79 protein-coding genes, 2 tRNA genes and 1 pseudogene (2 of these 82 cut by a window edge) are annotated in these 115,343 nt (G+C 72.1%); 48 read left to right on the top strand and 34 right to left on the bottom strand.

The window, feature by feature from the left end; genetic code table 11:
- The 10 genes from WME90_RS11395 to WME90_RS11350 all read left to right on the top strand — a co-directional run.
- A protein-coding gene (locus tag WME90_RS11395; RefSeq protein WP_437281120.1) for a calcium-binding EGF-like domain-containing protein crosses the window boundary here: on the top strand, positions 1–1,002 show its 3' portion. The gene continues 483 nt to the left of window position 1, outside the view; 1,002 of the gene's 1,485 nt are visible here — the last part of the coding sequence; its start codon lies beyond the left edge, outside the window; its stop codon occupies positions 1,000–1,002.
- Positions 999–2,999, top strand: coding sequence for a hypothetical protein (locus WME90_RS11390; protein WP_437281119.1), 2,001 nt, complete (start codon positions 999–1,001; stop codon positions 2,997–2,999). The genes WME90_RS11395 and WME90_RS11390 overlap by 4 nt, the downstream gene beginning before the upstream one ends.
- A gap of 566 nt (positions 3,000–3,565) precedes the next feature.
- Positions 3,566–3,934, top strand: a complete 369-nt coding sequence (locus WME90_RS11385; protein WP_437281118.1) for a response regulator — start codon at positions 3,566–3,568, stop codon at positions 3,932–3,934.
- Between the two features lie 85 nt (positions 3,935–4,019).
- Positions 4,020–4,697: a GAF domain-containing protein gene (locus tag WME90_RS11380; RefSeq protein ID WP_437281117.1), complete on the top strand. Its 678-nt coding sequence runs from the start codon at positions 4,020–4,022 to the stop codon at positions 4,695–4,697.
- Positions 4,694–5,215: a chemotaxis protein CheD gene (locus WME90_RS11375; RefSeq protein ID WP_437281116.1), complete on the top strand. Its 522-nt coding sequence runs from the start codon at positions 4,694–4,696 to the stop codon at positions 5,213–5,215. Before WME90_RS11380 ends, WME90_RS11375 begins: the two co-directional genes overlap by 4 nt.
- A gap of 5 nt (positions 5,216–5,220) precedes the next feature.
- Positions 5,221–6,957 (top strand): chemotaxis protein CheA, encoded by a 1,737-nt coding sequence (locus WME90_RS11370; protein ID WP_437281115.1) that lies wholly within the window; start codon positions 5,221–5,223, stop codon positions 6,955–6,957.
- Entirely contained in the window at positions 6,954–8,720 is a 1,767-nt protein-coding gene (locus tag WME90_RS11365) for a methyl-accepting chemotaxis protein (RefSeq protein ID WP_437281114.1), read from the top strand. The genes WME90_RS11370 and WME90_RS11365 overlap by 4 nt, the downstream gene beginning before the upstream one ends.
- A complete protein-coding gene (locus tag WME90_RS11360; RefSeq protein ID WP_437281113.1) occupies positions 8,717–9,295 on the top strand; it encodes a chemotaxis protein CheW in 579 nt (192 codons plus the stop codon). The genes WME90_RS11365 and WME90_RS11360 overlap by 4 nt, the downstream gene beginning before the upstream one ends.
- 763 nt (positions 9,296–10,058) lie before the next feature.
- Positions 10,059–10,760 carry a hypothetical protein gene (locus tag WME90_RS11355; protein WP_437281112.1) on the top strand — a complete coding sequence of 234 codons (702 nt, stop codon included), beginning with the start codon at positions 10,059–10,061 and terminating at the stop codon, positions 10,758–10,760.
- Between the two features lie 8 nt (positions 10,761–10,768).
- Positions 10,769–11,821, top strand: coding sequence for a Uma2 family endonuclease (locus tag WME90_RS11350; protein WP_437281111.1), 1,053 nt, complete (start codon positions 10,769–10,771; stop codon positions 11,819–11,821).
- Between the two features lie 314 nt (positions 11,822–12,135).
- On the opposite strand, the gene WME90_RS11345 is transcribed toward WME90_RS11350, so the two are convergent.
- Complete coding sequence (locus tag WME90_RS11345) at positions 12,136–12,501, bottom strand: HNH endonuclease (protein WP_437281110.1); 366 nt, start codon at positions 12,499–12,501, stop codon at positions 12,136–12,138.
- On the opposite strand from WME90_RS11345, the gene WME90_RS11340 reads away from it, so the two are divergent.
- Positions 12,455–12,772, top strand: coding sequence for a WYL domain-containing protein (locus WME90_RS11340; protein WP_437281109.1), 318 nt, complete (start codon positions 12,455–12,457; stop codon positions 12,770–12,772). The two genes, WME90_RS11345 and WME90_RS11340, sit on opposite strands and share 47 nt — an antisense overlap.
- 337 nt (positions 12,773–13,109) lie before the next feature.
- Here the strand turns inward: WME90_RS11340 and WME90_RS11335 are convergent, their stop codons facing one another.
- Positions 13,110–13,505, bottom strand: coding sequence for a hypothetical protein (locus WME90_RS11335; RefSeq protein WP_437281108.1), 396 nt, complete (start codon positions 13,503–13,505; stop codon positions 13,110–13,112).
- A 485-nt stretch (positions 13,506–13,990) separates the two neighbouring features.
- Between WME90_RS11335 and WME90_RS11330 the strand changes: the two genes are divergently transcribed.
- The 3 genes from WME90_RS11330 to WME90_RS11320 all read left to right on the top strand — a co-directional run bounded on the left by WME90_RS11330 (position 13,991) and on the right by WME90_RS11320 (position 20,330).
- Positions 13,991–14,611, top strand: a complete 621-nt coding sequence (locus WME90_RS11330; RefSeq protein WP_437281107.1) for a glutathione S-transferase family protein — start codon at positions 13,991–13,993, stop codon at positions 14,609–14,611.
- Positions 14,612–14,776: 165 nt separating this feature from the next.
- Entirely contained in the window at positions 14,777–18,229 is a 3,453-nt protein-coding gene (locus WME90_RS11325) for a DNA methyltransferase (RefSeq protein WP_437281106.1), read from the top strand.
- 1,048 nt (positions 18,230–19,277) lie between these two features.
- A complete protein-coding gene (locus WME90_RS11320; protein WP_437281105.1) occupies positions 19,278–20,330 on the top strand; it encodes a hypothetical protein in 1,053 nt (350 codons plus the stop codon).
- Positions 20,331–20,445: 115 nt separating this feature from the next.
- Here WME90_RS11320 and WME90_RS11315 read toward each other — a convergent pair whose 3' ends face one another.
- Positions 20,446–21,213 (bottom strand): formylglycine-generating enzyme family protein, encoded by a 768-nt coding sequence (locus WME90_RS11315; protein WP_437281104.1) that lies wholly within the window; start codon positions 21,211–21,213, stop codon positions 20,446–20,448.
- A 1,252-nt stretch (positions 21,214–22,465) separates the two neighbouring features.
- On the opposite strand from WME90_RS11315, the gene WME90_RS11310 reads away from it, so the two are divergent.
- On the top strand, positions 22,466–23,596 hold the full coding sequence (locus WME90_RS11310) for a hypothetical protein (protein ID WP_437281103.1): 1,131 nt from the start codon (positions 22,466–22,468) through the stop codon (positions 23,594–23,596).
- Between the two features lie 74 nt (positions 23,597–23,670).
- Here the strand turns inward: WME90_RS11310 and WME90_RS11305 are convergent, their stop codons facing one another.
- From WME90_RS11305 to WME90_RS11295, 3 genes are all read right to left on the bottom strand, one after another.
- Positions 23,671–25,059 (bottom strand): cytochrome P450, encoded by a 1,389-nt coding sequence (locus WME90_RS11305; RefSeq protein WP_437281102.1) that lies wholly within the window; start codon positions 25,057–25,059, stop codon positions 23,671–23,673.
- A gap of 236 nt (positions 25,060–25,295) precedes the next feature.
- Positions 25,296–27,404 carry a hypothetical protein gene (locus WME90_RS11300; RefSeq protein WP_437281101.1) on the bottom strand — a complete coding sequence of 703 codons (2,109 nt, stop codon included), beginning with the start codon at positions 27,402–27,404 and terminating at the stop codon, positions 25,296–25,298.
- Positions 27,405–27,636: 232 nt separating this feature from the next.
- Positions 27,637–28,335, bottom strand: coding sequence for an alpha/beta hydrolase family protein (locus WME90_RS11295; RefSeq protein WP_437281100.1), 699 nt, complete (start codon positions 28,333–28,335; stop codon positions 27,637–27,639).
- A 336-nt stretch (positions 28,336–28,671) separates the two neighbouring features.
- Here WME90_RS11295 and WME90_RS11290 point away from each other — a divergent pair, with 336 nt between their 5' ends.
- Both WME90_RS11290 and WME90_RS11285 read left to right on the top strand, forming a co-directional pair.
- Positions 28,672–29,667 (top strand): L-type lectin-domain containing protein, encoded by a 996-nt coding sequence (locus WME90_RS11290; RefSeq protein ID WP_437283595.1) that lies wholly within the window; start codon positions 28,672–28,674, stop codon positions 29,665–29,667.
- A gap of 379 nt (positions 29,668–30,046) precedes the next feature.
- The gene (locus tag WME90_RS11285; RefSeq protein ID WP_437281099.1) at positions 30,047–31,384 is read left to right on the top strand and encodes an endo-1,4-beta-xylanase; all 1,338 of its coding nucleotides are present in this window, start codon (positions 30,047–30,049) and stop codon (positions 31,382–31,384) included.
- Between the two features lie 337 nt (positions 31,385–31,721).
- Here the strand turns inward: WME90_RS11285 and WME90_RS11280 are convergent, their stop codons facing one another.
- The 3 genes from WME90_RS11280 to WME90_RS11270 all read right to left on the bottom strand — a co-directional run bounded on the left by WME90_RS11280 (position 31,722) and on the right by WME90_RS11270 (position 35,008).
- Complete coding sequence (locus WME90_RS11280; RefSeq protein ID WP_437281098.1) at positions 31,722–32,897, bottom strand: hypothetical protein; 1,176 nt, start codon at positions 32,895–32,897, stop codon at positions 31,722–31,724.
- A 159-nt stretch (positions 32,898–33,056) separates the two neighbouring features.
- Positions 33,057–34,319 carry a FecR domain-containing protein gene (locus WME90_RS11275; RefSeq protein ID WP_437281097.1) on the bottom strand — a complete coding sequence of 421 codons (1,263 nt, stop codon included), beginning with the start codon at positions 34,317–34,319 and terminating at the stop codon, positions 33,057–33,059.
- Positions 34,316–35,008, bottom strand: a complete 693-nt coding sequence (locus WME90_RS11270; RefSeq protein WP_437281096.1) for an RNA polymerase sigma factor — start codon at positions 35,006–35,008, stop codon at positions 34,316–34,318. Before WME90_RS11270 ends, WME90_RS11275 begins: the two co-directional genes overlap by 4 nt.
- A 496-nt stretch (positions 35,009–35,504) precedes the next feature.
- On the opposite strand from WME90_RS11270, the gene WME90_RS11265 reads away from it, so the two are divergent.
- Positions 35,505–36,185: a hypothetical protein gene (locus WME90_RS11265; RefSeq protein WP_437281095.1), complete on the top strand. Its 681-nt coding sequence runs from the start codon at positions 35,505–35,507 to the stop codon at positions 36,183–36,185.
- 212 nt (positions 36,186–36,397) lie between these two features.
- Here WME90_RS11265 and WME90_RS11260 read toward each other — a convergent pair whose 3' ends face one another.
- Complete coding sequence (locus WME90_RS11260; protein ID WP_437281094.1) at positions 36,398–39,142, bottom strand: kelch repeat-containing protein; 2,745 nt, start codon at positions 39,140–39,142, stop codon at positions 36,398–36,400.
- A gap of 404 nt (positions 39,143–39,546) precedes the next feature.
- Positions 39,547–40,545, bottom strand: coding sequence for a hypothetical protein (locus WME90_RS11255; protein ID WP_437281093.1), 999 nt, complete (start codon positions 40,543–40,545; stop codon positions 39,547–39,549).
- A gap of 1,153 nt (positions 40,546–41,698) precedes the next feature.
- Between WME90_RS11255 and WME90_RS11250 the strand changes: the two are divergent.
- Positions 41,699–42,661, top strand: a pseudogene (locus WME90_RS11250) (arabinofuranosidase catalytic domain-containing protein); the annotation flags it as partial.
- 297 nt (positions 42,662–42,958) lie between these two features.
- On the opposite strand, the gene WME90_RS11245 reads toward WME90_RS11250, so the two are convergent.
- From WME90_RS11245 to WME90_RS11235, 3 genes are all read right to left on the bottom strand, one after another.
- Positions 42,959–43,405 (bottom strand): DUF3574 domain-containing protein, encoded by a 447-nt coding sequence (locus WME90_RS11245; RefSeq protein ID WP_437281092.1) that lies wholly within the window; start codon positions 43,403–43,405, stop codon positions 42,959–42,961.
- A gap of 167 nt (positions 43,406–43,572) precedes the next feature.
- Positions 43,573–45,162, bottom strand: coding sequence for an IS1182 family transposase (locus WME90_RS11240; protein WP_437276906.1), 1,590 nt, complete (start codon positions 45,160–45,162; stop codon positions 43,573–43,575).
- A 101-nt stretch (positions 45,163–45,263) separates the two neighbouring features.
- Positions 45,264–45,635 (bottom strand): DMT family transporter, encoded by a 372-nt coding sequence (locus WME90_RS11235; RefSeq protein ID WP_437281091.1) that lies wholly within the window; start codon positions 45,633–45,635, stop codon positions 45,264–45,266.
- 429 nt (positions 45,636–46,064) lie between these two features.
- Here WME90_RS11235 and WME90_RS11230 point away from each other — a divergent pair, with 429 nt between their 5' ends.
- Positions 46,065–47,060: an OmpA/MotB family protein gene (locus WME90_RS11230; RefSeq protein ID WP_437281090.1), complete on the top strand. Its 996-nt coding sequence runs from the start codon at positions 46,065–46,067 to the stop codon at positions 47,058–47,060.
- A 54-nt stretch (positions 47,061–47,114) separates the two neighbouring features.
- Here the strand turns inward: WME90_RS11230 and WME90_RS11225 are convergent, their stop codons facing one another.
- From WME90_RS11225 to WME90_RS11210, 4 genes are all read right to left on the bottom strand, one after another.
- Positions 47,115–49,736 carry a VIT domain-containing protein gene (locus WME90_RS11225; RefSeq protein WP_437281089.1) on the bottom strand — a complete coding sequence of 874 codons (2,622 nt, stop codon included), beginning with the start codon at positions 49,734–49,736 and terminating at the stop codon, positions 47,115–47,117.
- Positions 49,733–50,239 (bottom strand): helix-turn-helix domain-containing protein, encoded by a 507-nt coding sequence (locus WME90_RS11220; protein WP_437281088.1) that lies wholly within the window; start codon positions 50,237–50,239, stop codon positions 49,733–49,735. The genes WME90_RS11225 and WME90_RS11220 overlap by 4 nt, the downstream gene beginning before the upstream one ends.
- A gap of 63 nt (positions 50,240–50,302) precedes the next feature.
- Positions 50,303–52,294: a hypothetical protein gene (locus WME90_RS11215; protein ID WP_437281087.1), complete on the bottom strand. Its 1,992-nt coding sequence runs from the start codon at positions 52,292–52,294 to the stop codon at positions 50,303–50,305.
- Positions 52,295–52,425: 131 nt separating this feature from the next.
- On the bottom strand, positions 52,426–53,310 hold the full coding sequence (locus WME90_RS11210; RefSeq protein WP_437281086.1) for a LysR family transcriptional regulator: 885 nt from the start codon (positions 53,308–53,310) through the stop codon (positions 52,426–52,428).
- A 98-nt stretch (positions 53,311–53,408) separates the two neighbouring features.
- On the opposite strand from WME90_RS11210, the gene WME90_RS11205 reads away from it, so the two are divergent.
- A complete protein-coding gene (locus WME90_RS11205) occupies positions 53,409–55,355 on the top strand; it encodes a multicopper oxidase family protein (RefSeq protein WP_437281085.1) in 1,947 nt (648 codons plus the stop codon).
- A gap of 57 nt (positions 55,356–55,412) precedes the next feature.
- Here the strand turns inward: WME90_RS11205 and WME90_RS11200 are convergent, their stop codons facing one another.
- The gene (locus WME90_RS11200; RefSeq protein ID WP_437281084.1) at positions 55,413–57,758 is read right to left on the bottom strand and encodes a hypothetical protein; all 2,346 of its coding nucleotides are present in this window, start codon (positions 57,756–57,758) and stop codon (positions 55,413–55,415) included.
- 146 nt (positions 57,759–57,904) lie between these two features.
- Here WME90_RS11200 and WME90_RS11195 point away from each other — a divergent pair, with 146 nt between their 5' ends.
- The 8 genes from WME90_RS11195 to WME90_RS11160 all read left to right on the top strand — a co-directional run bounded on the left by WME90_RS11195 (position 57,905) and on the right by WME90_RS11160 (position 71,190).
- Complete coding sequence (locus WME90_RS11195; protein WP_437283594.1) at positions 57,905–58,942, top strand: SDR family oxidoreductase; 1,038 nt, start codon at positions 57,905–57,907, stop codon at positions 58,940–58,942.
- A 151-nt stretch (positions 58,943–59,093) separates the two neighbouring features.
- Positions 59,094–60,881: a thiamine pyrophosphate-requiring protein gene (locus tag WME90_RS11190; protein WP_437281083.1), complete on the top strand. Its 1,788-nt coding sequence runs from the start codon at positions 59,094–59,096 to the stop codon at positions 60,879–60,881.
- A gap of 2 nt (positions 60,882–60,883) precedes the next feature.
- Positions 60,884–61,990, top strand: coding sequence for an enolase C-terminal domain-like protein (locus WME90_RS11185; RefSeq protein WP_437281082.1), 1,107 nt, complete (start codon positions 60,884–60,886; stop codon positions 61,988–61,990).
- Between the two features lie 9 nt (positions 61,991–61,999).
- Entirely contained in the window at positions 62,000–65,413 is a 3,414-nt protein-coding gene (locus tag WME90_RS11180; protein WP_437281081.1) for an FAD-binding and (Fe-S)-binding domain-containing protein, read from the top strand.
- A 226-nt stretch (positions 65,414–65,639) separates the two neighbouring features.
- Positions 65,640–67,820 carry an amylo-alpha-1,6-glucosidase gene (locus WME90_RS11175; RefSeq protein ID WP_437281080.1) on the top strand — a complete coding sequence of 727 codons (2,181 nt, stop codon included), beginning with the start codon at positions 65,640–65,642 and terminating at the stop codon, positions 67,818–67,820.
- Positions 67,821–68,205: 385 nt separating this feature from the next.
- Positions 68,206–68,871, top strand: coding sequence for an RNA polymerase sigma factor (locus tag WME90_RS11170; RefSeq protein WP_437281079.1), 666 nt, complete (start codon positions 68,206–68,208; stop codon positions 68,869–68,871).
- Complete coding sequence (locus WME90_RS11165) at positions 68,868–70,217, top strand: hypothetical protein (protein ID WP_437281078.1); 1,350 nt, start codon at positions 68,868–68,870, stop codon at positions 70,215–70,217. The genes WME90_RS11170 and WME90_RS11165 overlap by 4 nt, the downstream gene beginning before the upstream one ends.
- 148 nt (positions 70,218–70,365) lie before the next feature.
- Positions 70,366–71,190 carry a hypothetical protein gene (locus WME90_RS11160; protein WP_437281077.1) on the top strand — a complete coding sequence of 275 codons (825 nt, stop codon included), beginning with the start codon at positions 70,366–70,368 and terminating at the stop codon, positions 71,188–71,190.
- Positions 71,191–71,247: 57 nt separating this feature from the next.
- On the opposite strand, the gene WME90_RS11155 is transcribed toward WME90_RS11160, so the two are convergent.
- From WME90_RS11155 to WME90_RS11140, 4 genes are all read right to left on the bottom strand, one after another.
- A complete protein-coding gene (locus WME90_RS11155) occupies positions 71,248–71,475 on the bottom strand; it encodes an addiction module protein (protein WP_437281076.1) in 228 nt (75 codons plus the stop codon).
- 342 nt (positions 71,476–71,817) lie between these two features.
- Positions 71,818–71,890: transfer RNA gene (locus tag WME90_RS11150), tRNA-Arg, on the bottom strand.
- Between the two features lie 176 nt (positions 71,891–72,066).
- Complete coding sequence (locus tag WME90_RS11145; protein ID WP_437281075.1) at positions 72,067–73,083, bottom strand: hypothetical protein; 1,017 nt, start codon at positions 73,081–73,083, stop codon at positions 72,067–72,069.
- Positions 73,084–73,327: 244 nt separating this feature from the next.
- Entirely contained in the window at positions 73,328–73,735 is a 408-nt protein-coding gene (locus WME90_RS11140; protein ID WP_437281074.1) for a VOC family protein, read from the bottom strand.
- 197 nt (positions 73,736–73,932) lie between these two features.
- Here WME90_RS11140 and WME90_RS11135 point away from each other — a divergent pair.
- Positions 73,933–74,006, top strand: a tRNA-Pro gene (locus tag WME90_RS11135).
- 132 nt (positions 74,007–74,138) lie between these two features.
- Positions 74,139–74,729, top strand: a complete 591-nt coding sequence (locus WME90_RS11130) for a serine protease (protein WP_437281073.1) — start codon at positions 74,139–74,141, stop codon at positions 74,727–74,729.
- Between the two features lie 138 nt (positions 74,730–74,867).
- On the opposite strand, the gene WME90_RS11125 is transcribed toward WME90_RS11130, so the two are convergent.
- Positions 74,868–75,662 carry an MXAN_2562 family outer membrane beta-barrel protein gene (locus WME90_RS11125; RefSeq protein WP_437281072.1) on the bottom strand — a complete coding sequence of 265 codons (795 nt, stop codon included), beginning with the start codon at positions 75,660–75,662 and terminating at the stop codon, positions 74,868–74,870.
- Complete coding sequence (locus tag WME90_RS11120) at positions 75,659–76,840, bottom strand: hypothetical protein (protein ID WP_437281071.1); 1,182 nt, start codon at positions 76,838–76,840, stop codon at positions 75,659–75,661. Before WME90_RS11120 ends, WME90_RS11125 begins: the two co-directional genes overlap by 4 nt.
- Before the next feature lie 354 nt (positions 76,841–77,194).
- Between WME90_RS11120 and WME90_RS11115 the strand changes: the two genes are divergently transcribed.
- The 3 genes from WME90_RS11115 (at position 77,195) to WME90_RS11105 (ending at position 83,243) form a co-directional block, all read left to right on the top strand.
- On the top strand, positions 77,195–80,788 hold the full coding sequence (locus tag WME90_RS11115) for a HEAT repeat domain-containing protein (RefSeq protein WP_437281070.1): 3,594 nt from the start codon (positions 77,195–77,197) through the stop codon (positions 80,786–80,788).
- 337 nt (positions 80,789–81,125) lie between these two features.
- Complete coding sequence (locus WME90_RS11110; protein ID WP_437281069.1) at positions 81,126–82,574, top strand: DUF6600 domain-containing protein; 1,449 nt, start codon at positions 81,126–81,128, stop codon at positions 82,572–82,574.
- A 45-nt stretch (positions 82,575–82,619) separates the two neighbouring features.
- Complete coding sequence (locus WME90_RS11105; protein ID WP_437281068.1) at positions 82,620–83,243, top strand: hypothetical protein; 624 nt, start codon at positions 82,620–82,622, stop codon at positions 83,241–83,243.
- 96 nt (positions 83,244–83,339) lie between these two features.
- Here WME90_RS11105 and WME90_RS11100 read toward each other — a convergent pair whose 3' ends face one another.
- From WME90_RS11100 to WME90_RS11090, 3 genes are all read right to left on the bottom strand, one after another.
- Positions 83,340–84,929, bottom strand: coding sequence for a M16 family metallopeptidase (locus WME90_RS11100; RefSeq protein ID WP_437281067.1), 1,590 nt, complete (start codon positions 84,927–84,929; stop codon positions 83,340–83,342).
- The gene (locus tag WME90_RS11095) at positions 84,926–86,581 is read right to left on the bottom strand and encodes a M16 family metallopeptidase (RefSeq protein WP_437281066.1); all 1,656 of its coding nucleotides are present in this window, start codon (positions 86,579–86,581) and stop codon (positions 84,926–84,928) included. The genes WME90_RS11100 and WME90_RS11095 overlap by 4 nt, the downstream gene beginning before the upstream one ends.
- Before the next feature lie 158 nt (positions 86,582–86,739).
- The gene (locus WME90_RS11090) at positions 86,740–87,603 is read right to left on the bottom strand and encodes a hypothetical protein (RefSeq protein WP_437281065.1); all 864 of its coding nucleotides are present in this window, start codon (positions 87,601–87,603) and stop codon (positions 86,740–86,742) included.
- Between the two features lie 839 nt (positions 87,604–88,442).
- Between WME90_RS11090 and WME90_RS11085 the strand changes: the two genes are divergently transcribed.
- The 7 genes from WME90_RS11085 (at position 88,443) to WME90_RS11055 (ending at position 98,135) form a co-directional block, all read left to right on the top strand.
- The gene (locus tag WME90_RS11085; protein WP_437281064.1) at positions 88,443–89,654 is read left to right on the top strand and encodes a hypothetical protein; all 1,212 of its coding nucleotides are present in this window, start codon (positions 88,443–88,445) and stop codon (positions 89,652–89,654) included.
- Positions 89,651–90,682 (top strand): hypothetical protein, encoded by a 1,032-nt coding sequence (locus WME90_RS11080; RefSeq protein WP_437281063.1) that lies wholly within the window; start codon positions 89,651–89,653, stop codon positions 90,680–90,682. Before WME90_RS11085 ends, WME90_RS11080 begins: the two co-directional genes overlap by 4 nt.
- A 118-nt stretch (positions 90,683–90,800) precedes the next feature.
- Positions 90,801–91,421 (top strand): LysE family transporter, encoded by a 621-nt coding sequence (locus tag WME90_RS11075; protein ID WP_437281062.1) that lies wholly within the window; start codon positions 90,801–90,803, stop codon positions 91,419–91,421.
- An 89-nt stretch (positions 91,422–91,510) separates the two neighbouring features.
- A complete protein-coding gene (locus tag WME90_RS11070; protein WP_437281061.1) occupies positions 91,511–93,742 on the top strand; it encodes an iron-containing redox enzyme family protein in 2,232 nt (743 codons plus the stop codon).
- Positions 93,743–93,751: 9 nt separating this feature from the next.
- A complete protein-coding gene (gene asnB / locus WME90_RS11065; RefSeq protein WP_437281060.1) occupies positions 93,752–95,758 on the top strand; it encodes an asparagine synthase (glutamine-hydrolyzing) in 2,007 nt (668 codons plus the stop codon).
- On the top strand, positions 95,755–96,717 hold the full coding sequence (locus tag WME90_RS11060; protein WP_437281059.1) for a diiron oxygenase: 963 nt from the start codon (positions 95,755–95,757) through the stop codon (positions 96,715–96,717). The genes asnB and WME90_RS11060 overlap by 4 nt, the downstream gene beginning before the upstream one ends.
- Positions 96,714–98,135 (top strand): phospholipase D-like domain-containing protein, encoded by a 1,422-nt coding sequence (locus tag WME90_RS11055; RefSeq protein WP_437281058.1) that lies wholly within the window; start codon positions 96,714–96,716, stop codon positions 98,133–98,135. The genes WME90_RS11060 and WME90_RS11055 overlap by 4 nt, the downstream gene beginning before the upstream one ends.
- Positions 98,136–98,140: 5 nt before the next feature.
- On the opposite strand, the gene WME90_RS11050 is transcribed toward WME90_RS11055, so the two are convergent.
- The gene (locus WME90_RS11050) at positions 98,141–98,929 is read right to left on the bottom strand and encodes a CPBP family intramembrane glutamic endopeptidase (protein ID WP_437281057.1); all 789 of its coding nucleotides are present in this window, start codon (positions 98,927–98,929) and stop codon (positions 98,141–98,143) included.
- 198 nt (positions 98,930–99,127) lie between these two features.
- On the opposite strand from WME90_RS11050, the gene WME90_RS11045 reads away from it, so the two are divergent.
- Positions 99,128–101,704, top strand: a complete 2,577-nt coding sequence (locus tag WME90_RS11045; RefSeq protein ID WP_437281056.1) for a hypothetical protein — start codon at positions 99,128–99,130, stop codon at positions 101,702–101,704.
- A 25-nt stretch (positions 101,705–101,729) separates the two neighbouring features.
- Here the strand turns inward: WME90_RS11045 and WME90_RS11040 are convergent, their stop codons facing one another.
- The gene (locus WME90_RS11040) at positions 101,730–103,106 is read right to left on the bottom strand and encodes an MFS transporter (protein ID WP_437281055.1); all 1,377 of its coding nucleotides are present in this window, start codon (positions 103,104–103,106) and stop codon (positions 101,730–101,732) included.
- Between the two features lie 372 nt (positions 103,107–103,478).
- Here WME90_RS11040 and WME90_RS11035 point away from each other — a divergent pair, with 372 nt between their 5' ends.
- From WME90_RS11035 to WME90_RS11010, 6 genes are all read left to right on the top strand, one after another.
- Positions 103,479–104,768 (top strand): hypothetical protein, encoded by a 1,290-nt coding sequence (locus WME90_RS11035; protein WP_437281054.1) that lies wholly within the window; start codon positions 103,479–103,481, stop codon positions 104,766–104,768.
- A gap of 143 nt (positions 104,769–104,911) precedes the next feature.
- Positions 104,912–106,138 carry a hypothetical protein gene (locus WME90_RS11030; RefSeq protein ID WP_437281053.1) on the top strand — a complete coding sequence of 409 codons (1,227 nt, stop codon included), beginning with the start codon at positions 104,912–104,914 and terminating at the stop codon, positions 106,136–106,138.
- Positions 106,139–107,170 carry a diacylglycerol/lipid kinase family protein gene (locus WME90_RS11025; protein WP_437281052.1) on the top strand — a complete coding sequence of 344 codons (1,032 nt, stop codon included), beginning with the start codon at positions 106,139–106,141 and terminating at the stop codon, positions 107,168–107,170.
- A gap of 131 nt (positions 107,171–107,301) precedes the next feature.
- Positions 107,302–108,927 (top strand): protein kinase domain-containing protein, encoded by a 1,626-nt coding sequence (locus WME90_RS11020; protein ID WP_437281051.1) that lies wholly within the window; start codon positions 107,302–107,304, stop codon positions 108,925–108,927.
- Between the two features lie 7 nt (positions 108,928–108,934).
- Positions 108,935–111,553, top strand: coding sequence for a Kelch repeat-containing protein (locus tag WME90_RS11015; protein WP_437281050.1), 2,619 nt, complete (start codon positions 108,935–108,937; stop codon positions 111,551–111,553).
- Complete coding sequence (locus WME90_RS11010) at positions 111,550–112,569, top strand: hypothetical protein (RefSeq protein WP_437281049.1); 1,020 nt, start codon at positions 111,550–111,552, stop codon at positions 112,567–112,569. Before WME90_RS11015 ends, WME90_RS11010 begins: the two co-directional genes overlap by 4 nt.
- Positions 112,570–112,655: 86 nt before the next feature.
- On the opposite strand, the gene WME90_RS11005 is transcribed toward WME90_RS11010, so the two are convergent.
- From WME90_RS11005 to WME90_RS10990, 4 genes are all read right to left on the bottom strand, one after another.
- A complete protein-coding gene (locus WME90_RS11005) occupies positions 112,656–113,132 on the bottom strand; it encodes a hypothetical protein (RefSeq protein WP_437281048.1) in 477 nt (158 codons plus the stop codon).
- Positions 113,133–113,500: 368 nt separating this feature from the next.
- Positions 113,501–114,646 carry a hypothetical protein gene (locus tag WME90_RS11000; protein WP_437281047.1) on the bottom strand — a complete coding sequence of 382 codons (1,146 nt, stop codon included), beginning with the start codon at positions 114,644–114,646 and terminating at the stop codon, positions 113,501–113,503.
- Positions 114,647–114,768: 122 nt separating this feature from the next.
- Complete coding sequence (locus tag WME90_RS10995; protein ID WP_437281046.1) at positions 114,769–115,143, bottom strand: response regulator transcription factor; 375 nt, start codon at positions 115,141–115,143, stop codon at positions 114,769–114,771.
- 55 nt (positions 115,144–115,198) lie between these two features.
- Positions 115,199–115,343 carry the final stretch of a HAMP domain-containing sensor histidine kinase gene (locus tag WME90_RS10990; RefSeq protein ID WP_437281045.1) on the bottom strand. It continues 1,262 nt past the right edge of the window, so 145 of the gene's 1,407 nt are visible here — the last part of the coding sequence; its start codon lies off the right edge, out of view; its stop codon occupies positions 115,199–115,201.

Raw genomic sequence — 115,343 nt, 5'->3', positions numbered from 1 at the left:
GTCGAACCGGGCTCCGGTCGCGTGTTCGCGCTGAACGCCGGGCGCCTTTCGATCCTCGATCTCGCTTCCGGTGCGGTCGAGGAGCTCACGAGCGCGGACGCCGATCTGGGGAGCGCGCTGTCGCTGGATCCAGCCGGGGGCAGGGCGCTCTCCGCCTCGGCGGACGCCATTTACGGGATCGATCTCGAGACGTTCCAGATCGAGGAGCTCTCCGCGGCAGGCGCTCGAGGTCTCGAGTACGACCCGAACCGCGCGAGGATCCTCGGGCTTGACGAGGCGGGCGCGACCTTCGAGCTCGTGGATTCCCTACCGGAGCTCGTCGGCCAGACGCAAGGCTCTGATTGGCTCGCCATGGCCTTCGATCCAGAGATCGCGCGCGCTTACTTGCTCGGCAGCGAGGCGGAGAGCCGTGAGGACCGACTCCTGCGCTACTGCGCTGGGGTCCTCACGCGCTTCGGCGCCGTCCCGGCGTGGCACGCGAACGTCGTCGTCGACGCCGGCGACGGGAGCGCGGCGCCGCTCCTGCTGGAGTACGAGGGCGCGGATCCGGCGCTGATCGTCGCCGATCTGGGCACCCAGCCGGTCGATGCGGTGACCATCGCCGTCGACCACCCCGACGCGGCCGTGTGTGTCATCGACGACAGCAGCAGGGCGGCCGCGCTCGAGATCGAGCTGTCCGCGAGCCTCCGGGCCGGCTTCCTCCTTGTTGCTGCGCCGGGCCGAGCCGTGAGCGTCGACGCGGCGCAGCGCCCCGCCGACGCGAGCTATAGCGTGATCGTCCACACCGACGCGGGCCTCAGCGTCTCGGGGCCGAGCCAGGGCATCACCGAGCACGACACGCCCGCGTGGGAAGCGCTGGCCCTCGACAGCTTCTCGAGCTTCGCCGAACGGCGCGGCGCCACCCTCACGCTGATGGACTGGGCGTCTCAGGCCACCCTCCAAGTTCGCCTCGCGCACGAGCCTGCGGGCAACGCGCTCGCGTGGGTCGGGGAGGCGCCATGAGGGCCCTGCGTGTCTCATGGCCGCTCCTGCTCCTCTCCATTCAGGGGTGCGAGGACTCGGTCTCGGGCTTTCTGAGCTGCGGTATCGAGATGTGCAGCGCCCGGCAGGAGTGCGTCAGCTCGGCTTCGGGCCCGACCTGTGTGTGCACCGAGGGGTTCCGCGATACCGCGTGCACGACGTGCGCGTCCGGTTACCAGCTCGCCGGCGACCGCTGCGCGCTCATCCCCCTCGACTGCGCTGTCAACCCGGAGCGGTGCGGTCTGCACGGCACGTGCGTCGCGGCTGCCGGCGCAGACGAGTGCGCGTGCGAGCCTCTGTACGAAGGTCGGCTGTGCGATCAGTGCGAGAGCGGCTACCAGGACAACGACGCGGACGGCAGCTGCCTCCCCACCTGCGCGGAGGCCCAGCTCGACTGCAAGGCGCCGAGCCGCTGTTCGGACGCGGGCGGCACCGCGCTGTGCGATTGTCCGACGGGGTACACAGGGGACGACTGCTCGCGCTGCGCGCTCGGCTATCGGGACAGCGGGACCGCCTGCGTGCCGACGTGCGCCGCCTCCGGCTTCTGCAGCCCGGACCAGATCTGCGTCGACACGGAGACGGGCGCCCGCTGCGAGTGCGCCGAGGGTTACAGCGGGATCAACTGCGCGAGCTGCGCCGACGGCTACTTGCAGGATCCCACGACGGGCGCTTGCCTGCCCTCCTGCGAGGAGCCCGGCGTCGGCTGCGGCGAGCACGGGAGGTGCGACGATTCGATCGGCTTCGCGCGCTGCGTCTGCGATCTTGGATACGCGGGGGAGAGCTGTGGACTCTGCGCCACGAGCTTCGAGCAGGGCGAAGGCGGGACGTGCGGCCGTACCCCCACGGCGAGCGAAGCCCTGGTGATGGCGGGCGTCTTCGAGGGGCGTACAGTGCTCGCCACGCTCGATCCGGGCTCGGGCAGCGCGCTGCCGCTGGCGGAGCTCGAGGTCACGGGGCTGTCGGGCGGCGCGACCCCTCGGGCGCTCTTCGTCAATCGCGCCGGGTCGATCTCGTCCTACTCGCTCGCGACCGGCGCCCTCGAGGACGCCGTGGATGGCAGCGGCGCCCTGGGTCCCCTCACCTGGGATGAAGCGAAGGATCGGCTCTATGCGCTCGGTGGACCGAGCTCGTTCTCTCTGCTCAGCATCGATCCCGCCGCGAAGACGGTGGTGCCGCTGTTCGAGACGTGGCTGGCCGGGGCGGCGGATCTCGCCTTCGACGCCGCAAATCAGCGGGTGCTCGTGCTGCGGGACACCTTGTTCGCGGTGAGCCTCGCCGACGGCGCGCTGACCGAGCTCGCGCCGCTCCCCCCGGGCACGGTGGGCATCGAGGTCGGCGCCGACGGCGCTCTCCTCGCGCTGTCGGCGACCGATGCGGACGAGGCCGCCGCCCGCGTGCAGGGCTGTCGCTCGACCGCTGCCGCGCTCGGTCTCGACGGCTACGCGGGCGCGACCGGCCGATTCGTACAGCCGGACTCCGACGTGGGCCAAGTGACCCTCTCGGCCGCGACTCCGGACAAGCTGGAGGTGCAAAGCTATCTGGGCCGAGGCGGCGACAGCGCCCCGCGTACGGTGCAGATCACCGCGGACAACCCCGACGCGTTCCTCTGCCTGGCCCTCGAGGAGACCACCCTTGTCAGCGTGGCAGCCGGGGCGAGATTTCGGGCGCTCGTCATCTACGCGGCGGACGACCCGATCGAGCTTCAGATCGAGGACGGATTCGCAGACGCAGCGGCGCCCCTGATCCATCTGGGCGGCTACGCTCCGGCCTTCACGCACCCGGACCGAGAGGACATCGTCGTCTACACGCCGCAGGAATGGACCGCGCGTGGGCTGGCCATCGACCCGCGCTTCCACCGCCCGGGGCCGGGCGTCCTGCAGACGCTGGATGGCGCGTTCGCGGTGAGATCGAGCGTGCCCCTCTCGGGAGGCGTCATTCCCGCAGGGCCGCTGGCCCGCTGGGAGCCGGTCGCGCCATAAAGCGGGATCACCGCGACTCGACAGCTCGTCGAGAGAGCCAACGCCGCCAGGCCAGGCAACCCGTGGGAGCTCGGAGAGCTCCGTGAATGTCTCGCCGACCCTCTCTCCACGTTCTTCGTCGCGCTGTTCGTGGGCGACGAGGTGAAGCAGACACGTCCATGGCAAGCGCTACAACTGACCTCCTGCACTCACCAGAGGACACCGTCTCCGACGCAACAGAGCCCGGAGCGCCGCCATCCGCCCGCGGCGTAAGCCGCCGTACAGGACACGCGACTTTGTTGCTTCCCCTTCCTAAGAATCTACGCACCTCCGCCGGATAACGACGCGCTCGCCGTGGCGTCCGGCCCTCGCGCCTGCGCCGTCGAGACGTTGAGGCCGACGGGCCGGACCGTCGGCAAGACGAGAAAGACGCTGTATGTCCGGGTGGTCTCGCCTCGATTGATGTTTACTTGAGGCACGCCCCGAGCGTACCTTCAGCAAAGGCGACGCGCCTTGGGGCGATGGGGCGGTCGAGCCGGGCGGGCGAGTGCTCGAGTGGCATTCGTTGCCTGCGAGGGGAGGCGGCGGTGTCTCGAAAGAAGATCCTCCTTGTGGATGACTCGGAGACCGTCTTGATGATGGAACAGATGATCCTCCGGAAGAGCTATGACCTCGTCACTGCCAAGGACGGCAGCGCGGCGGTGGCCAGGGCGATCGCCGAGCGGCCTGATCTGATCCTGCTCGACGTGATCATGCCGGCGATGGATGGATTCGAGGCCTGTCGGAGGCTGCGATCGGAGGACGCGACGCGGGAGACGCCCATCGTCCTCGTCACGAGCCGAGGCGAGGTCTCGCACAGGGAAGAGGGGTTTCGCTGTGGCTGCTCTGACTACATCACGAAGCCGATCGACTCCCTGGAGCTGCTCGAGAAGGTCAAGAGCTGTCTCGGCGAATGAGATGAAGACCGACATATCGCGTGATGGGCACGGGGAGCGCGAGATGGGACACGCGGTACGCAGCGATCGATCGGTGAGAGCGCGGGTGAGCGCGCTCGAAGCGCAGAAGAAGCGGCTCTCGAGGCGCGCCCGCGCGCTCGGCCGGCTGGTCGTCCGGCATCGGAGCGCGCGCGAGCGCCTCGAGGGCCGCGCCACCCGCGCCGAGGCGGCGCTCGCGCGCGCCGAAGGCCGGTGCGCCGAGGTGGAACAGCAGCGCTCGCAGCTCGCGAGCCTCTATATCGCGAGCCGCCGGCTCCTGCCGCTCCGGACCCGTGAGGAGGCGTGCCGCGCCCTCCAGGACATCATCGCCAACCTCGTCGGCTCGGAGGAGATCGCCGTCTTCGAGGTCGATGGCAGCGGGGCCGCGAGGGTCGTCGCGGCCTACGGCGTCGATCCGGCGTCCGCCGTCCTTGTGGCGCCGGAAGAGGGCATCGTCGGGCGCGTGGCGCGGCGGGTCGAGCCGTATTTCCGGCAGGGCGCCGCGCTCGGCGAAGGCGCGGCCGCCCCCCAGGCGCCCTGCGCGCGGGGCGAGAGCGACGTCATGGCCTGTATCCCGCTCACGATGGATGAACGCGTTGTCGGCGTCGTCGCCGTCTTCCACCTGCTCTTGCAGAAACCCGAGCTCGGGCCCATCGAGCAGGACCTGCTCGAAGCGCTCGGCACCCTGGCCGCCGGGCCGTTCTGCGCGGGGCGGGAGCGCTGCTGCGTCCTGGAGGGGCGATGACCCTGCAGAAGCCCCTGTCGCAGCGGCACATCGCTGGAGGAGCGCGGCCGAGCGTGCCCCCGAGCGGCCCGCAGCCCCACTACCTCACGCCGGGCAACCTCTTCGCGTCGGCCGAGCCGACGAGCATCACCACGATCGTCGGCTCGTGCGTCGCGATCTGCGTCTGGGATCCGGCGCTCGGCGTGGGCGGCATGAACCACTACGTGCTCCCCCGCTGCCCCGACCTCAAGCTGGCGCTCGGGCGCTTCGGCGACACCGCCTTTCAGCAGCTCCTCGAGCGGCTCGCGGCCCTCGGCGCCGCGCCCCGCTCGCTCCAGGCCAGGATCGTCGGCGGCGCTTGCATGATCTCCGCCTTCCGGGAGCGGGACTCGCACCTCGGACATCAGAACGTGGAGGTCGGGCTCGTGTTGCTGCGCGCCGCCGGGATCCGGGTCGTCCAGCAGGACACGGGCGGCAACCAGGGCCGCAAGCTCGTCTTCCGCACCGACGACGGCAGCGCCGCCGTCCAGCTCCTGTGATCCCGATGGATGCCGACCAGGCCGCGCTCATGCAGATGTTCGCCGCCGAGACGGCGGAGCACCTGGACGAGCTCGAGGCCTCGCTCCTCGAGCTCGAGCGGCGGCCCGACGCCGGCCACCTCCTGGAGCGCATCTTCCGCGTCACCCACACGATGAAGGGCAACGCGAGCTCCGTCGGCGTCCACGGGCTGAGCGAGCTCTCCCACGCCGCCGAGGACGTGATCGAGGATCTCCACCGGGGCACGCTGCCGGTGACGGGCATGGTGGTCTCGCTGCTCCTCGAGACGGTCGACTCGGCGCGCCGCCTGCTCGCGGAGCTGGACGGCGGCGAGGAGCCCCCGACGTCGACGCCGCTGCCCGCGGGCGTGCTCGATCGGCTCAGGAGCGCCCGGCGCGCCGGGCGCGAGGGGACGCCCTCGACGCCGCGGGGCAACACCCCGGGCGCCGCGGACGAGGGCGATCGGAGCGCGGGCGACCGGAGCGAGGGCGCGAAGACCGTCCGCATCACCGTCGAGAAGCTCGATTGCATGGTCGATCTCATCGGCGAGGTCTCGGTCACCCGGAACCGGATCGCGCGCGACATCCAGCTCGCGGGCGGCGCCGTCGGCGCGGCGGTGCGGGACGGCCTCGAGGAGCTCGATCGGCTGAGCACAAAGCTCGAGGAGGCGATCCGCCGCGCGCGGATGGTGCCTGTCGGCCCCTGGTTCCGGCAATACGAGCGCGCCGTGCGCGATCTCGCCCGGTCTCACGGCAAGCTCGCGCGCCTCGTGGTCGTGCACGGCGACGTCGAGGTGGACACCGCGGTGATCGAGCGCCTCCGTGACGTGCTGACCCACCTCATCCGCAACGGCATCGATCACGGCCTCGAGCCGCCAGAAGCGCGCAAGGCGTGCGGGAAGGACCCGCGCGGGACCATCACCCTGCGCGCCACGCACGAGGGAGGCGGCATCGCGCTCCGGATCAGCGACGACGGCGCGGGGATGAACCGCGCCCGGATCGCGGCGCGGGCCAGCGCCCAGGGGAGGAGCACGGACGCCGAGTCGCTCTCCGACAGCGAGCTCTACAGCCTCGTGTTCGAGCCGGGCTTCTCCACCGCCGCGGCCGTCTCCGACCTGTCCGGCCGGGGGATGGGCATGGACGTCGTGCGGCGCCGCGTCGAGTCGCTGGAGGGCTCGATCCGGATCGAGAGCGCCGCGGGGGTCGGCACCACGCTGACCCTCCGGCTCCCGCTCACCCTCGCGACCATCGAGGGCTTCTCGGTGAGCGCCGCCGGCGAGCGTTATGTCGTCCCTCTCCGCGCGGTCGTCGCGTGCGTCGGGCTCCCGCGCGGCGCCCACGCCACGGGCGCGGGCGGCGTCCTTCACGTGCACGGGCGCGCGCTGCCGTGCGTGCGGCTCCGCGACCTCTTCGCGCTCTCCGGGCCCGCGCCGGACCGCGAGAGCGTGGTCGTCGTGGCCCACGAGGGGGGCCAGGCCGGCCTCGTCGTCGACTCGCTCGACGGCGAGGGCAGGACGGTCATCAAGCCGCTCGGCCGGCTCTTCCGCCGCACCCGGGGCATCACCGGCTCCACCGTCCTCGGCGACGGCAGGCTCGCGCTGATCCTCGATGTGGACGCTCTGCTGAACGACCTCTCCCGCGGCCGCTCCGGCGGCGGCGAGCTCCCGCCCCGGGATCGATGGCGGCGAGCTCCCGCCCTGGAGCCGCGGGAAGGGGCGATGGATCCGGAGGGAAGGACACGATGAACCGGCTCAGGATTGCGCTGCGTCTCTCGCTCTCGCTCGCGTTCATGGCGATGCTCATGGTCGCCATCGCGATCTCGGGTCACCTCGGGCTGACGTCCATCGCGCAGAAGACGCACGAGCTCCTCGTGTCCGAAGCCCGGGAGCTCACGATCGCGACGCAGCTCGAGCGGGACCTCATGGAGCTCCGCCGCTACGAGAAGGACTGCTTCCTCACCATGGGCGATCGCCCGCTCCAGCAGGATTACCAGGAGAAATGGAACCAGTCCGAGGCGGAGATCCAGCGCCGGCTGGACGAGCTCGACCGCCTCGTGACGTTGCCCCAGGAGCGGGAGTCGATCGCCGCGATGCGGCGCGACCTGACGGGCTACGTCGTCGGCTTTCGCCGCGTGATGCAGGACATCCTCGGGGGGCGGCTGCCCACGGCCCAGGCGGCGAACACGGTGATGCTCGACTTCAAGGACGAGATCCACCGGTTCGAGGCCACGGCCGAGGGCCTCGCCGAGGCGAACACGAGGGACATGGAGGCGACGCAGGTGTCCCTCGCCGGCGACGCGCAGCGCGCCTCGCGGGAGATGGGCACCATCGCGTTCGCGGCGCTCGGGCTCGGCGTGCTCGTCAGCGTCGTCGTCTCGCGCAGCATCACGGGGCCGCTGAGCTCGGCCGTGGGGCTCGCCAGGCGGATCGCCGAGGGCGATCTGCGACACCGGGGCGTGGCCGCGGGCCGCGACGAGCTCGGGCAGCTGGAGGAGGCGATGGCGGAGATGGCGGACAAGCTCTCGACCGTCCTCCTGGAGATCCGCACGGGCGCCGAGTCGCTCGCCGCGGCCTCGACGCAGATCTCGGCCACCTCGCAGAACCTGTCGCAGGGCACGAGCGAGCAGGCGGCGGCGGTGGAGGAGACGTCGGCGAGCCTCTCGGAGGTGAGCGGCTCGATCCAGAAGAACGCCGAGAGCAGCCAGCAGACCGGCGAGCTCGCCACCGGCGCCGCGGCCGCCGCGGAGCAGAGCCTCCAGGCGGTCCAGCGCACCGTCGTCGCGATGCGCGACATCGCCGAGAGGGTCTCGATCGTGCAGGAGATCGCCTACCAGACCAACCTGCTCGCGCTGAACGCGTCAATCGAGGCGGCCCGGGCCGGCGAGCACGGCCGCGGCTTCGCGGTGGTCGCGAGCGAGGTCCGCCGGCTCGCGGAGCGGAGCCAGGCCGCTGCCAAGGAGATCGGCGCGCTCGCGTCGACGAGCGTGCAGGTCGCGGATCGCTCGGGGCAGCTGCTCGAGGAGATGGCGCCGTCGATCCGGCGGACCTCGGCGCTCACGCAGGAGGTGGCGACCGCGTCGGTGAGCCAGGCCGACGCGGTCGGCCAGGTGAACAGCGCCATGCGCCGCGTCGACGAGGTGACGCAGCGCAACGCCGCGATCAGCGAGGAGCTCGCGAGCACGGCCGAGGAGCTCGCGGCGCAGGCGGACGCGCTCTCGGGCATGCTGCGGTTCTTCCGGGTGGGCGACGAGCTCGCGTTCCCCGAGCGCACCCGCGTGCCGCGCGCCCCGGGCGCGGCGGATCCGCGGCGCCTCGCGCCGATGCCCCGGGACGGCGCCCCGGCCGCGCCGGGCGGCGCGAACGGCGCCGCCGTGCTCGCCTCGCTCGCGCGGGTCAGGACGAACGGCGCCCTGCGCTCCCCCGCGGGGCTGCACGAGGACGCCGAGTTCGAGCGCTTCCCGCCGCGGGGCGCGAACGGGAGCGCCCCTCCGCGCGCGGAGGGCCTGTGAGCGCCGCGCCCGAGCCTCGATCGTCGCAGTACATCTCGTTCTTCGTGGGCGGGGACGAGCTCGCGGTGGACATCCTTCGCGCGCGCGAGATCGTCGAGGCCACCGCGATCACGCGGGTGCCGAGGATGCCGCAGACCGTGCTCGGCGTGCTCAACCTGAGGGGGCGCGTGATCCCGGTCATCGACCTCGCGGTCCAGCTCGGGCTCCCGGCGTCGGTGATCACGCGGCGGACGTGCATCCTCATCGTCGAGACGGAGTTCGACGGCGAGCTCACCCGGATGGGCCTCTCCATCGACGCCGTGGGCGACGTCGTGGACCTCGACGCAGCGGCGATCGAGCCGCCGCCGCCGTTCGGCACGCGGGCCCGCCAGAGCCACCTCGCCGGCCTCGGCAAGGTGGGCGAGAGGATCCTCCTGCTGCTCGACATCGACCGGATCCTCTCGCCGGACGAGCTCTTCGCGGCGGCGTCGATCGAGGGCGAAGCCGGCGCCCGCGCGGCGCTCCCGGGCGCGCCGGCGCAGGGCGCGCCCGAGGCATCGCCGTCGGCCGCGAGCGCGTCGCGTTCCCCCTCGTGACCCTCTGCGCCGTGGGCTGAGTCTCGAGCCGTGATCGATGGCAGATCCCGGCGTTCGCGCGCCGGCGCGACGTCGCGGGCTACGTTCGAGACGAGAGCGACGCGAGCACGCGTGCAGCAACGCCCGCCACGGAGATCTCGTCGTCGAGGTCCCAGACCATGTCGAAGCGCTGCACAGGCCGTTCCTTGAGCTGCTCAAACGGTATCCCCCGCCGGCGTCGTCGGCCAGCGCCCCGACCGAGCCGGACGAGGAGGGAGCCGAGGCCGACGCGGCCTCGGGCAACGAGCCGGCGTGAGGCGCCGCGGTTCCTTGCTGCAGCGGAGAGCAGGTCGCCGGTAGGCTCGCAGTTGCTGAGAGCGGGTCGCGACCGGGGTTGCAGCACCTGAGAGCGGGTGGAGAGAGCGCTTGAAGCACCTGGTGCCGCTCGGGTAAGCGATGGTCCCGTGAGCCCACGTGCGTGAGGCGCAGGCGGCGCGCCGGGGTGCATCGGCGACGTCACCTCGCCCCGCTCCGCCTGGCGACGCCCTGCCGCGCGCTCACGTCAGCCCGCCGCTCCCCGCGCCTTCAGCGCGTCCACGATGTGCCGAACATCCTGCGCCCGCGCGCGGGAACGACGGAGCCCTGGGCTGCGAGATGGGCGTTGTTCGTCCTTTCCTCCTCATTCACCCTCATCAAGGCAGATCCTCCTTTGCTTCTGGTTATGGTGAATGAGCTTGCACGCCGTCAGCCTGGACCTGTAAGCTGGAATGCTGGGAGGCGGGGCATGAAGAGAGGAAACGGACCGAGGCGTCTTGCCATCCTGTTCGCCGCTGCGATCGCCAATTCGATGATGCCAGGTTGCAACATCACACTCGGTCGGCTGCCCGAGGAGGATTCTGCGGGAAGGGAAACTGGCGAAGGCACGGCGCAACAGGATCCTCAAGCACCCGAGCAGACCCCTCAGGAAGAACCCGAAGAGGCCCTCGCTCAGGTCGACCCCCAACAGCTCGCATTGGCCGAGGCAAAAGCCGCATTGACGACGGCATACCTCGTGGCGACGGTCGAGTCCGCAGGCCTGGATCCGAGCGTACTGGACGAATCGGCGATCGAGCAGCTCATGGAGCAGTTCCTGCCCGCCGCTGCGGCCGAGGCGGACGCTTGGCTCGCGACTCTGGATCCGTCGATGATGTCGGCGAGCTTCGAGCCACGGATCCAGTGCAAAAAAGAACACGGATGTCCGTACCTCACGCAATGCAAGTACAACCCGCCGCCTATCGACCACAACTGCTGGGTGACAGATTGCGGCAAATCCAGGTGCTCCCTATGCCCGGACTGGGTCGCAGACCTGCTGCAGAGCCTGGTGCTCACCTCGTGGTGCGCGTACGTGTGCACTGAAAACGGCACCCACAACGTGGTGGCCATCGGCGCAGGGGGGATCTCGAGGTTCAACGGTTACTTCGTAGGACCTATCTGCAAGGCGCCGTAGGACTGAATATGGGCGAAAAAGACAGGGAAGGAAACGCGCCGGGCTCGGGCACGGAGGGAATGGGTGTCGCTTCGGCCCTGCGCGAGTCGGCCGAGCGGAGCGCCAAGGAGCTCGCGACCGCCCTCGCGTGCGCCATCAACGTCGTGGCGCTGTTTGCGGCGCCGCGGGTCCTTGCCCTCGCGTGCTCCGGGGCAGGGCGTTTGCCTGCTCGAGACGAGATCGCGAAGGCGATCGAGGACTGCGCGAAAGCGCTTGGCGCAGGCGCAGGCGAAGTGCCCGCCGTCGAACCTCTCCACACGTTGCAGGCCCTCTTGACCTCCTGGGAGCCTGGAAAGCCTGCTCCGCAAGCGATGGTCGAGGCGGCCCGAGCGTGGCTGAGGTCTGTCGGGCTGCCGGAGCCGGACGAGGGTTGGGATCAATGGGAGGGCCCCCGCGGCGAACCGGAACCCGCGTGGGCTCCGCCGACCTCACGCGCCCTCCGCGCCGAGCCGATGACCATCGACGAATGGGCCAAGCTCGATGGGCCAGGCGAGCTCGTCGACGGCCTGCTCGTGGAGGAGGAAGCGACGACGCCGCTGCACGACGCCGTGGTCGACTGGTTCCTCGGTGTTCTGCGCGGATGGGCGTCCCCACGGGGCGCCGTCGTGTTCGGGCCCGGGCACAAACTGGTCGTGTCCAAGCTCGGTGGTCGCAAACCGGACATCTGCGTCTATATGGCCGGCGAGCTGCCCGAGGCCGACGCGAACCTCTCCAGCCGCCCCCCGGCGCTGGTGGTTGAGGTGGTGTCACCGCGGAGTGTCGACGAGTGGACGGATTTCGACATCAAAAATCGCGAGTACGCGCGTCACGGTGTGCGACGGTACTGGCTGGTGGAGCCAACACAGCAACGCTTCATGGTGTGCTTGGAGCTGGACCCGGAAGGACGCTACACCATGTTCGTGAGCGGCAGGGATCAGGTCAAGATACAGGTGACCGGGCTCGACGGTCTCGCGCTCGACCTCGGCGACCTCTGGGCAAAGGTCGACCCGTCCAGACCCGGCGCACAGGGCGAGAGTTCGTGAATGAACCGCAAGAACGTGCCGAGGGCGAATCAATTGCTCGTAGAACGTCCCAAGGGTCCCAAATTCGTCACGACCTGCTCGGCGTCGAGGATCTCGAGCGCGGAGCAGCGTAGAGCGGTTCTACAGCGAGCACGCCGTGCGCCGCGGCGCGCGGAGCCGCCAAGACCGGCTCCGTGACGGTCCTGCAACGCACGTCCAGAGACCTCCGATTGAATTTCCGCAAGCGTTCAGGGCGTCGATCATTCTCTGCCATGGCGAGGGCAACCGCTGTCAAAAACCGATATGCTTGCGACACGGAAGCGTTTCTCGGCTCGCTACAGCAAAGACCGCAACAGCAGGGTGCCGAGTACCCCGGAGAGGAGGGCTGCCTCGCCGTTGAACGGGCGCTCGCCAGTCTCGGCGGGCTTCGCAAACGCGTGCCCCGCCCACAGCGCAATAAGCGAGGCGCCGGCAATGCTCACGGCGGTCTTCGCGCCCGCGCCCACGGGGGCTGCGGCCGCGCCAGCGAGCTCGAGGCGAACGTCCTCGACGTCGCGTGTGCCGCGACGGCTGTTGCAGACTCCGTGCGCGATCAGCAGGTTCTCGGGATCGTCGCCCCCGCCGAACAGCTGCGGAACAACGTGGTCGACCGTCGTGGTGACGTCGCCGTACGCGGATGCCCTGCGCGTGACGCAGAGCACGGGCCGCCTCCGCGACCAGCGCTGGGTGCTCACGTTGCTGCGTGCCGTACGCCGAAGCGTCGTGGAGATCCGGTACCGAAGCCCATGGAAAGAGGAGGCGAGCACGCACCAGTTCGAGCCGTGGCAGCTCTGGCTCCACGACGGCGTGCTCTACGTGCGCGGGCGCCGGTCCCGAGGAGCCATGGGTTCGGACCCGCTCGGCCCGTGCTCGGAGGGGGCGGGTCGGGCGCAGGGGGCTTTGGGTGCCAGCGCAGGGGGCTCTACCTCATAGGGGAGGGGCAGCTTCAACGTCTCTCTTGCCTCGATCTTCACGCGCGCCCGCGCGAACTGTCCGTGGGGGCCCATCGCGGCGATCTCGTGCTCGCCCGGTGGCACGTCGAGAACGCGGGCGGCGGAACCCTCGACCCACCCATTTGGAACACGACGTGGGGAACTTGAGCGAGTGGACGCGATGGTGGACACCAGTGCTCAGCGCCGCGCGCTCGGGGCGGTGCTCGAGCTCGGCCAGATCGCCGGCGAGGTCTTCAGCGTCGCCGGGGTGAGTTCCGCGAGCACGAGACCGGGGCGAGGTCACCGTCCGCCTGGTCGAGCACGCCGGGCGCGGTCCGCTAGCCCTTGAGGCACTTGGCGAAAACGACCGGGATGAGCGTAAAGAAGCTGAGCACGGAGTCTCCCGCCCCAGACTCCAGGTGCTTCGCGACCTTTGCGAACGGGAATACCGCGTTACGGTCGTCGAAGCGCACACACCAAGACCCATCCTTCTCGGCCCACTCGCCACCGAAAGTCTGGACGACGCACTCCCCCAAGTAGGACCCGAGCGTGCTGACCAGGCCATCTCGCTGCTCTTCCCTACCCTGCTCATGTTGCCGCTGGATGAACCCGTCGAGCCAGCTCACCCCGGCGAGATCGTAGTCGACGTCTTGCCCCAGCTCGTCCCGCGCCACCTTGAGGACAAGAGCGGCGTTCGCTCGGATCTTCATGAGCACCGATTTGTCGTCACTCATCGATTCAACTCCCGGTTGGCGCAAGAACACACGCAGACTCTTCCAGCTCGGGCCAAGGTTGTCGCCTCGCAAACGTGTTACTCGTCTCCGGGCTGGAGCGGAAATTCCAGCCAATCGAAGCAATAGAGCAACGCTGCCTCCGCGTTCGTGCTCCGGGGACCTCCCCCACAAAAAAATCTCACAGACCGGCTCTGCGCCGCAAGGCCGAAATGCTGTCCACGAGCAGACGGAGGCGGGCGCCGTAGAGCAGTGAAGCCATGAATCGCGACGCGCCGGTCGTGCGATCCACGGGAGCGCTCACCTCGGTCGAGGTGAGCACCGCGGGGAGGCGCGCGGGACGCTTTGCTCGGGTGAATTCGCCCGGCTGGAATCGACGTGCTGCGCGGGGGGACCGCTCAGGCCTCGCTTGACCTCCGCGGGGCACCCGACGACCATCCCCGCAGCTGCCGGGTGCCAGGGGCACCGCGGATGGGAGGGAGAGCCAGATGATCGACCTGTACACGTGGACCACGCCGAACGGCTACAAGCCCGTCATCCTCCTCGAGGAGCTCGGGCTCGCCTACGAGATCAAGCCGATCGACATCGGGTCCGGCGCGCAGAAAAAGCCGGAGTACCTGCGCATCAACCCCAACGGGAAGATCCCCGCGCTCCGGGATCACGACCATCCGAGCGGGCCAGTCACCGTCTTCGAGTCGGGGGCGATCCTCATCTACCTCGCCGAGAAGACGGGCAAGCTCTTGCCCGCGAGCGAGCCGGGCCGGTCGCGCGTCATCGAGTGGCTGATGTTCCAGATGGGCGCGGTGGGGCCGATGCTCGGCCAGCTCGGCCATTTTCGCAGCGCCGCGCCCGAGAAGATCCCCTACGCGATCGAGCGCTACCAGAACGAGCAGGACCGCATCTACAAGGTGCTCGACGGCCGTCTCGCCGAGTCCGAGCACCTCGCAGACGAGTATTCGATCGCGGACATCGCCACGTTTCCGTGGATCTCCATGGCCGCGCGCATGGGGATAGACATCGCGCCGTATCCGAACCTCGCGCGCTGGGAGCAGGCGATCAAGGCGAGGCCGGCGGTCACACGAGCGTTCGCGGCGAAGATCAAGCCCTGAAAGCCGCGCGCTAGCGGCGCTCGGAGGCTCCGGAGGCTCTCCGAGGACGGACGCCTCGCGGAGAGGCGCCTGCGACCTGGAGGGCCTCCACCGGTCGCGCCGGCGTTCGCCAGGCAGAACCTGCAGCGGCTCGCGCGGCGCTCGCGTACACTCCCGGCGCTCGGCATGGATCAGCCCGTCCCCGTGGACAGCAGGGCGCAGCAGGCAGACGTCGCGGGCGCGCTCGCGGATCGGGCCTTCGACGCGCTCGGCATCCTGCTCCGCGGCTTCGAGGACGCGGCCCTGCGCGACGGGACGGGCGCGCTCGACGGCGCCTTCGCCCGCGGCCCGGAGCACCTCCACGGCGGCCTGCTCACCGCGATCCTGCGGCTCGTGTTCCTGCTCCACGCGGAGGAACGCGGGCTCCTGCCGGCGTCTGATCCGTACTACGCGGCGCACCTCGGCGTGGGCCCGCTGTTCCGGCAGCTCGCCGCGGAGCGCGACGCGCGCCCGGGCGCGCCGCGGCGGCGCTTCGGCGCGTGGGCGCGGCTCGTCGCGCTGTTCCGCGCCGTGTTCCACGGGCTCCGCCGCCCCCAGCTGAGCCTGCCCGCGCGCCGAGGGCAGCTCTTCGACCCCGAGCGATACCCGTTCCTGGAGCACGCGGGGCCGACGGAGCGCGCGGCGCCGGGCGACCCCGCGGCGCCGGGCGACCCCGCGGCGCCGCGCGCGCCGTCGGTGGACGACGGCACGGTGTACGCGGTGCTCGAGCGGCTGCTCGTGCTCGACGGGCGGCCGCTGTCGTACCGGGAGCTCGACGTCGAGCAGCTCGGCGGCATCTACGAGGCGCTCATGGGCTACCGGGTCGAGCGCGCCGCCGGGCCGACGGTGTGCCTCAGGCCCGACAAGGTCTGGGTGGGCGCGGCCGAGGCGCTCGCGCAGCCGAAGGCGCGGCGGACGGCGTGGCTCGCCGAGCGGGCGGGCATCTCGCGGCGGGAGGCGGGGAAGCTCGGGGAGGCGCTCGCCGCCGCGGAGACCGCGGCCGGCGTCCTCGAGGCGCTCGGGCCGCTGCGCGCGAGGGACACCGACGTGCTCGGTGCAGGGCGGCTGTTCCTCCAGCCGATCGCCGAGCGGCGGCGCACGAGCTCGCACTACACCCCGAGGAGCCTGTCCGGGCCGATCGTCGCGCGGACGCTGGAGCCGCTGCTCCGGCAGCTCGGCGAGGAGCCCGCGTCCGAGGCGCTCCTCGGGCTCGCGATCTGCGATCCGGCGATGGGCTCCGGCGCGTTCCTGATGGAAGCGTGCCGGTACCTGGCCGACCGGGTGGTGGCCGCCTGGACGCGCGAGGCGGCGCGCGGCGACGCCGCCGCGGCGGCGCGGCTCGCCGTTCCGGGCGAGGACGCGGTGGTGGTCGACTTTGCCCGAGAAAGCTCACGGGGAGACGGGGAGACAAGGATATTTACCAAGTCTCTTCTCCCCGCCTCCCCGCCTCCCTGTTCAAATTCGACCAGCACCGAGGACGCCGTGAGCCACGCGCGGCGGCTCGTCGCGCGGCGCTGCCTGTACGGCGCCGACAAGAACCCCTTCGCGGTGAGCCTGGCGAGGCTGTCGCTCTGGCTCGTGACGCGCGCGCTGGACGAGCCGTTCACGTTCATCGACCACGCCCTCCGCCACGGCGACTCGCTCGTCGGGCTCGACCTTGCCCAGCTGCGCGGCTTCCACTGGAAGCCCGCGGCGCCGGCGTCGCCGTTCCACGAGGAGATCGACGCCGCGGTGGCACGCGCGCTCGAGCTGCGACGGCGGCTGGTCGAGGAGGCGGACCAGGCCATCGCCCGAGCCCGGCTCGCAGAAGAGGCGGACGACGCGCTCGCCCGGGCGCGGCTCGCAGAGGAGGCGGACGACGCGCTCGCCCGAGCCCGGCTCGCAGAGGAGGCGGACGACGCGATCGCCCGGGCGCGCCTCCTCGGCGACCTCGTGGTGGGGGCGTTCTTCGCGCACGAGAGGGACCGTGACCGGCTGAAGGAGCGCGATCGGCGGGCCGAGCTCGCGATCGCGTGGCTCCGCGGCGGCGGGCCGCCTTCGGAAGAGCTCCTGTCGATGCAGCGGGCGCTCCGCGAGGGGGCGCCCGGGGGGCCGCCGCCGCTGCCGGCGTTCCACTGGCCGCTGGAGCTCCCGGAGGCCTTCCAGGAGCCGCGCCAGGACGGGCAGGACGGCGCCCGCGACCCACGGCCGACGCGGCTCGTCGCGTTCGTCGGGAACCCGCCGTTCCTGGGCGGGAAGCGGATCTCGACGGATCACGGGGCTCTCTACGCCGCCTGGCTCGAGCAGCTGCACGGCGCCACGAAGAACACCGACCTGGCCGCCCACTTCTTCCGCCGCGCGGCCGCGCTGCTCGGGCGCCGCGGGACGGTGGGGCTCATCGCCACGAACACGATAGCTCAGGGCGACACCCGGCGTTCGGGCCTCAGGCCGCTCGTCGAGGCGGGGGGCGCGATCATCTACAACGCCGTGCGCAGCGTCCCGTGGCCCGGAGACGCCGCCGTGCACGTCGCCGTCGTCCACCTCGCGATAGGCCTGTCGCCCGGCGACGGCGTGCCGCCGCCGCGGCTCGACGGCGCGGCCGTGGGCCACATCAACTCGCACCTGCGCGCGATGCCGGAGCGCCCCGATCCGCGCCCGCTCGGTGCCAGCCGGGATCTGTGCTTCATCGGCTGCTTCCTTCGCGGCGACGGCTTCGTCCTGACCGACGGCGAGGCGCGGGCGCTCTGCGCGGGTGATCCTGCGGCCGGCGAGGTGCTCCGCCCGTTCCTCGGCGGCGAGGAGGTCAACTCGTCCCCTTCGCACAGCCCGCACCGTCACGTCATCGACTTCGGCGAGCGGGGGCTCGAGGAGGCCGGGCGGTGGCCCGAGCTGCTCTCGATCGTGAGGACCCGAGTGAAGCCGGCGCGGGATCGCCTGAAGGGCACCGGGATCGACGCGGGCCACCGGGCGCGATGGTGGCAGTTCGCCAACACGCGGCCTGAGCTCCGGCGCAAGATCGCGCCGCTCGAGCGGTGCCTCGTCGCGGCGCGGGTGACGAAGCACCTGTGTTTCGCCTTCCAGCCCGCGGGCCGGACGTTCTCAGACCAGCTGTGTGTGTTCGCGATCGACGACCATGCGCGCTTCGCGGTGCTCCAGTCGCGCGCGCACGAGGCGTGGGCGCGGCTGCTCTCCTCGACGATGGGAGAGGGCCTCCGGTACGCGCCATCGGACTGCGTGGAGACGTTCCCCTTCCCTCGCCCCGAGCACCTCGCCGACGGCGGCCGTGTCGAGGCCGCCGGCGAGCGCCTCTACGCGGCGCGCGCGCGGTGGATGCTCGCGTCGGGGCTCGGGCTGACGGAGACGTACAACCTCATCAAGGACAGGAGGTGCAAAGAGCCGAGCATCGTCGGGCTCCGCAACCTCCACGAGGAGATGGACCGGGCCGTCCTCTCGGCTTACAGGTTCGACGACGTGGAGGTCCCCCCGTATGCCGAGCCCGCGACGCCGGGAGAGCGGCTGGCGCGCCGCGCGTTCGAGGACGAGCTGATCGACCGGCTCTTCGCGCTGAACGAGGCGCGCGCCGCGGAGGAGGAGCAGGCTGGAGCAGAGGGCGGCTCATGAGTGAGAACGCCACGAAAACGGGGCACGCCATTCGTGTCGTCGCGGCGACGGTTTTGCTCGTCCCTGCCTTTGGCTCTGGCGTCCTGGTCGGCAGATCGCTCCTGGACCGGCGGCCGCCGGCGACGGAGAAGAGAGCGGAGACCATTTCGGATCCCGGGATATGGACAGACCGGAGAGAGCTCGCTGCATATCGATAGGAACTGGCAGCTCGCTCAGAGGCGCGAGCGAGCGCCTCGGCCGCCGATGCTCCTCCGGGGGAAGGGCGACAAGACGCTCCCGTAAGAGCAGCCACCGTCGATGAGCGCGAGGTGGAGCTGAGACGGTGCAGGAAGAGCGAAATCCTGTCAACGCTGAGCTCTGCAGCGCTGCCGCTCGTCAGTTCAGCGCACTGATGGCTTTACCGAAGGATGGGTTGATGTGCGGGCCGAAGTCCAGGTCTGCCGATCTACCCGAACATACCCGCCGGTCTTGCGTCTGGGCCACCCAGATCGACCATGTGTCCCAGCGCACCGCGCGAGCACGTCCTGGAGGGCGCGAGGAGGACCGGACGAAGCGGGATGCGCCAAGGGCGCAATGCTGGCACGCAGACGGGCGAATGCCGATTAGAGGGTGAGCCGGACGGCGGCGCGTCGGCTGGAACGAAGTGAACGCCACATACGATCTCCGCCGCGGGCAAATGCGAGCACATTGTCCATCCACAGTTACCAAAAGGACAACAGCCGATTGGCGCACAACCCGCGCAGACAGTAAATATTGGCTTATGCGGCCATGTGACAACTCATCATTTTCTGTCCGATACGCCGGCAGCACGCAGGCAACTGCGGCACGTTTGTGTCTCATTGTCACGCTGGCGAGTTGTTCGCCTATCCACCGGGACTTTCTGCGTGCAGGCACCGGCGGTACGGGCGGCGACGGAGGGGGCGTCGGCAGTACCGGAGACGACGGTGGACATGGGACCGGCGTGAGCGGAGGTGGCGAAGCTTCAGCGCAGGGCAGCGGCGGCGCCGGCGGCGATGGAGGAGTTGTCGGCGGGGGCGGAGGGACCGGGGTGAGCGGAGACGTGGGGCCCATCATCGACGAGCCGCCGGTCTGCGGGGACGTTTACGTCGATTGCGACGCGGATGAAGAGAACGGCTGTGAGGTTCGCGTGACGAACGACGCCCTCCACTGCGGCACCTGCCCCGTCGAGTGCGATGGCACCTGCCTGGATGGCACTTGCGCCCGAACCTCGGTCCACGTCACGGGCCAGCAGGATCCGTTGTACATCGCTGTCTCCAACGGCAGCGTGTTCTGGACCAACGGGGAGCAGGGCGTCGTCAGGCAGTGGACGCAAGGCGAAGCCGCCGCCATCGACATCGCCACCGCGCAGGTCCAGCCGGCGGACATCAAGGTCGACGCCACCCACGTCTTCTGGGCCAACCAGGGCAAGCCCGGCATGAACGACGGCCAAGTGATGAGGTCGCGGGTCGGCGGCCGGGAGGAGCCGGTCGCCATCGCCATAGGGCAGTCCGCCCCGTTCGGCGTGGCGCTCGACGACGAGTTCGTTTACTGGACGAACCGCGAGGCCGGCGGCTCGGTGGTCCGCGCGTCGAAGGACTCGAACGGCCACGGGCCGTTCACCATCATCTCGAACGGCGGCGGGACGACCCACGCCCTCGCGGTAGACGCGACGCACGTCTACTGGACCGTCCGTGACACCATCGGCCGGGTGATGTCCGCGCCCAAGGACTCCACGGGCGATGGCCCGTTTACCACGCTGGCGACCGAGCAGGGCCAGGTGCGGGAGATCGCGGTCGACGCGACGCACGTCTACTGGACGACCAGCAGGACCGGCAACGTGATGCGGGTGGCCAAGTCCGGCGGAGATCCCACGGTGATCGCCACCGGGCAGGGGAACCCGAGGGGCATCGCCGCTGACGCGACGGGCGTGTACTGGGCCGACCCCACCTCGCCGAACGTCATGAGGATGCTGCCGAACGGCATCGTCGGGGCCGTGGCGGCCGGGGAACCGTCGCCGTACGGCATCGCCCTCGACGCGACCCGCGTCTACTGGACCAACGGACTCGGCACAAACGGCACCATCGTGAGCACGGCGAAGTGACCGGCGAGGCATGAACTTCGCTCCGGTAGAACGTGGAATGCGACGGGCGAGTGTCCGGAATGCGGGTGGCGCCGATGTGGTTCCGGACAACACCGTGGGGCGAGTCGGTTGGTTGCTATGGTGTCCTCGCGCATCGGGTCCCGATGCCGTAGCCGCGGTACGACGCGACGATGCTGCCGCGCTCGGAAGAGCGCATGTACGGCGCACTTTCGCCATAGTTTCCGCCCCTGTGCGCCCGGTTTGGACTACTCGCCAAGTTGGCGCAGTCGTTACACGGGTTGGTATAGCCACCACCCGAATCCAGAATCCACTCCCGCAGATTCCCGGCCAAGTCCGCCTGCCCCCACCTCCCATCTCCTGCCGGTGACCTCGACCCGACCGGCTGGATATCGCTGAACGTGCACGAGCTGGACGCAGACCCGTCCCCGGTGCAGTCATACACCGCGTGGGCACTAGAAATCGTCGTCGAGTCTGGCCACGGATACTGCCGCTGCTCGTTGCCTCCTGCCGCCGCATAGTTCCACTCCGCCTCCGTCGGCAGTCGGCCACCATCCCACGCGCAGAACGCGAACGCCACGTACCAGTTCAGGCCATTCATTGGCAGGCGCTCGTGGTCGCCGGCCGCATCCGTCCACGTCTGGTCCGGGCACTTCACCGCCGCCTTCAGCGCTTCCGCATCCGCGGGCAGGTTGCCGTTCCAGTCCGCATTCCACCCGCTCCCCGCGATGAGCGGGTGCCTCCCCGCTTCGGCCGCCGGTTTGCTCCCGGGATACGCCTCCACAAACCTCCGGAACCGACCCACAGTCACCTCGAACCGATCCAGCCGGAAGTCGCTTACCATCGCTGGATACGCTGGATCGTTGCTCCGGTTGAATGTGCCCACAGGCACCGCCGCGGTTGTGCAGCAGTTCTCGCCGCCTGCTGGCCCGCACGTCTCGGGTAGCCCGGCACAGCTTGGCGGTATCATGCATGTTCCTCGGCTGCATGCAGGCGCCGTCGCCGGGCACGGATCGGTGTCTTCCCACGCCCCGCTCTCATCGCACCGTTGCGGCCGGTTCACCGAGCAGCGCATGTCCTCCGGGCCGCACTCCCCGGTGCACGTCCCGTCGACGCAAGTCTGCCCGACGCACGCTTCGCCGCTCTCCCACCGCCCATCCACGCAGCGCTGCGGCGTGTTGTCCGAGCACTTCGTGTCGTCGGCAGAGCACTCTGGACTGCCTCCGACGCCGCCGTCGCCTCCGGCGCTGCCGCCCGTACCGACGGCGCCCTGTCCTCCGGTGCCGCCTTCACCACCGGAAGCGCCGCCTCCACTTCCGGCCTCTCCTCCGGCGCCCGTGCCCCCGCTGGTCCCGCTGCCACCGGCGCCTTCCAGGACGTAGTACTCCTCCTCGAGCCCCGCCAGCGCAGCGCATCCGCCAGCAGCGGACGTCGCAAGCCAGACGACAGCCATCGCTCCCTTTACGCGTGCCCGCTCCGAGCCCACCATGGCGGCAGAGCGTCGTCCTGCGGCGCTCCGAATGTCAAGAAAGCCGCGTCGCGTCATTCGCGAACGCGATGCGCGCCATTCGCCGGAGCGCCGCCGCTCGCCGTGTCCCGGGACACGTGGCCACGTCGAGTGGCCCGAACGCTGGTTTCGAGTGCCCAGATGCGAGCTCCGCGGGACTATCCGGGCCACCACCTGTCTGCACTCTCGGGTTTGAGTTTCAACTCTCCAGCAAGGTATCGACACCCTCCGGGTCGAAGTTCGACTCTCCAGGCAGACCCGCGCGCCGGCGTCCGACGCTGTGCGATATCCAAGCCCCGCGAGAGATCAGGTGCCGCACGGCACCGCATCCGGCACACGCACTCCCGACCGTTCCTCTCGCACCGCTTTCTTTCGCCCGCACCACACGTACCCGCAGCCACACGTGCGCATAGCTGCGTCCAAGGCGCCGCGTGAGTCTACCGCCACGCGCGTATCGCTGCTCGCGCCTGTCCGGCCGGTCGAGCACGGGGCGACGCTCACGCCGTGGCTGTCGCACGGGGGCTCGCGCGGCTGGAGCTGGAAATCAAGCAGCCTGTAGCGCTTCCGATCGAGAACCTCCAGGCGATTTTGGATCTCCGGTCAGGCGCGGGAAGTGATAGTCTCATGGATCATGACAAGACTTCATTTCGCGACGCGTTGCTGCGCTGTGCTCGCAGCGCTCTGGCTGCCCGTCATCGCCTGTTCATCGGGCGGCAACGGCAACACCACGGGGAATGCCGAGGTCGGCCCGGGCGCCGGCGGCTCCGGCGGCAGCAGCGTCAGCAGCACCAGCGGCGTCAGCAGCGCCAGCAGCGGCGATTTCGGCGAAATCGTGACGAGCGCCGGTCAGGGCGGCGACCCGCCGCCTGACGCCGGTCACCAGACGACCTGCGACGACGCGGGCAACTGCACCTGCATCAGCATCGCGTCGATCGGCCGCGAAGGGGTCTGGGGCCCGTGCAGCAGCGACAGCACCACCGCGCTCCAGGACTGGCTCAACACGCAGAGCACGGCCCAGGTGGACAACTACAACAGGGAGAAGCCCACGCTCACCCCGGAGTTCCTCGCCAAGTACGACGTGATACTCCTTCAGTGGATGGTGACGAAGGGCGCACAGAACGACGACGGGGCGCCCTGGCAGTTCACGCCGGACGAGGTGAACGCGCTCAAGGACTGGGTCAACAATGGTGGCGGCCTCATCGCGCTGAGCGGTTATCAGTGCAATGGACAGGGGTGCACCATCCACGACGTCACGGCGACCAACCAGCTCCTCTCCTTCACGGACATCCAGTTCAACACCGACGGCCTGCTGGATCCCGCGCGGAGCGGCTGCGCGAACTGCAACTGCTGGGGCGGCTCGCTGCCGCTCGGCGGCGACCTCCCCGTGGCCGAGGGCACCTGGAACCAGGACACGCCGATCGGCAAGAACATCAAGAGCGTGGGCGCCTACATCGCGCGCTCGATCAAATCGACGACCGCGACCGTCGATTGCACCGACGGCAGGAACAACTTCGCGGTGCACGAGGAGATCGGCAAAGGCCATGTCGTCGCGTTCGGCGACGAGTGGGTGACCTACTCGGGCCAGTGGCGCGGGACGGCGAAATGCCTCAATGCCCAGATGTACACGGACCCGAACAGCCCCTGCTACGAGCGATCGGCGGCGCAGGTCTTCCAGATCTCGCAGTTCTGGTACAACGCGATCAAATACGCGGCGTCGTCGGTCGAGTGCTTCACGATCGAGGATCCGGCCATCATCAATTGACGTCGGGCGGCGAGCGCGGAGAGGGCGGCGGCTCATCGGCTCATCGAGCGCGCCGCTCGTCGCAAAGAGCCCGCTCAGACGGCGTGGAGCGTCATCTTGAGGCCATGGCGCGGCCGGAGGGTGGTCAACGCCTGGGGCGACACCGGGTGACCGGGCACGAGGCGCATCCGGAGCCGCCTTAGCAGGACCACGAGCAGGATCTGCGCCTCCATCATCGCGAACAGGTTGCCGATGCACTGCCGCGGTCCGCCGCCGAACGGCATGAACGAGTAGCGCGGGCGGGCGGCCGAGCGCTCGGGCGTGAAGCGCTCGGGGTCGAACTCCGCGGGGGCCTCCCAGAAGGCCGGATCGTTGTGCATGACGTACTGGCTGACGATCACCGTCGCTCCGGCGGGCACGGGATAGCCGCAGATCTGGTCGTCCTCCTTCACGGTGCGCGGGACGATCCAGGAAGGTGGATAGAGGCGCATCGCCTCCTGAATCACCATCTTCGTGTACTCCATCCTCGACAGGTCGGCGGCCGTCGGCCGCCGGTCGCCGACGACCTCCTCGATCTCCGCGCGCAGCTTGCGCTCGATCCCGGGGTTGCTATCGAGCAGGTAGAACAGCCAGGTCATCGTGATCGCCGTCGTCTCGTTGCCGGCGATGAACATGGTGACGAGCTCGTCCCGCAGCTGGCGGTCGTCCATGCCGGAGCCGGACTCGTCCTGCGCGCGCAGGAGCAGCGAGAGGAGATCGTCCCGCTCCTCCTTGCTCCTGCGGCGCTCCCGGACGAGGCGCAGGATGGCCTCGTCGATCCTGGCGATCGCGTCCCTGAGCGCGCGCTCGCCCGGGAGCAGGCGATCGGGCATGAAGTAGAGGAACAGCCTCGCGTTCAGCGTCTGGAACGCGACGAGGATCGCCTCGCCGAGGCTGTCGGCCTCCCGGGGCGCGATGCTGACGCCGAACATCGTCGCCAGGATGACGCGCTGGGTGAGCTGCATCATCTCCCTGTCCATGTCGACGACGGCGCCGGCGCGGGCCCGCTCCTCGAGCCGCGGCAGGTCGCCCTCGACGACGTCGATCATGAGATCGACAAGGCCCGCGAGCTGCCGCGACGAGAACAGCGGCTGCATGCGCCGGCGGTTCCGGAGCCACTCGTCGCCCCCGGCCGTGACGAGGCCGTTGCCAAGGAGCCGCCCGATCGGCCTCCACATCCCGCCTTCCTTGCCGAAGTTGCGCCAGTTGTCGTTGAGGACGTACTGGACCTGCTCGGGGTGCGTCACCAGATAGGCCCGGGTGAGCCCGAGATCGAGCTCGATGAGCTCACCAGGGTGCTGCCCCGCGAGCCGACGGAGGACGCTCGGCGCGTCGCGCGCCAGCGCCGGGAGGAGCCCCACCACCGGATAGCCGCGGGCGCGCGGCGATGGCTTGCGCGCGGAGGGTGGGGCAGGTCGGGACAGAGGATCGAGTTGTTCGAGCATGATCGCGCTCTCCTGGCCCGCAGCGGGGAGTCCGCATTCGGCCAGAGAGCATCCTACGATGGTGCGCGCCGAGCGCTCCAGGTCCGAGTCCGATGAGATGATGTCGCAGGATCGGCGGAGAGTTCGCCATACCTACCAGCGCCAGCTGGCGCGCCGTCAACGGCCAGCCCCTCGACCAGCCGCTGGGCGGCCAAACTGGCTCGCTGCGTTGGCAGGAGACTGGGAATCGCGGGGTTCTACTCGCGGTCGGCGGCGGTGAGCGTGGCGACGAGCGTGCCGCCGCCGCCGGCGCAGGTGGTCGTCGAGAACTCGCCGAAGAACATGCGCCCGTCCTCGTGTTCGAGGCGGAGGCCGGGGCCCTCGCCGCGGGTGCAGGTCACCAGGTTGTAGGGGCCGCCCGAGGTCAGGGACCAGCATTGGTTGAGCGCCGACGCCGACCCCGCCCGCTCCAGGTGCCAGAACGCCTGCGTGCCGATGCGCAGGCGGAAGACGCCCACGCCGAACACGTCGAGGAAGGCCGTCCCGTAGGTCCCCGCGGGCACCGGGTAGGTGCCGGGCGGCAGGCGCCACGATCTGGACGGGCTGACGTACTTGTCCCAGCTCTCGTCCCACGGCGCGCAGAGGATCTCGCCGTTGCGTACGAGGGCACGGCCCTCCGCCGAGAGCAGCTCGTCGCCGGCGACGTGCACGACGCGCTGGGCCGCGCGCACACCGTCGCGCCACAGCTCGACGAGGGCCACGGCCGCGGCGGTGCCGCTGTAGCTGACGCGCAGCGCGCTGACGCTCCGGTCCGGCAGCACCTGATATTCGGTCGCGTCTAACTCGCGCCTGTCGAAGAGGACAGCATCGGCGGAGAGGGGCGTCCACACGAGCAGGCTCCCCTCCGGGACGTCGAAGCGCAGCGTGACCTTCGTCGCGATTTCGGTGGTGTTGGTCAGGACGAAGTCGCACGACTGCCGAGCGACGGTGCGCTCTACGCGGACGGCGGCGTCGCCGACCGGGAGGGCGACGGGCGCCTCGAGATCGCTGACGATCTCGAAGTGCGGAATGGTCGCCGGCGTGAGCGCGCGCCGCTCGATCGCGCGCATCAGCTTGGGGAAGCTCTCGTACTCGTTGACGGTGTACAGCCCGGGGTTGTCGAGCGCGGTCACGACCTCCCCGAAGGCGAGGGTGCCGCTCGGCGCGCCTGCCGTCTTGAGCACGCGACGCGCAGACTCGCGGACCTCCGTGGGGAGCTCCTCGATGGTGAAGCGGGCGGTGAGGTCGAGGCGAACGGGTGAGACGTCGAGCCGCTCCACCGCGAGCTCACGGATCGAGCGCAGGCCGTCGTGGGCCGTGAGCTCGGAGGGCGCCGCGATCTCGAGCAAGCTCCACAGCTCCGGGAAGAGCGCCTTCTCTTCGGGCAGGAAGGTGTCGTAGCGCCCCGGCGCCTCGGCGTAGAGCAGGCCCTCGGCCGAGAGGCCAGGGTACCCGAAGCCGCGCAGGCGCGTGAGGATCTGCTCGTGCAGCGCCGAGAGCGCGCCCACCTTCCGGAGCGGCGCGAGCTTTCGGCTGCGGAGGTACACGGCGCCCTCGCGCGCGTTCGAGGACGTGACGTCGTCGCGCACGTCGAGGGCTGGCGGCTCGACCACGGGCGGCGCCTGAGGCCGGCAGCGCGACGTGCGGTCAATGACGCACGTGCCGTCCGCAGCGCACATCCCTCCCTCGCCGCAGCCGCGGACGTCGAGGCCCGTGTGATCGCAGTCGGGGTCGGGCGCACCACACGCGCAGTCGCACAGGTCGCCGCTGTTGTATCGTCCGGATTGGCAAAACCACCCCTCGGGCGGCGATTCATAGGGAAGACACGAGCGCGTATCGGCGCAGACGCCGCTATCACAAGCGATCTCGGTGCCCAAGCGCAGGCAGCCGTCATCGCCCCGTGCGCAGGTCCGGAAGGAGCCGCTCACGCACACGATCTCACCCACCGCCCCGCACACGTCCTCGCAGGTGCGGCAGTCGGCGGCATCGTTGAAGTGATCGCGGGGGAAGCGCGTGGCGCACGCCTTGTCGCAATCGCCGTCGCCACGCCAGCCGCAAGGATCGTCGCTCGCGCAGGAGCAGGCCGAATAGCGCCCCGCCGCGCAATCCGCGGAGCAGTCGGTCCCGACACCGCCCGAGCTGCTGCTGCTGCCATTCGCCGAGCTGCCGCCGACGCCGCCACCCGAGCCGCCGTCCCCCGAGCCGCCGTCACCCGAGCTGACGGCGCCCGAGCCGCCGCCACCCGAGCCGCCAGCGCTCGTCCCGTCGTGTCCCCGCTCCGACCCGCCACATTGGACGGCGGCGAAGACGACAAAGGCCATCGCCATGCAGACTCTAAGCTTCGACGCACGCATGCTCGCCTCCGGTCGCCAAGGACCATGTCGTACCCGATCCGCTGCGTGACCTCAACCACCCCCAGGCCACGTAGGGACCGCTCGACCCCGCCTCCGAGCCCTGGGGCTCGGGCGTGGTCGCGAAAGGCCCAGAAGCCACGCGATCTGGGCATGGCGCAGTCCGGGTACATGAATGCGAAAGCTCATGTGCTGTCCGCCTGTGGCGTCACCGCGCCTCCTGGCGCGGGGCGCAAACGCGTGTCTTCAGCCAGCCGTCGATGGCATGGTCGATCTCCTCGAGCACGCTCTCCCTGGTCCGCCCCGCGGACTTGAGGAGATCGAGCGAGTGATCGCCGCCCTCGATCACGTGCAGCGTGGCCCGATCCCCGAGGCGCTTCAGGACGGGGCGGAGGAGCGCAAGATCGCACAACGGATCGCGCGTGCCCTGGACGAACAGGAGCGGCGCGGGGATCGCGGGCAGGTGCGCGTCCCGGAGCCGGGCGCGCTCGCCCGCGGGGTGGAGCGGATAGCCGAGGAACAGCAGCCCGTCCGCGCGGACGCCGCGGGCCGCGAGGAGCGACGCGATCCGCCCGCCCATCGATTTGCCGCCGATCACGAGGCGCTCCGGCCTGTCCTCCAGCATCCTCTCGATCGCGGCCTCATAAGCCTTCTCGAGGAGCGGCTGCCTATCGGGCGCCTTCCGGCCGAGCTCCTTGTAGACGAAATTGAAGCGGAGCACGGTGTGCCCGCGCGCCGCCAGCCGCTCGGCGACGCCGACCACGAGGGGCGCGTTCATGTCGTTGCCGGCCCCATGGCCGAGGACGACCGCCACGCCGGAGCGCTTCGCCCGGGTCCTCGGGGCGTGGATCACACCCGAGACAGGAGCGTTGTCGGCGATAGCGATGGAGACGGAGCGCTCGGCCATGAGGCCCATCCATGCCATGGATCGCGGCCGCTCGTCGAGACTCACGCAGGTCGAGCGCAGCGAGATGCTCGCGGCTGTGTCGTGATCGGCGGGTTCCAGCCCTTCGACACCGCTGGATTCCTGGGGCGCGCTCGTCTCGTTCTGGTAGACTGCGGCGCAGAAAGCGCTGGCGCGATGGTGTTCCGCGTCCTCCACGCGGTCCGTGGCCGCGCTCAGGATCGAGAGCACATGCGACCTTCACAGCCAATCCGCTCTCCACGCGCAGCGGCGGGCGCAGCCCGACGAGCGCGCGGGAAAGCGCTTCTCCTGCTCCCGTCGCTCGCCGTGGCCGTGTCCATGTGCGGTGGCCGGAGCGACATCCTCCTCGACCCAGGCCCGGAGGAAGCAGGCCCCGAGGAGGCAGGCCCCGGGTGTATCCCGGCGCCGGAAGCGTGCGATGGCCTGGACAACGACTGCGATCGGATCGTCGATGAAGGCTGCGCTTGCGCGGTGGGGCAAGAGCGGAGCTGCTACTCGGGCCCTCCGGGCACCCAGGGCGTCGGGGTGTGCAAGGCCGGCGTTCAGATCTGCTCTGGCGCTGCCTGGGGTCCGTGCATCGGCGAGAGCAAGCCGGCGCCCGAGGCGTGCGACATCGTCGACAACGATTGCGATGGACAGACCGACGAGGGCACGTGCCCAGATGGGACTGCCTGCGGCGTGAGCCTCGCCGCGGACATGAGATCGCCGCCCGACGGGTGGTCCTTCAATGGGGACGCCTTCTGGGACGCCGACAGGCTGACCGGGGTGCTCACCGAGGACAGGCACGGTCAGGCCGGCACAATCATCTACCGGAATCCCATCGCCGCCGACGCCTTCACCGCAACGTTCGAGTTCCGCCTCGGCGACGGCGACGGCATGGGCTTCATGCTCCAGACGACGGGAGAGACGGCCGTGGGCGAGCCCGGCGGTGGCCTCGGTATGGCGGGGCTCGCCGGCTACGGCGTCGAGCTCGACACCTACAACAATCACGGTTGCACAGACTCCGACCGGAACCACGTGGGCGTGGACGACCTCGCACAGCCTTGCGACGCTGGCGTCCTCGGCTCGCTGGATCAGGCAACGAGCGAGGTCGCGCTCGGCGACGCTACGTTCCATACGGCGCGGATCGAGCTCGACAAGGGCGTGGTGAGCTTGAGCATCGACGGCGCGCGCCAGCTCCAGAGGTTCGCCATCCGCGACTTCCCTGTCGGGTCGAAGTTCTTCTACGGCTTCGCCGCCGGCACGGGAGACGCCGCCGCGCGCCAGGAGATCCGGAATGTGAAGATCACTTTCCCCTCTCCCCGCTGCCTCTGAACGCAGGCGCCAAAGGACGTTTCGTCGCGCGATCGTCGAGGTCTGCGGCGACCTCCTGCTCGTTCCGGGGAGCAGGTGCGCCCCAGCAGCAGGTGCGCTCCTGGAGCACGACGAGCCCCGTGTGGGGCGCCCTACCGACTCGGTCTCGAGCGCACATTATCCCCATGTCAAAATTCTCGAACAGCTCTGGAATTCCCTTCCGGAGCCCCTTATCCTTCGGGTCCGCCTCGTGAAGCTGTATGCTTGGGAGACAGCGGCCGATATACTGCCGGTTCGGCACCACCTCGGGTGCCGCCCGCGCGCGACCTGGACCCGCGGATGATCAAGGCTCCAGGTCGCGTAAGTTAGTAAATACATTTTACTTTTGGAGCATGAGAGCATGAGATCAGCACCCTTTACCCTTCTACTCTCGGCATTCCTGTTTGCAGTCGGCTGCTCGGACAGCGGAGACGGCAACGGAGGGGAGGCCGGCAGCGGCGGTGCGACGGGCGGCACCGGCGGCGGTGCGACGACAGGCGCGAGCGGCACGACGACGGGCACCGGTGACGCGACGACAAGCACCGGCACCGGCGACACGACGACAAGCACCGGCACCGGCGACGCGACGACAAGCACCGGCAACGCGACGACCGGCACCGGCGACGCGACGACCGGCGCCGGCGGCGGCGACGGCGGCAGCGATGGCGCAGGCGGCGGCGCCAGCGCCAGAGTCCCTGCGGCGAGCGCCAGCACGCTGCGGGAGGCCGGTGAGAAGGCGAACCCCCCGATCTTGATCGGCGCGGCCATCTCCGGTGGTGGTCTCGGTAACAACGACTACAAGCGCGTCGCCGCCGCCGAGCACAGCTACGTGACGACGGAGAACGAGATGAAGTGGGACTCGCTCGAGCCCAGCTCGGGGAACTTCAGCTGGGGCTCCGCGGACAACATCGTGAACTGGGCGCGCCAGAACAACATGAAGGTCAAGGGCCACACCCTGGTGTGGCACAACCAGCTGCCTGGCTGGATGAGCTCCATGACCGGCAAGGAGAATGTAACGAATGCCATGCGCAGGCACATCACCCAGGTCATGGGGCACTTCAAGGACCGGATCGACACCTGGGACGTCGTCAACGAGGCCGTCCAGACCGACAGCGACACCGGGGTCGGCAATCCCCGCATGAGGCCCTCGGTGTTCCTCAACCAGATCGGGTCGAACTACATCGATCTCGCCTTCCAGATCGCGAGAGAGCAGGATCCGAAGGCCAAGCTCTATTACAACGACTACAGCATCGACGCGCGCAACGAGAAGGTCGAGTTCGTCTACAACATGGTCAAGGGGATGGTCGAGCGGGGAGTCCCGATCGACGGCGTCGGGTTCCAGATGCACATCGGGCCGCCGAACAACGAGGCCGGCGGGGCGGACGTGGCGGCGAACATGAAGCGCTTCACCGACCTGGGCCTGGAGGTGCTGATCTCCGAGATGGACATCAACCGCTGCGGCGGCGTGGTCACGGCGGACGAGCAGCTCGCGTACTATCACGACATCGTCGAGGCCTGCTTCAAGCTGCCCAAGTGCACCGCCATCACCTTCTGGGGGATCAACGACGGCAGGTCGTGGCTCAACAGCTGGAGCGGGGCGCTGTGCAACGGGCAGAGCTCCCAGTCGCTGCTCTTCAACGACCAGTATGGGAAGAAGGAGACTTACAACAGGGTGATGAACGCCCTGCTGGGCCGCTAGAATATCGATCGCCTTGAGCGAGCGTGGGGATTGGCCGCCAAGGCACCAAGGACGCCAAGAACAGAACATGTTCTTGGCGTTCTTGGCGTTCTTGGCGGTTCGAAATTCAGCGCTTTGCTGACGGCTTCGACCCGTTTGTCGCTCTACGGCGGGGATCAGGTTCGTGGGATACGGGCTCGGCCGCTATGCAGGCGAGCGGCGCGTACGAGAGTACGCCGCGGCGAGCTTCACTCTGCGGAGGAGCCCGTGGCGCACGGAGAGGCTCCCCGCTATCGCGTGTCCTCGATCCGCGGGCGGGGACGGCGGCGCGGCCGCCCCTGCGCCGGGGATCACAGGTTCACTGCGGGATCACGATCTGCTGGCACACCCCGCCCAGGCACACGTCGCCGTCCCAGCAGCAGTCCGCGTTGACCGTGCACTCCCCACCCGACGGCTTGCACTCCCCATCATCTCCGCCCGGATCCTCACCAGGGTCGCCGCCCCCGCTGCCGGCGGGCGGGTCGTCGCCCTCGCACGTCGTCGGGATGCACGGCCCCGGCGTCACGGTGACCGTGTCCGACGGGTACTTGCTCGGAGACGCGTGCACATAGCTGATGGTCGCGTCGCCAAAGCCCGCCGCGCCGAACGCCGAGGCGCTCACCCACACGTCGTAGACGACGCGGTAATCCCAGTTCGGTGCCTCCGAGTTGGGGGTGTAGCTCTCGTCCGTCTCCGGGGAGTCTTCGAGGTACGCGCCGTACCCGCACGCGTTGAGATCGCGGTCGAGCGAGGTGGTCGCCGCGACGACGGCGCCGGCGTCTCCGAGGAGCATCTTGCCCTCGCCGCCGAGCACGCCGAGCGACGCGTAGCCCGAGGGGCTCGCCTCGTCCTCCGAGAGGTAGTCGACGTAGAAGTCGAGCACGAGCTCCCCCTTCCCGTCCGTCATCTGGAACTGGGCCTTGTCGCTGCCCACGAGATCCTTGAACGTGTGCCCCCCGTGCCCCTTCGGCTTCGGCGCGTCGCCGGGCTTCGGGCCGTCGCCGGGCTTCGGGCCGTCGCCGGGCTGCGGGCCGCCGGGCTGCGGGCCGGCGGGCTCCTCGCCGCCGCCCCACCCGATGGCCGTCTCGCCATACGTGTTGTCGACGAACGCGGGGTTGAGCGTCAGCCGCACGTGCACGAGCTCCTCGCTCTCGGCGATCTCGACGACCCGCTCGACGAAGGCCATCGGGGTCGTGGGGTTGTTGTTCGTGTAATAGCAGTCGACCTGAGCGGTGTCGTCCACGGGGACGCCACGGGCGCTCGCGCCGCACGAGAGCGGATCGAGATCCGCGGTGATGGGCTCGCCGGCGCCCGACATGCCAGACCCCGGGAAGCTCGGCGCCGACCCATTCCCCTCGTCCGACGGGACGCAGTCTTCCCCGGAGACGATGCGGCCGTCTGCGCCTCCTGTGCCCGATAGGGAACAGCCCGCGCCGAAGGCCGCGAGCGACAACAGCCCACCACAGCACCACCGTGTGAACGCGAATGAACGCATCGGGATCCTCCCAACTCGAAAGAAAGCACGACATGGAGCGCGTCCGGCGAACCCGATCGCCGGCGCGATGATCTCCTCGATGAAGTGGAAGTCGCCGGAGGCGCCGGGAGCAGGCAGGGTTCGTCGAAAAAAAACCGAGACGGCCCGGCGCGCGGGCGCTCAGGGGCGGGCGCCGGCGGCGCGGGAGGCGGACGTGGCCTCCTCGCGCCCGAAGCCCTGCGGGTAGTCTTTGAGGTACCGGCGCGCCTCCGCCGCCGTCCGGTCCTTGTCGCCGAGCATCTCGATCGCGCGCAGGCGCTCCACGCGGGCGATCTCGGCGAGCGGCGAGTCCGGGTAGCGGCCGAGGAGGAGATCGAGCCGCTCGATCGCCCGCCTCGGCTGCCCGCGCCTCCGCGCCGCCATCGCCCCCTGGAGCAGCTCGTTCTCGGCCGTGAGCGAGGTGCGCGCCGGGGCCTCGCGCGCGTCGCGCGGCGCGCGCGGCCCCTCCGCGCCGCCCTCGCCCGCGCGCGGCTCCCCCGCGCCGCCCTCGCCGGCCCCGTCGCCCCTGCCGCCCTCGCCGGCGGCGCTGTCCTGCCCGCCCTCGCGCGGCGGCGCCGGCGCGTCGCCCTGCCGTCCCTCGGGGGGCCGGTCCGTCCGGCGCTCGTCGTCGCGGGACGACCACGTGTCGCCCGGGCGCAGGAAGCGCTCGACCTCGCCGCGGTGTACGGCGACCCGCCCTTCCACGACCGACACGCGCGTCTCGGCCGGCTCCCCCGCCGCCTCGGGCCGCCGCTCGACGGAGAAGCGCGTCCCGTGGACCGTGACCACGGCGTCCGACGTGCGCACCGACAGGCTCATGCCCGCCGGCAGCGGCGGCACCTCGACGGCGATCCTGCCCTGCTCGAGGGCGACGACGTCGCCCGCGCGGTCGCGCCCGGCGCCCACCGGCGCGAACCTCACGCGGGTCGAGGGCCCCACCTCGACCGTGGCGCCCGTCCCGAGCGACGCCTTCGCCCGCGCGCCCTCGCCCGTCCTCAGCTCCTCGTCGCTCGCGAGCGGCACGAGGGCGAGCGACGGCGGCGAGCGGGTCGCGCCCCCGGCCGCGATCTCGACCGGACCCTGGAGCGCCGTCACCTGCGCCGCGGCGGGCGAGGCGTCGCGCGCCCGGACCCCGATCAGGACACCGGCGACCGCCGCGGCCAGGGCGGCCGCCAGCGCCGCCGCGCCCAGGGCGGCCCGCTTTCGCCGGCCGGCGCGGGCGCGCCGCTCGGCCGCCTCGGCGGCGAGCTGGTCGATGCGCCCGGCGATCCGCTGCTGGAGGAACCTCTCCTGGGCCCTGGGCATCGGCGGAACCGGCTGCTCGACCAGCGCCCGCAGCGAGGCCTCCACGCCGGGCGCCGAGGCGCGATCCTCCGGGATGGCGTCAACATCGTCCTGCTTCATCGTGGCTCCTCGGGTCGAGCGGGGTCGCGTCGCGCCGCCGCCTCGGGTTCACAGCGCGCCTGGAGCTCCCGCCGCCCCCGCGACAGCCGCGACTGGGCCGCGGCCACGGAAACGCCGGTCAAGTCGGCGATCTCCTTGAGCGAATAGCCCATGGCGTGGAGCAGCAGCGCGGTCGCGCGGTCCCCGTCCATCGCCGCGAGGTGCCGGCGCAGGGCCTCGAGATCGCGCTGCACGCTCACCTCTCGCTCGGGGTCGGCGCCCTGCGCGGGCGGCTCGGGCTCGGCGCCGGGCCCCAGCGACCCCGGCGCGCGATCGATGACCTTGCGCTCGCGCCGGCGGGCGCGCAGCGCGCTCAGCCCGACATGGCAGGCGATGACGGACGCCCAGCCCGCCAGGCTGCACTCCCCCGCGAACCGCCGCTTCGCGAGCGTGCTCACGATCTGCTCGAACGCGCCCTGCACGAGGTCGGCGTGGTCCTGCTCGCGGCAACCCAGGATCCGGTACAGGGTCCGGTCGACGGCCGGCAGCAGGTGCTCGTACAGCCGCAGGCCGATCCCGCGTTCACCCCGCTGGAACGCGAGCAGGATCTCCTCGTCGCTCACGGGCGCGGGCGGGGGCTGCCCCCCGGCGCCGTGGGCCGAGACGAGCCTGAGCCGGCGGCTGGCGGGGTGTGGCTCGGCGGTTCCCATGGTGGTGGAGTAGCCGGTCGGCCCAAAAGCAGGCCGGGCGACGGAAGATCTTCGTCGATCCCCGCCGCGCCGTCCCCCTGATTCCGCGCGCCAGGGGCCCGGCGAGGGATCGGGAGGGAGAGCTCAACGCAACGTCTCAAAGTCGCCAAAAGAACAAATTCGGTGCGCGGCGGATGCAGAGCACAGCGGCGCACCTGGTGGATCCTGTGCCGCCGGCGGCGCGGGTGCGACAAGGGGTGCTTTCGCTGCCCCCGGGCTTCGAGCAGCTCGCAGGCCGAGGTGGAGGCGCGAGCCTCCATCACCCTGCCGATGGTGGAGGCAGCCGCCTCCATCGCCGGGCCGGGCGGCGGTCTGCGCGATGGCCCGCATCGCGATCCTGCGCCGCGAGAGCGTTGAAGGCAGAGGAGTGCTGAGGGGATCGTCGTAGGCACGCTCCCTGCTCTCTGGTTGGTGCGAGCGCGGCCAGAGAGGCCGTCATACGAAGGGGAGTCGCACCATGAAGATCGCTGCGTATCATCTCGGTCTCGGTCTCATCACCTTCTCGATGCTCACAGGCTGCCTGGCGGCAGACGACGGCAGCTTCGACGAGGAAGACACGGCGGAGAGCGCCGAGGCGCTCGGGGGAAACCCCGACCCCTGCGCGATGGGGACCGACCCGAACTTCACCAGCGCGCAGCTCACCTCGATCGGAGCGAGCGAGAACTACGTCCGCGCCTTCCAGTGGATCGACGGCATCTGTCCGGACATCGGGCAGGATCGAGCGACGACGATCGTGGATTTCCCTGTGCCCGGCTATTACCAGCACCAGACCCCGGAGACGTACCGCTTCGACGTGCAGCCGTCCTTCTGGGGCGCCTCGTCCACATCGTGGAGCGACGCGTCGCAGGCGATGAGCGAATGCGCGAACTCGAAGATGGCCACGCGCGTGCAGCGCTGGGACGCGGCCACGAGCCAGTTCGTTCAGCTCACGTACAAGGAGCAGGCGGGCACGTGGCTCTGGGACAACCCGCTGACCGGCCGCGGGCACTGCTCGACTCCGATGTTCGTCTACTACCACGAGAATTACGGGACCGCGCAGCAGGTCGCCACGAGCAAGTACCGCGTCCGCACCTGGGCCACGCAGCCCGACGGCTCCCACGCGACCGTCTGGATCACGGGGACTCACACCGGCCTGTAGCCTGCGGCGCGGCGGCCCGACACCGCGCCTGCGGCCGGCTGGAGGAGATCCATCCAATCAGAGAGCGTTCGTCTGTAAGAGCAGGTCGAGCGCGGCCCAGGGCGCGCGACGGAGCGCAACAGGTGCCGTAGGCGCACGTCGCGCTCCGGGCGTTGGTCTGGCTGGATTTCCCAGCCTCCCGGCGGTGTGCGGACGCGATGGCCTCGCGGACGTCAGGGGGTGTAGATCTCGACGCGCCCGTCGTGATTGCCCACGTTGATCACCCTGCCGTCTGCGAGCAGGGGCGTCACGCTGTCATTCAGAGTATAGGGCTGGTCCATCGGCCCCGTCGTGGTCCAGGTGTTCGATACCGGGCTGTAGATCTGGGTGCTCCGGAGCCAGCCGGAGCTGTTTTCCCCCCCTGCTATCAGCACCCTGCCGTCGTTGAGCCGCGTCGCGCCATGCAGAGAGCGGGCGATGATCGCGGGACCGGCTGACCAGGTGTTCGACGCCGGGTGATATATCTCGGTGGTCGACCGGTAACTCGATCCGCCATGCCCTCCGACGACAAGCACGTCCCCGCTATCGAGCAGCGTGGCGCTATGTTGTGAGCGACTGGTGCTCATGTCGCTCGCAGGCGTCCACGTGTCGGTCATTGGATCGTAAAGCTCCGCGGTCTTGGTCGCGGTATTGTCGATATGACTCAAGCCTCCGGTGACCAGCACCTTGCCGTTCTGGAGCAACGTCGCGGTGTGAACCCGACGGGAAAGGAGCATGGGCGCGGCCAGCGACCAGGTGTTGGTCGACGGGTTGAAGAGCGCGGTGGGCACCGGACCGTCGACGATGGTATCGTGCCAGCCCCCGGCGACCAGCACCTTGCCGCTCTGAAGCAACGTCGCGGAATGGACGCTCCGGTGGAGATCGATGCTCGTGGATCCCACCGACGACCACGTGTTGGTGGCGGGGCTGTAGAGCGCGGCGTTCTCCAACGCAGGGACGTCCTCAAAGCCCCCCACGACCAGCACCTTGCCGTTCCCGAGCACCGTCATCGTGTGACCCCTTCGCTCAATCGACATGTCGGGGGCGGATGTCCAGGTGTTGGTCGTCGGGTTGTACAGCTCGGCAGTGTTCTCGGGCGACGCATCGCCATCGTCGTCGAATCCGCCCGTCACGAGCACCCTCCCGTCCTGGAGCCGCGCCGCGGCGCCGTTGCGGTGGGCCATGGCCATCGGCGCGACGTACTTCCATGTCTCTGCGTCGAGATCGTAGAGCTCGGCGTTCGCCAGGTACCCGGTCGTGAGGCCGTCGTGCCTGAAGCCGCCCGTGATGAGCACCTTGCTGAAGCCCAGCAGCGTCGCTGTGTGCTGGGTGCGCTTGCTGCCCATCGGCTTGATCGCGATCCAGGTGTCGGTCGCCGGGTCGTACATCTGCGCGCTGTCGGTCTCCGTGCTGGCCGCGGTGGTGCCGCCTGTAACGAGCACCTTGCCGCTCAGGAATCGAGTCGCCGTGTGGGCCATGCGGGGGGTGGTCATCGGCGCGGCCGGGGTCCAGACGGACGGCGTCCCCGGGGTGTAGATCTCGGCGCTCGACAGCTCGTGATTGATCGAGTCGGCGCCGCCCACCATCAGCACCCTGCCGTCCGGAAGCAGCGTCGCCGTGTGCTTATGGCGGGCAACGCCCATCGATCCCGCCGACGACCAGGTGTTGTTGCTCGGGTCGTAGAGCGCCGCGCTCGCCAGGTAGGCGCTGTTGTGCCCGCCCGCGACGAGCACCTTGCCGTCGAGGAGCTTCGTCGCCGAGTGCCCGGTGCGGCTCGTGATCATGGGCGCGGCCGACGACCAGCTGTTGGACCCGGGCGTGTAGAGCTCTGTGCTCGCCAAGTAGGTGGAGCTGCCGCTCTGGCCGCCGGTCACGAGCACCTTGCCGTCGACGACCAACGTCGCGGTGTGCCCGGAGCGCGCCGCGGTCAGGCTCCCGGCTGGCGACCAGCTGTTCGTGTTCGGGTTGTAGAGCTCCGCGCTCGCGAGGGACACGTTGGAGGCGTCGGTGCCGCCCGCGATGAGCACCCAGCCGTTGCTCAGCCGCGTCGCCGTGTGGTAGCGGCGGGCGGTGGTCAGCGACCCGGCCGGCGACCAGCTATTCGCGTCCCGGTCATAGAGCTCCGCGCTCGCAACCACAGCGCCGTTGTAGCCGCCCACGACGAGCACGTTGCCGGTCGAGAGCACCGTCGCGGTATGCCCGCTGCGCGCCGCGCTCATCGCGGGCGCCCACGTCCAGACCGGGTCCACCAGCGCCGGCTCGCCGCCCGCGTCGGCCCACAGCTCGATCGTCGCACCGCGCACCGCGAGGCGCGCAGCGATCGGCCGCCCGCCGCGCGCGTACGCCGCCGGCGCCGTCACGCGCAGCCGCGCCGCGCCTGCCTCGTCGACCACCTCGACCGCGTCGCCCTGCTGCCGGAGCGTCGCGCCCTCGACCTGCCACACCGCCGCCGGCGCGTCCGCGCGCGCCACGCCCGCGTCGAGCAGCAGCCACTCCTCGTAGCCCGCGTCGATCGCCGACCAGAACGACGTGCCGTCCTTGCGCGGATACGCTACCGCGCGCTCGGCGAGCTCGCCCTCGCCCTCGGCGTCGAGCTCGCGCACGCGCGCCTCGAACCCGCCCGGCAGATGAAACCGGATCTCGCCCTCGCCGCGGGCCGGCAGGGCAGCGTGGAGCCCGCCGCGGCGCTGCAACGCTGCCTCGATGTCGAGCTCGCGGCCCGGATCGCGGATCGCGGCGAGCGAGAAGCCGCCGTTGACCGCGACGAACGCCTCGCTGGCCTCGAGGACCTGCGCTGCCTGATCGGGGAACTGCTGCCGCAGGTTGACGCCTGCAGGCGGCTCGGAGGCGCAGCCGGCGCCGCCGGTCAACAGCGCCCCGCCGAACAGCCATGTCGTTAGGATGAATAGCCACCGTTGAAATGGTAATTGGAACTGCATCGCGGATCTCCTCTTAGGCCATCGGCGCGTGGAAATGGCAGGCCCCGTGTGCGCGTGCGCGCGTGCAGGCAGAAGGCGTGCCAGCCGATGCTCGTGGAGAGGCGCGCCGCTCACTCGCCACCCCGCTCTACAATCCTCGTCGGCGCGGTCGCGTGGCCGTCGCAGGCTGCTGCCCGCTGCCGTCACGGGGCTGTCGCGCGCCCGCGCGCAGCGCCGCCTCGGGCCGGCGCTGCCGCCTCCAGGGCCTCTATGTGACATGTCACGCCGCGAGCGTGACATGTCACATGACATGTCACGCTGCCTTGCCGGTCTGCGAGGCATATCGCCCGCAGGCTGCGGAGCGAACAGAGCCCCTTCGAGCCATGGTTAAGTTGTTGATGCAGCGCGATTGCTGACGCGCAGACCTAGCGCAGGCGCAGCTGCACCCCCAGCATCCCTGTGAAGCCGCCCTTCGGCAACGTCGCCTCGGGCTTCGGGGGGACGTGGAGGTCGCTTTGATAGATCCGCACGAACGCCTCGGCGCTCCCGAGGAGCGCCACGCTGCCCTCGGCCGGCCATACGACGTCGATCGCCGTGCGCGTCCCGAGGGCCCACCCGTGCCCTGTCTCTTCCGGCTTCTTCGGGTCGCGCGGGGAGGCCACCACCCACTCGGCGGCGGCCTCGATCCTCGCCCGGACGAGCGCGTCGAGCGGCGCGATGGGCGCGGCGATGCCGCCGCCGCCCCCGAGCGTGAGCCACTGGACGGACACCCCCGGGGCCGGCTCGCGCAGGGCCGTGGCATAGGACGCCGAAAGGGTCCCGAAGAAGCCCGAGCGCCGGTCGAGCGCCGTGGCCATGACCCAGCCGCCGGCGCGGGCGGGGCCAGCGGCGCGGGCGGGGCCGACATCGAGGCCGTTGCCGACGAGCCCGCCAGCGGCGAAGGACCAGCCCAGCGGGCGCGGCGGCGGCGCGTCCGCAGCCGGCTCGGCGCTGGCCCCCTCGGCGCTGGCCCGCTCGACGCTGGCCCGCTCGACGCTGGCCCGCTCGGCGCTGGCCCGCTCGGCGCTGGCCGGCTCGGGCGGGGTCGGGGCGCCGGCGCGCTCCGACGCCAGGGCCGCGACCAGGAGCCCGGCGGTGCGGTAGCGGTCGGGCAGCGGGTCCTCCTCGCGGAACTCGATCTCGCGCGACGACAGCGTGCCCTCGGGGGCGCCGACGGAGGCGACGTCGACCCGCAGGCGGCGGTAGTCCGGCCCATCCAGCCAGACCACGGCGAGCGCCCGGAGCAGGGTCCCGGCGCGCTTCGGATCACCGAGCGCGCACCCGCCGCCGCCGGCGGCGCGGGAGCACGCCTCGACGAGGAGCGCCGGGAGCTCGCCATGTACGGCAGGGCCCGACGCGATGTCGACGACGATCGGGGCCGGCAAGAGGTCTACCCGGGACCGACGCTACCGAGCGGGAGCGGCGAAGGCAAGCAGGAGGCGGCCGCGGGGCGCTCGCGGCGGTGCCTGGTGTCTCCCTCCGAACCCATCAGCCCTGCGAGGGCGCTCGCGCCATCGAGGCGCCCTTCGACGAGGGGCGTGACGATCCGTCGAAGCGAACGAGCAGAGTTGTTCGCCTTCATCCTGGAGGCCAGCCTCGTCCTCCCTCGGGATCGAGGGCAGCGGCAGGCCGGTCGATTGGAATTGACATCCGGAATGTGAGCGTTCACATTGGCCTGGAGGGGCATCCTTCTGCTTCTGCTTGGCGATCGACGGCGTGCCGCCAGGGTCCCTGGGGCGCCTGAAGACCCGTGTACCTGTGCCCCGTCAGCGCCACGGGAGGATGGCAAGCTTGGATCGACATCGAACGTTCTCAGGCTGCATCGGCACGAGCTGTTCGATGAGACGCTCCAGGAGCGGCTGGAGGGCATGCACCGGTAGACGGGAGCAGGCGACCCGCCGCCCCCGCCGGCGCTGATTCACGCTGCTCCAAGGCTACGTCGGCGCTTCGAGCGCCGAGGCGGTGGAGCTGTCCGTCGTCGACCTGCGCTGGCACGCTGGCAGATGGTGCTCGGCTGCCTGGGGGCGACCACGCCCGCGTTCTCCCAGGGCGCGCTGCAGGCATCTGCCGCACGGCGGGCGCTCCGCTGCTCCTGGCCTATTGGAACTAGACGATTTTCAACATGTTCGGCGCTCTGCCCCCCGCCACGGACCCGTGGCACAGCGGCCAATTCAGGTGGCCACTTGGCTTTGCGAGCTGCACTCACCCGCCAACAGCGCCCGATTAGGAGAATAGATGAAAAAGACGCTAATGATCACGTTTGTATTGGCCGCACAAGGCTTGAGCTGCACCGCTGACAACCCCGGAGCCGAGAAGCCCACGGAGACCGGAGGCGCTGGCGGGGCAACTGGAGGAGGCAGCGGTGGCGGCGGCGGCGCAGCGAGCGCGGGAGCGGGGGATGGCGGCGGCGCCGCAGCGAGCGGGGGAACGGGGGATGGCGGCGGCGCCGCAGCGAGCGGGGGAACGGGGGATGGCGGCGGCGCCGCAGCGAGCGGGGGCGCTGGTGGCGCTGGAGGTTCCGGTGACGCGAACGCATCGACCGGGCCGTGCGATCTTTACGCGAGCGGCGGCACGCCGTGTGTTGCCGCCCATAGCACAGTGCGCGCCCTGTTCGGGGCCTACGCCGGAAAGCTCTACCAAGTCCGGCGTGCCTCGGACAACGCGACAAAGGACATCTCCGTGCTCAACGCGGGGGGCCCCGCCGATTCCGCACCACAGGACGCGTTCTGCGCCGGGACCTCGTGCGTGATCACGGTGCTCTACGACCAGTCCGGACACGGGAATGACCTCTGGTACCAAGGCTCGGACGTGGTGCCCGGTTCACCGAGGAGCAGCCCAGCGAAGGCCACCACGGAGTCGCTGCAGGTCAGCGGGAGCAAGGTCTACTCGCTTTACATCAACCCCGGCAACAGCTACTGGCGCGACGGCCATACCACCGGCGTTCCGACGGGCAGCGCGCCGGAAGGCCTGTATATGGTGACGAGCGGCACCCACGTCAACGGCGGGTGCTGCTTCGACTACGGCAACAGCGAGACCACCCGCAAAGCCGACCGAGCTGGCGCCATGGACGCCATCAACTTCAGCAAGCAGTGCTGGTTTGGTGGCTGCTCCGGCACCGGTCCGTGGGTGCAGGCCGACTTGGAGTGGGGCCTGTTTCCGGGCGGCAGCAGCAAATGGAACCCGAATCAAAAGGCGTTTCCACACAAGTTCGTCACTGCGATCCTGAAGAACGACGGGACCACGCGCTTCGCGCTGAAGGGCGGCAACGCTCAGTCGGGCGGCCTGACCAAGCTTTACGAGGGCTCGCTGCCGTCCGGCTATAGCCCGATGAAGAAGCAAGGCGCCATCGTGCTCGGCAGCGGTGGTGATTGCTGCAAGCCCGACGGCGGCGCGAACGACAGCGCGGGTACGTTTTACGAGGGCGCGATCGCCGCCGGCTTCCCGAGCGATGCTACGGAAGACGCGCTCCAGAACAACATCATCGCGGCTGGCTATGAGTGAGCGGGCGCTGATGGAGCGTCTACCCCGACGGCGGGAGGTTTGGTCCTCCACCGCAGATTCGTCCTCGTGAGACATCCACGTCGGGCGCGGCCGCGGCCCAAGGCCCGACCTCGACGGGCTCGCCGAGCCCCGGGAAGGCTGCAACGCCTCCTGATGTGGGCCAAGGCTCGGCGAACATCGACGCCGAGCTGGAGCCGCCCTACGGCACCACCTTAATCCACGCCGACGGCCCTGCGCCACGCCCGCCCGGCGCAGGGACGCCCGCAGCGCGTCCTTTGCCGCCGCGGAGCTCCGCCGTCAGAAGCCGACGCAGACGGGCGCGTCGATGCGGAGCACGGATTCCTGGTGGAAGCGGGTCTTGTATTCCTTGCGGATGGAGTCGATGGCGTCCGAGGCAGCCTGGCCGCCGTCGTGCAGGAGCATGATGAGCCGGCTGTCCTCGCGGATCAGCTTCCCCGTCGTCGCGAGGTACTGGCCGTCGACATCGAACTGGGTCAGCCCGTCCTTGAAGCGCGGGGTCACCGTGGTGTCGACGAAGTGCTGCCACTCCGCCTGCGTCACGGGGGGCTGCTCGAACCGGTCCAGGCCGAAGAAGAGGTCGGTCCGCGTCATCGGATCGCCGCGCCCGCAGGCGGGGCCGGCGCGGCCGGGCGAGGGGTGCGCGGCGCCCTCGCCGGCGCCGTGGCACCCCGCGGTCGCGAGGAGCACGGCGAGCAAGGCACGCGGGAGCGATCGGCTGCGCATGAGGCGGTCTCCGGGGCGAGGGCGTTCGGGCGCGAGGCGCACGCCACCGTATCACGGCCGCTGCCAAGGAAAGACGGGCCGGCAGGCCGGTCCTTTCTCGGGGCCGCAGAGGCCGGCCGGGGGGCCTAGAGCGGCGAACACATTGAAAACGATTAAATTACGGTAGGTTACGCTGCCTGCTGCATCAGGCGTTGGGCCGCCTCGAGATTCTGGATCGCTGCTGCGCGCCGGAGGTCGAACAGATTTCTCCTGGCGCCGATGTAGCGTGCAGTGTGGCCCTTTCGTGCCGCGATGTGGGCGAGCGCATGCTCCACAGCCACCCGCTGGCGGAGCACGGCGCGACCTGCCCCCGTCTGCTGTAGCTTCCGGAATTTGCGCTGCAAAGCCTCGTCCTCCGCGATGGACACGGTCCGTCCCCGTCCCGAGGCGGCTTGGGTGCACCTGGCTCGGAGGGGGCACGCGCCGCACTCCTCAGGATCAAACTCGACGGTGTCGCCCGGCTCGAATACCTCGACCTGTCCCGCCGGACAGGTGATCGTCTTGGTGCGCAGGTCGATCTTGAAGTCGCGCTTGCTGAACAGGTTGGGTCTGCGAGCACGCTGTCCCCAAGGCTTCGAGAACACCTGGCCACCGTCGCGTATCACGTCGTCAACGACGGGACTGTTCACATAGGCGCGATCGATATGGAGCTCGCCGAGGCACAGCCGCTGACGTTGGATGTCCTTGGCGATCGGTGCGGCCCCCTCTTCTTCGGGGCGATTCGCTGGCGTGACAGCGCAGGCGACGATGACGGGAAGGTCCAGGTCGCGTGCGATATGTTCCTTGTAGCCATCGAACCTCTTCGAGCGGCTCTTTCTTCCGTGGCGCATCTCGGCGTCCTCGATGGAGACACGGCGGTCAGCTGCAACACCTTGACGGATGCGAACGGTCCCATCCTCAGCCGTTTCCAGGTCTTGGTCCCGAACCTGTGTGACCGCATCCAGATAGAAGCGGAGCGGCTGCTCGACAACGTCGTCCAGATGGCGGTCCACCCACTGCTGCAGGGACGAGACCTGCCGCTCCAGGATCTGAATCGCCGCCGCCTTCTGTCTCGGGTCGCTCCAATCGAGATCGAGCCCGGCCTTGATGCTGGGAGCCAGAAGCAGCGGGATGCCCGCCTTGCGACAGATCTCCTCGGGCGGGCGCTCCGTGATCTTCGACACGACGCGGACGATGCTGCGTGCTGCATGGCCGAGCAGGTTGATCGTGTCCTCAACCCGCCCGGCTCCCGCTAAAGGGCGGCTATCGATGGCCACGCGCAGCGCTTTGGACACCGCCCGCTTCTCGCTCTCCGTCATCGCGCCCGACCGAACGAGCGCCACGGTCCGCTCCAGCAGCATCCGGTCCATCTCATGCTCGACCATCCGCTCTCGGAACGCCTGCAGCGCGCCCTGCGCGAACGCGGGCGTGGCCGCCCCCAGGCAACCGAGCACCATCTGCCAGCGAAGGTCGACGATCGACAGCTCCACCGCCTCGGCATCTGATGCGCCGACGTAGCCTTGGAGCAGCGTGACCATGCACATCAGCGCCGGCGGATGCGGCGGCTCACCTGCTCCCGTGGTCCGGTACATGCTCTCCAGCTGCTCCTGGAACGTCTCGTCGAATAGCTCGTGCCGGTGCAGCCTGAGAAAGCCGAACAGGGCTCGCACCCGATTCAGCCGTTTCATGAGCGCCTGTTCCTGCCGCGACAGCTCCACCGGCGGCAACCATCGTTCCATCCGTGCACCTCCAGGCGCGGACGAGATCATGGCCCGGCGAGGCCGTCGAGCGCTTCCATCGAAGCGCTCGGGATTACCACAAAATCAAACTGATCGGTCCTCTAGCTGATGTTGTACGCGAGCAGCGCGATCCCCGCCGCGATGAGGACGATGCCGCCGATCTGCACCGTCGTCAGGGTCTCGCGCAGGTAGTAGACGGAGAAGACCGAGATGAGCAGGAAGCCGCCCGACGACATGATCGGATAGGCGATCGACAGGTTGATGCGCTTGAGCGCGAGCACGTAAAACAGGATGTTCGACGCGAAGAGCACGAGCCCCAGCACGAGATGGTAGTTCGTCGCGAGCGCGAGGACCTTCTGGACGAGCGATAGCCCCTCCATCGAGGGGACGCGCCGCGACGCCAGCTTCATCAGGATGTTCGCTGTCGCGTTGAAGACGAGGGCGATGATCAGGAAGAGGTAACCTTGAGCCATGGCTGACGTGCGACGAGCGCGCTCCACGCAGGAGGTCGCCGTTCCCGGGCGGGCGCTCCCGGGCGGGCGCCGGCGCGGCGGGCAGCACTAGCAGATCCGGGAGGACCGTGGGAGCGACAAAGGACGAGGCGCGGGCCTCGTGGAGCAGCCCCTCGCGGGAAAGCGCCTCGTCCTATAGCGGCGCGCGACGCGACGCCGCGGCGCGCGCCCAGGCTCTGCCGCGAGGCGCGGGCCGAGCGCGCCATCCGCGATCGCGCGCTCGGGGGTGGCCCGAGCGCGGCCCGGACGTGGCCCGGACGTGGCCCGGACGTAGATTGAGCGCCGCCCGCGCCTTGTGGGCTCACGGCCGCTCGGATAGGCTCCCGCCCGCTCAGCGCACCAGCGCGAGGAGGATGGATCCGGATGATCCGGCGAGAAGGAGCCTGCAAAGTGCAATTGCCTGTTTCGGGTGTCGCAGAGGTGAGCGCGAAGGGGCGCGCCGAGCCCTCCCCTTCCCGCCCCATCCGGGCCGCTTTCACCGGGCTCCGCCTGGCCGCGCTGCTCGCGCCTGCGGTCCTCGCCGGGTGCGGCTACACCGAGTTCGAAATGCAGGCTCAGCTCGACCGGTCCGAGCGCCTCCAGCGCGAGCTGCAAACCAGCCAGGCGCGCGTCCGCCAGCTGGAAGAGCAGGGCTCGCGTGGCGGCGCCGCGGCCGAGCCCCACTGGGCGAACGATCCCATCTCCGGCCTCGACGTCGGGCCGGGCGAGGGGCCGCAGCGCGGCGAGCCGGCCGGGGCTCGCCCGGCGCCAGAGCGCGACAGCGACGTCCTCAGGGCGTTCCTTCCGGTCGCCGCCGGAGAGGTCACGGTCGCGCCGCGCGACGGCCGCGTGGTCATCTCGATCCCGACCCGGGTCCTGTTCAAGGGGAACCGCGACGCGCTCTCCCCGGCGGGCGAGAAGGTGCTGCGGGACATCTCGGCGATCATCCGCGACAACGAGCCGCTCAAAGGCCTCGGCTACCAGGTCGTCGGCCACACGGCGAGCGGCACGCCGGGCGTGGCCTGGCGCAACAGCTGGGATGTGACGGTCGCCCAGGCGCGCGCCGTGCTGCTCTTCCTGGCGCAGCCCAAGGAGGCCGGCGTGCCCATCGCGCAGCTCAGCCTGGCGAGCTTCGCCAATCTGCCGCCCGCCGACGCGGGCGGCGGCGCCCCTGCGCAATCGCCGGAGCCGCGCCTGGAGATCGTGATCGAGGGGACTGCGCGGCTCGCGGAGCGCCCGGCTGGCGCGGCTCCGGCTGGCGCGGCTCCGGCTGGCGCGGCCCCGGCTGGTGCGGCTCGCCCGGCTGGCGCGGCCCCGGCTGGCGCGGCTCCCGCTGGTGCGGCCCGCCCGGCTGGCGAGGCCCGCCCGGGAGCCGGCACGAAGGACGGGAACGACACGTATCCGTGAGAGCGACGAGAGCGACGCGGGAGCCGCCGCGACCTTCCGGCCGCGGCGAGCCCGTCACGCGCCGCGCAGCGCGTCGACCCTTCTCCTGAGCGCCCCGGCGTCCCCGAGCTCGCCCAGCAGCGCGCGCACCGCCTCCGGCGCGGCGGCCGCCACGGCGTCGCGGACCTGTGCCCGCAGCCGCCGGCCGCTCGCGACGAGGTAGGCCGCCGCGAGCGAGGCGGCGACCTCCCCATCGGCGCCGCCTCGCTGAAGGAGCGACGCGGCCAGCGCGCAGAGCGCCTCGACCGCCTTGGCCACCTGGGCGCCGTAGATGGGGTGGGCCGAGTCGACGCCCTGGTCGTGGCACGTGGCGAGGCACAGGGCCGTGCCGGAGAGCCGGCCGAGATCGGTCGAGTCTCCGCGCTCCCAGAGCCCGGACGCGAGCTGCTCCTCGAAGAGGCGCCCCAGGCCGTCGCCCTGCGATGAGACCCCTCCAGGAACGGCGCTCGGCGCCGGCGCAGCGGCCGCAGGCGGCGGCGGCCCGCGGTGCAGCGACGCGGGTCCGCCCGGCGCGGGGGCGCTCGGGGGCGCGAAGGAGCCCGCCGCCAGGTCGGCCGAGCCGCGCGCGGCCGCGGCCCCCTCGGGCTGGAAGAGCTGCTTGGCGCGCGCCAGCAGACCGCGCGCGGCCGGCGCCGCTCTGGGCGGGCTGGGCGGGGCGGCAGCCGCCATGGGGGCGGGCGCGGAGACCCTGGCCCTCATGACGGCAGGGCCGCCCACCATCGGGCCGCCCCCGCCCATCGGCATCGCGGCGAACACGGCGGCGGCCGCCGCCGGGCCGCGGCGGCTCGACATCCCCCACCCCGCCGGCGCGCTCACAGGCACGGGCCGCGCCTCGGGCTGCCCGTGGGCCCGCCGGTCGCCCGTGCGCCGCTCGATCACCACGAACGACGCGTGCTTCGACGCCACCCGGTGCCGGACCGCGAGGTCCACGATGCGCTTTCGCATCGCCTCGGCGCGCTTGCCGGACAGCCCGCGCTCCGACTCCTCGAGCTCCCGCACCCGCGCGCCCGCCCACAGCGCCTCGAGCCCGGGTCGCGACGCCTCCGCCGCGAGCTCGACCGGCACCTCGAGATAGAAGCGCTCTCCGCGCAGGGTCCCGCGGAGCGAGAGGCGCCCCATCCCCGGCTGCCCGTAGCGGCCGTAGAGCACCCACGGCTCCCCGTCGACGAGCGCGGGGCGCTCGGCCGGCGCGAGCTCGCCGACGTCGACCCCCTCGAAGCGCGCCTCGAGCCCGGTGATCCGGACCGCCGTCGCCCGCGCGAACTGCGCCGTGACCTTCTCGTCGATGCGCTCGCCCGGGTGGATGAACTCCGCGGCGCCCTGCGTCCTGCGCGCGAGATCGTTCACAAGCACATCGCTCACGTTCGTGCCGATGCCGAACGTGTAGATCCGCACCCCCTTGCCCCGCTCGACGACGCGATCGACGATCTGCGCCTCGTTGCCCACCTGACCGTCCGTCAGCAGCACGACCACGCGATCTCGCTCCGCGTCGCCGAGCATGCCCGCGGCCGCGAGCAGCGGCTCCAGCATCTCCGTCCCGCCGTCCGCGCGGAGGCCCTCGACGAACGCGTCCGCGGCCTTCAGGGTCGTCTGCGTGAAGGGGGTGAGCGACCGCTCGAGCGCCTTGAAATCGCTGGAGAAGGCGATCACCCCGAACCGATCCCCCTCGGCGAGGTGGCGGAGGCACAGGCGGAGCGCGCGCTTCGCCTGGTCGATCGACTCGCCCTGCATCGATCCCGACACGTCGACCACGAACACGACGTCGCGCCGGGAGGACGCCCGCTTCGCGTGCGCCTGCGTGTCGAAGAGGTCCGGCACCACGGTGAGGGCGAACGTCCCCTCCTTGCCTGACGTCCTGTCGCACACCACACCTGCCTGCACGCCCGCGGTGCCAGCCGCGAGCAGCACGATGTCCCGATCGAGCGCGGCCTTGTCGTTCCGGAGCGAGACCCGCTGGCGATACCCCTCTTCGCGGCGCACCGAGAGCGCGTGTGAGGGGCTCTCGATCGCGACGTCCCGCCCGAGATCGAAGACGATATCCACGGTGATCCCGTAATCGACCCGCGCGATCTCGGGGGAGATCCGGTCGGCGTCGGGCACGTCGCCCGTGGGCTCCTGGACGCCGTGAGCGGTCCGGTCGCCCCCGGCCGCGCCCGGGGTGTAGCGGGGCGCGACGAGGGTCGGGATCATGAGCCGCAGCGCCCCCTCGTCGGCCGTGAGCGGCTGCACGAACGCGACCTCGACGACCGTCTCCTCCCCGGGCAGGAGGTTGCCGACGCTCGCCGTGAACACGTTGCGCCTCTCCTCGTCGAGCAGCGCCGCGCCGTGGCCGGTGGCGATGGCCTCGTCGTAGGCCTGAAACGCCTCTTCGCGCTCCTTGACCTCCCCCTCGAGCCTGCGGCCGGCGCACTCCATGGCGAAGCCCGCGATGCTCGCCTCACCCGGGAGCGGGAAGGTGTAGATCGCCTCGATCGGCCGGCGCTCCTCGTTCCGGTAGCGTTGCCGCACGACGAGCCGCGCCGCGCCGCCGAGCACCTCCCCGGAGAGGGAGACGCCGAGCAGCGGGACCGGGTGGCCCTCGGCGGAGCGTAGACACGACATCGTCGACGGGTGCGAAGGATCGATGGACGGGTTCATCGCGAGCCTTTCGGGGCAAGGGTTGAGTAACGAGACTCGATATCGAGGGCGATGCGCCGCGAGCGCTCCGGGGCGTCGCTCCGCACGTGGAGCTCCACGCCGTCGGCGATCTCGATCCGCTCCCAGCGCCCGCCGCGCGGAGCGCCGGCGCCAAGCGGAGGCGTCGCGGCGGCCTCCTCCAAGCAGGCACCGCGTGTCTCCAGGCCGCGCGGCGGCGCGCCCGCGGCGATGCGCTCGATCTCTTCCAGGCCCGCCTCCGCGAGGCGCGCCTGAATCTCTTCGAGCGGCAAGTGCGCCTGCTGGAGGACCTTGATGGCGCGGAGCCGCGCGAGGTGCTCTCGCCCGTAGGAGGTGTCCTTCCCGCGGAACTCCGGCGCCGGCAGGAGACCGCGCTGCACGTAATACCGCACCGTGCGCGGCGCCACCCCCGCCTCGCCCGCGAGCTCGTCGAGCTTGTACGTCATCACGAGGCCCATCGTGCATCGAGACACTACAACTGTCAAGTATACATCTTCAGTTCTTCTGCTCGCTCCGGCGCCGCTCGCCGCGCTGGGCCGCCGGGCCCGTCAGAGCAGGTACTTGACCCCGAAGCCAAACTCGATGAACCCGAGCCCGGCCGCGTCCGAGACGACGTCGTCCTTCTTGTTCCAGAGGAACTTGTAGCGGTAGCAAGCGCCGTCGCACCCCGCCTGATCCTTCTTCTTGAACGGCACCGAGAGGCGCAGGGAGGCGCCGCCAGAGACGACGAGGTGCTTCGAGAGCGCGGGCACGCCGATCATCACGTCGAGCCGAGGGGTCACGGCGTTCAGGAGGACGCGGCCCGAATCCTCGTACTCGACAGCCTCCGATCGCCGGAGCGCGAGCTCGCTCAGGGGGGCGAGCGGGTCGATGAGAGAGGGCTGCAGCGCGAGGTAATACGCATCCGTATAACGCAGCACACCGCGCAGGCTGACGATGTTCGCGGACGGCACGATCCTCGGCGAGCCTGCCTTGCCGTCGATGTAGCTCGGGCTCCACGACACACGCAGCGCCAGGTCGGGCCTGTACGACGCGTGGCCCCACCAGCGATCCATGCCGCCCCCCGTGCCCAGCTCCCGCAGCACCTCGACGGACGCCTCCCGGAACGCGGCGCGGTCGGCGTCCGAAGGCACCCTGTCGTCGACCGTCGCCAGGACGTAAACGATGACCGACTCGGCGAAGCGCCGGTAGATCTCGACCTGATCGCCGTCTCCTCCCAGCCGAGAGGAGAAGAACGTCCTGATCGCGCGGCTCGCGGCCTCGCCGTACTCGCCCTGGCTGGCGAGCCGGATCGCCGGCCAGAGGTCCGCCTGGAGATCGCCTATCTTCGTCAGCGCCGAGGACTGTCTCTCGATCTGAGCGCAGATCTGGCCGATCAGGCTCGCGTCGCAGAGATCGCGCAGAGAGCCGCCCACGGCGCCGATGACGTTCACGAAGCTCACGATATCCATGTTGTTGGCGCCGCCCCGGGTGCCGATGTTCCACTGGACCCGGAGGCGATCGAGGTTGCTCAGCCTGGAGCGCAGCTCCCGGGCCTTCGCCTGGGCCTGAGCGGCGGCAGCGGCCGCATCTGCCTCGGAGGCACCTGGCGCGGCAGGCGCGGCGGCCACGAGCACAGGGACGATGTCGTCGAGCTTCTTGCCGCCGCGCAGGACGTCTCTCGTGACCAGCACCGCCTCGTCCAGGAGCTTTCGCCTGACGGCGCCATCCGTGATCACGAGCGCCTCCGCCGCCGTCGCCCCGACCACGACAGCGGCCGCCCTGATGAAGTGCTCCTCCGCCAGGGCGCCTTTCCTCTGGAGAGTGGCGCGAACGGCGAACGCGAGCTCGCACGCGTAGCTGGTCCCTGACGCCCCGCTCACGCCGCAGTCCTTCTCGAGCGGCGACTGTGCGCCGGCGTCGGGGACCCCCACGGCGAACTCCTCCTTGAGCACGGAGACACAGGTGTTCAACGCCTGCGGGTCGAGCTTGGCCCACGTCAGCTTGCTCGGCGCCGCGCGCTCGGCGCGGGCGTCGTCGACGCTCGCGAACTTGTGCAGGAGCTCGGTGCTCTGCGTGCCCTGCGGCCTCCTGATCTGGCCCTCGTTCGACGTCAGCCCGACGTAGACCATGTGCCCCGCGAACCCCGCGGCCTCGTCCGCGACGCTCGTCCGGATGGCGCTGAACTGCCGCCGGAAGACCCGCTGGAGCGTGAGAGGGAAATAGGTGAGGATCGGGAACCCGCGCCGCAGGACGGATCTCAGATCGTCGCGCCGCTTCTCGAGCGCATCCTTCTCGGAGCCCTCCGCCGCCTCGAGCTTGTCGACGATCCTCGCGTATTCGTCGAGGTACCGATCGGTGCTCGCCAGACGCGCCGTCTGGCACACCAGGTTCGGGGCGACGGCCTCGGCGACCTCCCGCTGGATCAGATCCTCGATGATGTCCCTCACGTCCTCGTAGACCGCCTCCGCGACCTGCGCTCGCGCCGTTCGGGCGAACCCCGTCACCGCCATCGCAGCGGCCGCGCAAAAGGCCGCGATTCTTCGGTGGTATCTTGCCATGGCACCCCCTCGACGGTCGCTTGTTGGACGGCCTTCTCGATCCGATCGCAGCACGATCTGCGGCGGGGGACCATCCCATCGCGGCGACGACGCCGTTCCAGGTCCGGACGCGGGCTCCCGACAGCGCCTCGCTACAGCTTCCCGAGCGACGCGCGCACGTGCCCGATGAACACCTTGATCTTCGGGATCTCCGACAGCGCCCCAGGCACGCTGAGCCGCACCGGCCGCTCCTGCCCGACCACGTCGGGCAGGACCGGGACGAGCACGTCGGGCCCCACGTCGGGGTCGGGCACGAGCGCGTCGGGGACGAGGCCGATGCCCAGACCGGAGATGCAGCAGTGACGAATGAAGTGGATATCCGTCGCGATGAGGGCCGGCTGGACGGTGAAGGGCGCGCCCCGCCATGTCCGCCAGGTGCGCGCGTCCTCGCCGGGGGCCTGCCACGCGAACAGCTCATGGTGCCTCAGATCGTCGATCGTCCGCGGCGTGCCGCGCCTCTCCAGGTACGCGCGGCTGGCGATGAGCCACTCGCGGACGCGCAGGACGACGTGTGATATCCAGTGCCCGCTCGGCGCGTCCTCGCCGAAGTGGACCGCGATGTCGATGTCCGTCAGCGCCTCGCCCAGCGGATCGTTGCTGAAGCGGCAGTGGACGTGGAGCCTCGGATACGCGCCGCGAATGGCGGCGAAGAGCGGCGTGAGCACGTGCGGCGGCAGCCCCACCGGCAGGATGACCCGGAGGGTGCCCGAGGGCGCGTCGCCCACCTCCCGGATCGAGGCCAGGAGCGCGGCGGCCTCCTGCACCATGCCGCGCCCCTTCCGGGCGAGCACCTGCCCCGCCTCGGTCGGCACGACGCCGTTCCGCACGCTCTCGAGCAGCAGGACGCCGGCGCGCGCCTCCAGCGACGCGACCTGACGACGGAGCGTCGTGCGCGACGAGCCGAGCGCGCGCGCCGCGCCCAGGAACGAGCCGGCCTCGACCACCGCGAGGAAGGCGCGAAGCTCTTCGAGATCCATACACCCTGCCACTGTCCGCATTCTAGCCAGGGGTGACCGTCTTCGGCCATCCGCAAGGTGGGCCGCTCGATAGTGTCGCGAAAGGAGGAGACAAGTTGATGGCACGAGACGATTCGCACGCGCTCACGCGCTCACGCCCGCTCGCAGCGCTGGCCCTCTCGCTCGCGGCGCTCACGGGGTGCGGCGGAGGCGAGGAGACGGGCACGACGCCGCTGACCACGTCGACGTACGAGGACCCCCCCGAGCTCCAGCCGGGCGCGGACGGAGCGTACGAGCTCCACTTCGGCCCGAGCGCGGTCGAGATCGACGGACGGCGGTTCTGCCTCCGTGCTTACAACGGAATGACGAGCGGCCCCACGATCCGCGTCCCGAAGGGCGAGGATCGCAGGGTCCACGTGAACCTGTACAACGACTTCACGAAGAGCGACTTTCGCGAGATCGCGAGCATGATGGGCCATGGCTCACGGTCGTGCCACGACTTCAACCTGACGAACTTGCACGGTCACGGCCTGCACGTGCAGCCCAACTTCGCGACAGACGACCCCGCGGACCCGTGCGAGGGGGACGGCTGCGCGCCGGAGGGGAGGTATTTCGGGGACCACGTGCTGCACCAGGTAGGGCCCGGCGAGAGCGCCCGCTACCGCTGGGACCTGGACGAGGACGGGACTCACCACGAGGGGACGGACTGGTATCACCCTCACATCCACGGCTCGACGGCCATCCAGGTCATGGATGGGGCCGCCGGGGCGCTCATCATCGAGGGCGCGCTCGACGAGCTGCCCGGCATCGCCAAGGCCAGAGAGCGGGTGATGGTGATGACGCAGGTGCCCATCGATCACGAGAACACGGTTCCCTTGAAAGAGGGAGAGGACTGCACCGAGGACAGCCTGTCGGTGACCGACTTCCTCGCGGTCGAGTCGCTCCGGGCGACGCTGATCAACGGCAAGCTGAGGCCGCGGCTCGTGACGCCGCCCGGACAGGTGGAGCGCTGGCGCATGGTCTACGCGGGCAGCCCGGACGAGATGGGGATGAAGCTCCACGTCGCGAAGGACGCGGCGTGCTCCGATTTCGACAAAACGCCCATCGAGACGACGCAGATCGCGCGCGATGGGCTGACGCTCCCGCAGCTCTACAGGAGCGACACGGTGTGGGTCTCCCCCGGGTACCGCGCCGACGTGATGGTGAAGATGCCCGAGGGCAAGCAGACGCTCTGCCTCGTCGGCCGCCGGCCGAACGATCTCCTGGGGAGCGTCATCGCGATCGTCGACGTGGACCCGAGCGCGGGCGAGCCCACCGAGGTGAACCTGCCCGCGGAGGCGGACGTGGCCGCGCTCGCGCCGCCCACCTCGTGGACAGGCACGGTCGACGGCAAGGAGACGGAGGTGAGCTGCGATTCGGTCGAGGCCGTGCACCAGAAGGTGGTGCTGCTCGTGCCCACGCCGGGGCAGAAGCCGCCCGATCTCAGCGGCGATGTGGCGCTCATGTCGTGTGATCCGGGAGACCACCCGCACGAGGTCGATCCGGACGCCCCGGTGTGCATCTGCCCGGATCCGAACATCAGCTGCCGCAAGTTCGACCAGCGGCGCGCCCGCGGCTACCGGAGCGATCGGGTGATGACCGTCGGGAGCGCGGAGCGGTGGGAGATACGCGCGTTCGACGGGCACCCCTTCCACATCCACATCAACCCCTTCCTCGTGTGCCCCAACAAGTCGAACAAGGAGCCCAATTTCGCCCACTGGCGAGACACGATGTGGGTCCAGGCCGAGGACGGGCCGCGCGACGTGATCATGAACCCCCGGCGGTTCACGGGACAGTTCGTGGCGCACTGCCACAAGCTGAACCACGAGGACGAAGGGATGATGGAGCTCGTGGAAATCTGCGCCCCGGGCGATGAAGAGTGCCTCTGTCAGGGGACGGACGAGAGCGGCGCGTGCATCTCCCAGGCGGGGTGTCAGCCGGACGATCTGGCGTGCCAGTTCGCGAAGACGGCGACGGACGCGTACCCGGCGCCGCCGCCGCCGGACCTGGAGCTGTGCGGGCCGTGATCTCGCGGCGGGGCGCGGCGCCGGGGACACGCCCCCTGGCGCCCGACCGCCGTGATTTCAGAGCGGCGAAGAGCCGCCGTCGCGGGCCGGAGCTCGCTGGGGAATCAGCTTGAACCGATCCACGAGCTTGAACCGCAGCTTCCTCGGGGCCCTCCTGTCGCCCTCGATCGCGATGACGTACGCTTCGAGGCCGCCCGCGGTGAGCCGGATGCGCACGAACTCGACGAACTGATCGATCCGCGCGGCGCTGCCAGCCTCGTTGTTGTGGCCGTTGAAGGCCAGGCTGACGACCAGGTACCAGCCGAACCAGATGGCCGAGAACAGCGCGCCGACCGGCGCGAGCAGGACCAGACGGGACCAGTCGTTCCTCGCGACCTCCGCCGGGAACACGAACGGCATCGAGAGGACGAGAGATCCCGTGACCACCCAGAGGGCGGTCCACACGAGGGGCCTGTCGCCCCCCGCACGCGTCACGCGCAGCCCGATCAGCGCGCCGACGCCGGCGACCCCGATCGCCGCGAGCACGCCCACCGGGCTGCCGCTCCGGACCCACGAGAGGGGTGTCCCGAGCTGAAGCGCTGCGTGAAGGAGGCCGAGCGCGAGGAACCCCACCCGCGCCGGCCACCTGCGGCGGCTCGCCCCGGCGCTCCACGCGAAGAGCGGAAGGCCGAGCACGCCCAGCAAGACGACCGCGGCGAACGCCCAGTGGACGCCGACGAGGGCGACCGGCTGCTGGCCAAAGCAGTGGATCGCGGCCCACGCCGACCCGAACACGCCGAGGGAGAGCAGCACGCCGACCGGGGACGCGAGCCCGGTCCACCGCCCCGCGCGGTCGGAGAACAGCTGGCCCGACGCCACGCCGACATAGAGCGTCAGCGCGTGCGCGAGGAGGAACAGGAGCAGCGCCACGCTGCTGAACACGCCGTGGGGCCCGGGGGCGCGCGCGACGACGACCCACAGCGAAAGGCCGAGCGCCGCGCACGCGAGCAGCGGAGGCGCGCCTAGCCGCCGAGCCAGGCGCGTGTCGCTCCACTGAACCCACCGGACCGACCACGCGGCGCCCACGGCGAGGACAGCGGTCGCGACCGCGATGACGAACGCGAAGGCGCCGGTCCAGGGGCTCGCGCCGGCGGCGTCCACGAGCGCTCCCGCCCGCGGCAGGTGGCCGAGCGCCGACAGCAAGGCCTCGATCAGCTCCTGAGTCCCCGGCGTCCGCGCCGCGATCCAGAGGATCACCGCGACGAGCGCGCCCGCGAACCACACGTTCCCGGTGAGCATCATGGTGAACGGGTCGAGCAACGCGCGGTTCGTGCGCTCACGCGAGACCTCGACCGCCGGGTAGAGGGCGGCCGGCGCCTCGTCGCCGAGCCTTGTGTGGGAAGGGTGCAAGAAGGCGCCGCCGAGGCCGGACTGCACCGAGGCATAACTCTCGCTGCGATCGGGCCGCCGCTCGTCCTCACCCTTCGCGGGCGGCCCCCAGTAACGCGCATAGTGGTGGAAGTTCCCCGAGAGATCGAGCCGACACCGCTCGCGCTCGAGCTTGCCCCCCTTCACGAAGGGGACCTCGACCTGGATCGCCGTGAGCGTCTGGACGATCTCGTCGCCCCCCTCCTCCCCTTCCCCTCGTTCGCGCGCGAGCCTCCCGAACGCGGTCGTCGGCTCCGGCGTCGCCACGATCAGCTTCTCCACCGGCTGACCGCGCGCTCGTTGCTCGTCGATGACGCCGTTGAAGAAGGCCCTCTGTCGCGCGTCGATCCTCCCCTTCTGCGCGTCGACGGCGAAGAGCCACCACCCGAACGGGAGCCGGATCGTGAAATAGCTCGATTGCTGTTCGCTCGAGAATCCACCGACCAGGAGCGACTCGACATCGTGGCCCGGCTTCCTCACCACACGGCTGAACCCGCGGAGCGCGTCGTAGTAGTCGTGATTGCCCGGGATCGCATAGAGCCGGGAGGGCCTCTCGACCGACGGGCGCCCGGTGAGCGCGCGCTGCGCCCAGCGGAACGGGATCTCGAGCCGCTCGCGGAGCGTCTCGAGGTTCGCCGTCGGATAGGCGAGGTCGCTGCCGATGAGCAGGAACTGCCCGCGCGGAAGGCGCTTGGCCCCGTCCTCTTCCATATCGAGGACGCGCTCGGCGCCCGTGAGCCAGAGATCGCTCAGGCACCCAGTTGCAGCCCGGTACGTCGCCCACTGGCCGTCTCCCGTGTCCGCCAGGTAGTCGAACCAGAGCTCGTCGCCGTCGGACAGCTCCTCGTGCGTCGTCGCCGTCATCCAGTCGACGCCGCCCCAGCGATCGCCGAGCACGCCCGTGAAGATCACCCAGCGCAGGTCGAGCAGGAGCTTCCGGCCGAGCAGCCACTTGACCGGATCCTTGAAGGGTCCTGGTTCCCTGAGCTCTTCCATCCTCTCTTCCGATCATACACACCGCCCGCACCGCGTCACGGCGGGCCCGACTCAGCAGATCGCCGGCGTCCTGTCGACCGGCCGCTGACGCGCCGGGTGGCATTCGCGTTGCCTGACGCCGCGGGTGAGGTGGGGGCACGATGGGAATGGACGATTCCAGGCAGCCAGAGGTCGTGGTGATCACGGGGGCGTCGGCGGGCGTCGGGCGCGCCACGGTGAGGCGGTTCGCGCGCGAAGGCGCTCGCATCGGGCTCGTCGCGCGCGGGCGCGACGGGCTCGAGGGGGCGCGGCGCGAGGCAGAGGACGCCGGGGCGAGCGCGCTCGTCCTGCCGACCGACGTCGCCGATTTCGCCCAGGTCGAGGCCGCGGCCGCGGCGGTCGAGGAGCGCTTCGGCCCGATCGACGCCTGGATCAACGTCGCGATGACGTCGGTCTTCTCGCCCGTGAGGGAGACGCGGCCGGAGGAGTACGAGCGCGTCATGAAGGTCAACTACCTCGGCTATGTGCACGGGACGCTCGCGGCGCTCTCGCGGATGCTCCCCCGCGATCACGGGACGATCGTTCAGGCGAGCTCCGCGCTCGCTCACCGGAGCATCCCGCTCCAGTCGGCCTACTGCGCGTCCAAGCACGCGATCGTGGGCTTCACCGAGTCGCTGCGCAGCGAGCTGTTCCACGACGGGAGCCGCGTGCGCGTGAGCATGGTGCACCTGCCGGCGATGAACACGCCGCAGTTCCTCTGGTCGAAGTCGCGCATGGCCCACAAACCCCAGCCGGTCCCGCCGATCTTTCAGCCCGAGGTGGGCGCCGACGCGCTCTACTGGGCGGCGCACCACGACCGCCGCGACGTCATGGTCGGCTTCCCGACGGTCGAGGCGATCTGGGGGAACCGCGTGATCCCCGGGCTGCTCGATCGCTGGCTCGCCCGGGTCGGGTACACGCGGCAGCAGACCGACGAGCCTGCCGATCCCGACCGCCACGACAACCTGTGGGCGCCCGTGCCGGGGGACTTCGGCGCCCACGGCCCGTTCGACCGGCGCGCGAAGCCCTCGAGCCTGGAGCTCTGGCTCGATCTTCATCGCAGGTCGGTCGGCGCCCTCGCGCTGTGCGCGGCGGCCCTTGTCGGGTTCGGCGCGCGCAGCGTCGCCGCGCGGCGCGCGAGCCCATGGCGGCGCCTCCTCACGTGAGGGAAACGCCGCCCTGCCTGCCCGCGCCCGCGCGCATAGCGCACGCTCGCACGCGCAGCCGCGGCACGCAGCGCGCGGCGCGGCGAGGCGGCACGCTTGTCGCACGCCGCGCTGGGTCGGGCTCACCTGCGAGCTCGCACTGGGGGAAATCATGGCCCAGACCGTCGGCGAGTTCCTGCTGAGACGCCTCGTCGCGTGGGGTGTCCGGCGCGTCTACGCCTATCCAGGCGACGGCATCAACGGGATCGTCGGGGCGTTCCACCGCGTTCCGGACCTCCGGTTCATCCAGGTGCGGCACGAGGAGATGGCCGCGTTCATGGCGTGCGCCCACGCGAAGTTCGCGGGCGAGATCGGCGTGTGCCTGGCGACCTCGGGGCCAGGGGCGATCCACCTCCTGAACGGGCTCTACGACGCGAAGCTCGACCATCAGCCGGTCGTGGCCATCGTCGGCCAGCAGGACCGCGCCGCGCTCGGCGGGCACTACCAGCAGGAGGTCGACCTCGTGACGCTCTTCAAGGACGTCGCGCACGAATACGTGCAGATGGCGTCCTCTCCGGCGCAGATCCGCCACCTCATCGACCGCGCGATGCGCATCGCCAGGGCGGAGCGCACCGTCACGTGCGTCATCGTCCCGAAGGACGTCCAGGAGCTCGACGCCGTCGAGCAGCCTCCGCACGCGCACGGGACCGTGCACTCCGGCATCGGCTACGCCTCGCCGCGCGTCGTGCCGAAGGAGGAGGACCTGCGGCGCGCGGCCGACGCGCTCAACGCCGGCAAGCGGGTCGCGATGCTGATCGGCCAGGGCGCGCTCGGGGCCGCGCCGGAGGTCACGCGGGCGGCCGAGATCCTCGGGTGCGGCGTCGCGAAGGCGCTGCTCGGCAAGGCGGCGCTCCCCGACGACCTGCCCTGGGTCACCGGCGCGATCGGCCTGCTCGGCACCAAGCCGAGCTGGGAGATGATGGCCAACTGCGACACGCTCTTCATGGTCGGCTCGAACTTCCCCTACCCGGAGTTCCTGCCGGAGGAGGGGAAGGCGCGCGGCGTCCAGATCGACATCGACGGCCGGATGCTCGGCCTGCGCTACCCGATGGAGGTCAACCTGATCGGCGACTGCGCCGAGACGCTGCGGGCGCTCATCCCCTACCTCAAGCTCAAGACCGACCGCTCGTGGCGGCGCAAGATCGAGGAGAGCGTCGCCGACTGGTGGAAGGTGCTCGAGGCGCGGGCGATGAACGACGCCAACCCGCTGAACCCGCAGCGCGTCTACTGGGAGCTGTCGCCGCGGCTGCCCGACAACTGCATCCTGACCGCCGACTCCGGCTCGTCGGCGAACTGGTACGCGCGCGACATCAAGATCCGGGCGGGGATGATGGCCTCGCTCTCGGGGACGCTGGCGACGATGGGGCCCGCGATGCCGTACGCGGTCGCGGCGAAGTTCGCCTTCCCCGACCGCCCGGTCGTCGCGATGGTCGGCGACGGCGCGATGCAGATGAACGGCATCAACGCGCTCATCACCGTCGCGAAGTACTGGCGCGAGTGGAAGGACCCGCGCCTCGTCGTGCTGGTGCTCAACAACCGCGACCTGAACCAGGTCACCTGGGAGCTGCGCGCCATGAGCGGCGACCCCAAGCTCGAGGCGTCCCAGACGCTGCCGGACTTCCCGTACGCGGCCTACGCCGAGGCGCTCGGGCTGCGCGGCGTGCGGATCGACCGCCCGGAGCAGGTCGCGCGCACCTGGGACGAGGCCTTCCGGGTCGACCGGCCGGTCGTGGTCGAGGCGATCACCGACCCGGAGGTCCCGCCGCTGCCGCCGCACATCACGCTGAAGCAGGCCACGATGCTCACGTCGGCGCTGCTCCGGGGCGACCCGGGCGGGCGCGGGATCGTCCGGCAGGCGTACCGCGACATGATCGAGAGCTGGATCCCGCACCGGGGCTGACGATGAGCCACGAGGCGCATCACGCGTCGGTCCCGATCGAGCGGATCGAGGTGGCCGCGTACACTGTCCCGACCGACCGCCCGGAGTCGGACGGCACGCTCGCGTGGCGCGAGACGACGCTGGTCGTCGTGCACGCGTCGGCCGGGAACGAGCGGGGGCTCGGCTACACGTACGCCGACGTCGCGACGGCGCGGCTCGTGGCCGACCGGCTCGCCGGCGTCGTGCGCGGGCGCGACGCGATGGCGGTCCCCGGCGCGTGGGCCGCGATGGCGCGCAGCGTCCGCAACCTCGGTCGGCCCGGGATCGCGCAGATGGCGATCGCCGCCGTCGACGCGGCGCTGTGGGACCTGAAGGCCCGCCTGCTCGCGCTCCCGCTCGCGACGCTGCTCGGCACGGCGCGCGACCGCGCGCCCATCTACGGCAGCGGCGGGTTCACCTCGTACACCGAGGCCGAGCTCGCGGAGCAGCTCGGCGGCTGGGTCGCCGCGGGGATCCCGCGCGTGAAGATGAAGGTGGGGCGCGACCCCGAGGCGGATCTCGCGCGCGTGCGCGCGGCGCGCCGCGCCGTCGGCCAGGACGCCGCGCTGTTCGTCGACGCCAACGGCGCCTACTCGCGCAAGCAGGCGCTCGCGTTCGCGGAGCGGTTCGCCGGCGAGGGCGTCCGCTGGTTCGAGGAGCCCGTGACCTCGGACGATCTCGACGGGCTGCGGCTCCTGCGCGACAGGGCGCCCGCCGGCATGGACATCGCGGCGGGCGAGTACGGCTACGACCTCGTCTATTTCCGCCGCATGCTGGACGCCGGGGCCGTCGACGTCCTGCAGGCGGACGCGAGCCGCTGCGGGATCACCGGCTTCCTCGCCGCCGCGGCGCTGTGCGAGGCGCGCTCGATCGACCTGTCGTGCCACTGCGCCCCCTCGCTGCACCTGCACCCCGCGTGCGCGGTGCAGCGGCTCGCGCACATCGAGTTCTTTCACGACCACGTCCGCATCGAGCGGATGCTCTTCGAGGGCGCGGCGGTGCCCGCGGGCGGCGCGCTCGCCCCGGACCTCGATCGCTCCGGCATGGGGATCTCGCTCCGGCGCGCCGACGCCGAGCGCTTCGCGGTGTGAGGAGAGATCATGCAGCACGTCGATCAGGAACAGGAGCAGAAGAGGGCGCCCGCGGAGGACCGGCCGGCCGAGGCCGTGCAGCGCGAGATCGATCGCGGCGTGATCCGCTTCCCCGGCGAGCGGCGCGTGCGGCTCGCGCCCGCGGCCGGCCCCGAGGTGGAGGCGCTCGCGGACGACCTCTCGCGCACGGTCGAGGGCGAGGTCCGCTTCACCGCGGGCGACCGGGCGCTCTACGCGACCGACGGCTCGAACTACCGGCAGCTGCCGATCGGCGTCGTCGTGCCGCGCCACAAGGACGACGTGATCGCCGCCATCGCCGCGTGCCGCCGCCACGGCGCGCCCATCGTCGCGCGCGGGGGCGGCACGAGCCTCGCCGGGCAGACGTGCAACGTCGCGGTCGTGCTCGACTTCTCGAAGTACATGCGCGCCGTCCTGGAGCTCGACCCCGCGCACAAGCGCGCCAGGGTGCTGCCGGGCACGGTGCTCGACACCCTGCGCAACGCCGCGAACGAGCTCGACCTGACCTTCGCGCCGGATCCGTCGACCCACGAGTACTGCACGCTCGGCGGGATGATCGGCAACAACTCGTGCGGGGTGCACTCGGTGCTCGGCGGGCGCACCGCCGACAACGTACACGAGCTCGAGGTGCTGACGTACGACGGCCTGCGGATGCGGGTGGGGCCGACGAGCGAGGAAGAGATCGAGGCCATCGTCCGCGCGGGCGGGCGGCGCGGGCGCATCTACGCCGAGCTGCGCGCCATCCGCGACCGGTACGCCGATCTCATCCGCGCCCGCTACCCGCGGATCCCGCGCCGCGTGTCGGGCTACAACCTCGACGAGCTCTTGCCGGAGAACGGCTTCCACGTGGCGCGCGCCCTGGTCGGCACCGAGGGGACGTGCGTCACGGTGCTCGAGGCCACCCTGCGCCTCGTCGACTGGCCCAGGTTCCGGTCGCTGCTCGTGCTCGGCTACCCGGACGTGTTCTCCAGCGGTGACCACGTCCCCGAGGTGATGCGCTTCGGGCCGATCGCCCTCGAGGGGATCGACCACCGGCTCATCGAGGACATGCACAAGAAGGGGCTGAACGAGCGCTACCTGCGCTACCTCCCGGAGGGCCGCGGCTTCCTGCTGGCCGAGTTCGGGGGCGACAGCCGGGACGAGGCCGACGCGCGGGCGCGAGCCGCCATGCAGGTCCTCGGACGCGGGGCGAACCCGCCGCCGATGAAGCTGTACGACGACCCCGAGCAGGAGCAGGCGCTCTGGGAGGTGCGCAAATCCGGCCTCGGCGCGACGGCGCGCGTCCCGGGCGAGCCGGATACGTGGCCCGGCTGGGAGGACTCGGCCGTGCACCCGGACAACCTGGGCGGGTACCTCCGCGACCTGCGCGCGCTCTTCGATCGCCACGGCTATCAGCCGGCGCTCTACGGCCACTTCGGGCAGGCCTGCGTGCACTGCCGCGTGGACTTCGACGTGGCGTCGGCCGAGGGCATCCGCAACTGGACGAGCTTCCTCGACCAGGCGACAGATCTCGTGGTCCGCTACGGCGGCTCGCTCTCCGGGGAGCACGGCGACGGCCAGGCGCGCGCGCAGTTCCTGCCGAAGATGTACGGCGAGGAGCTCATCGAGGCGTTCCGCCGCTTCAAGGCCGCCTGGGACCCGGAAGGGCGGATGAACCCCGGCAAGGTCGTCGACCCGTACCGCGTCGACGAGAACCTCCGCCTCGGCGCCGACTTCCGCCCCGCCGCCGTGGAGACCCACTTCCGCTTCCCGGACGACGACGGCGACTTCACGCGCGCGACCCTGCGCTGCGTGGGCGTGGGCAAGTGCCGGCGCCACGACGGCGGCACGATGTGCCCGAGCTACATGGTGACGCATGAGGAGGAGCACACGACGCGCGGGCGGGCGCACCTGCTCTTCGAGATGCTGGAGGGGGGCGAGCTCCGGGGCTTCCGCGACCACGAGGTGCGCGAGTCGCTCGACCTGTGCCTGGCCTGCAAGGGGTGCAAGGGCGAGTGCCCGGTCAACGTCGACATGGCCACCTACAAGGCGGAGTTCCTGTCGCACTACTACGCGGGGCGGCTCCGGCCGCGCGCCGCGTACTCGATGGGGCTCATCCACTGGTGGGCCCGCCTCGGGCAGCGCGTGCCTGGGCTCGCGAACCTCGTGACGCAGACGCCCGCGCTCGCGGCGGTGGCGAAGAGGATCGCGGGCATCGCGCCCGAGCGCAGCATCCCGCCGTTCGCGCGGACGTCGTTCAGGCAGTGGTTCCAGGGCCGGCCGCGGCGCAACGCCGGCGCGCCGCAGGTCTTGCTCTGGCCGGACACGTTCAACGATCACTTCTTCCCGGACACCGCGATCGCCGCGACCGAGGTGCTCGAGTGGGCGGGCTACGAGGTGATCGTCCCGGAGCCCCAGCTCTGCTGTGGCCGGCCCCTCTACGACTTCGGCTTCCTGAAGACGGCCAAGCGCCTGCTGCGGGACGTGATGAGCGCGCTGCGCGACCCGATCGAGCGCGGCGTGCCGGTGGTCGGCCTCGAGCCGAGCTGCGTCTCGGTCTTCCGCGACGAGCTGCATGGGCTCTTCCCCGACGACCCGCTGGCGACGAAGCTCCGGCAGCAGACGCACATGTTCGGCGACTTCCTGAAGGGGGCGGCGGAGGGCGACCCTCGCCGGCCTCTGCCCGGCGCGCGCGGGGGCGAGCTGCCGCGCCTCGATCGGCGCGCGGTGGTGCACGGCCACTGCCATCACAAGGCGATCCTGGACATGGGCAGCGAGCGCGACGTGCTCCGCGGCATGGGCCTCGACGTCGAGCTCCTCGACTCCGGCTGCTGCGGGATGGCGGGCGCGTTCGGCTTCGAGAGGGGCGACAAGTACGACGTCTCGATCCGGTGCGGCGAGCGCGCGCTCTTGCCCGCCGTCCGCTCGGCGCCGGCGGACGCGCTGATCGTGGCCGACGGCTTCAGCTGCCGCGAGCAGATCAAGCAGACGACCGACAGGCAGGCGCTGCACCTCGCCGAGGTCGTGCGCATGGCGGCGCTTCACGGCCCCGCGGGGCCGGCGGGCGACTACCCCGAGCGCGCCTACCTGCCGGGGCCCGCGGAGGTCTACATGACGCCGCGGACGACGGTGGCGGCGCTCGCCGCGGCGCCGGCGGGCGCGGCGCTCCTCTGGGCGGGCGGCCGCCGGCTCGTGGCCGAGCGGCGGCGGGCGCGGCGCGAGCGGTGGCTCCCGGCGGCGGGCGTCGCGGCCGCGGCGCTCGCGGCGGCGGGGCTGCTCGCGCCGACGGCGAGCCTGCGCGGCGCCGACGGCCAGGTAGGCCGCACCGCCCGGCGCGGCGCCGTCGCGGCGGGCGTCGCGCTCGCCCTGGGGGCCTTCGCGGCCGTGGCGGCGCGCGCGCGTCACGAACGCTGGCGCCTTTGGTGAGGGGCGCGGGAGGCTCAGGCGAGACCCGGCGCGCCAGTGCGCCGGCTCCGACGGCCTGGCCTGCCCGCGCCGACCGCTCGGTTACCGCATCGGTTGCCGCAAAGGAGGCGTGATGGGAGCTCATGAGTCGACTCGCCGCGCTGAGCCAGGGAGCGAGCGCCGGCCGCGGTCCGACACCGGAACGGGTGAACGCTCGCCGGGCGAACGGCACGAGCGCAAGGAGCAAGTGCTCACCCAGGGCACCTCCTCGATGGCGGAGAGCATCGCGGATGCGATCGTCCTGAAGCAGGGCGGCGTCTTCCTTGTCACCGAGCCGGGCGGCGCCATCCCCCTGCGTGGCGAGCACGGCTTTGGTCTCTACTACCATGATTGCCGGTTCCTGAACGGCTACACCGTCGAGCTCGACGACGCCCGGCCGGAGGTGCTCGCCTCGACCGCGGAGGCAGACCATGTCGGCGTCTTCCGGCTCGCGAACCCCCGGATCCCGATGCGCGACGGACACTTCATGTCCCAGCACGAGATCGGCCTCCGGTGGGAGCGTGCCATCGACGGCGACGCGACCGCGGTCTACGAGAACATCATTGTTCACAACTATGCTCGCTCGGCGGTCGACCTCGAGGTGAAGCTGACCTTCCGCGCCGAGTTCGAGGACATTTACGCGGTCCGCGGCCTCATGCCCGAGGCGCTGGGGAAGCTCCACGCCCCGACGGCGAGCGACGAGGAGCTGTGCTTCTCGTACGATGGCGCCGACGGCCTCCAGCGCGCCGTGACCATCCGCTGGGGCTGCCGGCCGGACGCGATCGACGGCACCTCCGCGCGCTTCCGCGTCCGGCTGCCGCCCGGGCACAGCCAGCCGATCTCCCTCGTGATCTCGCTCTCGGAGTCCTCTGACGCGGCGCCCGCCCATCGGCGCGCGCCATCGTGCTCCGGGGCGGACGTCGCGGCGGCGAAGCGGCGGGTCGAGGAGCGCATCTCCGCGCAGGCGCAGGAGAGGGCCCACGTCGAGACCGACAGCCTGCTCGTCAATCGCGTCCTCGCGCGGTCGTTCGCCGACCTGCTCCTCCTGCGGACCGCGCTCGATCACGACACGTTCTTCGCCGCCGGCGTGCCGTGGTTCACGGCCCTCTTCGGCCGCGACAGCCTGATCACGGCGCTCGAGGTGCTGCCCTACCAGCGGACCGTCGCCGTCGATACGCTGCGGCTGCTCGCGCGGTTCCAGGCGCGCGAGCGGGATCCGTGGCGCGACGAGCAGCCGGGCAAGATCCTGCACGAGCTCCGGGTCGGCGAGCTCGCGCGGGTCGGCGAGATCCCCGAGACACCGTATTACGGGAGCGTCGACACGACCGCCCTGTTCCTGATCCTGATCGCGCGGCACGCGGCGTGGGCAGGTCGACTCGACGTCTTCCACGAGCTCAGGGAGAACATCGACGCGGCGCTCGGGTGGCTGTCGAGCCCCGAGGCTCACCCGGAGATCAACGGCTACCTGGCGTACGACTCGACCTCGAAATCGGGTCTCATCAACCAGGGGTGGAAGGACTCCGGCGACGCGATCGTCAATGAACAGGGGCAGATCGCGAAGCCGCCGATCGCGCTCGTCGAGGTGCAGGCCTATGTGTACATGGCCAAGTCGGGGCTCGCCGATCTGTTCGAGCGCGCGAGCGAGCGGGAGATGGCCGCGCGGCTCCGGCGCGAGGCCGCGGACCTGAAGGAGCGCTTCGAGCGGGATTTCTGGCTCCCGGAGCGAGGCGTGTATGCGCTGGCGCTCGTGGACGGCGGCCACCGCGCCGCGGTGTGCTCGTCCAACGCCGGACACGCGCTGTGGGCGGGCATCGCCGAGCCGTCCAGGGCGCGGACGTGCGCGGAGCGCCTGATGTCCGAGAGCATGTATTCGGGCTGGGGTATCCGCACGCTCGCGTCGGACGAGGAGGCCTACAATCCGATGTCCTATCACCGCGGGACCGTGTGGCCCCACGACAACGCCCTGATCGCCGCCGGGCTCCGCCGCTACGGCCTCGACAGCGAGGCGCGCACCGTGTTCGGCGGCATCGTGAGGGCCGCCATGCATTATCGAATGTACCGGCTGCCGGAGCTCTTCTGCGGCTTCCCGCGCTCCGAGCACGGCGCTCCGGTCCACTACCCCGTCGCGTGTCACCCGCAGGCGTGGGCCGCCGGGGCCGTCCCGTACATGCTCGCCTCGCTCCTCGGGCTCGAGCCCGACGGCTTCGAGCGGCGCCTGCGCATCGTTCGCCCCGTCCTGCCCCGGCTCGTTCGCCGCGCCACGGTGCGCGGGCTGGCCGTGGCGGACGGCCGCGTCGATCTGGAGTTCCGGAGGACGCGGCGCGACGCGGTCGAGGTCAACGTGCTCCGGGTCGAGGGCGACGTCGACGTCGTGGTCGAGGAGCGCTGAGCCGCCGGCGGAGCGCGGCGCTCAGGAGACGACGAGGACCTGCACGACGCTTTCGCGCAGCGTGATCCTCATCCACCGGATCTGCACCTGCTTCTCCGGGAGCGCCGCCTCCGCGAACGCCTTGAGCCCCGCGTCGCAGACCGCGTAGCGGTCCCCGCCGACGCCAGCGAGTCGGGAAATCGATGCATTTCTCGACAGCAGCGCCCCGCACCCGCGGGGAGATCCCGGGTGCGCGCGCCGCGAGCGTCCCCCCGCGGCGCGCGCGCCCGTCGCGATCGGCGCGCGGAGAGGAAACCGACGGCGAGCTCGGTTGTGTAGTGTCCTGGATGACGGTGGTCGGCTCATGGTGCATCGCGGCGGACGGGTCCCTCGCGCGGAGGCTCCCGTGAACCTCGCCGCGCGCTCTCAGCTCGGCCCGCAGGCCCGGGCGGAGGAGCTGCTCTCCCGCCCCGGCGGAGGCGAGCGGGACGACCCGTCCGAGCACGCCGCGCCCATGTCGTCGCCGGGCCTCCCGGCGTCCAGGGCGCGGGGCTCGGGCGCAGCGGCGCAGGACGTCGAGGCGCTGTACCGCCGCCACCATCACCTGGTCTACCGCCTCGCCCTCCGTTACGGCCGCGGCGATGTGGCCTGGGCAGAGGACGTGACGCAGGACGTGTTTCTCGACCTGATGAAGGCGCTCGCGACGCTGACCGATCGAGACAACCTCGAAGGATGGCTGTACCGGGCGACCTCGAATCGCTGCCTGAACCGCCTGCGGCGGGATCGCTTCCTCGCCCTCCCGCCCATTCGCTGGCTGCTCGGGCAGGACGAGGCCGATCCGCGCCCGATGCTGGAAGAGGTGGCCATCGCGCGCGACGATCTGCGTCGGGCGTTCAAGGCGCTGGGCGAGCTGCCTCCCAAGGAGCAGGTCGCTTTCTCGATGTTCTATCTCGACGGCAAGGAGCAGGAGGAGATCGGGAGCGTCCTTGGCCACTCCAAAGGGTACGTGTGCAAGCTCATCCAGAAGGCCGTCGCGCGGCTCCGCGACGCGGGATGGGAGGTGGGGCCATGACGCGAGAGCGTGACCTGCTCGCGTTGTTGCGCGAGGTCGACGAGCGGCTCGCGGCGGCGCCGCCGTCGCCCCGCGCAGCCGCGCGCCTCGGTGCGCGGCTGCGCGGGGCGCGCCCTTCCCTCGCGCGACCCCTGGGGCGCCCGCTCGTGCTGGCCATCGCCGCCGCGACGGCCGCGGTCGCCCTCGGGGCCGCCCTCCAGCGCCCGACGCTCTCTGACGTCTCCGCGCGCGGCGCTGCCGTCGATCCCGCGGTCGGCATCGTCGGCGATCGCCCCCTCGCGGACGGCGGGAGCCCGGAATCCCCGCCGGCCGACGGCCACCCGCCGGCGACGCCCCGGATCTTCGCTCCGCTGCTCCGGGAGCCGTCCCGCCGGCTCGCGCCGCCGCCGAGGACCTCGCCCCCTGCGCCGCGCAGCTCGGAAGCGCCGCCGCCGACGACCTCGCCCCCTGCGCCGCACAGCTCGTCAGCGCCGCCGGACGCGCGCGACGCGCCCGTCCGCGAGCGCCGCAGCGAGCTCCCCAAAGACCGCCTCCCGGCCCCACCGCCGCGCGCGCACATCCAGCCGCCGGCCGTCGCGCTCCCGTCGAGCCCGGGGTGGGTCGACGTCCCGGAACGTCCGCCGCTCCATGCGTCGCGCGGCGGGCTCCCCTCGCTGCGCCGAGGCTCCGCCGGCGAGGGCGTTCTCGAGGAGGCGGCTGGGCAAAAGGGTGAGCGAAGCGACGAGAGCAGCGCGGAGGGCCCGGACGGCGCCACGACAGCCGAGCCGAACGGGGAGACGGCGTCGCCGCAGGGAGCGCAGGAAGAGTCGGGCTGCCGCACGGCGGAGGAGTTGACGAGCGAGGTCGAGGCGATGTGCGACGCGAAGGGCCTCGTCGTCGGTGACGTCAGGCTGCTCGATCCCTGCAGAGGCGGCGGCTACGGTCGTATCGAGCACACGTGCGTCGACGGCGAGCCGACAGAGTGCTGGAGCGGCCAGCTCGGCGACGGCCTCACCTGCCATGACAGCATCGATCTGAAGGACCAGGCCTACATCACATGCAGGAACCGGGGCGGGGATCTCGCCGGCCTCGATTACGATCCGGACAGCTCTGGCTGTGCGGTCGGCGAGACGACCGGGGCCGTCTACGCGTGCTGCCCGGCGGCGGAGCCGCTGCCGTCGCCCATGTGCTGGACGAGCAAGGTTGACCACGGAGGCTCGTGCCAGACGCTGCCGGCGCTCGATGACGAAGTCAGCGCCCTGTGCGCGAGCACCGACCAGACGCTCTTCCATATCGGGTACGGCTTCGGGAATGCGCTGTGCCCCGGGGGCGAGGCAGCGAGCGCGCTCTTCACCTGCTGCCCGTGAGCCGTGATCTCGAGATGGCCTGACGGAGGAAACCGGCAGGCCAGCTGCGGTTGATGAAGAGCGAAACGACGAGAGCGTGCCGACCGGAGCTCCGGCGGCGCGCTCGTCGAAGCTGCCCCGGCCTGCGCCGGGCTTGATGGAGGATACGATGCGATCTTTCCTTGCGACGGGTCTCTTGCTGAGCATCTCGATTTCGGGTCTTCTCGCCGGCGCTGGCTGCATCACCGCCGAGCAGCCGGCGACTGACAGCGGCACGGGCTCAGCGGGCGTGACGAGCGACGGCGCGGCGGATGGCTCGAGCTACAAAGGCGACGATGACGACGTGAAGCCGCCTCCTCCGCCCCTTCCGCCTCCGCTGCCTCCTCCGCCATCCGGCGCGTGCTGGCTCGGTGAAATGGGCGATGGCTTCACGTGTTACGACACGACCGCTCTCCACGATCAGGCCTATGCGAAGTGCGCGGGCATGGGCGCGGCGCTCATGGACTTCGAGCTCGACACGCTGAGCTGCGCCGCTAACGAGGCCACCAAGGCGACCTTCTCCTGCTGCGCGTGGGACCCGCCTCCCCCTCCTCCTCCCGAGCCGGACGCGTGTTGGACGGGCGAGGTGGGCTACGATGCCACGTGCCATGACGGCGTCGATCTGAAGGACGAGGCCTACATCGCGTGCAGGAACGAGGGCGCGGATCTCGCCGGCCTCGACTACGAGCCGGACAGCTCAGGCTGCGCGATCGGCGAGGAGACCGGAGCCGTTTACACGTGCTGCCCGGCGAAGGAGCCGCTGCCGTCGCCCCTGTGCTGGACGAGCAAGATCGACCATGGAGACGTGTGCCAGGCGTTTCCGACGCTCGATGATGAAGTCAGCGCCCTGTGCGCGGGCACCGACCAGACGGTCTTCCATATCGGGTATGGCTTCGGCAACGCGCTGTGCCCCGAGGGCGAGGCCGCGAGCGTGCTCTTCACCTGCTGCCCGTGAGCTGCGGCCCAGCAAAAACGAGCATCCCGGACATCGCATTTCGGACGACGGCCCATCTCAGCCGCGCGCGAAGATGCGGCCGCGAGCCTCTTCCCAGGGGACGGGCTGGGAGCGCCCAGCCCGGATATCGTCGAGGCGCCTCCGGGCCTCGTCGACCCACGCGCGTTCGACATCTTCCAGCGACTCCTCGCCCACGCTCTCCAGGAGCCGCAGCGCGAAAGCGCGCCGTTCACGCTCGGGGAGCTTGAGCGCCTCCTCGAAGAGCTCTTCGGCCGGAAGACTCATGATCCACAGCGTAGCAGATCGGGCAGGAGCGTGGATCGAGGCGGACGCATGACCCGAGCGGGCGCCCGTGAGCTCGGCCGTCGGAGACACCATCCGCCGCGCGACCAAGCGTCCTCTCTCATCTCAGGCTGGCGCGGACGCCGCTGGACGAGATCAAGGAGTCCTTCGGCCACCCCGACACCAGCGTCACGAAGCGCTACGCCCACCCGGCAGACCAGACTCCGCCCTCGACGCAGCGGGCAAGGCAGACCCAGCAAGCGTCCGGCCCGTGGGCTGATCGATCAGCCCACAGTCAGCGCATGACGTCTGAGCCCGTTCTCGTAAGTGCCCGAAATCCTTCGGCACCCCCGGCAAGAATTGAACTTGCGACCTTCGGTTTAGGAAACCGCTGCTCTATCCACTGAGCTACGGGGGCAGGGGCGACAGCCGCTACGGGCGCCGGACCCTGGCACACCTCGCCTCACGCATCAAGCCAGATCCCGCGCCACGCCCTCGTTCGGCCCGCCCTCTCGCCACGCCTCACCGGCCCGCGCTCCGCCGCCTTCCGCCAGCCCGCGCTCCTCCACCGTCCGCGCCCTCCGCGCGCCTCGATCACCTCGACATCTGCCCCCAGAGCACCGCCCCGATCGCCAGCGCGGCCGCGCCCCGCACAAGCCCTGCCCGCAGCGCCGCCACGGCGCGCTCGCGGTTCCCCAGCACCACCCGGGCGATCTGCTGCGCCCCCCGGTAAGCATGGGTCGGCCTCACCACCTCGACCTCCACCTCGTCCCCGAGGCCGAGATCGATCCTCTCCCCCGTCCCCCGCCCCCCGGCCCGCGCAGCGCTCCTCGCCCCACCGTCTTCTCCCGCCCCGGTCGCCTCCTCCATCGCCGCCGCCTCGATCTCCGCTGCAATCCCTTCTGCGATCTCTGCCCCCACCCCGGTCCGCTCCCTCGGCAGCTTCAGCACCCTCACCAGAGCCGCCGCGTCGAGCGCGCACAGCCCGCCCACCACGGCGAACCCCATCGTCGCCACGAGGCCCGCCAGATCGGGCGCCATCGCCTCGGGCAGCCCCGACCCGAGCTGCAGGGCCACCGCGATCACCGCCGCCGTCGCAGCCCATACCGCCCGCCGATCCGAGAGCGCCACGATCGAGCCGGCGCGCGCCCGCCCGACGCGGCTCGCCGCGAACAGCACCACCGCGAGCGCCGGAACGAACGGCAGCGCGAACACGGCGCCGAACGCCGCGCCGATGATCATCCCCGCCGGCCCCGCGACGAGCCCGATGGTCATCCCGTTCACGACGCCGGCCACCACGATGGCCCACACGACAAGCACGCTCGCGACCATCGGCCCCCGCCCGGTCCACTTCTGCGGCGCGACCACCCACGGGACGCCGTCCATGGGCGCCTCGCCCGCGCCCGACGTCGCAGCGCCGTCGCTCCTGGCGCCTCCGATCCGCGGCGTCAGGTAGTGACCTAGCAGCGCCGCCACGATCGGGGTCACGCCCGCGAGCAGACAACGCGGCACGAGCTCCGTCATGTCGAGAGAGTCAGCCGTCAGCCAGCCCCCCACGAGCCCGATCGCCCCGCAGGGGAACACGAGCGACACGGGACCATCGGGCGACATGGAATCGGACGTTGAACGCGGCATCTCGAAACCTCCGGCTCGTTCGTTCCCCTTCGACGCACATGCCCTCGAGCAGCTTCCAGCATGCTGGCCTCGCCGCCCGACCCTCCATCATCTCACCACGGCGCTCCACGCGCACTGCACACAGGCCAACCCGTGGCGCGCGCCGCCCCCGCGCGCCCGCCTGGGGCCGCCCGCTCTCCCCGCACGCCCGCCTGGCCGCCCGCTCCCCCGCGCCACACCATCAGCCCGGCCCCGCCGGCGTGTGCGGGTAGTGGCTGAGCGCCACCAGGTTCCCGTCGGGATCGCGCGCGTACATCGTGTAGGCGCTCTCCCGCTCGATGGGCACGCCTCCCGCGACCAGCCGGCGGCGCCACACCTCCCGCTCGGACGGCGCGATCCCCAGGGCGACGCAGTGCCATCCCGGCGCCTCGTCCGCGCGCATCGGCCCGGCGGCCCCCGCTCGCTCCACGGCCAGAAACGCGCCGCCCCCGAGCTCGAGCCACACCGACCGCGGCGCGCCGGCGTCGTCCGTCCAGCGCCGCACCACCGGCAATCCAAGGACGCCCGCGTAGAACGCCTCGGCCCGCGCCAGGTCGCGCACGACCACGGCCAGGTGATGGACCGACAGCGACGCCACCGTTCCGCTCATGAAGCGCCGTCATTTCAGCGCCTTTCACGCGGCGACGCACCTGAAAAGCCACGAAAAGGCATGCGGGCGTCGCGTTGGCGGTCGGGCGTCGGGCGCCGGCGCCGGCGCCCGACGCCCGACCGCCAACGCGACGCGCGACGTGTCTTGCCCCGGCAGGGCGCCTCGTCTATGGTCCCGCTCGCGGACGACACTCTGCCCGGGGAGTCGCACAGTCCGGTAGTGCACGAGCTTTGGGTGCTCGTTGTCGCGGGTTCAAATCCCGCCTCCCCGACCCTCTCCGACGTTCCTCGCCCCTCGCGAACCCGGTGGCCCCCCGCCCTGCGGCTCAGCTGGGCCGCCGCTCGCGCCCGCGGAGCGCGCATCGAACTTGGCCTCCTCGGGTCCGCCGCGCATAGTCCCGCCGATGTCGACGCCCAGAAGGCTCCTGCTCGGCGCATGTCTCTCCTTGTCCGTCCTCGCAGGGTGCGGCGGGCGGCAGGCGGCCGCCCCGGCGGAGGCTCCTGGGCCGCGCGCGACGAGCGCGGCCCCGGCCAAGCAGGCGGCGCCCGCCGGGCAGCTCGCCCGCGCCGATGTCGACCGGGTGCTGCTGCAGGGACCGCCCTGGATCCTGCGGCGCGTGCCGGTCGAGGAGGTCATCCGGGCAGGCGCGTTCATCGGCTGGAAGATCCTCGCGCTGCCCGCGGACTGGAGCGGCATCGAGCTCAAGATCGGCGACGTCGTCACCCAGGTCAACGGCGCGACCCTGGAGCGCCCGGACGACCTGTTCGCGGCCTACCGCGCCCTGGCCAGCGCGAGCGAGCTCAAGATCACCTACGAGCGCGAGGGCACCACGCGCGAGCTCGTCGTGCCCATCTTCGGGGCCCCGACCAAGGAAACCGTCGAGGCCTTCGCGAGCGACAGCCCCCCGCGCCGCCCGACCACGGCCCGGCCAAAGGGAACGACGGTGATCGAGGAGGACGACGGCAACACGCCGCTCGAAGGCGGCGCGCCGTAAGGCGCGCGCCGGCGCCGCCCCATGTCGCCGGGCGCCGCGCTCCCGGCGCCCGGCGCCGCGCTCCCGGCGTCGGGCGCCGCCCCATGTCGCCGGGCGCCGCGCTCCCGGCGCCCGACGCCGCGCTCCCGGCGCCTCGCCTCACATATCGAAGCCTAGCCCCAGGACCCACGTCGAGGAGCCGACGTGCATCTGCGGGCGCGATCCGATCCCGTCGAGGTTCGCGAACATCCACTCGCCAAACAAGTAGGTGTGGTTGATGCCCGTCGTCTCATCGAGCTGCGAGGCCGAGCGGCGGTCCAGCCAGTTGAGCGCGAGCATGGCGCCGAGCGCGAGGTGCGTGCCCCACGTGATGCCCTCCCCCCGGACGCCATCGGGCTTCGGCACGCCAGGGCCCGACGACGTGGTCCATAGCCCCATCCCGAGGCCCGCCTTCGCGTAAGGCACGATCGGGACGCCCGTCCGGCGCATCAGCTCGTCGGCGCGGAGTACGGCCGACAGGTGCATCGGCATGATGGTGAGCGAGGTCTCCTCTGCCTCGGCCCTCGCGCTGCTGCCCGCCACGAAGGCCTTCGCCGACGCCGACGTGTACCCCCAGCCGAGCCCCGGGCCGATCGCGCCGACGTACGGGATCCGGAGCGGCAGCCAGTCGACCTCGATCCCGAAATAGAACTCCTGGCCGTCGCCGAAGGTCGTCTTGTAGGGGCCCGCGCCGGAGAACTCCTCGTCGACCTCGGGAGAGTACGGTCCGAAACGGAGCTCGAACGCGAAGCTCTGGGGCGACGCATAGCGCTCTTCTCGCAGGATCCTCGACCGATCGTGCTGGCGCCAGTCGCTCGACGCGTGGCTCGATTGCGCGCCGGCCACGGAGGCGGCGAGGAGCGCCGCGCCGCCGGCGAGGCAGGCGACCGCATGATGACGGAGATGACAGCTCATTCGCTCTCCTGCACGAAGGAACGCGCGCGCGCGTGCCGACGACGGCTCCTGCGCCACAACCCGAGCGCCGCGCCGGCCGCGGCGAGGCCGAGGGGCGCAGCGGCCCACCGGCCTGCCCCCACCGGCCCTTCGATGCTGCAGAAGCCGCCCCCGGCTTGCCCGCCGGCATCCCGGTACTGCTCGAAGAACCCGTCGACGTCGGTCGCGGTCGCACAGGAGAGCGCCGACAGCGGCCCGGCATTGCCCACCTGGTCATAAGCCGCGACACCGACGACGTACGATTTGCCGTTGTCGAGCCCCGTGGCCTCACCGCGGCTGGCCCTCCCTACGCTGCCGCACCGTTGCGCGGCGTCCGGGATCTCCCCTGGAACCAGGAGCGCCGAGCTGCACCCGGAGCTGCCGCCGCTCGTCGCCCCGCCGCCGGCTCCCCCTGCGCCGTCGCCTCCTCCGGCGGCTCCGCCACCGGCACCGGCTTGCCCCGCCCCGCTCGACCCGGACGAGGACTGCCCGCCGTCGTCGCAGTAGAGATAATAACCGAGCACCTCATCGGCCTCGTTCTGCGTGTAATCGACGAGGAGACGACCATCGCCCGAGTGCGCTTGCACGTCCGTCGGCGGCTTGGGGCCCAGGAGGTCCACCTTGGTCTTGTCCCATGGAGCGTAGCTCGCCGCGTTCCCGTCCGCGGTGGACAGCCGCAGGAAGTAGATCGTCATCTGGACCGCAGCGGTGTTCGCCTGCGACGAGACCTTGCAGTCCTCGGCGCCGAGGAGCGCCTTCGCTATCGCCTTTGCAGGCAGTGTGGCGGTCACCGTGGTCGCCGGAGTGAGCGTCAACAGCGGCTTGCAGTAACCGTCAGGCCGGCGATTCTCCGCCACGCTGCAATCCGTCGACTGGGTGACCCACACCTCCAGGCTCTCGCTGGTCGAGACGCTGTCGAGCGTGAGCGTGAACTGCAGATCGTTGTCGGTGACGCAGTCTTGATGGCTGATCCAGAGGGGGTTCTCCGCGTCCGAGCGCGTGAGCTTGGTGCGCACCACGTCGCTGCTGATGGTCACCGCCGCGCCGGCCTGGCGCGCGCCTCCGGCGAGCGCCGCCGCCGCGAGGGCCGCCGCGCAAAGCCGGGGGAGGTGCCGACGCCCTCGCCGCCGGGACCGCACGAGATACCTTGTCGTGTCCATGGGCGCGTCCTTTCAGCACAGCTCGTACCACGCCGCAAATGCCTCGCACAGCCCTGCGAACGACAGGGAAACCGGCGGTGCGCCCACGTCGGAGGCCGCACCGAACGCCGCGTCGAACGCCCCGCACGCCCCGCCGCACGCCTCCTCGCAGGCCGCTCGCGAAGCCGACCTTGGCGCGCGCCGGGTGACGAGCTGGCCGTCGCCGCTGTCCGTTCCTGACAAGTTGGCAGCCACGCCGCGGAGCGCGCCGAGCGCCCGGGGCGAGCGGACCGCCGCGCAGCGGCATGGGCCGACGGGCGAGCTGCGTGGCCTGAACCACGCGCGCTTCGAGGGAGCTCGGCTAGGTTGAGACGGGTGGATCCCACCGACGCCGCTCCTCCAGCGCCGGGCGCGAAGGCAGCGCCGAGCGCGAAGGAGCGCGCCGCGGCGCCGGAGACGGTGCGCTCCGCGCAGCCCGGCGCGCGCCCGGAAGGCGCGCCCGCGTCCGGGATCACCCCGTCGGTGCGCCCGACATCGAGCCGGCCCAGCCGGCTGCCGCCGAGCAGCGCCGCGCCCGACGCCGACACCGCCGTCCTAGGCGTCTCCCTTACCCGCGTCGAGCTGCACCGGACCGCGCTGCTCTTCTGCCTGCTCTTCCTCGCCGCCTTGCTCTTCGTCGTGGGCCGCTCGGCGCGCGACGCGCTCTTCCTGACCAGGTTCCCCGTCACCTGGATCGCGCCGATGTGGATCGTGTACGGCGCCGCCTCCGCCGTCGCCGCGCTCGCCTACGACCGCGTCGCCCGCCACCTCCCGCGCGCCCGCCTGTGCGTCGCCTTCGCCCTCTTCGGCGCCGCCACGTTCGCGCTGCTGCGCGTGCTCATCGGTCAGGAGGTGCGCGCCGCGTACCTGGTCTTCTACATCTGGTCCGAGATCATCGCGAACTTCAGCGCCGTCCTCGTCTGGGCCGTCGCCCAGGACCTGCACGACCCGCGCAGCGCCAAGCGCCTCTTCGGCCTGATCGGCAGCGGGCGCGTCGTCGGCACCGTCGCCTGCGGCTTCGCGACGGGCGCCGCCGTCAAGTGGATCGGCACCGAGAACCTCATGTTCGTGCTCATCGCGGCGCTCCTCGCCATGGCCGCGCTCACGACCGCGCTCGCGCGGCGGTACCCCCTCGGGCGGCCGCCGTCCAGCGACGAGGCGCTCATCCAGGCCCGCCTTCCGCGCATGGAAGTGTGGCGATCTCGCTACGCCCTCACCGTCGCGCTCCTGACCTTCCTCCTCTTCACCGTCCTCACGATCGGCGACTACCAGTTCAAGGCGATCGCGCTCACCGCCTACCCTCACGTCGACGACCTCACCCGGTTCATGGGGTTCCTCTACGGCGCCATCGGCGTCGTAGGCCTCCTCGTGCAGCTCGTCGCGACCCCCCGGGTCCTGCGGCGCCACGGCGTGCTCGGCGGGTTGCTCGCCATGCCGGCCGCGTTCACCGCGAGCACCGTCGCGCTGCTCGCGGCGCCCTCGCTCGCCTGGGCCGCCATCCTCAAGCTGAGCGACAACGCGCTGCAGCTCACCATCTACGACGCGACGATGCAGCTGCTGTTCTTCCCGTTCCCGCCGGCGCTCCGGGAGCGGGTGCGGACGCTCGTCTCCGCGATCGCCAAGCCCCTCGGCTACGGCCTCGGCGCGCTGATCCTGCTCGCGCTGCCGACCGCCGCCGCGACGGGCCCCGCGCTCGTCCAGGAGGCCGCGCGGATCGGCGTCTACTCGCTCCCGCTCTGCGTCGCCGCGATCGCCCTGCTCCCGCTCGTGCGGCGCGGCTACTTCGACGCCATGCGGCGGACCCTGATGCGCCGCCAGATCGAGCCGGAGAGCGTCGCCTACGGCCCCCAGACGGGCGCGATCCTCAAGGAGGCGCTCTACAGCCGCGCGATGATGCAGGTGCTCTTCGCGGTCGAACAGCTCCTCAAGCTCGACCCGACCCTCGTGCGCGAGGCCGTGCCCACGCTCGCGCGCCACGGCGCGGCCAGGGTGCGCGCGCTCGCGGTGCGCCTCGCGGCCGAGCTCGAGCACGACGAGGGCGCCAAGATTTCGCGCGCGGCGCTGCACGACAGGAACACCGACGTCCGCGTCACCGCCGTCGAGGCGCTCGCCGCGCTGCTGCGGGAGGACGCCCACGACGAGCTGCTCGCGCTCGCTCGGGAGGGCCGCGCGCCTCGCGCCGCCGCGGACGCGCCCGGCGACGAGGAGCTCCGGGCCGCCGCGATCGCCGCGCTCCTGCGCTACTGCGGCCTCGACGGCATGCTCGAGGGCGCGCCGCGGCTGCGCGCGCTGCTCGACAGCCCGTCGCCCCGCGATCGCGTCGCCGCCGCCCGCATCCTCGGCCTCGTCGGCCACGCGTCGCTCCAGCGCGCGCTCGCGCGGCTCATCGGCGATCCCGACCCCGCGGTGCGGCGCGCGGCCGTGCGCTCGTCGTCGAGCGTGGCCGACCCGCGCCTGCTCCCCCTGCTCGCCGACGCGCTCGCCGAGCGCGCCCTCGCGCCGGCCGCTGCCCGGGCCATCGAGGCGCTCGGCGACGACGCCATCCCGGAGCTCGCGGCGCGCCTCGGCGACGACGGCACCCCGCGGGCCGTTCGGCTCGCGATCCCCCGGGTGCTCGCGCGGCTCTGCAGCCACGACGCGCTCGACGTGCTGCTCGCCCGGATCGATCACCCGAACGAGGCGCTCCGCCAGAAGGTGCTCGCGTCGGCGTCGCGCCTGCGCCTCGCGCTGCGCGCGCCGCCGGCCCCCGTGCGCGTGATCCGCGCCTGCATCGACGACGAGACCGTCGAGCACGTCCGCACGCGCGAGGCGTACATCGCGGTGCGCCCCCGCGTGGTCGGCGCGCTGCTCGATCAGCACCTGCTCCGCCGGCTGCGAAAGGGGCTCATCCGCGTGCTCCGTCTGTGCGAGCTCGCCTACCCGCGCGAGGTCGTCGCCCTCGTGCGCACCCACGTCTTCGGCCCCGATCCCGCGCTGCGGGCCAACGCGTTCGAGGTGCTGGAGTCGCTCCTCGACCGCCCGCTGCGCGAGCGCCTCGTCTCCCTCGTCGAGCGGCTGCTCGAGCTGTCCGCCGCCTTCCCCCGGAGGCCGCTGCCGCCGGAGGCCGGCGTCGTCTCCTGGATCCGCCACGAGATCGTGCGCGGCGACCCCTACAGCGCCGCGCTCGCGCTCGATGCCGTCGCCCGGCGCTCCATCGCCGGCGCCGCCGGGGACGCGCTCGCCGCGACCTACGATCCGGACCCGCTGGTCCGCGAGGCGGCCGCCATCGCGGTCGCCGTCACGTCGCCGCCGGGCGCCCGCGAGCGCCTGGCCGCGCTGCGGGCCGATGAGGATCCCGCGGTGGCTCGTTACGCACGATACTGGGCGGTCACCGGCGGCACGGGCATCGACCCCGAGGATGAGATGTACACGACGATCGAGAAGGTCCTGTTCCTCCAGCGTGTTCCGCTCTTCTCGCGCGTGGCCGGCGACGATCTGGTGGCGCTGGCGCGCGGATCGCTCGTGGTGTCGCTGGCCCGGGGCGACGTCATCTTCCGCCAGGGCGAGCCTGGCGGCGCGCTCTACTCGATCATCTCGGGCGAGGTGAGCCTGACCCTGGACGGCCGCGAGATCGCGCGCCTCGGCGCGAACGACGTGTTCGGGGAGATGTCGCTGTTCGACAGCGAGCCGCGGGCCTCGACCGCCGTGGTGACCGAGGACGCGGAGCTGCTCCGGGTGTCCGCCGACGATTTCAACGAGGCCGTGCGGGAGACGGCCGAGATCGCCGACGCGGTGATCCGGGTGCTGAACCGGCGCCTGCGCGAGGCGGATCGCAAGCTGGCCGACGCGCACGCGCGGCTGTCGCTGCTGCCGAAGCCGCCGGGGCTGCCCAGGAGGGTGTCGCCCTCGGGAGAGGAGACGCCGGCGCTGGACGACGGCGACCTCGATTGAGGGCGGCGCGCAACCTCGGTCGCGCGTCGCCCCGCCGCCTCAACCTCGGTCGGGCGTCGCCGCCTCAACCTCGGTCGTGCGCCGCCCCGCCGCCTCAACCTCGGTCGGACGCTGCCGCCTCAACCTCGGTCGCGCGCCGCTCCCTCAACCTCGGCCGGGCGTCGCCGCCTCAACCTCGGTCGGGCGTCGCGGCGCCGCCGCCTCAACCTCGGTCGGGCGTCCCCGGAACCTGGCCTGCAATGTGCACGGTCGAGCGCGCAGGGACGTCTGAAGAGGTCTGAGAGCGCCCGAGGCCAGCCCGACCTCTCCCTGGCACCCCCCTCCAGAAGGACCCATCATGCTCCCGATGCCTCTCCCGCTGTCCGCTTCCCTTTTGCGCCTTGCTCCCGCGGCGCCGGGCATTCCCGGGGCCCTGCGCCGGCGGCTCGGCGGCGCGCTCCCGCTGCTCGCCGCGCTCATCGCCGCGCCCTCGAGCGCCGCCGCCCAGCCCGCCGGACCCCCGCCGGTCCAGGTGGATGTCCACGTGAGCGCCGACCTGGCGGCCGACGAATACGAAGACACCGACCCGAGCGCCCTGGTCGAGTTCCAGCAGCCGCTCGCCCAGTACGGCACCTGGATCGAAACCCCGGGCTACGGCACGGTCTGGGTGCCCTCCGCGGTCGTGGTCGGCGCCGATTTCGCGCCCTACCAGACCGCAGGCCACTGGGCGCTGACCGACGACGGCGAGTGGATGTGGGTCAGCGACTACGAGTGGGGCCACATCCCCTTCCACTACGGCCGCTGGGTCTGGATCTCCTCCCACGGCTGGGCGTGGATCCCGGGGCGCACGTACGCCCCGGCGTGGGTCGTCTGGCGCGTCGGCGACGCCGGCTACGTCGGCTGGGCCCCGATGCCGCCCACCTATTACTGGAGCAGCGGCGTCGCGGTCTCGCTGTGGACCGTTCCCCCCGCGGCGTACGTCTTCTGCCCGACGGCGCACGTGTTCCACCGCCACGTCCACACGCACGTCATCCGCGATCGCGAGGTCGTCCGGCGCATCGCCGCGCACTCGCACACGTACAGGCCGGCGCGGCCGACCGCGGGCAGACCCGGGCGCGCCGACGTCCGCCCGGACGGCGACAGGGACGCTGGTCGCTCGAGCCCGTCGCACGGCATCCGTCCTGGCGGCTACCGTCCTGCCTCACCCTCGCTCGCCGAGGCCGGCGTTCCCTCGTCGGCCGCGCCGAGGCACCGCGACAGGCCGGATCCTCGCGCCCTCGCTTACGCACGCAGGAGCACCGCGCCGAGCGCGCGCCTCGCGGCCCCGCCGGCGCGCCGTCCGGCGTCGCCGGGGAGCGACGACCGGCGCGCCGCGCCCTCGCTGCGCACGCCGCAGCACCCGCGGCGGGCGCCCGACGGCGAGGCTCCGGCGCAGGTCGCCAGGCCCGGCCTGCCGGCGCGGGGCGCGTCCGACGCGGGCCCGCTGCCCCGCGCCGGCGCGAGCGCATCGCACCGGCCCTCGCGGCCGACGATCACGCCGGCGTCGCCCGCCCCGGCCCCGGAGCCGCCGGCAGCCACCGCGCCTCGCGCCGTCGGTACGCCGGCCGTCACGCGCGACCTCCCGCACAAGTCGCCGTCGCTCTCCGCGCCGCGGCCGCCGCCGCCGGCGACGCCGGCGCCGCAGCCGAGCGCGAAGCCGCGCGCGCTCCCCAGCGCGTCGTCGCCGGCGCGCCACCGGATCCACATCCCGTCGGGCCCGGCTCCGGGGAGGACGGCGCCCGCGCCCGGTCGCCCGCGGTCGAGATAGCGCTTGGTCCACGTCTTGCGACGTTCACGAGCAGGAGCAGATCCGATGACTCTTTACGCTGACTTTGTGAAGCGCCGTTCACTGGGGCTGTGGTCGTTCCTTCTCGTCGCTGCGCCCCTCGCCTCGGCCGGCTGCATCATCGTCGACGACGACGGCCACCACGATGGCCATCACGTGCATGACGACCAGAACGACGGCGACGACAGCGCTCCCCCGACGCCCGCGGACGACGTGCGGCGCGTCGCCATCGACACGGACGCCACCCTGAGCACCGAGCCGGGCGAGGGCGTCGGCATCTTCGTCGAGTACACGGCGGGCGGGACGTGGACGCTCTGGACGACCTGCGACACGAACACCTCCAAGGTCGTCTGCAGCTTCGACATCTATGCCTCGGTGGACACGTCGTCCGAGCTCATCGACCTCGCCGGGATCGAGATCGAGAAGACGGACGCGACGCGCCTCGTGGACATCGGCGTCGCGTATTTCCACGCCGAGACCGGCTCGGACATCGACGCGATGACGTTTGCCACCACCCCGGGCGCTGTCGTCCGGCTGGAGGCCTACCTCGACGGGGCGCAGGAGCCCCGCTTCGTCTACTGGTTCGGTGACGGCGTGCTGCACGAGGGCGCGCCGAGCAACCCGCTCGACTTCAAGCCGACCGGGCCCTGAGGGCGCGCTGCCGCCGCCCGCTCTTCCCGCTGCATGACAAACCGCCCGCTCCTCCCGCTGCGCCGCGGGAGGAGCGCTCGGCGAGGGGCGCGCCGCTCAGGGCTCCTTCTTCGGCGGGATCGGCTGCCCTTCGACGTCCCACGCCTCCGGCTCGCCGAGGCCGATCGCCTGGAGCTGCGGCAGGATCTCCTGCCGCGGTCCCACGACCACGACGGTCGCGCCCTTCGGATCCACGGCCCTCGCGAGCTCCACGACGGTCGCGAGCGTCGCGCCCTGCCGCGCCTTGCTGGCTTCGCGGTCGAACGTCTCCGGCAGCTCCAGCCGCGCGAGCGTCCCGAGGCGCTGGGCGGTGCGGCTCACGGTCTCGTAGGCGGAGACGAGATCCGAGCGGTCCTGCGCCTGCACCTTGGCGAGCTCGTCCCGGGTCAGCCCGGAGTCTGCCATCTTGGCGAGCTCGGCGAGCATCTCCTTCAGGGCGGGTCCGGTCGCCTCGGTGACCACGGAGGCCCGCGCCACGAAGGCGCCCGGCAGCCTCGTCTCGGTGAACGACGAGCCGGCGCCGTAGGACCAGCCGTGATCCTCGCGCAGGTTCTGGTTCAAGCGCGACGTGAACGAGCCGCCGAGCGCGGTGTTGATCAGCTGGAGCAGCGGCCGCCGCGGATCGCTCGCGGCGACGCCCTCGCGCACGGTCGCGATCACCGACTGCGGCGCCCCCGGGCGATCGACGAGCACCAGCCGCGGCGGCTTCCAGGCCGGCGCGGCCGACGCGGCGCTCGCCGCCGGGCCTTTCGTCCCCGGCGCTGCGGCCGCCGGGCCCTTCGCGGCCGCCGTCGCGCCCTTCGCGGCCGCCGTCGCGCCCTTCGCCGACCACGTCCCGAGATCGCGCGAGAGCGCCTGCAGCACCTCGTCCCGGGTGATGTCGCCGACCACGGTGATCACCGCGCGATCGGGGCGCCACGCCGCCTTGTAGAACGCCTTCACGGCCGGGAGCCCGATCGACTTGGCGTCCGCGACCAGGCCGTCGACGGGGTGCCCGTACGGCGTGCCCGGTCCATGGAGCGCGGCCATCGAGACCAGCCCCGAGACCCGCGTCGCGTCGTCTCCGCGCTTCTTGAGATCGTTCTGCCAGAGCTCGCTGACGCGCTTCCACTCCTTCGCCTCGAAGCGCGGGCGCGCGACAACGTCGGCGAGCAGGGCGAACGCCTTGTCGAAGTTCTTCTTCAGCACGGAGAGCGTCGCGACGCTGCCGTCGGCGCGCGCCCCGACCGAGAGCGTCGCGCCGAGGTCGTTGATCGCGCTGGACAGCTCCACCGCGCTCCGCGTGCCCGCGCCCTCGTCGAGCATGTCCGCGGTGATGTGCGCGAGCCCCGCCGCGCCCTTCGGATCGTCCGCCGCTCCCGACGCGACGGCGACGGCCACGGACACGACCGGCAGGGTGTGGCGCTCGAGCAGCCACACCTTCGAGCCGTTCGGTCCGTCGAGCACCACCGGCGCCGGCGGCGTGAACGGCTCCGGCTTGGGCAGCTCCGGCTTGGGCCCGAGCGGGTCCGCGGGCTTCGCGGCCGCCGGCGGGGCGCTCGGCCGCGGCGCCTCCGCCCGGGCAGCAGACTGCGCCGGCGTCCTCGGCTCGCAGCCGAGGGCCGCGGCGACCAGCGCGATCATCGCGCCTGCGTGCGTCGCTCTCATTTCGTCACCGCCTTCTTCGCCTCTTCGCTGCCCTTCGGCACGACCCGCAGGATCACCCGGGCGTTGGGGTCCAGCGTGCTCTTCGCGTAGGCCTGCACCGACTCCGCGGTCGCGTCGCGGTAGCGCTTCAGATCCTGCTCCGCGAACCCGGGCTGGCCCTTCGACGTCTCGTACCGGTTGAGCATCGAGGCCCGGCCGGCGACCGACTCGAGCGCCGTCACGAAGCCGGTCTCGTACTGGTTCTTGGCCCGGTCGAGCTCCTCGCGGGTCAGCTTCGCGTCGCGCACCCTGGCGAGCTCGGCGTCGATGGCGGCCTCGAGCTTCTCGAGCGGCACGCCCGGCCGCGCGATCGCCTCGACGGTGAACGTCGAGCCGAGATCGCCGGAGTTCTGGACAGCGCTCACCTCCTGGGCGAGCTGGTTGTCGTAGACGAGGGCCTTGTAGAGGCGGCTCGCCTTCCCCTGCTCGAGCGCCGTGGCGAGGAGGTCGAGCTCGGCGTCGCCCGGCGCGAAGTGCGCGGGGCTGTGCCAGGCCATGACGACCTTGGGCAGGTTCACGTTGTCCTCGATCGTCTTGCGCACGACGCCGCTCAGCTTCGCCGGCGGGGGCGTTGTCGACGCGGGGATCGGCTGCCCCGGGATGCCGCCGAAGTACTTCTCGATGAGGTCGCGCGTCTTCTGCGGATCGAAGTCGCCGGCCACGACGAGGGAGAGGTTGTTCGGCACGTACCACCGCCGGAAGAACGCCGTGACGTCGCCGACCGTCGCGGCCTGGAGGTCCTCGTGCGAGCCGATCACGGGGTGGTGGTAGGGGTGTCCCTCCGGGAAGAGCAGCGAGGGCAGGAGGAGCTCGACCTTGCCGTACGGCTCGTTCTCGCTCGTCTGGCGGCGCTCGTTCCGCACGACGTCGCGCTGCGCGTTGAGCTTCGTGAGGTCCATGCTGTCCGCGAGCGACGCGAACCTGTCGGCCTCGAGCCAGAGCAGGAGCGGCAGCGCGTGGGCCGGCGCCACCTCGTGGTAGTCGGTGCGGTCCTGGCTGGTCCACGCGTTGTTCCAGCCACCCTCGGCCTCCATCCAGGCGTCGAACTGCTTCGTGGGGACGCGGTGCGTGCCCATGAACATGAGGTGCTCGAACAGGTGCGCGAAGCCGGTGCGACCGGGCTCCTCGAACCGCGAGCCGACCTTGACCATCAGGTTCAGGGCGACAAGCGGCAGCGCGTGGTCCTCGTGGAGGATCACGGTAAGGCCGTTCTTGAGGGTGTACTTCGTGTACGGGATGTCGAGCTTCGGCGCCTGGGAGGCCGCGGATTGAGGCGCGGTGGGAGCGGCCTTCGGAGCCGAAGCCGCCGCGGGGTTCGGCGCAGCGGCCGGCGCGGACGTTGGCGACGACGTGGGATTCAGGGCCGCGGCTGGCGCGGCCTTCGGAGCCGCGGCCGGCGCGGACGCCGGGGCTGCGGCTGGCGCGGCCTTTGGGGCCGCGGCCGGCGCGGACGCCGGGGCTGCGGCTGGCGCGGCCTTCGGTGGCGACGCCGTCGCCTCGGGCGGAGCTGCCGGGGCGGGCTTCGGCCCGGACAGAGAGAGGGCCGCGGCCACGGCGGCCAGGATCGGCCCGGCGGAGCGCGGGAGCGGCAGGTGACGCGCGCGGGTCTGCATGAGCCCGAGGGTTGCGCCGGTCGCGGGCGGGGCGCAAGCGGGCGGGAGCACGGATCACAAGACGCGCCCGGTCCACGGGTGGGGTTGTCAAGTTGTCACGCAGGACGGACGCACCGCAGGTACGGAGAGAGAGCGCGGCGCGGACGGGGACGTCGGGCTTACGCGGGCTGAGCGCCGGCCGATGTCGCGGACGCCGCGTGCGGAAGCGGAGGCGCTGCGCCGGGCCGGTTGTCCGCCGCCCTGCCCGCTGCGGTCTTGCGGGCCTTTTCCCGCCGCGCTGCAGCGCGGCGGCGCCGCTCGTAGGCGCTCGTGACCTCTCGGACGATCTCCGGATGGCGCCGGAAGACGTGCGCCGCCGTCTTCCGGATGGCGCCGACGCGCTCGATCATGAGGTGAAGGAGCTGATTGCGGATCGCGGCCACGGCGGCCGAGGTGTCGCCGTCGGGGATCGTCTCCAGCGCCCGCCGTTGCAGGTCTTCCGCGAGCTTCCTGGCCTCGGCGATGAGGCGGACATCGAACTCCTCGTCTGCCTCGACCAGGCGGTCCTCGAGCGACGCCGCGAGCCCCGCGTAGTCGCGGAGCGCCTGGGAGAGGGCGCTGGAGCGCTGGCCGTCCTGCGCGTGAAAGTCCTTGATGCGGGCGAGCTGCGCGTCGGCGGGCTCGTCGATGTCGTCGTCGAGCAGGAACTCGAGCGTCGACTCGAGCTCATCGACGACGAACCTGGCGCGCTCTCCGACGTCGGCCACGGCGGGGTCGACGATGAGGAGCAGCCGAGTCTGCGCCTCCTGCACGGCATGGACGATGGAGAGCAGATCGTCGCTGCTCGAGGCGGGCAATCGGCGCTTGACGCGCTTGAGGCCCGGGCGCTCGCCGTCAGGCTCCCAGTATTTCTTGACGAATGCCGCGGCGGTGACGGCCTCGCGAACAGCGATGTCGTACGGCAGGCTCAGCGGGTTGTCGGTCCGCCCCAGCTCGGCGGCGGCCTTGACCCAGCGATCGTAGTCTTTTCCCTGCTTTGCCATTGATGAGTGCTCGACCCCTCCTCCTGCGTCCCACGCCCCCTCCGGGCGCGGCGCGGAGACGCGAAGATGAGTCCGCTGGGAACGCTGTCCAGAGCAGACGCACGATCCGGACGCGAGCGGCAGGGACCGGAGGGAAAGAGCGGATGTGGGATGTCCTGATAGCCGGCTCGCGTGTCCTGATAGCCGGCTCGCGTGTCCTGATGGGCGGGCGCGTGTCCTGATGGACCGCTCGCGTGTCCTGATGGCCAGCTCGCGTGTCCTGATGGACCGCTCGCGTGTCCTGATGGACCGCTCGCGTGTCCTGATGGCCAGCTCGCGTGTCCTGATGGACGGCTCGCGAGTGTCGCCTTCAACCCGTCGTTCCTGGCGTCGTGGCTCGCGTCGTGCGCCCCGTTCCGCGCGTACCCTACCCTCCCGCCGGTCCACGCGGTCGCGCTCGCGACGGGCGCGGCGAGCTGGTTCGCGACGCCAGCGTCGTTCAGGGTCGTGACGCGCACGACGGCGCCGCCGCGACCGCCGATGGCGAGGCGCCCGCAGCCTGCTGTGAAGAACCCTGCGCGCCTGGGTAACGCATTGCTCCCCATCCGGCGGTCGCCGCGCTGACCGCTTCGCACCTCGCCCCTCTCGAAGAAGTCGGAACGTTCGGAATTCTCGGAATTCTCGGATGCGCGGCATGTGCTCCGGCACCGTGTCCCAGGGCACGACGCGTGCTTTGTCGCCTCCGGCGCCCGCGAAGCGCCTGGTGAATCGCTCGCGTACAGCGCGGGCGGCTTTGCCGCCATGCAGCTCCTTTGCCTCGTGAGGGTGCTTTGAGACGACGTCTGCCTCGGATTCACGCGTTGCTCGCCCCCCTGTCGGCGGCGATGCTCTGGTCCGCGCCTGCCCGTCCCGACGAGCCGCCGCAGCTCTCCTGGGACAAGCCCGTTCGCTGCATCCATTCCCCGAACGGCGGCACGGTGCGCGTTCAGTGCGAGCCAGGCCCGGAGGGCGAGCGCTGCCTCGTCGCGCCCGATCACCTGGCCTACGACGGCGGCGCGCTCGACAAGGTGCAGCCGTGCGACGTGGTTGAAGACGCCTCGGCCTACAGGGCCCTGACCGCGCGCGGCGCCCGCCTCGTCGCCGCGATCCCCGAGGCGCCGCCGGGCTACGCGCGCTCGGCCGAGGGAAAGGCGTTTCAGGTCAAGTTCGACCTCCTGAACCGGCTTTACCTGGGCGCGTCCTGGCTGCCCACGTTCCATGGCAACAACGGGCTCCCCGTGCCCGCGAGCTTCCCCATGGGCCGCGGGAGGGCCGAGGCCGGCATCCACCTGAGCGTGCTCTCGACGCGCTCCCGCGCCCGCCATGACATGCACATCCTCGAGGGGGCGGCCACGTTCGACGATCTCGAGCTCTCCGGGGTGCTCTTCAGCTACGATTACCAGCACCTGCACCGGCGGCCGGCCCACTGGCTCACCACCTTCGTGGGCAAGCCGCGGCTATACGCGATCTCGCCGCGGATGGGCTGGGGCTTCCGGGTGGTGTCGGTGAACGACCGCCCTCCCGCGCGCCGCGACACGCTCGACGTGGAGTTCGGCGAGGTCCATCTGGCGTGGAATCCGTGGCAGTCGAACGACATGTACAGCCACATCCGGATCGAGGCGGGCGCCGATCTGGGGGAGTACTGGGAACACCGCTCGGAGATCGACGACGGCCTGGACACCGGCGCTCTGTACATCGGCCCGACCAGCGCCATCAAATCGCGCTTCAGCCTCGGCGAGGGCGGCCTCCACGCGCTGTCGACCGCGTTCACCTACCGGCGCCCGAGCATCGCCGCCGGGGGCGGGACGGGAGAGGTGATGAACCGCCTCGAGGCCATGATCGCCTACGAGGGCATCCTCCTCGCGATCAACGATCAGCCCATCTCGCTGCGGCTCGCCGCGATGGGGGTGAGCCGCAACGACATCAACAACGACGTTCGCGACGTGGAGATCAAGGCCTCCGCGGGCATCCGGGTGTCGTTCTGGGCTCCCCCGCGGGTGTTCGAGCCGATGCCCGCCTTCGAGGAGCCGTGACGGCTCGGCGCCGCCTCGCCGCGCTGCTCGTCATGGCGGCGGCCGCGGCGCTCTCCCCGCGCGCCGGCCGCGCCGAGCCGGCGCGCGAGGAGAGCGAGCGCGCCGGCGACGGCGATACGGCTGTTTCCGAGGAGGGCCGGCGCTTCCGCGTGCGCTTCGACCCGGCGAGCCGGGTGTGGCTCGGCGTCGCGTCCGCGCTGCACCGGGGCGCGGGCGGGGCGATCGAGCTCGAGCCCGAGATCGACGCGGGCCTGTCCTACCGCGCGCGCAGCGTGACGGGCTCCGGGCCTGGCCGCGTGATCTGGCAGTCGGATCACCGCGTCCTCGCCGGCCGGCTGTCTCCGGCGGGGCAGGCGCTCGACGGCGTGCCCGCGCTCGACGCGGCGCTGTACGGCGCATCGTTCTTGCGGCACGACGAATCGCCGCGGGTGGTCTTGCCGATGTCGCCGCCGATCGCGGTCCCCTTCCCCTTCGATATCGGCGTGGAAGCCGAGGTGGGCCGGGTGAGCATCCCCTCGATCCCGCAGCGCCAAGGCGACGGATCGTCGGCGCCGCTGGTCCGGCTCGGCGTGGCGCGCGCCACGGCGATCCTCGATCCGTGGCGCACGGGCGAGGCGGGCCGCAGCTTCGAGATCGGGCTCGGGGTCCGTTACGACGTCGACGCTTACGCCGAGTCCCCCTCTCCCCTGGCCGCGCCCGCGCGCCGCACGCTCGGTGAGCCCAGGGTGGTGCACCGGATCGCGCCCATGACCGCGGGCTCGCTGCGGCTGCGCCTCCAGAGCGGCGACGGGCTGACGGTCTTCGATGGTCGAGGCGACGTCGTCCCGCACTGGACGAGCGAAGGGCGCTGGCGAGTCCTCGTGCGCTCGGCCGCGCACGTCGAGAGGATCCTGGCCGCGATCGACGATCAACCCATCGCCGCGGTGCTCGAGGGCGAGTACCGGCTGCTGCCGCCCGCCCTGGATGTGCAGGCGGTCCATGATCTGCGCGTGAGCCTCGGGCTCGCGTTCACGCTGGCGCTGCGCTAATGCGACGATCGGGTTGGAACCGCCTGACGCCCGCGTCTCGCCCCCGCGCCCGTCCCCCGCGGCGCGCCGCGGGCGATCCAGTGAAGTTCACCGCCGCACACCTCGCTTCGGATGAACCATGGCGCTCGCGCTCGTCGTGGGGTTCCTGCTCGGTTTTTTCGGATCGATCCCGGCGGCGGGGCCGCTGGCCGTGCTGCTGGTGGCCGCCGCGCTCGCGGGGCAGCCCCGGCGCGTCTTGCTGCTCGCCATCGGAGGAGCCTTCGCCGAGGGGCTCTGGGCGCTCGCCGCGGCGCGCGGGCTCGGGTGGGTCCTCGAGGCGCACCCCGCGCTCGATCGCGCCCTGCGCACGGGCGGCGCGACGCTCGTCGTGGCGATGGGCCTCGCCCTGGCGCTCGCGCCGCGGCGCGCCTCGGAGGCCCCCGCCTCGGAGCGAGCGACATCGGCGCTCCTGACCGGGTTCGTCCTCGTCGCGCTCAACCCGTCGTTCCTGGCGTCGTGGATCGCGTCGTGCGCCGTGCTCCGCGCGTACCCTGCCCTCGCGCCCGCCGTCGCGCCGGCCCACGCGGTCGCGCTCGCGGTGGGCGCAGCCGTGGGCGTGGTGAGCTGGTTCGCGACGCTCGGGCGCTTGCTGGCGCGCTACCGCGAGCGGCTCGGCGCGTGGCACGGGCAGCTGGTGCGCGGCCTCGGGTGGGCGCTCGTGGCGCTGGGGCTCGCGGGGCTCCTGCAGCGGCTCGCGTGAGATCCGTGCCCTGTGTGGACGCCGCTCGCGCGCCCGCATAACTTCGTTCGGATGCGGGTAGACGCCGGCAGCCTGCGTCGTCGGGTCGTATGAACGCCCTTCAACCCCCGGCACCGGATCGCGCGGCGAGCGCTCGGTCGCGCGCCTCGAACGCGTCGCCGCGCGCGATCTACCGCAGGCTGCGGGCCGGCGAGCCGACCCCGGAGGATCTCGCGGGTGAGCCCGCGCCGCAGCCGGAAACCACGGCGCCCGGCGGCATCGAGGCGCTCTTTGCGGCCCTGACCGCGCTCCGCGACGAGGACGAGCGAGGCGGCGCGCCCGGCGACGAGGGCGTCGACCCGGCGCGGGTCCTGCTCGGCTACGCGCCGACCGCGCTGCTCGACGGGTGCTGGCTCGCCGCGGCGGTGCGCGTGCGCCACGCGGGCGGCGCGCTCGGCGCGGCCTGCCTGGATGCCTACTATCTCGAGTGCGGCGAGGGCGACCCGGCGCGGCACCACGGCGCCCTGTACGGCGCCGCGCTGGCCGCCGCGGGGCTCCCGCTGCCCGATCTCGCGAACCCCGGGTTCGAGCGCGCCGTTCGCCTCGCCGACGCGGACTTTGCGCTCGCGATCCCCGGGCTCCGCGTCGCGCAGCTCGGCGATGCGGGGCTGCCCGAGGCGCTGGGCCACCACGCGGCGGCCACGGTGCTGGGCCCGCCCGCGGTGGTGCGCCGGGCCGCGTCGCGCGCGCGCTGCGACGGCCTGTACTTCGCCGAGCACGCGGAGGGATCGGAGGCGGCCCGCCGGGCCCGCGATCTCGCGCGGCGGTGCCTCGAGGCCCACGCCTCGGGCGGGGCGCCGGACCTGTCGCGCGTGTGGCGCGGCGCGCGGTCGCTCTGGGCCGCGCGGCGCGCGTGGATCGCGTCGCTCGGGCCCGCCGCCGCGCCGTCCGCGTGGGAGGCGATGCTGGCGCTCGTCGAGGCGAAGGCGCACCACGCGTTCGGATTTCACGGCCGCGTCCGGATCGACGGGCAGGCGCTCGACGACGCGCTCGATCCGGCGCGGCTCGACGCGCGCCGCACCCTCCTGCGCCTCGCGCGCTCGCCGTGGATCGTGCCGGGGAGGCCCGACGAGAGCCCGCTCGTCACGCGCTCGGTGCAGTTCGGCGGGCCGATGTTCGGCGTGTTCACCGAGGCCGAGGTCGACGTGATGCGCGCGTGGATCCGCGCGCTGGCCGAGGCGCCGGAGCCTCCGGCTCCCCTTCACACGACGCGCGGCGCGGAGGAGCCCGAGGGCTCGCCGCACATCGGTCACGAGGGGGCCTCGATCGACGCGGATCGTCGAGGATCCTCCCCTCGCGGGCGAATGCGCGCAGGGCTCCCTCTGCCGGAGCTGTACCACCGGCTGCTCTGCGCCCGCGGGCCCGGGGACGTGGACCGCGGCGCGGGAGAGCTCGCGCGGGCGCACGTCGAGGGGACCCTCCGCGAGGTGCACAGCGAGGTGTCCCCCGCCCGGCTCGCCGCGGACGGGCGCTGGCCCTGGTCCGCCGCGGGGCTCTCGCGCTGGGTCGACGCGCGGCTGCGCGAGCAGACCTTCGGGGACGCGCGCGACGGCGCGCAACCCACGGACGACGCCGGCATCGCGCGCGAGATCACGCGCGACGAGGCCGTCTGGCTGCTCACCCAGCTCGCGCCGGCGGCGGTGATCGACGGCGCCTGGCTCCAGGGCGCGACCGCCCCCGGCGCGTTCCACACGCCGGTCGCGCCGCTCCTGCTCCGGATCTACCGCGACGAGCTCGGCGCGGGCGTGCCCGCCCAGCACCACGGCAACGTGCTGCGCAGGGCGCTCGCGGAGCAGGGGGTGACGCTGCCGCCGTGCGACGCGCGCGCGTTCGTGGAGCGGCCCGATCTCCTCCCGCAGGCGTTCTCGATGCCCGTGCTCTGGCTCGCGTTCGCGCAAGGGTCCACGGAGCTCCTGCCCGAGCTGCTCGGCCTCAACCTGGCGATCGAGATGGCCGGCATCGGGCGCGGCTACGCGATGGCCGCCGCGCTCCTGCGGCGCCACCGGATCGACCCGTACTTCTTCGACCTGCACAACACCATCGACAACGCCGCGTCGGGCCACACCGCGTGGTCGATCGAGGCGATCACCCGGCTCATGGACGCCTGCGCGGCGCGCGGCGACGCGCCCGCGATCGAGCGCGCGGCGCTGCGGATCTGGCGCGGGTACGCCGCGTACGCGCGCGCGAGCCGGCCGCTCGTGCGCGCCATCGCGGTGCGCCTCGGCCCCCGCCTCGGGTGGCGCTGGCTCCGGCGACAGCTGCTCGGGGCCACGGGGAGGTAGCGCTCGATCATGTGCGGCATCGTCGGAGCGCTGGATCTCGCCGGGCGACGCACGTTCGATCCGGCGCGCCTCGACCGCATGGCGGCGAGCGTGCGGCACCGCGGCCCGGACGACGGCGCGTCCTTTTCGGAGCCCGGGATCGCGATGGCCACGCGGCGCCTCGCCATCGTCGACGTCGCGGGCGGCCGCCAGCCGATGGCCGACGCGCGCGGCCGCGTGTGGGCCTCGTTCAACGGCGAGCTGTTCAACCACGCCGAGCTGCGCCGCGAGCTCGCGGCGCGCGGGCACGCGCTGCGCACGCGGTGCGATACCGAGCTGTGGCCCGGGCTCTACCTCGACGCGGGCGAGGGCGCCTTCGCCCGCGCGCGCGGGCAGTTCGCCGTGGCGCTGTGGGATCGCGAGGCGCGCACGCTGCTGCTCGGCCGAGACCGGATCGGCATCTGCCCGCTCCATTTCGCCGTGGCGGGCGGCTGGCTCCTCTGGGCCTCGGAGATCAAGGCGATCCTCGCGAGCGGGCTCGTGCGCCCCGAGGCCGATGCGGCGGGCATCGACCACGTCTTCTCGCTGTTCGCCGCGGGCACGCGGCGGACGTGCTTCCGCGACGTGCGCTCGATCTGGCCCGGGCACTACCTGCGCGTGCGGGGCGGCGCGGTGGAGCACCGGCGGTACTGGGACCTGGATTTCCCGGCCCAGGGCGAGGAGCGGCGCGTCGCCTCGCTCGACGCGCTGATCGAGGAGACGCGCGCTTGCCTGCGCGACGCCGTGCAGCGGCGCCTCGCCTCCGACGGCCCGGTGGCGACGTACCTGAGCGGCGGGCTCGACTCGACGCTGGTGCTCGGCCTCGCCCGGGAGGCCCGCGGCGATGCGCCCATCGCGTCGTTCACCGTCGGCTTCGACGGCGCCGGGCCCGACGAGCGCCGCCGCGCGACCCGCAGCGCGGCGCGCCTCGGCGCGCAGCTCGAGACCCTGGTGCCCTCGCCCGCGGAGATCCTCGAGACCCTCCCGCGCGTCGTGGAGGCGGCCGAGGGCCCCGTGATGGACACGGCCGACGGGTGCGTGCTCCTCCTGGCCGAGCGCGCCGCGCACCGGGGGTTCAAGGTCGTGCTCACGGGCGAGGGCGCCGACGAGGCGATGGGCGGCTACGTCTGGCACAAGACCCACCGCGCCATGGAGCGCCTCTCCCGCGTCCACCCCGCCCTGCCGCGCGCCATCCGCGGGGCGCTGGCCGACCTCGCGGCGCCCGGCACGCCCGCGCCGACGTTCCAGGAGCATTTCGGCGACGTCCGCCCGAGCCTGCTCGATCTGTACGAGCCGCTCTCCCGCGCGCGCTGGCTGTTCTATTCGGATACGATGGCCGAGCGCGTCGCGGGCCACGACCCGTTCTCCGAGCTCGACATCGCGCCAGCGCGGATGCGCCGCTGGGATCCGCTGAACCGGTCGCTCTACGTGGAGTACAAGCTGATGCTGGCCGGACACCTCCTGGTGGGCAAGGGCGACCGCGTGGCGATGCGCTCGGGCGTGGAGCACCGCTATCCCTTCCTCGACGAGACCTTCGTCGAGCTCTCCAGCGGCCTCTCGCCGGCGTACAAGCTCCGCGGGCTGCGCGAGAAGTGGCTGCTGCGCGAGGTGGCGCGGCGGGTGCTCCCGCGCGACGTCGCCGACCCGCCCAAGGGGATGTTCAAGGCCCACGCGCTCTGCGCGCTCGGGCCCCAGCCCCGCTGGGTCGCGCAGCTCGTGAGCCCCGAGTCGCTGCGAAAGACGGGCTACTTCTCGCCCGCGAAGGTCGCGCGCGAGCAGCGCTTCCAGCGGATCCTGCCCGCGCTCGCCCCGCGGCGCATCGTCGCCGACGGGAGCTACACCGCCGTCGTCACCACACAGCTATGGCACCACCTCTTCCTGGGCGGCGGGCTGTGCGAGCTGCCCACGTGGTCGCCGCCAGCGCCCGCGGCCGGCCCAGCGCCCGCGGCCGCAGACGAGCGCGGGGCCGCATCGACCGAGAGGGTCGTCCCATCGTGAGCCTCCAGCTCTCCACCGATCCCGCGCCCGACGGCCACGAAGGCCGCCCTCGCACGCCGCCCCACGACGGATCGGCCGCCGGCGAGGACCGGCTCCACGCGGCCGTGCGACGGCGCTGGGACCGCGTCGACTGGACGCGCCCGATCCCGCCCGAGGCGCTGGTGATCCCCGAGGCGCACTACATGGATGTCGCGGGCCTCGGGCTCACCGAGCGCCAGCGCGTCGCGCTCAACCGGCTGTTCGCGTGCTTCACGTGCGAGCTGTTCATCCACTTCGAGGGCTACGTGATCCGGTACCTCGAGCGGTCGGCCCACCGCGCGCCCTACCTGTCCGCGCCCGTCGTCGCCCGCTTCGTCGCCGAGGAGCGCACGCACGCGGAGATGTTCCGCCGGCTCCTGCACAGGCTCCGGCCCGATCTCTACCCGACCGACGCGGCCCCGCCGCGCTTCCTGCGCTGGGGCCGGGGCGACGACGCGGCGCTGCGCCTGGCCCCGGCCGGCACGTTCTTCCTGCTCGCGTGGTACTTCGAGGAGATCACCCTCTTCGTGCCGCAGGCGATCGAGGCCCGGCCCGACCAGAGCGCGGCGCTCGTCGCCGAGATCATGGCCCTGCACGCGCGCGAGGAGGCGCCGCACGTCGCCATCGACGAGCGCGTGCTCCTGCACCTCCACGAGCGCTGCCCGCGCTGGCTCACCGCGATCCAGACGGCGCTCGCGCTGCCCTACCTGGTGTACGTCGACAGCGTGGTCGGCAAGGCCTGGCGCCGCCTTGTGTCCTCGGCCGGGAGCGAGCTGGGCCTCGACGCGGCGCAGCGGCGGCGGCTCCGCGCGCGCTCCCCGACGCAGTCCGATCGCTTGGGCACCGAGAGCTTCGCGCGCAAGCTGGAGGGCCGCGGGCTCGCGGGCGCGCGGCCCCTCTGCTGGGTGCTGCGCCGCGCGCTGCGCGGGGATGCGACGTGAGCTCCGGGCTCGCGTACATCGGCGACAGCCACGGCATCCTCTCCGCGTGCCGCGACCTCATCGAGGCCGCCGAGCGGAGCGTCGTCCTGCAGATGTACCTCTTCGCGGCGAACGGCGATCAGACCACGCTGCTGCCGCGCCCGGGCGCGTTCCCCTACGCCGACACGGTCGCCGACTGGCTGATCGCCAAGAAGCGCGCGCGGCCCGACGTGACCGTCGTGGTGCTCCTCGACAGCAACACGCCTGCGAACCCCGCCCTGACGCGCCGCCGCGGCACGCTGGTGCGGAGGCGCCTCGCGGACGCGGGCGTCGTCGTGCTGAACGCCTGCCTGTTCGGCGCGCGGTTCGACCGGCGCCGCCGGCTCCTGCCCCGGATGAACTTCCACCTCGATCACGTGCGCGTGCGCGTGCCGATCGAGGACTGGGTCGAGCACCAGAACCGCTGGCAGGTGCTGCACAACGTCGAGGACCACCGGAAGAACCTGGTGATCGACGGCGGGCGCGCCGGGGCGATCACGTCGCACAACTTCATCGACGCGGCGTACGACTGGCACGAGAACCTGTTCTGGCTCACGGGCGCCGCGGCCCGCCGGCTCTGGCGCGTCGCGATCGCGGCGATCGAGGAGGCGCTCACCATCCCGCAGGCGATCGGCGCCGAGGGCCGCGCCGCGCTCGACGCGCTCGCCGTCGTCGGCGGCGCCGCGCGCGCGGCCGACGATCCCGCGAGCGAAGGCGCCCCCCCGGCGCCCACGCTCGCGCCGGTGCCGGGGTACACCGGCGGCCTGCGCGTCCCCCTCCCCCCGCCCGGCGCGCTCACGGCCGCGGGCGACGAGACGTGCGCGCTCGTCGAGCACGAGGCGATCCGCGCGCGCCTGTCGGAGCTGTTCGACGGCGCGGGGGCGGGCGACGAGCTCCTCGTCGCGACCACGTACCTGTCCGACCTGCCGATGCTCGAGGCGCTCGAGCGCGCGGCGGCGCGCGGCGCGCGGGTGCGCGTGCTGATCGACTCCATCGACGCGCTCCCGCTGCCGCCCGCGGCCGCGTGGCTCATCCGCGGGCTGGTCAACCACCACGGGATCACCCGCGCGATCGAGGCCGAGGCGCGGTGGCCCGACCGCTTCGCGCTGCGCGTCCACGACTCGCGCGGCGGGGCGATGATGCACCTCAAGACCGCGGCGCGCCTGGGCGCTCGGCCGATGCTCGTGGGCGGCCAGGCCAACTTCACGCCCAACTCGTTCTCGCGCGCCTGGCTCGAGACCGATCTCGAGACCCGCGACCCGGCCTTCGTGGCCGCGTTCGCTGCGCACTTCGAGCGGCTCTGGGGCCTCCCCGCCTCGCGGCGCGCGTCGAGCAGCCGGGCGTCGTGGGCGCGCTCGGCGCTGCTGGGCGCGTTCGAGCTGCTCGGCCTCCGGCCCTGACGCGCTCAGCGGAGCACGCCGATCACCAGGGCGGCGATCGTCGCGTCCGCGACGATGTGCGCGAGCACGGGCGCGAGGAGCCCGCGGGAATGCTGCCGCAACAGGCCCAGCATCACGGCCCAGCTGCCCGCCAGGAAGACACCCAGGAGGCCCCGCGGGAACCCGTGCGCGTGCTGCGCGCCGAACGAGGCGGCCTGCAGCACCACCGCGACGCGCGCGCCCCAGGCCGCCGTCAGGCTGGGCTGGAGCACGCCGCGCCAGATCACCTCCTCGAGCGTGGCGTTCAGCACGGCGAAGACCGCGCCCCCCGCGATGAGCGCCGGCGTCGACATCTGGAGCAGCTCCGAGCCGGTGATGTCGCGGAGGTCGGGATGGGTGAGCGCGAGCCACCCGGCGAGCGCGCCCGGCGTGACGCCGCCGACGAGCGCCGTCCAGCCCTTCGGGAGCCGCCCTGCGGCGAGCCAGCCCTCGGGCGGGCGCAGCGCAGGCACGAGCCGCGAGAGGCCGCCGTAGGCCGCGAGCGCGAGGATCATGGCGAGCTGCCAGACGACGCCGAGGCGCATCGCCACCACGATGCACGCCGCGAGCGCCGCGACGGCGCGCGCCGGCCCCCGCGCCACGCGGGCCGCGAGCAGCGCCACCAGGACCGCGGCCGCGGCGACGGCGAGCGTCGCGCGCGGGAACGCGGGCGCGTCGAGCGCGGCCTGGAGCGCCAGGAGGGCGAGGGAAACGAGGCTCAGCGCGCGGTCGGCACGCGCATCCGGCTCGGAGAGGGTGGACGAGGGCTCTTGCATCGGGACCGCGCGGACGCGTTCGGCACACTCTACTCGGCCATCCATCCCGGGAACACGCGGCTGCACGAGCTCACCGAGGCCCAGGGCGCGCCCTGATGACGGCGTCGGACGTCCAGAGGGAGCGCTCGCGGCGGAAAGCGCGGCGAGCTCGGCGCGTACAGGCCAAGATGATGCCTCTTTCCCCGGCTCAGGAGCGCGATGGTGGGACGGTTCTTTGGAAAAGGTCAGTCCAAAGCGTTCGAAGCGCTGCGATCCTGGCACGAGGCGGGCCGCCCGGCGGCGTGCATCGTCCATGGGCCGCCCGGCGCGGGAAAGAGCACGGTTGTCGATCGCTTCTTCCGCTCGATCGCGAGTCCTGGAACGTTGAAGCTCGTCGTCCATGCTGGACGCGTCCATGGCGCAGCCTTCGAGGAAGAGGCGCTCGCGCAGCTCTCGGCAGGCCCGTGGCCCGAAGGCACGCCGTATGACGCGCACCACTTCGGCGTCCGCACGAGCCTCGTGAACCGGATCATCAACTGGGACGGCGAGGACGGCGAGCCACAGCTCCTCGTCGGCCTCATCGCGCCCGATGCATGCGTGGACTGGCCCGACGATCCCGGCCGCTCGGTGCTGGACGAGCCAGGGCCCGCCGCGCGCGTGCTGGTGGCGGTCTCGGGTGCCCGCTGCGTCGCCGAGCAGTGGGCAGAGCGGCTCGGCTTCGGCCCCGAGCACGTGGCTTATATTCCGGTCGACGGGCTTCGCCTCGAGGAGATCGACCCGCAGCTGCGCGAGAGGCTCGCCTGGGTGGCGGTCGACGGCCCAGGTCCACGCGGCCAGGTGGAGGCGCTCGCGATCTCGCTTCGCGAAGGCGGCGCAGCGCGGTCAGACATGCTCATGGCGACCCTCGCGTGCGCGTTCGCGCCGCTCGACGCCACCGAGCTGGCGCAGCTCCTCGGCGCGCGGGTCGCCGAGGTGACCGGGTGGCTCGACGCGTACCGAGACGCCGTCGATGCCGTGCTCGAGGGGTGCGAAGAGGGTCGCCGGATCCGCTTCCGTCACGAAGCGCTGCGTGCCGCCTGGGCGCAGGCGAACCGCGAGCACGTCGCGCTCGCAGAACGACGGGTCGCCGAGGCTGGTCGAGAGCTCGTTCGCGCCTGGACGAGCGCCGACACGGCAGAGCGGGGCGCCGTCACCTACCTCCGTCGCTACGCCGGCGATCACCTCGCCACCGCGGGCGCGCCGCACGCCGACCTCCTTCCGCTGTGCGACCCGCGCTGGGCGTGGCCGTGCTCACGCGACGATCTCGCTGCGCGCCGAGCGGAGCTGGCCCGCGTGCGACGCGTCCTGGAGGCGCCGCTCAACGTGTCGGACGCGCTCGAGATCCCGTCCGAAGCGGTATCCAGCGTCGTGAGGCTCGCGATCGCGCAGGGCGCGCTCTCGACCTTGCACTACGCATGGCCCCCACAGGCAGACCAGCCCGACGAAGGTGCGTGGCACGATACGGAGCGCGCGCTCGCCGTCGCGCTCTTCGCGCTCGCCGAGCGCGCCGAGCGCGCCTCTCCATCGCTCCGCGAGGGCATCACCGGGCGAGCGTGCGACATCGTGAGGCGGACCGGCGCGGCGTGGCGCGGCGATGGCGGGGAAGATGGGCGGGCGTTGCTCGCCGCGGCGCGCGCGGCATCCAGGGACGAGGCAGCGACGTTCGCGCGGTGGGCGGTGTCGGCCACACGGCGCAAGGAGAACGGGCACGAGATCGACCTGGCCAGGTGGGTCACCGCCGCCAGCTTCTCGCCGCCACCCGAGGCCGAAATGCTCCTCCAGCAGGCCATCGAGCGCGCGCTCTCGAGCGCGAGGCCGGGGGGCGCGCTCGCGCAGCTCGCCGCGGCGGAAGGGCTCGGCCCGGACCAGGCGCTCGCCCTCTTTCACGCCGCGATGTCCCTGCCACCGACGTCGCGCGCGAACGCGCTGGCGCCGCTCCTGCCACGGCTCGCCAACGAGGAGCGCGCCCGCGCTGTCTCCGCGTCGTTCGACGCGATCCTCGTCGATCACGACGAGGACGCCGAGCGGCACGACACCGATGCGTGCACCGCAGCGCTGCTCCCCTTTCTCGGGGCGGCCGAGCTCCGCAGGTTGCTGGACGAGGCCCTCCCGACCCCCGGCGCCGTGGCCGTGCGCTTCGCCGAGCTCGGCGCTCCCGGGTGCGCGCTCGACGTCATCACGGAGCGCTGCGGGGGCGGCATCTTCGCCGCTCGCCCCTTGCTGCGCGCCGCGGCGACCGAGGGCGGCCGCTCCCTCGTCGAGGCAGCGCGCAAGGGAGTGGCCGCGCTCGATCCGGCCTGGGTTGCCGCGGGGCTCGTGCGCGATCACGCGGCCGAGGCGATCCAGGTCCTCGGGCTCGACGCAGCGGTGGACATCGCCGAGCGCGGCGGAGGCGGCTCGGAGTACACGCGGATCACGGCGCTCGTGGCCCTGTGCCGCGCCGCCCCCGAGCCGTCGCGCCCCGAGGTCGCGGCGCGCGCCGTCGCTGCCTACCACGATGACCGGGACACCGACGGTCTGGAGAGCGTGGTGAGCTGCGCGCCCTGGATGTCGGTCCCGGACGCAGCGAGGCTGTTCGCCATGAGCCTCGGCGAGGCGACCGATCGGGTCACGCTCGTCTCCACCCTGAGCCGATGGGGCGGCGTGGAGCAGCTCGCGCCGCTCATCGCGCGCATCGGCGGCGACGATGCGCTCGCCGCCGTCGCCGACGTCCTCTCCGACGCGCTCCGGTGGAGCTCGCGGGCGCGCGCCGGGTAGCGCGGCCCCTCCGGCCCCCCTCCGGCTACTCGCGCGGCACCAGGCGCGACAGGACGACCCCCGGCAGCGACGCCGCGAACGCGATCGCGAAGAACGCCGTGAACCCCGCGCTGGCGGCCAGGTAGCCGCTCACGCTGCCGGCGAACGTCGCGGAGACCGACATGAGCGCCGACCCGATCGCGAAGTGCGACGACTTGTACCCGTCCATGCAGCGCCGCATCAGGAACACCGCGAGCACCGCCGTCCCGACGCCGGCGGCGAGCTGCTCGAGCGTGACGAGCGCGACGACCCACGGGAGCGCCGGCCGCGCCCACGCGAGCGCCACGTACAGCAGGATCGCGAGGCTCTGCACGAGCGCGATGGGGAAGATGGTCCGCGAGAGCCCCCACCGCTTGATGATCACCCCGCCGAGGATCGAGCCTGCGATCGAGGCGACCGTCCCGACCCCGGCCACGTTGCCTCGCGCCGACGTGTCTAGGCCGAGGCTCTTCAGCAGCGGCGACGACATCGCGAACATGAGCGCGTCCCCTGCCCGGTAGCAGAGGATGAACGCCAGGCTCGACGCGATCCGCGGCTGCCGCAGGTACGCGCGGAACGGCTCGATGTAGCGCCGCAGCCCGGTCGCTCCGGGCGCGGCGCCGGCTCCGGGCGCGGCGCCGGCCCCGGGCGGCGCGGCCGGGCGCGGCAGCCCCGCGGCGTGCGCGATCGCGAGCAGCGCGAGCCCGCCTGCCGCGACGGCGAACGCCGCGCCGAAGGACGCCCATCCCGCGAACGCGACCAGCAGCGCGCCCGCGAGCAGCGCGAGCCGGTACGCGCCGACCCGCAGCCCGGAGAACGCCGCCTGCGCGTCCTTGTCGAGCGCCTGCAGGTAGAAGCCGTCGACCGCGATGTCGTGCGTCGCCGCGGCGACGGCGACGGCCCCGAACAGCGCCGCAACGAGCCAGATCGCGCCGCTGTCCGCCGCCGCCGCGAGCCCGAGGACGATCGCGGCGAGCGCGATCTCGGCCCCGACGAGCCAGCGCCTCGAGCTGCCGTGAAGGTCCACCAGCGGGCTCCAGAGGAACTTGAGGTTCCACGGGAGCCCGTAGAGCGACGTCAGCCCGATGATCTCGAGGCTCGCCCCCGCCGCCGTGAAGAACTCCCCCGCCACCTTGTGCGCGATCGCGTAGGGTAGGCCCTCGGCAAAATAGGTCGACGAGATCCACAGACCCCGGTTCGCCCCTCCCGCCGCCGCGCCGGACGCTTCCACGCCAGACGACGCCCCCGCGCCGGATGACGCCGCCTCACCAGGCGCGTCCGAGGACGCGCCACGCCTCGGCGCCTCCGGTCCCTGCTCGGGCAGCGCGGGACGCGCCGGGGCCGCGTGCTCGACGGGCTTGTGGGATGTAACAGCAGCCTCCACGCCTTCTCCGCACCCTTACACGAAGAGCCCCGGGACGGAGCAAGTTCCAGGACGGCCGACCGCCGCGCCCGACGGCGGAATCAACCGTGACGCCGTGACGCCGTGACGCCGTAACGCCAAGAGGCCGCGAGGCCGCGAGGACACAGCGGACTCCATCGCGAGCGACCCTGTGGTATCGGTCCGGCATCTGGTTTAAACGGTGAACTGCATGCGACGGGCTCACGCTCCTTCGGTGTCCCCCTGCCGTCACGGTGGCGACGCCGATCGTGGCGCTTCGTGCCGCTCCGGCCGTGCGGCCGCGCTCGCGCGCGCCGACCTCGCGCCGACCCGGCCGGCGCCTTGCCCATCTCCGGTCTTTCCGAGGGAGCCAGCGTGAACGAGTACACCCGGCGCGAGGAGGTCCGCGCCACCTTCATCGCCTCGGCGATCCTCGTCCTGTGCATCGCCGTGGCGGTGCTCCGCCTCGTCACCGTCGAGGGCAGGCTCGTCCCCGATCCGGGCGCGCGACGCCAGGCCGAGGAGTCCGAGGCCCGCATCGCACCGGCGCGGGCGTGCGCCCTCGCCGGCGAGAAGCTGATCGTCGAGATCGATCTCTTCAAGGAGGCCGCGAAATCGGCGCGCATGCCCGATCCGAGCGCTGCGCTCCCAGCGCCGCCGCCGCCGCCACCGACGACGACGACCGCGAAGACGCGCGCGCCGCGCAACGCCCCGCCGCCGCCGAAGCCCAAGGAGCCGGACAAGCAGGGCGCGTGGGCCTCCGCCCAGCCGCTCTACAAGCAGGTCAAGACCCTGGCGGGCTGCCGCGAGGCGACCGAGGCGCTCCTGGGGGCGCGGGTGGGCGCGATCCCCGCCTGGGAGGCCATCGCCAAGGCGGCCGCGATCACGCCGCCAGGCGCCGCGGAGGCCGAGCAGTTCGAGGCGGCGAAGCAGCTGCTCTCGCTGCTCGGCGACATCCCCGCCGACAAGGTCGCGCAGGCGACGAAGGACGCCGAGGCCGCGTTCAAGGCCAGCGCGGAGCGCGACCGGGAGCGCGCGCTCACCGCGATGGTCCGCGAGCCGCTGCCTCAGGGCGTCTTCTCGCGGCGCGTGGCCGTGAGCGTCGGCGTCGGGCTGACGGTCTGCGCGCTCTTCATCAGCTACCTGGGCGTGCGAGCCGCCTCGATGCGCCGGCTCGCGACGCTGCTGCCGCTGCGCGACGCGGTCCGCAGCGGGCGCCCGGGCATGCAGGCCGCGGAGATCCTGAAGACCGCCGCCGCGCACAACAGCGGCGAGCCCGGCCTCGTGATCGGCGCGGCCATCGGCGGGTTCTCCGCGGCCCTCCTCGCCCCGAGGGACGCCGATCTGTTCGTCGCAGGCGTCATGGCGGGCCTCCTCATCGGCCTCGGCGCGCAGTGGGCCTTCCGCCTCGCCCTCGGGGCGGGCCGCTGGCGCGCCCGCACCACGGAGCTCGCCGAGGTCGAGAAGCCGGCCATCCCCATCGTGCTCGTCCTGAGCGGCGTGAAGCCCGGCCTCGAGCCGGAGTTCATCCAGTTCCTGCGCTCGCTGCCCCCCGCCGACGCCGCGGCCGCGGTCGAGAAGCTCGCATCCCAGGCCGAGGAGCGCATCCTCGCCGCCGCCGACGCGGGCACCGCCTTCACCCACGGGAAGCCGCCGCCGGGGTGACGCCGACCGGCGCAGGGAGACCCGCCCACCCCCTGCACAGCCGCGGAACTCCGGCGAGGTGTCGCCGCGGACACACCGCGTCGACGGCCGTGCACCGAGCGCTCGATCCGCACGCGGTTCCATGGAATGGAGGCGCTCCCGACATGAGACACCCTCTGCAGGCCCGCCGGCCGCCCGGGCGATGGGCGCTCCTCTCGCTGCTCGCCGCCACCTGGTGGCTCGCCGCGCCCCCTGCAGCGGCGCAGGACACGGCTGCTCCGAAGGCCGTCGCACCGCAGGCCGACGGCAGTCCGCCCGCGACGCACGCCGCCTCGCTGCAGGCCGATAGCCCTCCGGCCGCCGCGCCCCAGGCCGACAGCGCTCCGGCGGAGGGCGGCGCGCCCGCGGTGGACGGAGCCGCAGGAGCTGGCGCGCCGTCAGGTGGCGCGGCAGGCGCAGGCGGCGCGGCAGGCGCAGGCGGCGCGGCCTCGGACGCCGGCGAGCGCGGCCCGGCGCGGCGCGACAGGCCCGGGACGACGAGCAGCCGCGCCACCCCCTCGAAGAAGCGCCGCGGGGACATCAACCCGTGCATGACGCCCGATCCGGGCTGGGGCGTCTACGACGGGTGGTCCCGCGCGCCCTCGATCGGGCAGATGATCATGCCCCACCGCGGCGGGGTCACGAAGCGCGGCGGCTTCGACGTCATCATCCACTTCCACGGCCACGACGCGCTCCGGAAGGAGTTCGTGAAGACGGCCGAGGGCGCCGTCCTCGTCGGCATCGATCTGGGCATCGGCTCGGGCGCCTACTCGAGCGCGTTCTCGGCGCCGTACGTCTTCGAGAACCTGCTCGACAGCATCGAGCGCGCCGTGGCCAAGAAGACCGGCAAGAAGAAGGCCTACATCCGCAAGCTCGGCCTCTCGTCGTGGAGCGCGGGCTACGGCGCCATCGAGCAGATCCTGCGGCAGCCGGCCGGCAAGCGGGTCGACGCCCTCGTGCTGCTCGACTCGCTCCACGCGGGGTACGCCGACGAGCAGCAGCACAAGCTCAAGGTGGCGCAGATCGAGCCGTTCATCGCGTTCGCCCGGCGCGCCGCGGCGGGCGAGGCGTTCATGTTCATGAGCCACTCCTCCATCCTGCCGCCCGGCTACGCGTCGACGGCGGAGACGGCGAACTTCATCGTGCAGGCGCTGCGGGGCAAGCCGAGGGGATCCTCCCGCGCGGACGTGCTCGGCCTCGACATGATCCAGCGCTTCGACCGCGGCGACTTCCACGTCCGCGGGTACACCGGCGACGACAAGCCCGATCACTGCGCCCACATCGGCCTGATGGCCGACGTCGTGCGGGTCCACCTCAACCCGCGGTGGAAGACGCCGCGAGGCCGGCGCTAGATGGGCGGCATCGGCGTCATCATCAACCCCCGCTCACGCCAGAACCTGAGCGATCCGCGCGCGGCGGTCCGGCTCGCGCGCGCGCTCGGCGACCACGGCGTCGTCCGCGCCGCGCGCTCCCGCGAGGACCTCGCCCGGATCGCGGAGGACTTCAGGAAGCTCTCGATCGACGTGCTCGGCATCTCGGGGGGCGACGGCACGAACCACGTCACCATCACCGGCTTCCTCGACGTCTACGAGAACGAGCCGCTGCCGCCGATCGCCTTCCTGCGCGGCGGGACGATGAACACCGTGGCCAACGCGGTGGGCGTCCCCCGCGGGCGCCCCGACGGCCTGCTCGCCGGGCTCATCGCCCGCTACACCGACCGCGGCCGGCACCCGCTGCGCTGGATCGAGCGCCACGTGATGCAGATCGGCGCCCATTACGGCTTCATCTTCGGCACCGGGTGCGTCCACGGCTTCATCGCCGAATACAACCGCAGCGAGGAGCGGAGCGCGCTCTGGGCCGCGAAGGTCCTCGCCCGCGCGAGCGCCGCCGTGCTGCTCAACACCGGCACCCAGGTCGCCGCGCGCTGGGAGGGCCGCGTCCACTTCGAGGACGGCTCGGGGTTCGCGGACCGCGACTACCTCGCCGTCGCCGCCGGCACGGTGGACCAGATCGGCCTCGGGTTCCGCCCCTTCCACCGCCACGACGAGCGCCCGGAGAGCTTCCACATGCTGGGCATCCACACCTCCGCGCTCGGCTTCGTCAGGAAGCTGCCCGACATCTGGCGAGCGCGGCCGATGGGCGAGGCGCACACCTTCGAGAAGATCGCCCGGCGCGCGGTGCTCGAGGCCAGGTCGGGCGTGGTCCACTACGTCTGTGACGGCGACGTACACGAGCACGCCGGCCCGCTCACCGTGCGCATCGGCCCGCGGGTGAAGATCCTCGTGGAGCACAAGTCCGGCCATCGCCCCGCCCGCGCTCGGCCCACGTCGCATGATGTGTGCGACCGCGGCGAGCGCGCGCGCCGCTACGGAATCGTCCGCTGATCATGCATGGATCACGCGCCGACCAGGCGCCGACCGCGCGCCGCCGCCGCGCCCGTCGAAGCCGGCAGCGGCGTACGGGTGCGCGAGACCGTAGCTGTGCGAGGCCAGCAAAGTTAGACTGCGGTCGCTCCATGCCGCCGCGCTCCTCCTCCGCGCCCGCCTCGTCGACGGACTCGACCCTGCGGCCCGAGAGCGCGAGCCGCTCCTTCGCTTCTTCCGCGGCGTTCCCGCGCGGCAGCGCTCCCGACACGTTCGCGACCCCGGAGCCGCTCGGCCCCTCCGGCGTGTCACCGCCTCCGTACGCCGGCGCGCTGCCGCCCGACCCGGCGCGGGCGACGCGGCGAATCTACCGCGAAGGCGACGTGATCGGCGGCAAATACCGGCTGCGCTACGTCCTCGGCGAGGGCGGCATGGGGATGGTGTGGCTGGCCCACAACGACGTCCTGAACATCGACGTCGCCATCAAGTTCATCCGGCGCGAGGTCAACTCGACCGAGGCGACGGTGCGCCTCCACCAGGAGGCGCGCGCCGCGGCGCGGATCGATCACCCCTCGATCGTCCGGGTGATCGACTTCGGGGAGTCCGATCACCGCGACCCGTACATCGTGATGGAGGTGCTCCGGGGAGAGCAGCTGGTCGAGGCGATCGAGCGCAGGAAGCGCTTCTCGCCCACGGCCGCGCTCCGCATCCTCCTGCCCATCGCGAGCGCCCTCGCCGCTGCGCACGATCGCCGGATCGTCCACCGCGATCTCAAGCCCGAGAACATCTTCCTCGTGAAGAACGATCGCGGCGACATCACCCCGAAGATCGTCGACTTCGGCATCGCCAAGGTGTGGAGCGAGACGGCGAGCGGCGAAATGACCAAGGCGGGCACGGTGCTCGGCAGCCCCGATTACATGTCGCCCGAGCAGGCGCGCGGCATCACCGACGTCGACGGGCAGACCGACGTCTGGGCGTTCTCCGTCGTGCTCTACGAGACGATCACGGGCCAGAAGCCGTTCCAGGGCGGCAACTACCACGACCTCGTGGCGGCGATCCTCGTCAAGGATCCGACGCCGATCACCGCGTTCGGCGCGGGCGACGACGCGCTGTGGGGCATCATCGCGCGCGGGCTCGGGAAGGAGCGCTCCACCAGGTGGCGGACCATGCGCGAGATGGGCGTCGCGCTCGCGCGGTGGGCGATGCAGAACGGCGTCGTCGAGGACGTCACCGGGACCTCGCTCGCCGTGCACTGGCTGAGCGACGGCGAGCAGCGGCCCCTCTCCGAGCGGCCGGTGGTGCGCGCGCAGAGGAACAGCGAGGACCACGAGGTCGCCGTGCGCGAGCAGATCGCTCGCCCGGCCGGGGACCGGCGGCGCGTCGCCGTCGTCGCGGCGGCCGGGCTGGCGACGCTCGTGGCCCTCGGCGCGGTGCTGTTCTCCCTGCGCGCCATCACCGCGCGGGACGGCGGCGCCGAGCCCGCGCCTGCGGCGTCGCCCGCAGCGCCGCAGGACAAGCCGCCGACCGCCGCCGGCGCGCCGTCGGCCGAGCAGGGCCCCGCGCCCGAGAGCCGCCCCGAGCCGGCGCGCACGGCCGAGCCGCAGCCCTCGGCCGGCGAGCCCCGCCGCGGGCCGGCGGAGAGCCGCGCCGCGAGCGCCGACGGGCGGGAGCCCGCGCCGGCGCCCCGGAACACCGGCTCGCGACGGGCCGCCCCCCCGCGGACGAGCACGAAGACCTCTGGCGCCGCCCTGCCGGTCCCGGCTCGGCCGAACTTCTAGCGCCGCGATGCCCTTCCAGGACTGCTCCGCGCGCGAGACGCGACATCGAAAGCCCACGCTCGGCGCGCGCTGGCCGCTGCTGCTCACGCTGGCCGTGCTCACCGGCGCTTGCTCGCTGCTCGCGGAGAGCGCCCTCTCCGACAAGCCGTCCGAGGGCGGCGGCTCGGACGCGACCTCGACGGGCGGCGGCTGCGCGCCGGACTGCCCGGAGGGCGCGTGCTGCGGCGGGACGTGCGTCGCGCTGGGCAAGGACCGGGAGCACTGCGGCTCCTGCGGCAACGCGTGCGGAGACGGGGAGTCGTGCTGCGGCGGATTGTGCACCAACGTGCTGAACGATCCCTCGCACTGCGGCGCGTGCGGCGTGCCGTGCCCGCACACCCTCTGCGTGGGCGGCCACTGCTCGTCCGAGTGCGTCTTCGGCTTCGACAACTGCGACGGGAACGTCGTCATGAACGGCTGCGAGGTCGACCTCACCAGCGATCCCGAGCGCTGCGGAGGCTGCTCCCTCCGTTGCCCCGCGGGCGCCATCTGCGACGCGGGGCAGTGCGCCTGCGCGCCGCCGCTCCTCGACTGCGACAACCGCCAGGACACGGGGTGCGAGATCGACGGCTCCTCGGACCCCGCGAACTGCGGCGGCTGCGGCGTCACCTGCGGGCCGAACATGCAGTGTCAGGCCGGCGTGTGCGGGTGCGCTCCGGGGTACGCCAACTGCAACGGCTCGCGCGATGACGGCTGCGAGGCCACGCTCGGCACGGAGGAGGACTGCCGGAGCTGCGGGGATGCCTGCGCGAGCGGCATGATCTGCGATGGCCAGCGCGGCTGCGCGTGCGCGGGCGGGCGCCTCGATTGCGACGGCGCGCCTGGCTGCGAGTCGCTCGGCATCGACGCGGCGACCTGCGGCGCGTGCGACGTGCGGTGCGCGCCGGAGAGGCCCAACTGCGACGGCGCGGCGTGCGTGGCCGCCTGCGCGGACGGGCTCGCCACGTGCGGCTCCTCGTGCGTCGACACGCAGGTCAGCCCGTTCCACTGCGGCGCGTGCGGCGTCGCCGCCGGGCCGCACCAGCGCTGCGACCGAGGCGAGCTCGTGTGCGACGAGGGCTTCGCCGACTGCGATCCGGGCGCCCCCGGCTGCGAGTCCGATCTCACGAGGAATCCGGAGCACTGCGGCGCGTGCGGCACCGCCTGCAAGCCGGGCGCCGTGTGCGTCTCCGGCGCGTGCGCGTGCGGGGGCCTCACGCCGCACGACTGCGGCTCGGCCTGCCGCGCCTGCTGCTCGGACGAGGACTGCTCCGACGGCGACGGCTGCACCACCGACGTGTGCGAGGGCGGCGCGGCGTGCCGCCGGACGGGCTGCGGCGCCGGAGAGCAGTGCTGCAGCCTCGTCGCGTGCCGCCAGTGCTGCACGAGCGCCGACTGCAGCGGGGGCGAGATCTGCTCCGGCGGCGCCTGCATCCCGCCGTGCGAAGGCGGCCTCGTGGCCTGCGAAGGGAAGTGCGTCAGCCTGGGCTCGATCGATCACTGCGGCGCGTGCGGGAACGCCTGCCTGAGCGGGCGCGACTGCCGCGACGGCAAGTGCACGCCCGCGTGGGCCCCCATGACGAAGACCGGCGCGCCCGCGCCGCGGCAGATGGCCGCGGCGACCTGGATCGGGAGCGCGCTCTTCGTGTGGGGCGGCCGCACGGCGAGCGGGGACGTGAACGACGGGGCGCTCTACGATCCGGCGCGCGACACGTGGTCGATGCTGGGCAACGAGGGCGCCCCCTCGCAGCGCGTGCTCGCGGCCGCGGCGTGGACGGGCTCCCGGGTGCTCGTGTGGGGCGGCGGCCCGTTCGGGAGCTTGCTCGGCCTGTCCACCGGCGGCGTATACGACCCGGCGGCGCGGACGTGGCGCGCGATGAGCACCACGAACGCCCCTCGGGCGCGGCGGATGCCGGTCGGCGTGTGGACCGGCACGCGCCTCCTGATCTGGGGCGGCTCCGCGGGCGGCGCCCCCGTCGCCGGCGGCGGGCTCTACAACCCGGTCGCCGACGCGTGGACGCCGACCTCCAGCGCCGGCGCGGCCCCCGCGCGCGATGGCGTCGCGTGGGCCTGGTCGGGCACGGAGCTCTATGTGTTCGGCGGGAGAGCCGACGGCGCGACGACGAGCGAGGGGTACGCCTACAACCCCACGACCGACGTGTGGCGGTCGCTGCCCACCGCCGACGCGCCGAGCCCGCGGGCCGACGCGTTCGCGGTCTGGATGGGCGATCGGCTGCTCGTCTGGGGCGGGCAGGACGAGATGGGCAACGCCCGCAAGAGCGGCGCGATCTACGATCCGGCGGCCGGCGCGTGGCGCGGGATCGACGACAAGGGGGCGCCCTCGGACCGCAGCCGCGTCGAGCGGCGCACCGGCTGGACCGGGTGGACCGGCGCGCGCGCGCTCATCGCCGGCGGAAGGAACGGCTTGGCGTTCAGGCGAGACGGGAAGCTGTACGATCCGATGACGACAGCGTGGGGCGAGAGCATGTCGGCCGCGGGCAAGGAGCACAGCTTCGGCGTGGGCGTGTGGACGGGGGCCGAGCTCATCCTGTGGTCCGGGATCGAGGGGCCCGCGCTGGTGTCCGACGGGGAGCGGTTCAGGCCGTGACGCCGCGGCGGAAGCGCGCGCTCTCGGTCGCCCTGGCGCTCGTCACCGCGGCGGCGCTCTGCGCCGCGCCCGCGCCCGTCGCTGCGCAGAGCGCGGCCGACGTCGCGGTCGCGCGCGAGATCTTCATCGAGGGCTCAGAGCTCGCCAGGCAGGGCCGCTGGGAGCAGGCGCGGGAGCGGTACGAGCGCTCTCTCGCGATCAAGCGCGCGCCGATCACCCTCTACAGCCTCGGCGTGGCCCAGCAGCAGACGGGGCAGCTCGTCGAGGCGCTGGAGAGCTTCCGCGCGTTCCTCGTCGAGCCGTCCGCGCCGGCGACGAAGGCGTACGAGAAGCTCGCGCGGAAGGCGGTCCAGGACCTCGAGCACAGCGTCGCGGCGCTCGAGCTGCGGCTCTCCCCGGCCGACGCCGCCGGCCTCGAGGTGAAGATCGACGGCGTCGTGGTGCCCGCGGCGGCGCTCGATCGCCCGCGCCCGGTCAACCCGGGGGACCACACGGTGACCGCGAGCGCGCCGGGCTACCGCGAGGCCGCGCGGAGCGTCACGGCGGCGCCGGGGAGCCGCGTCGTCGTCGTGTTGGGCCTCGATCGCGAGGCCGCCCCGCCGCAGGCGCCCGCCGGGCCGCGCGTGTCGCCGACGATCGCTCCCGCGACCGCCCCGGCGGGCGGTCCCTTGGCTCGACCGGCCCTGCGCGGCGCAGCGCCGAGCGCCCCGCCCGACGAAGCGCCGAGCCGGGTGATGCCGATCGTGCTGCTCGCCGGCGGACTGACCACCGTGGCGGCCGGCGTGGCGATCGGGCTGCTCGGGGTCGCGAGCGCGTCGGACGCGCCGACGCGGGACGGGGACGCGGCCGACGCCGCGCGCGCCCAGGCGCTCGCGGGCGACATCGTCGCGGGCGCCGGCCTCCTCGCGGCGGGCGCGGGCGTGCTCGTGCTGGTGTTCGATCGCGATCCTGCCGGCGCCAAGCAGGCCCCGCCGCGCGCCGCCGTCGGCCCGCTGCGCCTCACCGTGCGCTTCTGATCCTCCCGCGGGCGCGATGGCGCGCCAGGGCCGCCCGGCCTGGCGGCGCCTCCGACCTGCCGAGGCGGGGCCGCTCGCTTCGCCCGCTATGCCTTCGCCATCTCCTTGCGATCGAGGTTCACCACCACGAACGCGCCGTAGTTCAGGACCGTGAGCGAGTCCTCGTCCACGATGAGCACGCGGACGCACTGGGGCGGAGACGGCGCGAGCAGGTCGACGTACGGATCGAACGGCGCCTCGTCCACGGGCGGCAGCACGGCGTGAAGGAACTCGTGGAGCCGCGCTCGATGGCCCACGATGACGCTCGTGCCCGGCGCCTCTGCGCAGCCCCGCGGCTCGGAGCGGAAGAGCGCTCGGCGCGCCGCCGGGGACACGACGAGGATCGCCGCGTCCGTCACGTCGAGCTCGCTGGACGTGCACAGCCGCTCCACGCGACGGCTCACGGCCTCCTCCACCGTCTGGAACAGCCGCAGCCGCCTTCGCTGTCCTTCCGTGAGGCCCGGCTCCTCGATGTAGGCCTCGAGGCTGCACCCGCGCATGTTCCGCTCGCACCCGTACGCCATGCGTCTGCACCGTGGCTCGGCCTGCTCACCCGCTCCTGGCAGTCGGGTCGGACAGCCGTCACGCCTCCCCGCACGAGCGCTCATGCACGGGATTAGCCAACCCCCCATGCACCGCGGCGCCGCTCCAGGGTTGGTCGCGACAGCCATGGTTTCCACGGTTCGCGGGCAGCGACCGGGACGCACGCCCGCGTCCTGGATGGCAACACGACCGCGCCGAACAGAGGCAGGGGCGAACGCCCGCACCTTAGTGCACAGCGGCGAGGGCGATGCGCTCACACCGCCTGACGCGCCGGATTCACTTCTTCTGTTCCGGGCGGCCGCGCGCGGTCCTGGCGAGGGCTGCCGCGGCCTCGCGCGGCGGACTGGCGCTACTTCGCTGCGGCCGGCGCGAACTTCGCCGTGAGCTCCACCTGGGCCACGCTGCGCTGGGCGGCCTGCTGGGCTGTGGCGCCGGGCGGCACCAGCAACGCCTGGAGCCGCTGCGAGGCGTCGGCGGCGCCGGGCACGAAGGTCGACGGCGACCAGGTGAGCGTGCCCTTGCCGGCGGAGTCGAGCCGGTCGATGGTCAGGGTGATCTCCCCGTTCGGGCCCGGCACCTTGAGGTCGGCCCCTTCCGCGTACTGGCGCGTGTCCACGCTGAGCGAGACGACGCCTCCCTCGACCTTCTCGATCTTGAAGACCCGGTACCGCAGCACCGGCAGCTGCACCCCCGACGCCACCACGCGATCGGTGACCATCCAGTAGGCGCCTGCGCCGACAGGCTTGTCCGGGAACGGCGGCGTGAGGAGCGCGACGGCCTCCCCGAGCGCGCCGATCAGCGGCTGGAGCCCTGGCTCGGCGTCCTTGGCGAGCTCGACCTTGAGGTTGCCGACCACGTTCGCCGGCGAGAGCTCGTACCGCAGCGCGCTCCCCTTCAGCCTCGCGAGCGCGTCCGAGAGCTCCTTCGGCGGGCCGCCGACGGACATCGAGGCGAGCGTCGCCGACGTGATCTTCGCGATCACCTTCGTCGGAGCCGGGCCCGCCGGAGCCGCGCCCGCGGCGGGCGCGGCCGCGCCCTCCTTGGGTGCGTCCGCCGGCTTCTCCGCCTTGAAGCTCACGCCGAGCTCCAGGTTCGGCAGCCCCTGCGGCCCGCCAAGGCGCAGCCCGAGCGTGATGTCGAGCTTCTGCTCGGATTTCGGGTCGATCTTCGGGGCGAGCCTGGCCCGCGGCTCGCTGCCGTCGCCGATGACCTCGATCTTGTAAGGAACGTCCTTCGGCAGCGCGGCGGCCGCTGCGGCCACCGAGAAGACGCCGTTCTCCGGCGGGCCATCCGACGCGTTGCCCGGCGCTGGCCCCTTGTTCTCGGTGCTGCCCGACGCCGCCTCCGCGAGCTCCGCGCCGAGCTTGCCGCCGACGACCGGCAGCGGCGGGCCAGCGTCGAGCGCGCCGGCGTCAGCGGCGACCTGCGCCTTGCTCTTTTCCCCCTCGCAGCCCGCGAGCCCCGAGAGGGAGACCGCCGCGAGCGTCGAAGCCATGACCCAGCGCCACCGAGTGTGCATGAGGGCCGGGTGTAGCCAAAACGCGCGCCATCTTCCAGCGCTCCGTTCAGCGCTCCGTCGCGCCGGACGGGACGGCTGCCGTCGGGGCGGGGTCCGCTTCAGGCCCGCCGCGCGGCCTTGAGCCCGCCGATGTGCTCCAGGAGCTCGAGGGGCCGGAACGGCTTGGCGTAGTAGGCGGTCGCGCCGAGCTGCAAGGCGCGGGCGCGCGCCTCGTGATCGTCGAGGGCGCTGATCACGATGATCGGCAGGCCGGAGGTGGTCGGGTGCGCGCGGAGGCGCGCGCAGACCTCGAAGCCATCCATGCTGCCGGGGAGCATCAGATCGAGCAGCAGCACGTCGAAGGGCTCGGTCAAGGCGCGCTCCACCGCTTCGGGGCCGGTGCCCACGCCGATCACCTGGTGACCGCTCGCTCCGACCAGCGCCTCGATCATGCGCCGGATCGCATCCTGATCTTCGCAGAGGAGGATTCGCATGGCCGCGAGCACGAGGAGCGTCGCACCCGCCCCGTCGTGCGGTCAAGCGGGAACGCTACGCGCGGCGAGGGCGGCCGTCTCCGTCTGCTCCGTCTGCTTCCCTGGCGCGCCGCTGTGGTCGCGCGGCGCTGGCCGGCGGACGCAGCGCGAGCTCGATGCCGACGCGCGCACCTCCGCCCTCGCGGCCTTCGGCGAACGCG

It is taken from the genome of Sorangium sp. So ce375 (assembly GCF_051473855.1).
Taxonomy (GTDB): Bacteria; Myxococcota_A; Polyangia; order Polyangiales; family Polyangiaceae; genus Sorangium.
The sequence above is the reverse complement of the archived record's forward strand: the minus strand, read 5'-3'. Positions and strand labels throughout refer to the sequence as shown.

Coding starts and splice junctions, on each gene's coding strand:
- WME90_RS11390 (WP_437281119.1), top strand. CDS start 999: ATGAGGGCCCTGCGTGTCTCATGGCCGCTCCTGCTCCTCTCCATTCAG.
- WME90_RS11375 (WP_437281116.1), top strand. CDS start 4,694: ATGACCCTGCAGAAGCCCCTGTCGCAGCGGCACATCGCTGGAGGAGCG.
- WME90_RS11370 (WP_437281115.1), top strand. CDS start 5,221: ATGGATGCCGACCAGGCCGCGCTCATGCAGATGTTCGCCGCCGAGACG.
- WME90_RS11365 (WP_437281114.1), top strand. CDS start 6,954: ATGAACCGGCTCAGGATTGCGCTGCGTCTCTCGCTCTCGCTCGCGTTC.
- WME90_RS11355 (WP_437281112.1), top strand. CDS start 10,059: ATGAAGAGAGGAAACGGACCGAGGCGTCTTGCCATCCTGTTCGCCGCT.
- WME90_RS11350 (WP_437281111.1), top strand. CDS start 10,769: ATGGGCGAAAAAGACAGGGAAGGAAACGCGCCGGGCTCGGGCACGGAG.
- WME90_RS11335 (WP_437281108.1), bottom strand. CDS start 13,505: ATGAGTGACGACAAATCGGTGCTCATGAAGATCCGAGCGAACGCCGCT.
- WME90_RS11330 (WP_437281107.1), top strand. CDS start 13,991: ATGATCGACCTGTACACGTGGACCACGCCGAACGGCTACAAGCCCGTC.
- WME90_RS11325 (WP_437281106.1), top strand. CDS start 14,777: ATGGATCAGCCCGTCCCCGTGGACAGCAGGGCGCAGCAGGCAGACGTC.
- WME90_RS11310 (WP_437281103.1), top strand. CDS start 22,466: ATGACAAGACTTCATTTCGCGACGCGTTGCTGCGCTGTGCTCGCAGCG.
- WME90_RS11305 (WP_437281102.1), bottom strand. CDS start 25,059: ATGCTCGAACAACTCGATCCTCTGTCCCGACCTGCCCCACCCTCCGCG.
- WME90_RS11300 (WP_437281101.1), bottom strand. CDS start 27,404: ATGGCGATGGCCTTTGTCGTCTTCGCCGCCGTCCAATGTGGCGGGTCG.
- WME90_RS11295 (WP_437281100.1), bottom strand. CDS start 28,335: ATGGCCGAGCGCTCCGTCTCCATCGCTATCGCCGACAACGCTCCTGTC.
- WME90_RS11290 (WP_437283595.1), top strand. CDS start 28,672: ATGTGCGGTGGCCGGAGCGACATCCTCCTCGACCCAGGCCCGGAGGAA.
- WME90_RS11285 (WP_437281099.1), top strand. CDS start 30,047: ATGAGATCAGCACCCTTTACCCTTCTACTCTCGGCATTCCTGTTTGCA.
- WME90_RS11280 (WP_437281098.1), bottom strand. CDS start 32,897: ATGCGTTCATTCGCGTTCACACGGTGGTGCTGTGGTGGGCTGTTGTCG.
- WME90_RS11275 (WP_437281097.1), bottom strand. CDS start 34,319: ATGAAGCAGGACGATGTTGACGCCATCCCGGAGGATCGCGCCTCGGCG.
- WME90_RS11270 (WP_437281096.1), bottom strand. CDS start 35,008: ATGGGAACCGCCGAGCCACACCCCGCCAGCCGCCGGCTCAGGCTCGTC.
- WME90_RS11265 (WP_437281095.1), top strand. CDS start 35,505: ATGAAGATCGCTGCGTATCATCTCGGTCTCGGTCTCATCACCTTCTCG.
- WME90_RS11260 (WP_437281094.1), bottom strand. CDS start 39,142: ATGCAGTTCCAATTACCATTTCAACGGTGGCTATTCATCCTAACGACA.
- WME90_RS11245 (WP_437281092.1), bottom strand. CDS start 43,405: ATGCGCAGCCGATCGCTCCCGCGTGCCTTGCTCGCCGTGCTCCTCGCG.
- WME90_RS11240 (WP_437276906.1), bottom strand. CDS start 45,162: ATGGAACGATGGTTGCCGCCGGTGGAGCTGTCGCGGCAGGAACAGGCG.
- WME90_RS11235 (WP_437281091.1), bottom strand. CDS start 45,635: ATGGCTCAAGGTTACCTCTTCCTGATCATCGCCCTCGTCTTCAACGCG.
- WME90_RS11225 (WP_437281089.1), bottom strand. CDS start 49,736: ATGAACCCGTCCATCGATCCTTCGCACCCGTCGACGATGTCGTGTCTA.
- WME90_RS11215 (WP_437281087.1), bottom strand. CDS start 52,294: ATGGCAAGATACCACCGAAGAATCGCGGCCTTTTGCGCGGCCGCTGCG.
- WME90_RS11210 (WP_437281086.1), bottom strand. CDS start 53,310: ATGGATCTCGAAGAGCTTCGCGCCTTCCTCGCGGTGGTCGAGGCCGGC.
- WME90_RS11205 (WP_437281085.1), top strand. CDS start 53,409: ATGGCACGAGACGATTCGCACGCGCTCACGCGCTCACGCCCGCTCGCA.
- WME90_RS11200 (WP_437281084.1), bottom strand. CDS start 57,758: ATGGAAGAGCTCAGGGAACCAGGACCCTTCAAGGATCCGGTCAAGTGG.
- WME90_RS11195 (WP_437283594.1), top strand. CDS start 57,905: ATGGACGATTCCAGGCAGCCAGAGGTCGTGGTGATCACGGGGGCGTCG.
- WME90_RS11190 (WP_437281083.1), top strand. CDS start 59,094: ATGGCCCAGACCGTCGGCGAGTTCCTGCTGAGACGCCTCGTCGCGTGG.
- WME90_RS11185 (WP_437281082.1), top strand. CDS start 60,884: ATGAGCCACGAGGCGCATCACGCGTCGGTCCCGATCGAGCGGATCGAG.
- WME90_RS11180 (WP_437281081.1), top strand. CDS start 62,000: ATGCAGCACGTCGATCAGGAACAGGAGCAGAAGAGGGCGCCCGCGGAG.
- WME90_RS11165 (WP_437281078.1), top strand. CDS start 68,868: ATGACGCGAGAGCGTGACCTGCTCGCGTTGTTGCGCGAGGTCGACGAG.
- WME90_RS11160 (WP_437281077.1), top strand. CDS start 70,366: ATGCGATCTTTCCTTGCGACGGGTCTCTTGCTGAGCATCTCGATTTCG.
- WME90_RS11155 (WP_437281076.1), bottom strand. CDS start 71,475: ATGAGTCTTCCGGCCGAAGAGCTCTTCGAGGAGGCGCTCAAGCTCCCC.
- WME90_RS11145 (WP_437281075.1), bottom strand. CDS start 73,083: ATGTCGCCCGATGGTCCCGTGTCGCTCGTGTTCCCCTGCGGGGCGATC.
- WME90_RS11140 (WP_437281074.1), bottom strand. CDS start 73,735: ATGAGCGGAACGGTGGCGTCGCTGTCGGTCCATCACCTGGCCGTGGTC.
- WME90_RS11130 (WP_437281073.1), top strand. CDS start 74,139: ATGTCGACGCCCAGAAGGCTCCTGCTCGGCGCATGTCTCTCCTTGTCC.
- WME90_RS11125 (WP_437281072.1), bottom strand. CDS start 75,662: ATGAGCTGTCATCTCCGTCATCATGCGGTCGCCTGCCTCGCCGGCGGC.
- WME90_RS11120 (WP_437281071.1), bottom strand. CDS start 76,840: ATGGACACGACAAGGTATCTCGTGCGGTCCCGGCGGCGAGGGCGTCGG.
- WME90_RS11110 (WP_437281069.1), top strand. CDS start 81,126: ATGCTCCCGATGCCTCTCCCGCTGTCCGCTTCCCTTTTGCGCCTTGCT.
- WME90_RS11105 (WP_437281068.1), top strand. CDS start 82,620: ATGACTCTTTACGCTGACTTTGTGAAGCGCCGTTCACTGGGGCTGTGG.
- WME90_RS11100 (WP_437281067.1), bottom strand. CDS start 84,929: ATGAGAGCGACGCACGCAGGCGCGATGATCGCGCTGGTCGCCGCGGCC.
- WME90_RS11095 (WP_437281066.1), bottom strand. CDS start 86,581: ATGCAGACCCGCGCGCGTCACCTGCCGCTCCCGCGCTCCGCCGGGCCG.
- WME90_RS11090 (WP_437281065.1), bottom strand. CDS start 87,603: ATGGCAAAGCAGGGAAAAGACTACGATCGCTGGGTCAAGGCCGCCGCC.
- WME90_RS11075 (WP_437281062.1), top strand. CDS start 90,801: ATGGCGCTCGCGCTCGTCGTGGGGTTCCTGCTCGGTTTTTTCGGATCG.
- WME90_RS11070 (WP_437281061.1), top strand. CDS start 91,511: ATGAACGCCCTTCAACCCCCGGCACCGGATCGCGCGGCGAGCGCTCGG.
- asnB (WP_437281060.1), top strand. CDS start 93,752: ATGTGCGGCATCGTCGGAGCGCTGGATCTCGCCGGGCGACGCACGTTC.
- WME90_RS11050 (WP_437281057.1), bottom strand. CDS start 98,929: ATGCAAGAGCCCTCGTCCACCCTCTCCGAGCCGGATGCGCGTGCCGAC.
- WME90_RS11045 (WP_437281056.1), top strand. CDS start 99,128: ATGGTGGGACGGTTCTTTGGAAAAGGTCAGTCCAAAGCGTTCGAAGCG.
- WME90_RS11030 (WP_437281053.1), top strand. CDS start 104,912: ATGAGACACCCTCTGCAGGCCCGCCGGCCGCCCGGGCGATGGGCGCTC.
- WME90_RS11025 (WP_437281052.1), top strand. CDS start 106,139: ATGGGCGGCATCGGCGTCATCATCAACCCCCGCTCACGCCAGAACCTG.
- WME90_RS11020 (WP_437281051.1), top strand. CDS start 107,302: ATGCCGCCGCGCTCCTCCTCCGCGCCCGCCTCGTCGACGGACTCGACC.
- WME90_RS11015 (WP_437281050.1), top strand. CDS start 108,935: ATGCCCTTCCAGGACTGCTCCGCGCGCGAGACGCGACATCGAAAGCCC.
- WME90_RS11005 (WP_437281048.1), bottom strand. CDS start 113,132: ATGGCGTACGGGTGCGAGCGGAACATGCGCGGGTGCAGCCTCGAGGCC.
- WME90_RS11000 (WP_437281047.1), bottom strand. CDS start 114,646: ATGGCTTCGACGCTCGCGGCGGTCTCCCTCTCGGGGCTCGCGGGCTGC.
- WME90_RS10995 (WP_437281046.1), bottom strand. CDS start 115,143: ATGCGAATCCTCCTCTGCGAAGATCAGGATGCGATCCGGCGCATGATC.